General features: G+C 71.5%; 110 protein-coding genes and 2 pseudogenes (1 of these 112 only partly in view). 61 read left to right on the top strand and 51 right to left on the bottom strand.

Translation table 11 applies throughout. The annotated features are described in order from the left end of the window. The 9 genes from QSK10_RS03770 to QSK10_RS03730 all read right to left on the bottom strand — a co-directional run. On the bottom strand, positions 1 to 208 hold the 5' end (the start) of the coding sequence (locus QSK10_RS03770; protein ID WP_285661159.1) for a purine-cytosine permease family protein. The gene continues 1,196 nt to the left of window position 1, outside the view; the window shows 208 of its 1,404 coding nt (coding positions 1–208); it begins with the start codon at positions 206 to 208; its stop codon lies off the left edge, out of view. Beyond that, positions 205 to 462 carry a Rieske (2Fe-2S) protein gene (locus QSK10_RS03765; protein ID WP_285661158.1) on the bottom strand — a complete coding sequence of 86 codons (258 nt, stop codon included), beginning with the start codon at positions 460 to 462 and terminating at the stop codon, positions 205 to 207. Before QSK10_RS03765 ends, QSK10_RS03770 begins: the two co-directional genes overlap by 4 nt. After that, positions 462 to 1,277 (bottom strand): iron-containing redox enzyme family protein, encoded by an 816-nt coding sequence (locus QSK10_RS03760; protein WP_285661157.1) that lies wholly within the window; start codon positions 1,275 to 1,277, stop codon positions 462 to 464. The genes QSK10_RS03765 and QSK10_RS03760 overlap by 1 nt, the downstream gene beginning before the upstream one ends. After that, positions 1,274 to 2,044 carry a dihydrodipicolinate synthase family protein gene (locus tag QSK10_RS03755; protein WP_285662911.1) on the bottom strand — a complete coding sequence of 257 codons (771 nt, stop codon included), beginning with the start codon at positions 2,042 to 2,044 and terminating at the stop codon, positions 1,274 to 1,276. The genes QSK10_RS03760 and QSK10_RS03755 overlap by 4 nt, the downstream gene beginning before the upstream one ends. 14 nt (positions 2,045 to 2,058) lie before the next feature. Continuing rightward, a complete protein-coding gene (locus QSK10_RS03750; protein WP_285661156.1) occupies positions 2,059 to 2,556 on the bottom strand; it encodes a DUF6190 family protein in 498 nt (165 codons plus the stop codon). Next, the gene (locus QSK10_RS03745) at positions 2,546 to 3,760 is read right to left on the bottom strand and encodes an aminotransferase class I/II-fold pyridoxal phosphate-dependent enzyme (RefSeq protein WP_285661155.1); all 1,215 of its coding nucleotides are present in this window, start codon (positions 3,758 to 3,760) and stop codon (positions 2,546 to 2,548) included. Before QSK10_RS03745 ends, QSK10_RS03750 begins: the two co-directional genes overlap by 11 nt. A 213-nt stretch (positions 3,761 to 3,973) precedes the next feature. Next, on the bottom strand, positions 3,974 to 4,660 hold the full coding sequence (locus QSK10_RS03740) for a DsbA family oxidoreductase (protein WP_285661154.1): 687 nt from the start codon (positions 4,658 to 4,660) through the stop codon (positions 3,974 to 3,976). Then, positions 4,657 to 5,466, bottom strand: coding sequence for an MBL fold metallo-hydrolase (locus QSK10_RS03735; RefSeq protein ID WP_285661153.1), 810 nt, complete (start codon positions 5,464 to 5,466; stop codon positions 4,657 to 4,659). Before QSK10_RS03735 ends, QSK10_RS03740 begins: the two co-directional genes overlap by 4 nt. A gap of 12 nt (positions 5,467 to 5,478) precedes the next feature. Then, a complete protein-coding gene (locus tag QSK10_RS03730; RefSeq protein WP_285661152.1) occupies positions 5,479 to 6,426 on the bottom strand; it encodes a DMT family transporter in 948 nt (315 codons plus the stop codon). Positions 6,427 to 6,530: 104 nt separating this feature from the next. Between QSK10_RS03730 and QSK10_RS03725 the strand changes: the two genes are divergently transcribed. From QSK10_RS03725 to QSK10_RS03705, 5 genes and pseudogenes are all read left to right on the top strand, one after another. After that, on the top strand, positions 6,531 to 7,106 hold the full coding sequence (locus tag QSK10_RS03725; protein WP_285661151.1) for a TetR/AcrR family transcriptional regulator: 576 nt from the start codon (positions 6,531 to 6,533) through the stop codon (positions 7,104 to 7,106). 74 nt (positions 7,107 to 7,180) lie between these two features. After that, on the top strand, positions 7,181 to 9,670 hold the full coding sequence (locus QSK10_RS03720) for a hypothetical protein (protein ID WP_285661150.1): 2,490 nt from the start codon (positions 7,181 to 7,183) through the stop codon (positions 9,668 to 9,670). Positions 9,671 to 9,809: 139 nt separating this feature from the next. Beyond that, entirely contained in the window at positions 9,810 to 10,121 is a 312-nt protein-coding gene (locus tag QSK10_RS03715) for a hypothetical protein (RefSeq protein WP_285661149.1), read from the top strand. A gap of 27 nt (positions 10,122 to 10,148) precedes the next feature. Continuing rightward, positions 10,149 to 10,574, top strand: a pseudogene (locus QSK10_RS03710) (LamG-like jellyroll fold domain-containing protein); the annotation flags it as partial. A gap of 27 nt (positions 10,575 to 10,601) precedes the next feature. Further along, on the top strand, positions 10,602 to 11,162 hold the full coding sequence (locus QSK10_RS03705) for a LamG-like jellyroll fold domain-containing protein (protein ID WP_285661148.1): 561 nt from the start codon (positions 10,602 to 10,604) through the stop codon (positions 11,160 to 11,162). Between the two features lie 60 nt (positions 11,163 to 11,222). On the opposite strand, the gene QSK10_RS03700 is transcribed toward QSK10_RS03705, so the two are convergent. From QSK10_RS03700 to QSK10_RS03690, 3 genes are all read right to left on the bottom strand, one after another. Beyond that, a complete protein-coding gene (locus tag QSK10_RS03700; protein ID WP_285661147.1) occupies positions 11,223 to 13,685 on the bottom strand; it encodes an FtsX-like permease family protein in 2,463 nt (820 codons plus the stop codon). Further along, positions 13,685 to 14,434: an ABC transporter ATP-binding protein gene (locus tag QSK10_RS03695; RefSeq protein ID WP_285661146.1), complete on the bottom strand. Its 750-nt coding sequence runs from the start codon at positions 14,432 to 14,434 to the stop codon at positions 13,685 to 13,687. The genes QSK10_RS03700 and QSK10_RS03695 overlap by 1 nt, the downstream gene beginning before the upstream one ends. A gap of 79 nt (positions 14,435 to 14,513) precedes the next feature. Continuing rightward, positions 14,514 to 15,074 carry a winged helix-turn-helix domain-containing protein gene (locus QSK10_RS03690; protein ID WP_285661145.1) on the bottom strand — a complete coding sequence of 187 codons (561 nt, stop codon included), beginning with the start codon at positions 15,072 to 15,074 and terminating at the stop codon, positions 14,514 to 14,516. Positions 15,075 to 15,205: 131 nt separating this feature from the next. On the opposite strand from QSK10_RS03690, the gene QSK10_RS03685 reads away from it, so the two are divergent. The 7 genes from QSK10_RS03685 (at position 15,206) to prfA (ending at position 25,407) form a co-directional block, all read left to right on the top strand. Further along, positions 15,206 to 16,069 (top strand): SPFH domain-containing protein, encoded by an 864-nt coding sequence (locus QSK10_RS03685; protein WP_285661144.1) that lies wholly within the window; start codon positions 15,206 to 15,208, stop codon positions 16,067 to 16,069. Positions 16,070 to 16,078: 9 nt separating this feature from the next. After that, a complete protein-coding gene (locus tag QSK10_RS03680) occupies positions 16,079 to 16,264 on the top strand; it encodes a type II toxin-antitoxin system antitoxin (RefSeq protein ID WP_285661143.1) in 186 nt (61 codons plus the stop codon). Positions 16,265 to 16,274: 10 nt separating this feature from the next. Further along, positions 16,275 to 17,168: a homoserine kinase gene (gene thrB, locus QSK10_RS03675; RefSeq protein WP_285661142.1), complete on the top strand. Its 894-nt coding sequence runs from the start codon at positions 16,275 to 16,277 to the stop codon at positions 17,166 to 17,168. Between the two features lie 432 nt (positions 17,169 to 17,600). Then, positions 17,601 to 19,574 (top strand): transcription termination factor Rho, encoded by a 1,974-nt coding sequence (rho, locus tag QSK10_RS03670; RefSeq protein WP_285661141.1) that lies wholly within the window; start codon positions 17,601 to 17,603, stop codon positions 19,572 to 19,574. A gap of 964 nt (positions 19,575 to 20,538) precedes the next feature. After that, entirely contained in the window at positions 20,539 to 23,853 is a 3,315-nt protein-coding gene (locus tag QSK10_RS03665; protein ID WP_285661140.1) for a phosphodiester glycosidase family protein, read from the top strand. Positions 23,854 to 23,975: 122 nt separating this feature from the next. Beyond that, positions 23,976 to 24,209, top strand: coding sequence for a 50S ribosomal protein L31 (gene rpmE, locus QSK10_RS03660; RefSeq protein WP_285661139.1), 234 nt, complete (start codon positions 23,976 to 23,978; stop codon positions 24,207 to 24,209). A gap of 94 nt (positions 24,210 to 24,303) precedes the next feature. Next, positions 24,304 to 25,407, top strand: a complete 1,104-nt coding sequence (prfA, locus tag QSK10_RS03655; RefSeq protein WP_285661138.1) for a peptide chain release factor 1 — start codon at positions 24,304 to 24,306, stop codon at positions 25,405 to 25,407. Between the two features lie 170 nt (positions 25,408 to 25,577). Here prfA and QSK10_RS03650 read toward each other — a convergent pair whose 3' ends face one another. After that, on the bottom strand, positions 25,578 to 26,252 hold the full coding sequence (locus tag QSK10_RS03650) for a 2-phosphosulfolactate phosphatase (RefSeq protein WP_285661137.1): 675 nt from the start codon (positions 26,250 to 26,252) through the stop codon (positions 25,578 to 25,580). A 148-nt stretch (positions 26,253 to 26,400) separates the two neighbouring features. Here QSK10_RS03650 and QSK10_RS03645 point away from each other — a divergent pair, with 148 nt between their 5' ends. Then, positions 26,401 to 26,763 carry a hypothetical protein gene (locus tag QSK10_RS03645; RefSeq protein ID WP_285661136.1) on the top strand — a complete coding sequence of 121 codons (363 nt, stop codon included), beginning with the start codon at positions 26,401 to 26,403 and terminating at the stop codon, positions 26,761 to 26,763. Here the strand turns inward: QSK10_RS03645 and QSK10_RS03640 are convergent. Next, positions 26,752 to 28,302: a GGDEF domain-containing protein gene (locus QSK10_RS03640; RefSeq protein WP_285661135.1), complete on the bottom strand. Its 1,551-nt coding sequence runs from the start codon at positions 28,300 to 28,302 to the stop codon at positions 26,752 to 26,754. The two genes, QSK10_RS03645 and QSK10_RS03640, sit on opposite strands and share 12 nt — an antisense overlap. Before the next feature lie 271 nt (positions 28,303 to 28,573). On the opposite strand from QSK10_RS03640, the gene prmC reads away from it, so the two are divergent. The 18 genes from prmC (at position 28,574) to QSK10_RS03550 (ending at position 41,906) form a co-directional block, all read left to right on the top strand. After that, the gene (prmC, locus tag QSK10_RS03635; protein ID WP_285661134.1) at positions 28,574 to 29,407 is read left to right on the top strand and encodes a peptide chain release factor N(5)-glutamine methyltransferase; all 834 of its coding nucleotides are present in this window, start codon (positions 28,574 to 28,576) and stop codon (positions 29,405 to 29,407) included. A gap of 366 nt (positions 29,408 to 29,773) precedes the next feature. Beyond that, on the top strand, positions 29,774 to 30,085 hold the full coding sequence (locus tag QSK10_RS03630) for an RNHCP domain-containing protein (RefSeq protein ID WP_285661133.1): 312 nt from the start codon (positions 29,774 to 29,776) through the stop codon (positions 30,083 to 30,085). A gap of 67 nt (positions 30,086 to 30,152) precedes the next feature. Beyond that, positions 30,153 to 30,806 (top strand): L-threonylcarbamoyladenylate synthase, encoded by a 654-nt coding sequence (locus tag QSK10_RS03625; RefSeq protein ID WP_285661132.1) that lies wholly within the window; start codon positions 30,153 to 30,155, stop codon positions 30,804 to 30,806. Continuing rightward, positions 30,803 to 31,393: an arsenate reductase/protein-tyrosine-phosphatase family protein gene (locus QSK10_RS03620; protein WP_285661131.1), complete on the top strand. Its 591-nt coding sequence runs from the start codon at positions 30,803 to 30,805 to the stop codon at positions 31,391 to 31,393. Before QSK10_RS03625 ends, QSK10_RS03620 begins: the two co-directional genes overlap by 4 nt. Further along, on the top strand, positions 31,390 to 31,842 hold the full coding sequence (locus QSK10_RS03615; protein WP_285661130.1) for a hypothetical protein: 453 nt from the start codon (positions 31,390 to 31,392) through the stop codon (positions 31,840 to 31,842). The genes QSK10_RS03620 and QSK10_RS03615 overlap by 4 nt, the downstream gene beginning before the upstream one ends. Positions 31,843 to 31,986: 144 nt before the next feature. Next, positions 31,987 to 32,151, top strand: a complete 165-nt coding sequence (locus QSK10_RS03610; RefSeq protein ID WP_285661129.1) for a hypothetical protein — start codon at positions 31,987 to 31,989, stop codon at positions 32,149 to 32,151. Positions 32,152 to 32,170: 19 nt separating this feature from the next. Further along, positions 32,171 to 32,968: a F0F1 ATP synthase subunit A gene (gene atpB / locus QSK10_RS03605; RefSeq protein ID WP_432705289.1), complete on the top strand. Its 798-nt coding sequence runs from the start codon at positions 32,171 to 32,173 to the stop codon at positions 32,966 to 32,968. Positions 32,969 to 33,086: 118 nt separating this feature from the next. Next, a complete protein-coding gene (atpE, locus tag QSK10_RS03600) occupies positions 33,087 to 33,302 on the top strand; it encodes an ATP synthase F0 subunit C (RefSeq protein ID WP_285662909.1) in 216 nt (71 codons plus the stop codon). A 39-nt stretch (positions 33,303 to 33,341) separates the two neighbouring features. Next, positions 33,342 to 33,878 (top strand): F0F1 ATP synthase subunit B, encoded by a 537-nt coding sequence (locus tag QSK10_RS03595; protein ID WP_285661128.1) that lies wholly within the window; start codon positions 33,342 to 33,344, stop codon positions 33,876 to 33,878. Further along, positions 33,878 to 34,702 (top strand): F0F1 ATP synthase subunit delta, encoded by an 825-nt coding sequence (locus tag QSK10_RS03590; protein ID WP_285661127.1) that lies wholly within the window; start codon positions 33,878 to 33,880, stop codon positions 34,700 to 34,702. The genes QSK10_RS03595 and QSK10_RS03590 overlap by 1 nt, the downstream gene beginning before the upstream one ends. Positions 34,703 to 34,770: 68 nt before the next feature. After that, positions 34,771 to 36,411: a F0F1 ATP synthase subunit alpha gene (gene atpA / locus QSK10_RS03585; protein ID WP_285661126.1), complete on the top strand. Its 1,641-nt coding sequence runs from the start codon at positions 34,771 to 34,773 to the stop codon at positions 36,409 to 36,411. Between the two features lie 3 nt (positions 36,412 to 36,414). Beyond that, on the top strand, positions 36,415 to 37,344 hold the full coding sequence (locus QSK10_RS03580) for a F0F1 ATP synthase subunit gamma (RefSeq protein ID WP_285661125.1): 930 nt from the start codon (positions 36,415 to 36,417) through the stop codon (positions 37,342 to 37,344). Next, positions 37,344 to 38,771, top strand: a complete 1,428-nt coding sequence (gene atpD, locus QSK10_RS03575; RefSeq protein WP_285661124.1) for a F0F1 ATP synthase subunit beta — start codon at positions 37,344 to 37,346, stop codon at positions 38,769 to 38,771. Before QSK10_RS03580 ends, atpD begins: the two co-directional genes overlap by 1 nt. A gap of 115 nt (positions 38,772 to 38,886) precedes the next feature. Continuing rightward, a complete protein-coding gene (locus QSK10_RS03570; RefSeq protein WP_285661123.1) occupies positions 38,887 to 39,504 on the top strand; it encodes an HIT family protein in 618 nt (205 codons plus the stop codon). A gap of 35 nt (positions 39,505 to 39,539) precedes the next feature. Beyond that, positions 39,540 to 39,830 (top strand): F0F1 ATP synthase subunit epsilon, encoded by a 291-nt coding sequence (locus tag QSK10_RS03565; RefSeq protein ID WP_285661122.1) that lies wholly within the window; start codon positions 39,540 to 39,542, stop codon positions 39,828 to 39,830. A gap of 67 nt (positions 39,831 to 39,897) precedes the next feature. Beyond that, positions 39,898 to 40,281: a DUF2550 domain-containing protein gene (locus QSK10_RS03560; RefSeq protein ID WP_285661121.1), complete on the top strand. Its 384-nt coding sequence runs from the start codon at positions 39,898 to 39,900 to the stop codon at positions 40,279 to 40,281. Positions 40,282 to 40,431: 150 nt separating this feature from the next. After that, complete coding sequence (locus tag QSK10_RS03555; protein ID WP_285661120.1) at positions 40,432 to 41,265, top strand: siderophore-interacting protein; 834 nt, start codon at positions 40,432 to 40,434, stop codon at positions 41,263 to 41,265. 128 nt (positions 41,266 to 41,393) lie between these two features. Then, positions 41,394 to 41,906 (top strand): hypothetical protein, encoded by a 513-nt coding sequence (locus QSK10_RS03550; RefSeq protein ID WP_285661119.1) that lies wholly within the window; start codon positions 41,394 to 41,396, stop codon positions 41,904 to 41,906. Positions 41,907 to 41,916: 10 nt separating this feature from the next. On the opposite strand, the gene QSK10_RS03545 is transcribed toward QSK10_RS03550, so the two are convergent. The 3 genes from QSK10_RS03545 to QSK10_RS03535 all read right to left on the bottom strand — a co-directional run bounded on the left by QSK10_RS03545 (position 41,917) and on the right by QSK10_RS03535 (position 44,319). Beyond that, positions 41,917 to 42,711: an ABC transporter permease gene (locus tag QSK10_RS03545; protein ID WP_285661118.1), complete on the bottom strand. Its 795-nt coding sequence runs from the start codon at positions 42,709 to 42,711 to the stop codon at positions 41,917 to 41,919. Then, positions 42,708 to 43,670 carry an ATP-binding cassette domain-containing protein gene (locus tag QSK10_RS03540; protein ID WP_285661117.1) on the bottom strand — a complete coding sequence of 321 codons (963 nt, stop codon included), beginning with the start codon at positions 43,668 to 43,670 and terminating at the stop codon, positions 42,708 to 42,710. The genes QSK10_RS03545 and QSK10_RS03540 overlap by 4 nt, the downstream gene beginning before the upstream one ends. A 76-nt stretch (positions 43,671 to 43,746) precedes the next feature. Further along, entirely contained in the window at positions 43,747 to 44,319 is a 573-nt protein-coding gene (locus QSK10_RS03535; RefSeq protein WP_285661116.1) for a cob(I)yrinic acid a,c-diamide adenosyltransferase, read from the bottom strand. A 137-nt stretch (positions 44,320 to 44,456) separates the two neighbouring features. Here QSK10_RS03535 and QSK10_RS03530 point away from each other — a divergent pair, with 137 nt between their 5' ends. Continuing rightward, on the top strand, positions 44,457 to 45,311 hold the full coding sequence (locus tag QSK10_RS03530; protein ID WP_285661115.1) for a 3-hydroxyacyl-CoA dehydrogenase family protein: 855 nt from the start codon (positions 44,457 to 44,459) through the stop codon (positions 45,309 to 45,311). On the opposite strand, the gene QSK10_RS03525 is transcribed toward QSK10_RS03530, so the two are convergent. The 10 genes from QSK10_RS03525 to QSK10_RS03480 form a co-directional block, all read right to left on the bottom strand. Next, positions 45,296 to 46,564 (bottom strand): MFS transporter, encoded by a 1,269-nt coding sequence (locus QSK10_RS03525; RefSeq protein WP_285661114.1) that lies wholly within the window; start codon positions 46,562 to 46,564, stop codon positions 45,296 to 45,298. The genes QSK10_RS03530 and QSK10_RS03525 overlap by 16 nt on opposite strands. A gap of 63 nt (positions 46,565 to 46,627) precedes the next feature. Next, the gene (locus tag QSK10_RS03520; protein ID WP_285661113.1) at positions 46,628 to 47,890 is read right to left on the bottom strand and encodes an MFS transporter; all 1,263 of its coding nucleotides are present in this window, start codon (positions 47,888 to 47,890) and stop codon (positions 46,628 to 46,630) included. A gap of 184 nt (positions 47,891 to 48,074) precedes the next feature. After that, complete coding sequence (locus QSK10_RS03515; protein ID WP_285661112.1) at positions 48,075 to 49,052, bottom strand: lysophospholipid acyltransferase family protein; 978 nt, start codon at positions 49,050 to 49,052, stop codon at positions 48,075 to 48,077. Beyond that, positions 49,049 to 49,819: a GNAT family N-acetyltransferase gene (locus QSK10_RS03510; protein WP_285662908.1), complete on the bottom strand. Its 771-nt coding sequence runs from the start codon at positions 49,817 to 49,819 to the stop codon at positions 49,049 to 49,051. The genes QSK10_RS03515 and QSK10_RS03510 overlap by 4 nt, the downstream gene beginning before the upstream one ends. 125 nt (positions 49,820 to 49,944) lie before the next feature. Continuing rightward, positions 49,945 to 50,670 (bottom strand): hypothetical protein, encoded by a 726-nt coding sequence (locus QSK10_RS03505; RefSeq protein ID WP_285661111.1) that lies wholly within the window; start codon positions 50,668 to 50,670, stop codon positions 49,945 to 49,947. Next, positions 50,660 to 53,293, bottom strand: a complete 2,634-nt coding sequence (locus QSK10_RS03500; RefSeq protein ID WP_285661110.1) for an FtsK/SpoIIIE domain-containing protein — start codon at positions 53,291 to 53,293, stop codon at positions 50,660 to 50,662. The genes QSK10_RS03505 and QSK10_RS03500 overlap by 11 nt, the downstream gene beginning before the upstream one ends. Continuing rightward, positions 53,293 to 54,075, bottom strand: coding sequence for a hypothetical protein (locus QSK10_RS03495; RefSeq protein ID WP_285661109.1), 783 nt, complete (start codon positions 54,073 to 54,075; stop codon positions 53,293 to 53,295). The genes QSK10_RS03500 and QSK10_RS03495 overlap by 1 nt, the downstream gene beginning before the upstream one ends. A 9-nt stretch (positions 54,076 to 54,084) precedes the next feature. Next, positions 54,085 to 54,303: a hypothetical protein gene (locus QSK10_RS03490; protein ID WP_285662907.1), complete on the bottom strand. Its 219-nt coding sequence runs from the start codon at positions 54,301 to 54,303 to the stop codon at positions 54,085 to 54,087. A 304-nt stretch (positions 54,304 to 54,607) separates the two neighbouring features. After that, positions 54,608 to 54,973: a hypothetical protein gene (locus QSK10_RS03485; RefSeq protein ID WP_285661108.1), complete on the bottom strand. Its 366-nt coding sequence runs from the start codon at positions 54,971 to 54,973 to the stop codon at positions 54,608 to 54,610. A gap of 3 nt (positions 54,974 to 54,976) precedes the next feature. Next, complete coding sequence (locus QSK10_RS03480) at positions 54,977 to 55,513, bottom strand: helix-turn-helix domain-containing protein (protein WP_285661107.1); 537 nt, start codon at positions 55,511 to 55,513, stop codon at positions 54,977 to 54,979. Between the two features lie 97 nt (positions 55,514 to 55,610). Between QSK10_RS03480 and QSK10_RS03475 the strand changes: the two genes are divergently transcribed. The 4 genes from QSK10_RS03475 (at position 55,611) to QSK10_RS03460 (ending at position 60,714) form a co-directional block, all read left to right on the top strand. After that, positions 55,611 to 56,225, top strand: coding sequence for a hypothetical protein (locus QSK10_RS03475; RefSeq protein ID WP_285661106.1), 615 nt, complete (start codon positions 55,611 to 55,613; stop codon positions 56,223 to 56,225). Between the two features lie 63 nt (positions 56,226 to 56,288). Continuing rightward, the gene (locus QSK10_RS03470) at positions 56,289 to 57,944 is read left to right on the top strand and encodes an RNA ligase family protein (protein ID WP_285661105.1); all 1,656 of its coding nucleotides are present in this window, start codon (positions 56,289 to 56,291) and stop codon (positions 57,942 to 57,944) included. Next, positions 57,931 to 60,432 (top strand): RNA repair domain-containing protein, encoded by a 2,502-nt coding sequence (locus QSK10_RS03465; RefSeq protein WP_285661104.1) that lies wholly within the window; start codon positions 57,931 to 57,933, stop codon positions 60,430 to 60,432. Before QSK10_RS03470 ends, QSK10_RS03465 begins: the two co-directional genes overlap by 14 nt. A 102-nt stretch (positions 60,433 to 60,534) precedes the next feature. Then, positions 60,535 to 60,714 (top strand): hypothetical protein, encoded by a 180-nt coding sequence (locus QSK10_RS03460; RefSeq protein WP_285661103.1) that lies wholly within the window; start codon positions 60,535 to 60,537, stop codon positions 60,712 to 60,714. Between the two features lie 43 nt (positions 60,715 to 60,757). Here the strand turns inward: QSK10_RS03460 and QSK10_RS03455 are convergent, their stop codons facing one another. After that, positions 60,758 to 61,327, bottom strand: coding sequence for a TetR/AcrR family transcriptional regulator (locus tag QSK10_RS03455; protein ID WP_285661102.1), 570 nt, complete (start codon positions 61,325 to 61,327; stop codon positions 60,758 to 60,760). A 57-nt stretch (positions 61,328 to 61,384) separates the two neighbouring features. Here QSK10_RS03455 and QSK10_RS03450 point away from each other — a divergent pair, with 57 nt between their 5' ends. Beyond that, on the top strand, positions 61,385 to 62,521 hold the full coding sequence (locus QSK10_RS03450; RefSeq protein WP_285661101.1) for an agmatine deiminase family protein: 1,137 nt from the start codon (positions 61,385 to 61,387) through the stop codon (positions 62,519 to 62,521). 110 nt (positions 62,522 to 62,631) lie between these two features. Continuing rightward, complete coding sequence (locus QSK10_RS03445; RefSeq protein ID WP_285661100.1) at positions 62,632 to 63,426, top strand: CPBP family intramembrane glutamic endopeptidase; 795 nt, start codon at positions 62,632 to 62,634, stop codon at positions 63,424 to 63,426. Positions 63,427 to 63,469: 43 nt separating this feature from the next. Here QSK10_RS03445 and QSK10_RS03440 read toward each other — a convergent pair whose 3' ends face one another. After that, positions 63,470 to 63,847: a winged helix-turn-helix transcriptional regulator gene (locus QSK10_RS03440; RefSeq protein WP_285661099.1), complete on the bottom strand. Its 378-nt coding sequence runs from the start codon at positions 63,845 to 63,847 to the stop codon at positions 63,470 to 63,472. Positions 63,848 to 63,916: 69 nt separating this feature from the next. Here QSK10_RS03440 and QSK10_RS03435 point away from each other — a divergent pair, with 69 nt between their 5' ends. Beyond that, positions 63,917 to 64,573: an NADPH-dependent F420 reductase gene (locus QSK10_RS03435; RefSeq protein WP_285661098.1), complete on the top strand. Its 657-nt coding sequence runs from the start codon at positions 63,917 to 63,919 to the stop codon at positions 64,571 to 64,573. A gap of 59 nt (positions 64,574 to 64,632) precedes the next feature. On the opposite strand, the gene QSK10_RS03430 is transcribed toward QSK10_RS03435, so the two are convergent. Continuing rightward, positions 64,633 to 65,259 carry a DUF4190 domain-containing protein gene (locus tag QSK10_RS03430; RefSeq protein WP_285661097.1) on the bottom strand — a complete coding sequence of 209 codons (627 nt, stop codon included), beginning with the start codon at positions 65,257 to 65,259 and terminating at the stop codon, positions 64,633 to 64,635. Positions 65,260 to 65,528: 269 nt separating this feature from the next. Between QSK10_RS03430 and nucS the strand changes: the two genes are divergently transcribed. Continuing rightward, positions 65,529 to 66,188 carry an endonuclease NucS gene (gene nucS / locus QSK10_RS03425; RefSeq protein WP_285661096.1) on the top strand — a complete coding sequence of 220 codons (660 nt, stop codon included), beginning with the start codon at positions 65,529 to 65,531 and terminating at the stop codon, positions 66,186 to 66,188. Here the strand turns inward: nucS and QSK10_RS03420 are convergent. The 5 genes from QSK10_RS03420 to QSK10_RS03400 form a co-directional block, all read right to left on the bottom strand. Continuing rightward, positions 66,185 to 66,538 carry a peptidase inhibitor family I36 protein gene (locus QSK10_RS03420; RefSeq protein WP_285661095.1) on the bottom strand — a complete coding sequence of 118 codons (354 nt, stop codon included), beginning with the start codon at positions 66,536 to 66,538 and terminating at the stop codon, positions 66,185 to 66,187. The genes nucS and QSK10_RS03420 overlap by 4 nt on opposite strands. A gap of 1 nt (position 66,539) precedes the next feature. After that, positions 66,540 to 66,962 carry a hypothetical protein gene (locus QSK10_RS03415; RefSeq protein WP_285661094.1) on the bottom strand — a complete coding sequence of 141 codons (423 nt, stop codon included), beginning with the start codon at positions 66,960 to 66,962 and terminating at the stop codon, positions 66,540 to 66,542. A gap of 8 nt (positions 66,963 to 66,970) precedes the next feature. Continuing rightward, entirely contained in the window at positions 66,971 to 67,411 is a 441-nt protein-coding gene (locus tag QSK10_RS03410; protein ID WP_285661093.1) for a hypothetical protein, read from the bottom strand. Between the two features lie 89 nt (positions 67,412 to 67,500). Beyond that, positions 67,501 to 67,782 carry a hypothetical protein gene (locus tag QSK10_RS03405; protein ID WP_285661092.1) on the bottom strand — a complete coding sequence of 94 codons (282 nt, stop codon included), beginning with the start codon at positions 67,780 to 67,782 and terminating at the stop codon, positions 67,501 to 67,503. Positions 67,783 to 68,029: 247 nt separating this feature from the next. After that, positions 68,030 to 69,514 (bottom strand): aldehyde dehydrogenase family protein, encoded by a 1,485-nt coding sequence (locus QSK10_RS03400; protein WP_285661091.1) that lies wholly within the window; start codon positions 69,512 to 69,514, stop codon positions 68,030 to 68,032. 161 nt (positions 69,515 to 69,675) lie between these two features. On the opposite strand from QSK10_RS03400, the gene QSK10_RS03395 reads away from it, so the two are divergent. Beyond that, the gene (locus QSK10_RS03395) at positions 69,676 to 70,698 is read left to right on the top strand and encodes a 3-hydroxyacyl-CoA dehydrogenase (protein WP_285661090.1); all 1,023 of its coding nucleotides are present in this window, start codon (positions 69,676 to 69,678) and stop codon (positions 70,696 to 70,698) included. Here QSK10_RS03395 and QSK10_RS03390 read toward each other — a convergent pair. After that, positions 70,688 to 71,581 carry a LysR family transcriptional regulator gene (locus tag QSK10_RS03390; protein ID WP_285661089.1) on the bottom strand — a complete coding sequence of 298 codons (894 nt, stop codon included), beginning with the start codon at positions 71,579 to 71,581 and terminating at the stop codon, positions 70,688 to 70,690. The genes QSK10_RS03395 and QSK10_RS03390 overlap by 11 nt on opposite strands. A gap of 73 nt (positions 71,582 to 71,654) precedes the next feature. On the opposite strand from QSK10_RS03390, the gene QSK10_RS03385 reads away from it, so the two are divergent. From QSK10_RS03385 to QSK10_RS03360, 6 genes are all read left to right on the top strand, one after another. Further along, positions 71,655 to 72,044 carry a RidA family protein gene (locus QSK10_RS03385; RefSeq protein ID WP_285661088.1) on the top strand — a complete coding sequence of 130 codons (390 nt, stop codon included), beginning with the start codon at positions 71,655 to 71,657 and terminating at the stop codon, positions 72,042 to 72,044. Between the two features lie 126 nt (positions 72,045 to 72,170). Beyond that, on the top strand, positions 72,171 to 75,515 hold the full coding sequence (locus QSK10_RS03380; protein ID WP_285661087.1) for a S8 family serine peptidase: 3,345 nt from the start codon (positions 72,171 to 72,173) through the stop codon (positions 75,513 to 75,515). A gap of 76 nt (positions 75,516 to 75,591) precedes the next feature. Then, a complete protein-coding gene (locus QSK10_RS03375; protein ID WP_285661086.1) occupies positions 75,592 to 76,551 on the top strand; it encodes a helix-turn-helix domain-containing protein in 960 nt (319 codons plus the stop codon). Positions 76,552 to 76,579: 28 nt separating this feature from the next. Beyond that, the gene (locus tag QSK10_RS03370; RefSeq protein WP_285661085.1) at positions 76,580 to 76,882 is read left to right on the top strand and encodes an Rv1322 family protein; all 303 of its coding nucleotides are present in this window, start codon (positions 76,580 to 76,582) and stop codon (positions 76,880 to 76,882) included. 40 nt (positions 76,883 to 76,922) lie between these two features. Further along, positions 76,923 to 77,705: an alpha/beta hydrolase gene (locus tag QSK10_RS03365; protein WP_285661084.1), complete on the top strand. Its 783-nt coding sequence runs from the start codon at positions 76,923 to 76,925 to the stop codon at positions 77,703 to 77,705. Beyond that, positions 77,702 to 78,451: an alpha/beta fold hydrolase gene (locus QSK10_RS03360; RefSeq protein ID WP_285661083.1), complete on the top strand. Its 750-nt coding sequence runs from the start codon at positions 77,702 to 77,704 to the stop codon at positions 78,449 to 78,451. The genes QSK10_RS03365 and QSK10_RS03360 overlap by 4 nt, the downstream gene beginning before the upstream one ends. Here the strand turns inward: QSK10_RS03360 and QSK10_RS03355 are convergent. The 6 genes from QSK10_RS03355 to QSK10_RS03330 form a co-directional block, all read right to left on the bottom strand. Further along, on the bottom strand, positions 78,433 to 79,767 hold the full coding sequence (locus QSK10_RS03355) for a protein kinase family protein (protein WP_285661082.1): 1,335 nt from the start codon (positions 79,765 to 79,767) through the stop codon (positions 78,433 to 78,435). The genes QSK10_RS03360 and QSK10_RS03355 overlap by 19 nt on opposite strands. Positions 79,768 to 79,821: 54 nt before the next feature. Beyond that, a complete protein-coding gene (locus QSK10_RS03350) occupies positions 79,822 to 80,979 on the bottom strand; it encodes an AI-2E family transporter (RefSeq protein ID WP_285661081.1) in 1,158 nt (385 codons plus the stop codon). A 148-nt stretch (positions 80,980 to 81,127) separates the two neighbouring features. Then, positions 81,128 to 82,834, bottom strand: a complete 1,707-nt coding sequence (locus QSK10_RS03345; RefSeq protein ID WP_285661080.1) for a hypothetical protein — start codon at positions 82,832 to 82,834, stop codon at positions 81,128 to 81,130. A 191-nt stretch (positions 82,835 to 83,025) separates the two neighbouring features. Further along, on the bottom strand, positions 83,026 to 84,258 hold the full coding sequence (locus tag QSK10_RS03340; protein WP_285661079.1) for a DivIVA domain-containing protein: 1,233 nt from the start codon (positions 84,256 to 84,258) through the stop codon (positions 83,026 to 83,028). A 480-nt stretch (positions 84,259 to 84,738) separates the two neighbouring features. Then, on the bottom strand, positions 84,739 to 87,297 hold the full coding sequence (gene otsB / locus QSK10_RS03335; RefSeq protein ID WP_285661078.1) for a trehalose-phosphatase: 2,559 nt from the start codon (positions 87,295 to 87,297) through the stop codon (positions 84,739 to 84,741). 82 nt (positions 87,298 to 87,379) lie between these two features. Then, a complete protein-coding gene (locus QSK10_RS03330; RefSeq protein WP_285661077.1) occupies positions 87,380 to 88,825 on the bottom strand; it encodes an alpha,alpha-trehalose-phosphate synthase (UDP-forming) in 1,446 nt (481 codons plus the stop codon). 287 nt (positions 88,826 to 89,112) lie between these two features. On the opposite strand from QSK10_RS03330, the gene QSK10_RS03325 reads away from it, so the two are divergent. The 8 genes from QSK10_RS03325 (at position 89,113) to QSK10_RS03290 (ending at position 95,233) form a co-directional block, all read left to right on the top strand. Next, the gene (locus QSK10_RS03325; RefSeq protein WP_285661076.1) at positions 89,113 to 89,484 is read left to right on the top strand and encodes a GntR family transcriptional regulator; all 372 of its coding nucleotides are present in this window, start codon (positions 89,113 to 89,115) and stop codon (positions 89,482 to 89,484) included. After that, a complete protein-coding gene (locus QSK10_RS03320) occupies positions 89,481 to 90,359 on the top strand; it encodes an ABC transporter ATP-binding protein (protein ID WP_285661075.1) in 879 nt (292 codons plus the stop codon). The genes QSK10_RS03325 and QSK10_RS03320 overlap by 4 nt, the downstream gene beginning before the upstream one ends. Beyond that, the gene (locus tag QSK10_RS03315; RefSeq protein ID WP_285661074.1) at positions 90,356 to 91,093 is read left to right on the top strand and encodes a hypothetical protein; all 738 of its coding nucleotides are present in this window, start codon (positions 90,356 to 90,358) and stop codon (positions 91,091 to 91,093) included. The genes QSK10_RS03320 and QSK10_RS03315 overlap by 4 nt, the downstream gene beginning before the upstream one ends. Before the next feature lie 113 nt (positions 91,094 to 91,206). Continuing rightward, positions 91,207 to 92,898: an energy-dependent translational throttle protein EttA gene (gene ettA, locus QSK10_RS03310; protein WP_285661073.1), complete on the top strand. Its 1,692-nt coding sequence runs from the start codon at positions 91,207 to 91,209 to the stop codon at positions 92,896 to 92,898. A gap of 1 nt (position 92,899) precedes the next feature. After that, positions 92,900 to 93,328: an acyl-CoA thioesterase gene (locus QSK10_RS03305; RefSeq protein WP_285661072.1), complete on the top strand. Its 429-nt coding sequence runs from the start codon at positions 92,900 to 92,902 to the stop codon at positions 93,326 to 93,328. A gap of 2 nt (positions 93,329 to 93,330) precedes the next feature. Then, positions 93,331 to 93,897, top strand: coding sequence for a DUF8185 domain-containing protein (locus QSK10_RS03300; RefSeq protein WP_285661071.1), 567 nt, complete (start codon positions 93,331 to 93,333; stop codon positions 93,895 to 93,897). Positions 93,898 to 93,967: 70 nt separating this feature from the next. Beyond that, positions 93,968 to 94,435, top strand: a complete 468-nt coding sequence (locus QSK10_RS03295; RefSeq protein WP_285661070.1) for a hypothetical protein — start codon at positions 93,968 to 93,970, stop codon at positions 94,433 to 94,435. Positions 94,436 to 94,621: 186 nt separating this feature from the next. Then, positions 94,622 to 95,233: a type III secretion system chaperone family protein gene (locus tag QSK10_RS03290; protein ID WP_285661069.1), complete on the top strand. Its 612-nt coding sequence runs from the start codon at positions 94,622 to 94,624 to the stop codon at positions 95,231 to 95,233. A gap of 698 nt (positions 95,234 to 95,931) precedes the next feature. Here the strand turns inward: QSK10_RS03290 and QSK10_RS03285 are convergent. The 6 genes from QSK10_RS03285 to QSK10_RS03260 form a co-directional block, all read right to left on the bottom strand. Continuing rightward, the gene (locus QSK10_RS03285) at positions 95,932 to 97,380 is read right to left on the bottom strand and encodes a M1 family metallopeptidase (protein WP_285661068.1); all 1,449 of its coding nucleotides are present in this window, start codon (positions 97,378 to 97,380) and stop codon (positions 95,932 to 95,934) included. 47 nt (positions 97,381 to 97,427) lie between these two features. Next, the gene (locus QSK10_RS03280; RefSeq protein ID WP_285661067.1) at positions 97,428 to 98,864 is read right to left on the bottom strand and encodes a M1 family metallopeptidase; all 1,437 of its coding nucleotides are present in this window, start codon (positions 98,862 to 98,864) and stop codon (positions 97,428 to 97,430) included. Between the two features lie 21 nt (positions 98,865 to 98,885). Further along, a complete protein-coding gene (locus tag QSK10_RS03275) occupies positions 98,886 to 100,292 on the bottom strand; it encodes a M1 family metallopeptidase (RefSeq protein WP_285661066.1) in 1,407 nt (468 codons plus the stop codon). 228 nt (positions 100,293 to 100,520) lie between these two features. Then, positions 100,521 to 100,937 carry a globin gene (locus QSK10_RS03270; RefSeq protein WP_285661065.1) on the bottom strand — a complete coding sequence of 139 codons (417 nt, stop codon included), beginning with the start codon at positions 100,935 to 100,937 and terminating at the stop codon, positions 100,521 to 100,523. Between the two features lie 49 nt (positions 100,938 to 100,986). Beyond that, positions 100,987 to 102,333 (bottom strand): MFS transporter, encoded by a 1,347-nt coding sequence (locus QSK10_RS03265; RefSeq protein ID WP_285661064.1) that lies wholly within the window; start codon positions 102,331 to 102,333, stop codon positions 100,987 to 100,989. A 174-nt stretch (positions 102,334 to 102,507) separates the two neighbouring features. After that, on the bottom strand, positions 102,508 to 103,503 hold the full coding sequence (locus tag QSK10_RS03260) for a mechanosensitive ion channel family protein (RefSeq protein ID WP_285661063.1): 996 nt from the start codon (positions 103,501 to 103,503) through the stop codon (positions 102,508 to 102,510). Between the two features lie 161 nt (positions 103,504 to 103,664). Between QSK10_RS03260 and QSK10_RS03255 the strand changes: the two genes are divergently transcribed. Continuing rightward, positions 103,665 to 104,186 carry an HNH endonuclease gene (locus tag QSK10_RS03255; RefSeq protein WP_285662906.1) on the top strand — a complete coding sequence of 174 codons (522 nt, stop codon included), beginning with the start codon at positions 103,665 to 103,667 and terminating at the stop codon, positions 104,184 to 104,186. 48 nt (positions 104,187 to 104,234) lie between these two features. Here the strand turns inward: QSK10_RS03255 and kynU are convergent, their stop codons facing one another. Then, positions 104,235 to 105,494, bottom strand: a complete 1,260-nt coding sequence (kynU, locus tag QSK10_RS03250) for a kynureninase (protein ID WP_285661062.1) — start codon at positions 105,492 to 105,494, stop codon at positions 104,235 to 104,237. 96 nt (positions 105,495 to 105,590) lie between these two features. Between kynU and ctaJ the strand changes: the two genes are divergently transcribed. Both ctaJ and QSK10_RS03240 read left to right on the top strand, forming a co-directional pair. After that, on the top strand, positions 105,591 to 105,887 hold the full coding sequence (ctaJ, locus tag QSK10_RS03245; RefSeq protein WP_285661061.1) for an aa3-type cytochrome oxidase subunit CtaJ: 297 nt from the start codon (positions 105,591 to 105,593) through the stop codon (positions 105,885 to 105,887). Beyond that, positions 105,874 to 106,290 (top strand): DUF5130 family protein, encoded by a 417-nt coding sequence (locus QSK10_RS03240; protein WP_285661060.1) that lies wholly within the window; start codon positions 105,874 to 105,876, stop codon positions 106,288 to 106,290. The genes ctaJ and QSK10_RS03240 overlap by 14 nt, the downstream gene beginning before the upstream one ends. Before the next feature lie 65 nt (positions 106,291 to 106,355). Here QSK10_RS03240 and QSK10_RS03235 read toward each other — a convergent pair whose 3' ends face one another. Together QSK10_RS03235 and QSK10_RS03230 are read right to left on the bottom strand one after the other, a co-directional pair. Further along, positions 106,356 to 106,994, bottom strand: coding sequence for a response regulator (locus tag QSK10_RS03235; protein ID WP_285661059.1), 639 nt, complete (start codon positions 106,992 to 106,994; stop codon positions 106,356 to 106,358). Further along, positions 106,991 to 108,169, bottom strand: coding sequence for a sensor histidine kinase (locus QSK10_RS03230; protein WP_285661058.1), 1,179 nt, complete (start codon positions 108,167 to 108,169; stop codon positions 106,991 to 106,993). Before QSK10_RS03230 ends, QSK10_RS03235 begins: the two co-directional genes overlap by 4 nt. 117 nt (positions 108,170 to 108,286) lie before the next feature. Between QSK10_RS03230 and QSK10_RS03225 the strand changes: the two genes are divergently transcribed. The 3 genes and pseudogenes from QSK10_RS03225 to QSK10_RS03215 all read left to right on the top strand — a co-directional run bounded on the left by QSK10_RS03225 (position 108,287) and on the right by QSK10_RS03215 (position 111,326). Next, positions 108,287 to 108,424, top strand: a complete 138-nt coding sequence (locus QSK10_RS03225; protein WP_285661057.1) for a hypothetical protein — start codon at positions 108,287 to 108,289, stop codon at positions 108,422 to 108,424. Further along, positions 108,421 to 109,089, top strand: a pseudogene (locus tag QSK10_RS03220) (ABC transporter ATP-binding protein); the annotation flags it as partial. The gene QSK10_RS03225 and the pseudogene QSK10_RS03220, both read left to right, overlap by 4 nt. Positions 109,090 to 109,424: 335 nt before the next feature. Beyond that, positions 109,425 to 111,326: an ABC transporter permease family protein gene (locus QSK10_RS03215; RefSeq protein WP_285661056.1), complete on the top strand. Its 1,902-nt coding sequence runs from the start codon at positions 109,425 to 109,427 to the stop codon at positions 111,324 to 111,326. Positions 111,327 to 111,892: the final 566 nt, after the last annotated feature.

Genomic DNA, 111,892 nt, shown 5'->3' with positions numbered 1-111,892 from the left:
CGATCAGCAGCGTCCCCACGGCCGCCCCGGCCACGATCGCCGTGGCCGAGGCCCACCAGGAGAGCCCGAACAGGACCGGGAGCGCGCCGAGGACCACCGTTCCGAAGGAGAACTGCGCCGAGTGCCAGATCCACCCGAACTCGCTGGGGCGGGAGGTGCGCTCGTGCTCGGGGACGATGTCCACGCCACGGGTCTCGACGGTGCTCACGGAAGCTCCCCCTCCTCGGGGAGCACCGCGTGGATCCGCAGGGGATCGCACGCCGGTCCGCTCGCCACCTTCCCGTCGACGATGTCGAAGCTCGACAGGTGCAGCGGGCACGAGATCCGCAGGGTGCGCTCATTGACGTGGCTGAACAGCAGCCGCCCGCCCCGGTGCGGGCAGTCGGCCTGCGCGAGGACGCGCCGCCCGCCCATGGCGATGAGGATCAGGTCCTCGGTGACCTGCCGTAACACGTGGGCCATCAGCCCGCCTCCCGTCTGGCGCGGTCGACGGCCGCCTCGGTGGCGGCGTCCACGATCGCGCTGGTCAGGGTGATCCCGGCCCAGACCTTGCCCAGGTCCAGGCCGCGGTCGGCGTCCAGTTCGCGCAGCGCGTCGCGCATCTGGCGGCTGTGGAAGGTGTCGATGTAGAGGTGCTCGTGGAAGTAGGCGGAGTTCTTCACGTCGAGCCGGTCCACGGCCGCCGCGTAGCAGCGGAACGCGTAGAGCACGCTCGCCTCGAAGTAGGCGTAGGCGCCCAGGAAGTACTCCGGCTGCGGTGCCCGCGAGGCCAGCCAGTGGAACAGGTTGACATAGGCCAGCACCTCCGGCTCGGCCTCGTCGACGTAGCCGTCCAGCTCGGTCGGCATCTCCAGCTCGGTCAGCAGGTCGCGGTACAGCTGGGAGTGTGCCCGCTGCACGTTGCCGGAGCCGAACTCGTCGATGAGCACGCGGAAGACCGCCATTCCCGCGCGGTGGGGGAGGCGCGGGACGATCGGCAGCAGCGCGTGGGACTCGATCAGGCCGTCGACGGCGAACTGCCCGACGATGGCCTTGAACTCCTCGCGGGTGGCGTGCAGCGCGACGAAGTCGTGGGACTCCGGCAGGTCGCGCTCCTCGGCGGCCAGCAGCTCGTCGAGACCGGACAGCAGGTCGGCGCGGGAGGAGAAGCGAGGGGCCTCCGCCTCCAGGTCGGCCGCCCACGGCACGATCCAGTCGCGCTCGATCCGCTCGATGCGCTCGGCGACCGCGGCGGTGTGCACCGAGCGGTTCGCCAGGTAGAGCTCTAACTGGCTCATGCCACGACCGTCCGATCGGACTCGATCACGCCGCGCCGCTTGAGCTCGGCCTTCGTCCAGCGGTACCAGTCGTCCTTGTACAGCCCGAGCCGCTCGCACACCGCGTTGATCTCGTCCTGGTTCTCCTGCGTGCGCTCCCGCAGCATCAGGCCGCACAGGCCCGGCTCCAGGTTCGCCAGCGGGCCGATGAAACCGGCGGTGCCCTCGGCCTCCACCAGCAGGTTCTCCCAGCCCTCGAAGACCGGGACGGCCGGCACCGCCCGGGCGATCTGCCGGGTCAGCTCGGCGTCGCCCGACGACTCCTTGATCCCGGCCACGCCCGGCAGGGCACAGACCCGCACGAGGGTGTCGAGGTCGAGGCGGTTCCCGGAGATGGCCTCCTCGTGGTAGACGAACAGCGGAAGGGCGGTCTGCTCGCCGACGACGGCGTAGTGCCGGTAGAGCTCATCCTGGGACAGTCCTTTCCGGAACGGGGTCGTCACGACGATCGCGTCGGCGCCCAGGTCGGCGGCCACGCGGGCGCGGGCCACGACCTCGTCGGTGGTGGGCAGCTGGACGCCGGCCAGCACCGGCAGCCCGGCGGCGTAGGTCACCGTCGCGGCGACCATGTCGCGCCACCGCGCCTCGTCCAGCAGCCAGCCCTCGCCGGAGCTGAGGGTCGGCATGACGGCGGTGACCTCGTCGCGGACCGAGTCGATGAGTCGGGCGACGCACTGGGGGGACACCTCACCGGCGTCCGTCAGTGGCGTCACGAGGGGAACGATCACACCGTGGTACACGGTCACTCCTCTCCCAGGCCGGGAACACGCAGACGCAGGGACGTGAGGTAGAGCTTCTCCAGCTCGTCGGGGAAACGCGGCTCGTCCGTCGCCTCGGGCGGGGCGGCGACGGGGAGCCCGGCGCGGTTCAGCAACCGCTGGTTGGGGGTGCGCAGGATGCCGCCCCGGTTCAGGGTGAAGCCCAGGAGCAGCCGCTCCCGGGTCGGCAGGCCGTCCAGGGTCCGCGTCTCGAAGGCGGCGTCGATGTCGTCCCGCTCATAGCCGGGACGCTCGACCGGCACGATCGAGTGCAGGTTGTCCATGAACGGGTAGTAGGCGTCCTGGACGTCGCGCGGCAGGCGCCAGATCAGGTCGTCGCAGAGACCGACCTGCTCCAGCGGCATCACCACCGGCGACGACAGCCCGTCGGCGAAGAACTTCTTGCAAGCGAGCCGGGTCGCTTCGTCGGCGGCGTGCATGCCCATGAACAGGGCCGCGTCGATGATGACCTCACCGGGCATGACGGCGCAGCACCTCCCGGACGCGGGCCACCGCCGCGGCGAACACGCGCGGCTCGCGGGCCAGGGCGATGCGGACGTAGCGCTCGCCGCGCGGCGGGTCGCTCCAGAAGAAGTACGTGCCCGGCAGGATGTAGACGTTCTCGTCGAGCAGGGCGCGCTGGAGCCCGGAGGCGGTCAGCTCCGGCGGGCGGATCTTGAACCAGGCGACGGAGGTGTTCACCGCCGGCTCCTGGTATTCGAGGATGTCGCCGTCGAGGGCTTCGCGCGCCACCTGCGCGTTGCGGGCGAGCAGGTCGCCGACGGAGGCGAAGTCGTCGTCGATGGAGTCCTCGATGTAGTGGGCCACGAGGTTCAGCACGAACGGCGACACGTTCAGCAGGACGCTGGTGTGCAGGTTGTAGACGACGTCGTGGATGTCGCGGCTGGCGGTGAGCATGGCGCACTTGGCGTCCTGGATCGGCCAGGTCTTGCCGGTGTCCTCCAGGGCGATGTAGGTGACGCCGGACGACTCCAGCAGCTCGTAGAGGTCGATCCGGCCGACGCCGTCGCCGCACAGGGCGAAGGAGGCGAAGCACAGATCGATCATGAGCAGCCGGTTGTGGTCGACGCAGTGCCGGATGACCGCCTCGAAGCCCTTGCGGCCCTCGGCGAGGAGGCTGAATCCGGTGGGGTTGTTGGGGTCGACGAGGTAGAGCGCGTCGGCCTTGATCTTCTCCAGCCGCGCTTCGATGGAGCCCGGCTCGTGCAGGGCGTCCTCGGGGAGCGGGACCAGCGGGACCTGCATGTTGCGCAGGAGGTCGGTGAGGTTGTCGAAGCAGGGCTCGATGAGGGCCACCGTCATGTCGCGCTGCTTCATGTACATCGCCGCGACCATCGTCGACACGCTCGCCGAGTAGGAGAGCATGGTGCGGTTGATGGCGCGGGCGGTGGGCTGGCGGTGGAGGCGGAAGAACGCGTCCGTTAAACGGTCCTCGAAATACGACTGCTGGTCTTCTTCGGACTGGTACCACAGGTTGGGAAGCTGCTCGACGATCTTTTCCTGGCTGGACGACTGGCGCTGGTGGGTGTGCGCGTCGGCCAGGTTGTATTTCGTCTTCAGGGCCTGGATCTCGTGCTGGGTGAGGTCGGCGAAATTGCCGATGTCGACGCTGCGACCGGCGATTTCACGGCTGTGCGGACGTGGCGGATTGCTCGTCTCTTGCATCGTGGACTCTCCCCTTGAGCAGTCGGTTCGCTGTCTGCGAGCCGCACTGGGCGCAACTCTAGCGAGAAAGTCCACCCCGGGGAATGGCCGAGAAGCGAAGAGAAGAGAACTTGCAGGAATATGACAACGCTACCCCCGGAATGGCCAAGGGGTAGCGTGTATCAACAATTGTCCTGCCGAGTTTCTAAATACTTCGAAACAATTCTCCAGGCGTTATTCCGCAGCCCGTTTGATCAATTCCTCCACGGCGGTGGGATCGTCGGCGTCCACGACCGGGTAGCCCACCCCGTAGCGGCCCTCCCAGTGCGAGGAGATGCCGGGGTTGGCGTGGTCGGTGCCGTCGGGCAGGAACAGGTGCGGGGAGCAGTTGATCCGCTCGGTCGCCGAGAGCGCGGCCTGGTCGGACAGGGTCCGGCGGGCGCGTCCGTCGTCCAGGGCCGCGGTGAGCTCGGCGACGTCGACGACCTCGGTGGACTCGGCGGCGTCGAGGATCACCTTGCGGTTGGCGATGTTCTTCGACTGCGCCCAGAAGGCCCTGCGCAGGGCCAGGTCCAGCAGCTCGGCGGCCTCCAGGCTCTGGAGTTTGGCCGCCTGCACCGCCTCCAGGGCGGGCAGCGAGGTCGACGGGTAGTAGTAGTCCTTGTTCTGCCACAGCTGCCAGCCGGCCTCCGGCTCCAGGATCGCCATGCGCGCGACCTCGGAGTCGGTGCCGGTGCGGGGGCTGGAGGCGTTGTTCAGCAGCTCCAGGGGGAACGCCCGGTGGTCGAAGCGCACCTTCCCCTCCAGCCCGAGCCGCTTGCGCGCGGAGTGCAGGCGCGCGACGGTGATGTGCGCGAACGAGCACCAGATGTCGGAGAAGACGGTGATCACGCCCGGGGGCGGGGTCAGGTCGTCGGTCATGGTGAGGCCTCCTTGGCGAGCGTCGCCTCGTGCAGCTCCAGCGCGGCCTCGGTGTCGAGGGTCGCGGCGGGGAACCACGCGGGCAGCAGCGGGATGTCGGACATCGCGTCGATCACCGTGTCGACGCCGTGGTGGATGACGGGGGCGTGGGAGCTGAGGATGGTGCGGGGGTTGAGGCGCGCCAGCCGCCGCAGGTTGGCGTGGAAGCGCGGCAGGTCGGTGACCGCCGACCACGGGGCGATGGCGCGGTTGAAGATGTCGAAGCCCTCGCGGAAGGCCGGGTCGTCCACGTCGGCCAGCTCCACCGGCTGCGGCAGGATCGTGCCGAAGCTGTCGGAGCTGTAGAGGACCTCCTCGGCGTGGTCGAAGAGCCCGATCGTGCCGGGGGAGTCGAAGGTCGGCGGGCGCAGGACCTCGAAGCGGTGCTCGCCCAGGCTGAAGCTCTGCCCCGGGTTGACGGTGAGGACGCGGTCCTGGGGGAGGTGGAACTCCTCGGAGAGCCGGATCAGGCTGACGCCGTTGGTGATGAGCTTGGCGTTGGGTGCCTGTTCCAGGATCTGCGCGAGGGTCCCGGTGTGGTCCCGGTCGTCGTGGGTGACGACGACGAAGCGCAGGTCGGCGGGGTCCACCAGGGACCACAGGGCCTTGAGGAAGTCCTCGCGGTCGACGGGCATCCCGGTGTCGAACAGGATGGGGTGCCGTTCGCGGAGCAGGAAGGCGTTCACCGGCTGGAGTCCGGCGCCGGGGATGGGCAGGTCGGACGGTAAGACGTAGGTGTCCTTGCGGTACTTGTACGGGGTGCGCATGGGTCCCTCCTTCTAGAGCAGCTGGATGGCCAGGGAACCGGCGATGAGCAGGCCGAGGCCCGTCAGTCGCGCGGCGTTCAGGGGCCGCTTGGGGAGCCGGAAGAGGCCGAAGTGGTCGATGAGCGCCGAGGCGAGCTGCTGTCCGGTGACGGTCAGCGCGATGGTGGTGGCCGCGCCGATGCGGGGGATGAGCATGAAGGTGGCGATGACGTAGACGGCCGCGCACGCGCCGCCGAGCCAGCCCCACCAGGGGACCTTGCCGAGCGCGTTCAGCTTGGGCGCGGGGGTCTTCTTGGTGGCCATGAGGACCAGCAGGACGATGAGGATCGTCAGGGTCGCCACGATGAAGCTGAAAAGGCCGACGGCGAGGGGTTCCTTGAGGTCGGCGCGCAGGCGCCCGTTGACCGCGCCCTGGATGGGCAGGACGGCGCCGGCGACCAGGCCGAGCACGATCCAGCCGACGCGCCCGGCGGCCGAGACCTGGGCCGTCCCGGGTCCGCCGGCGCCCTGGGCTTGTTTGGCGCCGCGCAGCACGATGGTGATGCCGACCAGGACCGCGACGGCGCCGATGACGATGCCGATGCTGACCGGCTGCCGGACCACGCCGAGCAGGCCGAAGAGGTCCAGCGCGAGCGAGGCGAACATCTGCCCGGTCACGAACAGCCCCACCGCCGCCAGCGCTCCGATGCGCGGGAACAGCAGGATGCCGCTGGTGATGTAGAGCGGGCTGGCCAGGCCGCCTAGGAGGTGCCACGCGGGCACGTCCGCCAGCCGGTCGTAGACCCCGAAAACGCCGGCGATGACGCCGACGATGACCAGGAGACCGGTGGCCACGCTCAGCTGCACCGTCGAGGCGCCGTAGGGCGTGCCGACGGCGACGTTCAGTTGCATGTTCACCGACGCCTGTACGGCGAGCAGGCAGCCGATGAGCAGCGCGGCCGCCAGAAGCGTGTAATCCATGTCTTCCGCCTGGGTGGATGAGTAAGTGGACAGTGTGTCCGGCTAGCATACAAGTAACTGGACACGGTGACCACTTACGGATCGGGATGCTTAAGATCGGGTGCATGACCACTGCCGCCGGACACGAACGAGCCGACGCCGCACGCAACCGCGCGCGCGTCCTGGCCGCCGCCGAGCGGCTCTTCTCCACCGAGGACCCGCGATCGGTCACCATGGACCGCATCGCCAAGGAGGCCGGCGTAGGCCGCGCCACCCTCTACCGCCGCTACCCGGACGTCGGCTCCATCGCCGTCGCCCTCCTCGACGAACACGAACGGCTCCTCCAGGAGCAGCTCATGTCCGGCCCCCCACCCCTCGGCCCCGGCGCCCCACCCGCCGAGCGCCTCGCCGCCTTCTACGGCGCCATGGTCGAACTACTCGACCGCCACCTCGCCCTCGTCCTCGGCGCCGAGGTCGGCGACGCCCGCATGCGCACCGGCGCCTACGGCTTCTGGCGCCTCCACGTCCGCTCACTCCTGCTCGCCGGCGGCGTCCCCGAAGCCGACGCCCTCATCGACACCCTCCTCGCGCCCCTCGCCCCCGAGGTCTTCCGCCACCAGCGCGACGACCGCGGGCTCTCCCTGGCCGACATCAGCCTCAGCCTCGGCTGGCTCGCCCACCGCGTCCTCGGCGGGCGGTGATCTCGCCTCCCGGGCGGACGTGAGCGATCATCGGAAAGCCCGCTCACACCGCCCCGCCCGCCCAGAGGTGCCCATTGAAACGCCCACCCGCGCTGCCGCTCGCCCTCTGGACGGCCCTCGGCCTCGCGCCACTACTGGCGGTGCTCGCCGTCCACGCCGTGCACCCCCTCGGCTGGATCGGCACGGCCACCGCGGCGTGTGCGATCGCCGGGCTGGGCGCGGTACTCGCGCTGGGGCGGCGGGGGAGTTGGAGGACGGGGTGGACGTGGGTGGCGGCGGGGGTGCTGGGGGTGCTCGGGGTTGCGGGGGTGGGGGCCACAGCGGTTCTGGAGGATTCCGCCACCCGCGTCGACCTCCCGCGATCCGGCTACGTCCGCGTGCTGTCCTGCCAACCCGCCGAGACATGGCGACCGGTGTGGACCTGCGAGGTCGCCGACCTCTTCGAGACATTCGAGGTCACCGGAGCGGTGACGCCATGGGACATCGGGCACGAGCGGCTGCTCGAATACGACGCCGACCGTGGGCGGGCCAGAGCGGGCGACTACTCCCCGCAACTGGCCCGCACCGGCCTCGGGGTGCTCAGCGGCGCGGCGATCATCGCCGCGCTGGTGCTACTCGCCCTCGCCTGGCCGAAACCCGACCCCACCCGGCTCCCGGAACGCGCCGCATCGATCCCCGAGGACGCCATCGACCTCGGCGCCGCCCCCGCCGTGGGACTTGGGCCGCTACTGGGCGCGGGCGCGCTCTTCACGTTCCTAATGGTCGCGATCCAGTACGCGTCCGCACGCGAATGGACCGGCGGCAAGATCCTGGCGGTCGGACTCGTCCTGCTCGGGCTCCCACTCCTCCTGGACTACCTGATCGGGCGCTGGCAGGCCGTCCGCGCCGGCCACCGCCGGATGTGGCTGCACGGCTCGCGCCTGTACCTCCAGCGCCGCCGTGGCGTCGACGTGGCCGAACTCCACCACCCCGACGTCGGACCCGGCCCGTTCGCCCCGGACAAGGAGCTCGCGATGGTCGTCCGCGTCCCCGGACGTGCCTCGCGGATGCCCTTCCCCTTCGGGTGGCGGATGACCCAGCACCTTCCAGTGCTCGCCGCAGCGCTCCAGGGGTCACCGCACGAGGGCGGCCGGAACGTGGCCGCCCGCATCCTGCGCATCGGCCACACCAGGGCGTCGGCGGTACCCGGCCCGTCCGTCCACGTCGAACGCCGGCCGGACGTCCGCCGTGGCGTATTCGGCCTCGCCTTCGGCATCGCGGCGATGATCCTGCTCGTGTCGGTCATCGCGCTGTTCACGCGTTCGGACACCGGGCTCGTCCCGTTCCTGGCGTTCTTCTACGCGGTGACGGCGAGGACCGCGTTCCGGTGGGCGGCGGGCGCGTACTCGCCGGCCGTGGTGGACGAGAGCACGCCCGTCGCGGCCCCGCCCGCACCGCCTCCGGCCGCCCGCGAGGTCACCGGTGACGCCGTCGCGCTCGACGGCTTCCCGTACGGCCCGGCCGCCGCCGAAGAGCACCGCGAGCTGACCCGCCGCCGCAACTTCCGGCTCACGCTGTGGGCGGTCCTCGGGCTCCCCCCACTGCTCGCCGCGCCCTTCTACACCCCGTCGCTGCCCTGGCTCGTCGCACCGGTGGGCATCGGGACCCTGGCCTGGCTGCTCGGCGCGACCATCCCCATCGGCACCAGGCGCAAGAAGCTCGACATCGCCGCCTGGGGCACCGCCGGAGACCTCGTGCTCCGCAAGGGCCGGACGGTTCGAGTGATCCCGCTCCGGCACGGCGTCGTGGACATTCGGGTCGGGAGCCTCATCGAGACCGGCACCGAGCACGCCCTTCCGCTCACCGGTCGCGGTGAGGTCCGCACCATCGCCGACCTGGACATCCTGCGCTCCACGCTCGCCTCGTCGCCCTACCCGAGCGACCGAGAAGCGGCCGATCTGCTTCCGGCCGGAAGAGGCGAGGACCCCGGCCGCGCCCCCGAGGACCCACCCGCGCTCCCGCCCCGTCCCGCGCCGCTCCCCGCCCCGGACCGGCCGCGCCCCGAAGGCGTCCCGGGCGACGCGACGCCGCTGACCACACTCCACGGCGAGGACTTCCCGAAGACGATCACCGAGCAGCTCCCGCGCGAATTCTCCTTCGCGATCCTGTTCACGGTGATCGGCCTGATCGCCCTGTTCGTCGTTCCCCCGCTCGCCGGAGCGATGGCGGGCCCGATCGCCATCGCCGCGCTCGGCGCTCCATTCAGGATCGCCCGCGCCCGGCGTTTGAGCCGTGACTGCTCGAACGCCTGGATCAGCGGCCATTGGATGTACCTCGCCGGACCCACGGGAGTGAAGATCACGAGCCTGCACGACCCCGGCATCGCCGCGAGCGGCGACCTGACCGTGACCGTGCCCGTGGACCGGCGTGCCTTCAAGCTGATCATCGCCACCGGGGAGGACCGCCGGGCGGACGCCGAGATCCGCGCGCTCGCCGCCGCCCTGTCCGAATCACCCCACGCCGACGCGCGGACGGCCGCGCGGCGGGTGCTGGCGCTCGTCCCGGCCGGGGACTCCGGCGAATGACGCGCCGATCACCTTGCGTTCCGGATTCCCATCCACCAACCTGATCCCGCCCGTGCTCACGAACATGACCGAAAGGCGCCCCGTGCCCCATCACGGCGGGCGGAGTCGCCTCGGTGACGTTCGTCCCGCCGGAGGGGGCATGAACATCCTGTGGGTGGTGGCCGTGGACGCCACCGGCGACACCAGCCGGGAGAAGAGCCATTCCTTCGTGGTCGCCACGCCCTCCCCGCGAGTCGCGAGCCGACCGCTCGAACAGGGCCCGTGGCAGCCTCAGCCCTACGCGGACGACGGCCGCACGGTGGGCTTCGACCTCGTCCCCTCCGGCGACGCCACCCTCGACGCCGGCTCCCGCGTCATCGGTGCGAAGACCACCGCGCTGCACGGTGCCGGTGCCCTGAGCACGACCACCCCGGTCGTCCGCACCGACCACGCCTACACCGTCGCGACCTAGGCGAAACTCGACGGCCTCGGCGCCAACGGCACCGTGGCGTCCCAGGACGGGACGCGTGTCTCTGCCTTCCGCATCGAGTACGTGGCCAAGCTCGGCACGTGGTGCGTCGCCGTCCGGCTCGCCGACGAGGCGGGCGCCGACAGCCTGCACACCTGCGCCGCCACCCCCGCCACCACCGAGTGGACCCACCGCGCCGGAGGCCACGACGGCTCCCGCCTGGTCATCTACGTGGACGGTGTACTCGCCGCCTCGCGCGAGATCCCCGCGCCCACGTGGAACGCCACCGGGCCCTTCGCGCTCGGCCACGCGCTCTGCCACGCGGAGGCCTGCCGGAACCTCACCGGCTCTCTCGCCGGCGCCAAGGTCTGGGATCGGGCCGTCGACCGCCGCGAACTGCGCGACGGCCTGTTCGGCGGGCAGCCCATCATCCGCTACACCCCCGGTGGTGGCTGAAACGCCCAGTCCGACTGGGGCGACACGATGACCGACCGTGCGCCCTACGGCCATGACCTGAAGCTCGCCCCGGACGCGTACCTGGACATGACGACGATCGGCACCAACAGCCTGCGCGGCTCGGCCGCGACCACCGGCCCGGTCCTGCGCACCGACGGATCCTTCACCCTCTCCGCGGTCCTGTGGCGGGAGAACCTCGCCTCCGGGACCGTCCTCTCCGCCGACGGCACCGCACAGAGCGCCCTGCGCGTTCACAATGACGCCGACGCCGCCTCATGGTGTGTGACCGTGGCGCTCACCGACGCGCCCGGAGCGGGAGAGGTCTCGGCATGTGCGGCCGACTCCACCACCGGCTTCGAAGTGCTCGCCGCGAGCTACGACGCGGCCACCGACACCGACACCGCGAGCCTGTACCTGGACGGCGCCAAGGTCGCGACCGTCGCAGTGCCGGTCGCGCTGTGGAACGCCACCGGATCCTTCGCCCTCGGACGTGCGCATTCCGGTGACGCCTTCGACGGGTACATCCTGTCCGCGCGGGCGCTGACCGGCCGGCTCACCGACGCCCAGATCGCCGCGCTCGACCGCTGACCCGCCCGGCGAACGAAAAGGAGGGACGGCCCACCCCAGCCGCCCCTCCTCCTCACCCCACTACTGCCTCCGCAGCGCCACCCTCCCCGGCAGCACCGTCGCGATCCACGCCAGCGCCGCCGCGCCACCCACGATCACCGCGTACGTCCCCAGCTCGAAGCCGGGTCGCGCGGCCCCCGTCATCCCCGACGCGAACGCCGTCAGCGTCGCCAGGGCGATGCCGGTGCCGACGATCGCGGCCAGGACCACCGCGACGGCGGTCTCGGTGCGCAGCATCAGCAGGACCTGGCGGCGGGTGGTGCCGATCAGGCGGAGCAGGGCCAGTTCGCGGGCGCGGTCGGCGGTGGCCATCGCCAGGGTGTTCACCGCGGCGATGGCGGCGAAGGCGATGATCAGGCCCATCGCGATGAGCTGCACCTCGGCGTTGGCCGAGGCCGCGGCGTCGCGGGCGTCGGCGGTTTCGGCGCCGTTCAGGACGGCGAGACCGGGACCGGCCGCGGCGCGCAGGGCGGCGGCGTCGGCGGTGCCGGACACCAGGACGGTGCTCGCCAGCGGGGTGTCGACGTGGGCGGCGACGACGGGGTAGGGCAGGAGCAGGTCGCCGAAGCCGAGGTGGCGGGAGTAGATCGCCGACACGGTGAGTTCGACGTGGACGCCGTCGCCCATGGTGACGGTGAACTTGTCGCCGACGGACAGGCCGCGCTGGTCGGCGGCCAGCGAGCTGATCGCCGCGTGGTCGCCGTCGAGCGAGAAGGAGCCGTCCACGACGCCGGGGTCGACGGTCAGGGTGAGGTTCTGCGCCGACAGGCCCTGGGCGCGGTACTTGTCCTGGCCGACGCGGACGGTGGTGGTCAGCGACTCGGTCGCGGCGGTGACGCCGGGGACCGCGCGGATCGCCTCGGCCGTGGAGGACGGGACGTGCCCGGCGACGGTGTAGGACGCCAGGGTCCCGGCGCGCAGGTCGTCGGCGGCGGCGTCGCCCATGGTGGTGGGCACGAACAGGATCGTCGCGGTCATGCCCACGAGGAGACCGAGGGGGGTGATGACCGAGGCCATCCGCCGCGCCTGGGCGCGGGCGGTCTTGGCGGCCAGGTAGCCACCGGCGCGCAGGAGCACCGACAGGACCGGGGTGAGCAGGAACGCCACCGCGCGGGCCAGGAGCGGGCCGAGCAGGGAGAGGGCGACCACCCACACGATCGCGGTCAAGAAGGTCACCGGACCGGCGGCGGGTTCGGTGCGCAGGCCGCTCAGCACGATCAGCAGGACGACGCCACCGGCGACGGCCAGGAGCCCGGCCAGGATCCGGGCGACGCCCACGCGGGGCGCGGCCGAGCCCGACTCCGACAGGGCCTCGGTGGGCCGGACGCGGATCACGCCGCGCGCCGACACCCGCGCCGCCACGAACGCCGCGAGCAGCGTCGCCAGGGCCGCCACGATCGGCGGGAAGGGGCTGATCACCAGGTCGAGGGCCTCGGGCAGGACGCCCAGGTCGCGGAACCGCGAGCCCAGCCACACGCCCAGCCCGATACCGGCCAGCGCGCCCAGCGGGGCGGCGGTGGCGCCGACGAGGAGGGCCTCGCGGCCGATGAGGCTGCGCATCTGGCGGGGCGTGGCGCCGATGGCGCGCAGGAGGGCGATCTCGCGGTGCCGCTGCTGCATCGACAGGGCGAAGGTGCCCACGACCACCAGGATCGCCACGAGGAGGGCGCTGCCGCCGATCGCGCCGCCCATGGAGATGAGCTTGACGCGGGCGGCGTCGGCGTCGACGAACTCCAGGCGGCCGCGGTCGTCGCCGGTGTAGACCTTGCCGGGCGTGCCGGTGAGGGCGGCGCGGACGGCGTCGGCGAGCGCGCCGGTGTCGGTGCCCGGGGCGGGGACGACGCCGATGGCGGTGAGCTGCCCGGCGCGGGCCAGGCGGGCGGCCTCGTCGGTGGAGAAGAAGACGCTGGACTGCCCGTCGAGGGCGGTGGCGGTGATGCCGCTGACCTTGTACTCGCCGACGCCGTCGGCGGTCAGGACGCGCACGGTGTCACCGGTCTTCGCGCCCGAGTGGGCGTCCAGGACGACCTCGCCGGTCTTCGGCTCGGCACCGGTGGCCAGGGCGTAGGGGGTCAGCGGGGCCGACTCGAAGCCGTGTCCCCACGACTCGCCGTCGCCGGGGGCGCCGATGACGGTGGCGGGGAACGTGACCTCGGTGCGGACGGCGGCCACGCCGGGCACGGCGGCGACCTTCGCGGCGAGGTCGGCGGGGATCCAGGCGCGCTCGGTGAGGGGCTTGGACTTGGTCTTCTCCTTCACCTCGCCGTCGCCCTTGTCCTTGCTGGTGGTCCAGTGGACCTCCTGGTCGCCGGCGACGATGATCGGGGTTCCGGCGTAGCGCTGCGGCGGGACGGTGCCGCGCAGTCCGGTGTCGAGGAGGATGCCGCAGGCGGTGACCATGGCGGCGGCGCAGAGCAGGGCGACGAAGGCGCCGACGAAGCCCGACAGGCGGGACCTCAGGGTGCGCAGGGCGAGACCGAGCATTAGGACCAGGCCCCCAGGTGCGTCATGCGCTCGGCGACCTTGTCGGCGGTCGGCGAGGACATGGCCTCGACGATGTCGCCGTCGGCCAGGAACAGCACGGTGTCGGCGTAGGAGGCCGCGACCGGGTCGTGGGTGACCATGACGACGGTCTGGCCCATGGCGTCGACGGTGGCGCGCAGGAGGTTCAGGATCTCCTTGGCGGTGACGGTGTCCAGCGCGCCGGTCGGCTCGTCGCCGAAGACGACCTCGGGCCGGGTGACCAGGGCGCGGGCTACGGCCACGCGCTGCTGCTGGCCGCCGGACAGCTCCGAGGGGCGGTGCCCGGCGCGCTGCTCCAGGCCCACGCGGCGCAGGACCTCGGCCGTCCACTCCTTGTCGGCCTTCTGCCCGGCCAGGCGGAACGGGAGGGTCACGTTCTCGGTGACGGTGAGGGCGGGGACCAGGTTGAAGGACTGGAACACGAAGCCGACGCGGGTGCGGCGCAGCTTGGTCAGCGCGGTCTCGCTCATCCCGGCCAGCTCGGTGTCGCCGAGGCGGACCGAACCGGACGTGGGGTGGTCCAGCCCGGCCGCGCAGTGCAGGAAGGTGCTCTTGCCGGAGCCGGAGGGGCCCATGACGGCGGTGAAGCTGCCGCGCGGGATGTCCACCGAGACCGAACGCAGGGCGCGGACGGCGTTGGCGCCCTTGCCGTAGGTCTTGGTGACGGATTCGAGACGGACGGCAGGGGGAGCCGCGACTGTGGTGCTCATGGGGGTTGAACCTGTTCTTTGAAAAAGGGGACGGTGCGAAGTAGATCTTGGGCGGCGCGAAGACTAACCGGGCGCGGTTTCAGCCGGGTTTCACGGGGTCGGCGGGGAAGGCCAGGAACCGCAGCTGGACCCGCCGGGCGCCGTCGCCACCGGCCTCGCGGAAGCGGTTGACCAGCGCGATGTACTCCTCGAAGAACTCGCGCAGCCGGTCGTGGTCCACCGTGATCGTGGACCGCGAGTACGGCAGGTCGGCCCACGCGCCGCCCTGCGTCTCGGCGAGCGCGCGGGTGTAGGCGTCCAGGTCGGCGGCCAGCGACTGGCGGCTGATCTCGTCGAGGGCCAGGCGTGTGGGGGCGTCCTGGTCGGCGCGGCGGGGGAAGCGGACGTCGCGGCGGACCACCCGCCACCAGCGCTCGCGTCCGTGCGCCTTCTCCGGCACCTCCTCGATGAAGCCCTGCCGGGCCAGTTCGCGCAGGTGGTAGGAGGTCGCGCCGGTGTTCAGGCCGAGGGCCCGGGCCAGGCCGGCGGAGGTGGCCGGGCCGTGCGCGGTGAGGTGCTGGACGATCTGCTGCCGCCGGGGCTGCGCGAGCGATCGCAGCAGCTCCAGCTCGGTGATTTCCCGAGGGTCTTCTTCCGCCATGAGTGCAAAGGTAATTGTGCACAGGGGATTGTGCAAGGGGATCTGTGCACTACTTTGCGTGACGTATTGCCGCCTCTCCGGTCGCTGGCTATCGTGGTGATATCACTTCGCTAGCCCCTCGGAGGTCACCCATGGAGCGTTCCGCGTTCCGCGCCCCCGCGTTTCCCGTCGTCGGCGGCCTGCTCGTGGTCTGGGCGGTCGCGGCGGTCGTCGTCGCCGGCCTCATCGGCGGCGACAAGTCCGAAGGCGTCATCGTCGTGGTGATCGCGGCGGTCGCCCTGATCACCGCCGTGGTGGTGTCCAGCCTGGTCGCGGTCAGCCCGAACGAGGCGGTGGTGCTCCAGTTCTTCGGGCGCTACGTCGGCACCGTGAATGAGGCCGGGGCGTACATGGTCACGCCCTTCACCACCAAGACCCGGGTGTCCAAGCGGGTCCGCAACTTCGAGACCGAACCGGCCAAGGTGAACGACGCCGACGGCAATCCCGTCGAGATCGGCGCGGTCATCGTGTGGAAGGTCGTGGACGCCGCCAAGGCCACCTTCGCCATCAACCACTACCAGGCCTACGTGACCATCCAGGCCGAGGCGGCCGTGCGGCACATGGCCACCTGCTACCCCTACGACGCCCACGAGTCGGAGCGGATGAGCCTGCGCGACGGCGCCGCGGTCGCCGAGGAGCTGACCGTCGAGCTGCGCGAGCGCGTCGAACTGGCCGGGGTCGAGATCCTGGAGACGAGGATCACCCACCTGGCCTACGCGCCCGAGATCGCCCAGGCGATGCTGCGCCGCCAGCAGGCCACCGCCGTGGTCGCCGCGCGCTCCCGCATCGTGGAGGGCGCCGTCGGCATGGTGCAGATGGCCCTCGACCGCATCCGCGAGGAGGGCATCGTGGAACTCGACGACGAGCGCCGGGCGGCGATGGTGTCCAATCTGCTCGTCGTGCTCTGCTCAGAGCAGGCGACCCAGCCGGTCGTCAACTCCGGATCGCTCTACTAGGGACCGCCCGTGCCGCCGCGCAAGAACGTGCTGCTCCGGCTCGATCCGGCGGTCCATGACGCCATCGCGAAATGGGCCGCCGACGAGCTGCGGAGCGTCAACGCCCAGATCGAGTACGCGCTGCGGCTGGCCCTGAAGCAGGCGGGCCGGGAGCCTCGCGGGTCGATCCCGCCGTCCGAAGGAGACGACGGGTAACGTCACGCGCGTGAACCGATTCGCCACCGGTCCGGTGACCGTGACCGTGCCCGCCACCAGCGCCAACCTCGGCCCCGGTTTCGACGCCCTCGGGCTCGCCCTCGGCCTGAGCGACGAGGTCACCGCCGAGATCACCGGCGGCGGCGTCCACGTCGAGGTCACCGGTGAGGGCGAGGGTGTCCTGCCCGGCGACGAGCGGCACCTCGTCGCGCAGGCCGCGATGCGCGCCTTCGACGTCCTGGGCGCCCGGCCGGACGGGCTGCGCCTGTACTGCCGCAACGCCATCCCGCAGGCGCGCGGCCTCGGGTCCTCCTCGGCGGCCATCGTCGCCGGGGTGACCCTCGCGGCCGCGCTGACGCCGGGGGTGGAGTTCCCGCTCGCCGAGCGGGTCCGGCTGGCCGCCGAGATCGAGGGCCACCCGGACAACGTGGCGCCGTGCCTGCTGGGCGGGTTCACCATCGCCTGGACCGAGGCGGACGGCTCGCGCGCGGTGCGGCTGGAGCCCGACCCGCGCGTCCGGCCGGTCGTCTACGTTCCCGACGACCACGGGTTCACCGCGCACGCGCGCGCGGCGCTGCCCGGGCGCGTCCCGCACGTGGACGCCGCGTTCAACGCCGGGCGCTCGGCGCTGCTCGTCCACGCCATCACCGCGGCACCGGAGCTGCTGCTGGCCGCCACCGACGACCGGCTGCACCAGCAGTACCGGGCGCCGGCGATGCAGGCGAGCGCGCAACTGGTCGCCGATCTGCGCGGCAAGGGCGTCCCGGCGGCGGTGAGCGGCGCGGGTCCGAGTGTTCTCGCCTTCGGTGACGCACCGATGGACGTCGATGGATTCCGCGCGTATAGGCTGGCGGTGGCCGACGGAGCGAAGACTCCCACGACCAACCGTGCCAGCACCGTGTGACACGGCGGGAAGAACACGCCGTGCCCCGGGTGTTGTCCATGGGGACGTAGTTGATTATCCTTGTGAACAGCACAGCCGCAGTGCCCTAGCATGGAACTACCGTCCAACCCGGTTCGCGCCTGCGCGGACCAAGCGATGAGTACGCCCGATGCGATGGGTACGGCTCCTAAAGCGGCATTCGCGGTGTCCCGGCTCGTGCCTGGTCTCTCCGAGGGTGATTTTCTTCCTCACTGATTCCCTGCCACCTGCCAAGGTCATGTCTGGGGAGGATCTCCCGCGCAGGGACGACATCTCTTCAATGGTGACCGTCGACACATGCGACTGGCTCCGCACCCCAAAAAATCGGGCGTCATGCCCAAGCACAGCACTACGCAGACGTGATGCGTAGCCCGAGGCCGGTACGAATACCGGCCTGCAATGGGAAGGAATCAATTGAGCGACACCACCGACGTTTCGCCGGACGTCACCGACGACGCCGCCACCCCGTCCGTGACCGGCAACGCCCGGCGTAAGCGGACCGGTACCGGCCTCGCATCCATGCTCATGCCCGAGCTGCAGCGACTGGCCAGCTCTCTCGGCATCACCGGCATCGGCCGGATGCGCAAGAGCGAGCTCATCGTCGCCATCCAGGGCGCCCAGGGGAACGGCGCGCCCTCCGAGGCCGCTCCCGCCGAGGACCGCGCGCAGGCTGCTCCGGCAGTAGTCGAGGCGGCTCCCGTGGCGGAGACCCGTGTGGCGGCCGAGACTCCGGCGCAGGCCGAGCAGCGTCGCGAAGCGCGTCGCGCGACCCGCCCGGCCGGTCCGCCGCAGCCTCGCGGCGCGATCACCGAGACGGTCACCGAGTCGGCGCCCGCGGCCGAGGGCTCGTCCGTCGCCGTGGCCGAGCAGCCCGCCGGAGACTCCGGCGACGGCGAGCGCCGCGAGCGTCGTTCCCGCGACCGCGGGGACCGTCAGCGCGACCGCCAGCAGGGCGCGCAGACCGGCGAGGGGGACAAGAAGCCCGTGAACCGTTCGGAGAACCGCCCGCAGCAGCAGGGCGGCGACCAGTCCGTCCGCGATGACGACGAAGATGGCGGCCGTCGCCGCAACCGCCGTCAGCGCGACCGCGACCGGCGCCGTGAGCGCGGCGACCAGCCGCAGCAGCAGGGCGGACGCGACGGCCGCGACGGCCGCGACCGCGACCGCGGCGACCGGGGCCAGAGCTCCGGCCAGCGCGGCGGCGGCAACCAGGACCCGCAGATCCGCGAGGACGACGTCCTCGTGCCCGTCGGCGGCATCCTCGACATCCTCGACAACTACGGCTTCATCCGGACCACCGGCTACCTCGCCGGCCCGAACGACGTCTACGTGTCGATGTCGCAGGTCCGCAAGTACGGTCTGCGCCGCGGCGACGCCGTCACCGGCGCCGTCCGCGCCCCCCGCGAGGGCGAGCAGCAGCAGAGCAGCGGCAACCGCCGCGACAAGTACAACCCGCTGGTCCGGCTCGACACGATCAACGGGATGGACCCGGAGGAGGCCAAGCGCCGCCCCGAGTTCTACAAGCTCACGCCGCTCTATCCGCAGGAGCGCCTGCGCCTGGAGACCGAGCCGCACATCCTCACCACCCGCGTCATCGACCTCGTGGTCCCGATCGGCAAGGGCCAGCGCGCCCTGATCGTGGCCCCGCCGAAGGCCGGTAAGACCAGCGTCATGCAGGCCGTGGCCAACGCGATCACGACGAACAACCCCGAGTGCCACCTGATGGTCGTGCTCGTGGACGAGCGTCCCGAAGAGGTCACCGACATGCAGCGCTCGGTGAAGGGCGAGGTCATCGCCTCGACCTTCGACCGTCCGCCGTCCGACCACACCACCGTGGCGGAGCTGTCCATCGAGCGCGCCAAGCGCCTCGTGGAACTCGGCTACGACGTGGTCGTCCTCCTGGACTCGGTCACGCGCCTCGGCCGCGCCTACAACCTGGCGGCCCCCGCCTCCGGGCGCATCATGTCCGGCGGCATCGACTCCACCGCCCTGTACCCCCCGAAGCGCTTCCTCGGCGCCGCCCGCAACATCGAAAACGGCGGCTCCCTGACCATCATCGCCACGGCGCTGGTGGAGACCGGCTCCATGATGGACACGGTCATCTTCGAGGAGTTCAAGGCCACCGGCAACGCCGAGCTCAAGCTCGACCGCAAGCTCGCCGACAAGCGGGTCTTCCCCGCCGTGGACGTGCACGGATCCTCGACCCGCAAGGAAGAGATCCTGCTCGCCCCCGAAGAGCTCGCGATCGTCTACAAGCTCCGCCGCGTCCTCTCGGGCCTGGAGCCCCAGCAGGCACTGGAGCTGCTGCTCGACCGCCTGAAGAAGACGAAGACGAACATCGAGTTCCTGATGCAGATCGCCAAGACCACGCCCGGCGGCGGGGAGTAGGCGAGACGCGAAAGCGCTCGTGAACAGCGTTTAGCAAGAGCAAGAGCAAGAGCAAGGGAAAGGCCCGTCCCGGCGAAAGCCGGGGCGGGCCTTTTAGTGTTTCGTGCACGGAGCAGGAGAACGCGGCTTGAAGCCGGGCAAAGTGACTGGCTGGCAACGGGGTCAAAACCCGGGTGAGAGACAAGCTCGTTGTTTTAGACCCGGGCAAGGTGACTGGCTGGCTACGGGGTCAGAACCCGGGCACCAGACCGAGCTTGTTGTTTTAGAGCCGGGCCCAAGACAAGCCGGGGACGCACGACAACACGGGCCCGTGACCAGATCCGCGGGGGCTGTCTCGGGATAGGAGAGGATCCTCCCTCGGTCGGCCGGATGGGTTCTTGGAACGAGGGTTCTCGGGGTGTCAAGACAGCTCTTCCGTCTTGACACCCCGGGGTTCCTCGTTCACCGTCGCAAAGGCCGAACGCGGGTGGAGCCTCCCGAGAGAGGTCCGGCGTCCAGGGGCCGCACCCCTGGTCGGGTCCCAGGGCTGAAAGCCCTGACCAGACGGCGACCGTCAAATAGCGCCGATGTGGCGAATAGAAGATGGTCGATCCGCGCGGGCGAGACGAGAAGGGAGACGGGCGAAACCCGGGGTGAAGAACGCCCCCGACGGCCCGCAAGCCGAAAGAGGCAGGGGGAGAGGCAGGGGGAGAGGCAGGGGGAGAGGCAGGGGGAGAGGCAGGGGGAGAGGCAGGGGGAGAGGCAGGGGGAGAGGCAGGGGGAGAGGCAGGGGGAGAGGCAGGGGGAGAGGCAGGAGTGGGGTATCTGGCCCCCAAGATCAACCGAAGTTTTCCTACACTTCCCCATCCCGCCCCGTAGAAAACCTTGCACCCCCCAACCCCCCTCCGGTTAAATCCCAAGGACCCCCCTCGTCCACCCCGGAGGCATCGTGTCCCCCCGCCCGCTAGCCCTCACCACAGCAGGCGTGGCATCCGCCCTGCTCCTCGCCCTCCTCACCGCCCCACCATCCGCAACCGCCGCCGAAACCCAAGCCGAGCCAAGGCCAATCGAGACCGCAACCAAGACCACCCTCCTCGCCCCCGGCGTAACCCACAAAGCCCTAGACCGCTGGCAACCCGAAGGCTGGCTCCGCGCCGACGCCCTCACCGTCGACCTCTCCAGCAAGGCCGAGGTCGAGTACCTCTCCCCGGACCGCGTCGCCAAGGTCGAGCCCATCTCCGAGCAGGCCAGACACCGCCCCACCACCGTCGCCGCCATCAACGGCGACTTCTTCGACATGAACGACACGGGCGCGTCCAACGGCGTGGGCATCAGCGACGGCGAGCTGGTCAAGTCCGCCAACGACGGCCGGGACAACGCCATCGCGATCACCCCGGACGGCGTCGGCCGCATCATGCAGGTCGGCTTCGAGGGAACGCTGACCACACCGAACGGCGTGCAAGCCATCGACTCCCTCAACACCAACACCGTCGACGAGGGTGAGATCGGCGCCTACAACCCGCTCTGGGGCCCGATGTCGCGCGCCCGCGTGGTCGTCGGCGCGTCGAAGGCCGTCGAGGTGGTCATCCAGAACGGGGTGGTGGCCACAATCGGAGCCCCGGGCGAGGGCGACATCCCGCAGGGCACGATCGTCCTGGTCGGACGCGGGTCCGGCGCCGACCGGCTGTCGGCGCTGAAGCCGGGTGACGCGGTCACCGTCGCCTACTCCCCGAAGAACAAGGGCCTGGAGACCGCCATCGGCGGCAATCAGCTGCTGGTCGCCGACGGCGCGGTCGTCCCGAACGCCGATGACGCGATCGCCGCGCGTTCGGCGGTGGGCTTCTCCGCCGACGGGACGACGATGTACCTGCTGACCGTCGACGGCAAGCAGACGAACTCCGCGGGCATCACGGTGCCGCAGATGGCGAAGATGATGCTCGACCTGGGCGCGTACAACGCGCTGAACATCGACGGGGGAGGCAGTTCCACCATGCTGGCCCGCGAGCCCGGCACCCACGACCTGCGCGTGGTCAACGGCCCCTCCGACGGCTCCGAGCGGCCGGTGGCCAATGGCCTGGCGATCACCGTCCCCGACGGTTCGGGACGCCTGTCCGGCTACGACGTGCGCACCAGCGCCGCCCCCGAGGACGCCCCCGGTGCCTCCACCGTCGCCCCCGGCCACCCCGAGCGGGTCTTCCCGGGCCTGTCGCGGCCGCTGACCGCGGTCGGCTTCGACGAGAACCGCGGCCCGGCGTCGGGCACGCCCGGATCTTCGAGAGTGCAGTGGCGCACCGACCACGGCCGCGTCGGCAAGGTCGGCCGCGACGGCGTCTTCCACGCCCGCAACCCCGGGCGCACCACCGTCACCGCCTCCAACCGGCGCGCCGACGGTGAGCTCGGCATCGACGTCCTGGGCGAGCTGAACCGCGTGGACGCCACCGTCGAGCGCGTGGGCCTGTCCGGCGTCGAGGGCATGGGACGCTTCGGCGTCCTCGGCTACGACGCGGCGGGCTACTCCGCCCCGATCGACCCCTCCGACGTCGAACTCGACTACGACCGCGCGCTGCTCGACATCACCGCCGACCCCTCCGGCAACTTCACCGTCAAGGGCAAGACCGCCGGAAGCGCCGCCCTGGTCACCGCCACCGTCGGCGACCGCACCACCGTCGTCCCGGTCACCGTGGGCCTGGCCGAGCAGGGCGCGGCGGCCTTCGACGACGCCGCCTCCTGGAAGTTCACCTCCGCGCGGGCCACCGGCTCGGTCGCCGCCGCGCCCGGCCACACCGGCCAGGGCCTGAAGATGAGCTACGACTTCACCCAGTCCACCGCCACCCGCGCCGCCTACGCCGAGCCGCCCGCGATGATCGACGTCCCCGGGCAGCCGCAGGCCTTCGGCATGTGGATCAACGGAAACGGCACCGGCGAGTGGCCCTCGCTGCACCTGGTCGACTCCCAGGGCACCGCCACCATCCTGCGCGGCGACCTGATCACCTGGACCGGCTGGCGCTACATCGAGATGCCCGTCCCGGCCGGGGTGGTCTACCCGGTGAAGATCCGCCGCTTCTACGTCGCCGAGACCCGCCCGACGATCGCCTACAAGAGCGAGATCGTCATCGACGACATCGTCGCCAAGGTCCCGCCGGCCATCGACGTCCCCGCCGAGGCCACCCCCGTCGACCCGATCCTGACCGCCTCGGTGGACGGCCGGAAGTGGCGCTTCGCGGTCATGTCCGACGCCCAGTTCGTCGGCCGCGCCCCCGACAGCGACATCGTCGCCTCCGCCCGCCGCACCCTGCGCGAGATCAAGGCCGCCAAACCCGACTTCCTCATCATCAACGGCGACCTCGTCGACGAGGCCGCCCAGATCGACCTCGACCTGGCCAAACGCGTCCTGAGCGAGGAACTGGGCACCGACCTGCCCTACTACTACGTCCCCGGCAACCACGAGGTCATGGGCGGCTCCATCGACCTGTGGAAGGCCAACTTCGGCGAGCCGCATCGGGTCTTCGACCACAAGGGGACGCGGTTCATCACCCTGGACACCTCCCGCCTCAACATCCGCGGCGGCGGCTTCGACCAGATCGCGATGCTGCGCGACGCCCTCGACCGGGCCGCCGAGGACAAGTCGGTCAACTCCGTGGTCCTCGTCGAGCACGTCCCGCCGCGCGACCCCACCCCGCAGAAGGGCAGCCAGCTCGGCGACCGCAAGGAAGCGGCCACCGTGGAGAACTGGCTCGCCGACTTCGCCCGGAACACCGGCAAGGGCACCGGCTTCATCGGCGGCCACGTCGGCGTCTTCCACGCCTCCCACGTCGACGGCGTCCCCTACGTCATCAACGGCAACTCCGGCAAGGCGCCCGCCGGGCCCGCCGAGGGCGGCGGCTTCATCGGCTGGACCGAGTTCGGCGTCAACCCCGTCAGCGCCCACGAGCAGCGCGAACGCCGCGCCAACCCCTACGGCGAACCTTCCGGCTGGCTGGCCGCCGCGTTCCGCCCGCAGACCGACGACGTCGTCCTCACCACGCCCGCGAGCCTGCGCGCCGGCCGGGACGCCACCGTGACCGCCCTCCTCAAACAGGCCGGGCGCGACGTCCCCGTCGCCTACCCCGTCCTGGGGGAGTGGGACGGATCACGCGGGCTCTGCGTTTCGGGATGGGAGGGCGTGGACCGCGGCCACCGGTGCGTCGCGCGCTTCGACCCGTCCACCGGACGCCTCGAAGCCCTGCGCCCGGGCACCGTCACCCTGCGGCTCACCGTGAACGGCGTCACCCGGGAGGCGACCGTCACGATCACCCGCTGACCGGGGAATGAACCGGGCCGGTAGGCTGTTCCGGTTGCGTGCCGTCCATGCGGCACAGACTTGCACCTACCGGTACCGGTTCACGCCGCGTGCGACCCGGCGACCGAGAAAACGAGGATGACATGAAGCCCGAGATCCACCCGAACTACGTCGAGACCGTGGTGACCTGTTCCTGCGGCAACGAGTTCACCACCCGCAGCACCGTGGCGTCCGGCAAGATCCACGCCGAGACCTGCTCCGTGTGCCACCCGTTCTACACGGGCAAGCAGCGCATCCTCGACACCGGCGGCCGCGTCGCCCGCTTCCAGAAGAAGTACGCGAACCTCTCGGTCGGCACCAAGAAGGCCGGTCAGTAGCGACTCCCACGGCGCCCGCCCGACCCCTTTTCCAGGGGAACGGCAGGCGCCGTTTTCGTATCTTCTTCGAACTTTTCGCTCGCCAGGAGAAACCATGAGTGAGTCCCACGGCGGCAACCGGCTCGCCGACATGCTCGCCGAGCACTCCGAGCTGGAGAAGCAGCTCGCCGACCCGTCCATCCACGGCGACCAGGCCCTGGCCCGCCGCGTCGGACGCCGCTACGCCGAGCTCAGCCCCATCGCGGCCACCGCCGCCGAGCTCGACCAGGCCCGCGCCGACCTGGAGACCGCCCGCGAACTCGCCGCCGACGACCCCGACTTCGCCGCCGAGGCCGATGAGCTCGCCGAGCGCATCCCGGCCCTGGAGGTCAAGCTGGGCGAGCTGCTGCTGCCGCGCGACCCCGACGACGCGCGCGACGTCATCGTGGAGATCAAAGCCGGTGAGGGCGGCGACGAGTCCGCGCTGTTCGCCGGTGACCTGCTGCGCATGTACACCCGCTACGCCGAGCGCCGGGGCTGGGCCATCGAGGTCCTCGGCTCGGAGGAGACCGACCTGGGCGGCGTCAAGGACATCTCGTTCTCGGTGAAGACCAAGGGGATGCCCGAGGGCGGCTACGGCGTGTGGTCGCGCCTGAAGTACGAGGGCGGCGTCCACCGCGTCCAGCGCGTGCCCGCGACCGAGTCGCAGGGCCGCATCCACACCTCCGCCGCGGGCGTGCTCGTCGTCCCCGAGGCCGAGGAGGTGGACGTGCAGCTCGACATGAACGAGATCCGCGTCGACGTGTTCCGCTCCTCGGGACCCGGCGGCCAGTCGGTCAACACCACCGACTCGGCGGTGCGGCTCACCCACATCCCGACCGGTCTGGTGGTGTCCTCCCAGAACGAGAAGTCGCAGCTGCAGAACAAGGAGTCGGCCCTGCGGGTCCTGCGCTCCCGGCTGCTGGCCCTCAAGCAGGAGGAGGCCGCGGCCAAAGCCGGCGACGTGCGCAAGTCGCAGGTGCGGACGGTGGACCGCTCCGAGCGCATCCGCACCTACAACTTCCCGCAGAACCGGATCACCGACCACCGCATCGGCTTCACCGCGCACAACCTGGACACCGTGCTGCAGGGCGACCTGGACGCCGTCTTGGACGCGCTGACCACGGCCGAGCGCAACGCGCGCATGGAAGGCGAGGAGGGGCTGTCCCGCAAGGGCTAGCCGTCCCGCCGTCGAGGCCCGTCCCGGTTCGCGGGGCGGGCCTCGTCCCATTTCTAAGACATCGAAGTCCGTCGATAAACCTGGGTTATGTCGGCCCGCCCGGCGCGCTCGCGCACAGAGAGGCGCACCCGGGGGTGAACGAGCCGCAGAGGGGCGCTGAGACGGCCGGGCTAGGGAACGTCGAGCGGGCGCAGGACCATGAGGCCGTCCTCCCGGGCCGCCGCCATCGCGAAGGGGAACCGGTCGAGATCGAGGCAGAGACCGACGTCGTCGGGGTGGCTGCCCTCGCGCACGCCCTCGGCCAGTTCGGCCGCGGCGCGCGAGTGGGCCGCCCGGCGCAGGTAATTGGTGGCGTCGGTCCCGGCTCCGGTGGCCCGCCCGGCGATGTACTCCGCGCAGGCCAGGTCCTCCTCGGCCCGCCCGTCCTCGCCGGTGACCACGAAGGTGACCTCGGTGGCGCCGTGCGTGCGCAGCAGCCGGGCGGTCGCCTCGGCCACGACGAAACTCGCGCACAGAAGCAGCGGCGCGTCCTCGACCGCGAGGGCGCCCACGGTCCCCGCGATGGTCTTCTGCACGACCGTCTTCCCGCCGAGCTCGGCATCGCGCAACAACCCCGGGGAGTTGACCAGGTCGAAGCCGGGCGCGGGTGGGCCGTCCTTCAGCGCCACCCAGCCGGGGTGGCGGTCCTTGAGCGCCAGGGCGTCGTCGAGGGACCCGGCGAGCACGATCTTCTCCGCGCCCCGGGCGAAGGCCCAGGCCGCGACGGTGAAGGCGCGCATGACGTCGATGACGACGGCCACGGCCGGGGTTTCGGTGACTTCGGGGATGCCCTGGAAACGAACCATGCCGTCAATGATCACCGATCTCTTCGCGGTGTCCAGTGCGATACCGCTCCCCGGACGCGGACGTGAAGGAGTGTCCGGAGGGCTGAGGCGGGGTGTTGCGGGAGCCTGTCAGACTTCTCCGTCCGTCACACCCCGATAGGAGTCTCATGTGAACCGCTGGGTCGCTTTGCTGACCGTGTTCGGGACCGCGATCCCGACGCTCCTGCTGGAGAAGGTCACCGGCCTCGACACCATCGTGTGCTTCTTTATCGTCGCGATCGCCGAGATCGTGCTCTACGCGTTCCTCGCCGTCAAACTGGACTCGCCCCTGTTCCAGATGGCCGCGATCGGGATGGCGGTGGTCTTCGTCATCGGCGGCATCGTCAAGCTCGGGAACGTCCTCTATGTCGCGGGCCTGCCCAAGGGCTGGTCGATCGTCGCCGCCATCGGCGTGGCGGTGGTGCTCCTGGTCGTCTTCGCCAAATGGGGCATGCCGCTGGTCCGCAAGGCCCAGGCGAAGCTACGCGGCTAAGCCGCCGCCCGCGCGGCGCCGCCGCATCGCGGCCGCCTTCGCCTGGTACATCGCCCGGTCGGCGATCTCGAAGGCGGAGGCGATCTCGGTGCGGCCGTTGCGGCGCTCGACGCCATTGAGCTCGGCCCAGCCGATGCTCGCCGACAGGGGAGTGCCCGGCACCAGCGAGGCCCAGTCCTCGGCGGCGATCGCGGAGGTGATGCGCGCGCCGATCTCCTCGGTCTTCTCCATCGTCGCCGAGGGCAGGATCAGCACGAACTCGTCGCCGCCGTAGCGGGCCACGAAGTCGCGGCGGCGCATGATGCGCACCAGCGCGCCCGCCGCCTTCTGCAGGACCGTGTCGCCCGACAGGTGCCCGTGGACGGTGTTCACCGCCTTGAACCCGTCGAGGTCCAAGACGCCCAGGACGCCCGTCTCGCCCCGCTCGGCCATCGCCTCCACGTACTGCTGGAGGTGGCGCCGGTTGGGCAGCCCGGTCAGCGGGTCGGTGAGGGCCTCGTCGGCGTAGCGGGCCACCGTCAGGCGCAGGTCCTCGTGGTCCAGGCGCGCGGCGACGCCCTCCACCAGCAGCGTCTGGATGCGGTCGAGGTGGCTGGCGGTGTGCTGGAACGCCGAGCGCTCGGCGGCGTAGGCGGCGGCGTGGTCACCGGCGACCAGGTGCGCCAGGGCCCGCAGCCGCGCGGCCTCGCTCGCGCCGAGGGTCGTCAGGTGCGGGTTGTAGATGGCGCTCTCCAGGCGCTGGAGCCGGTCCAGCGCCGCTTCGCTGTCCCCGGCGGCGATCGCCCGGCACACCTCGCCGTAGGAGCGCAGGTCGGCCAGTTCGGCGTCGCCGCCGGCGGCGTACAGGTAGGGGCGCGGGTCGCGGTCGTCTCCGGCGTCGAGGGCCGCCAGGCGGGTCAGCGCGTAGCCGAACCATGGCAGGTCCATGTCGATGACGCGGGGCAGCGCCGGGTTGTCCTCGCGGCGGGGCGCGCGGTCGGCGTCGTTGACCAGCGCGCGCAGCACCCGCACGCACCCGTCGGTGTCACCGCGGTGGTCCAGGTAGATGCCGAAGCGGACCTGCACCTCGGGCAGCGCCAGGTGCCAGTTCATGTCCAGCGAGGCGGCCACCTCGCGGGCGCGCCCGGCGGCGTCGGCGGCCTGGTCGTGGAACCAGATGTTGGAGTAGGAGACCGCCAGGTTGTGCCACGCGGCGGCGGTGACCACGTCGGGCTTGTCGACCTCGGTGAGGAACCGGCCCGCGCGCACCAGGTGCGTCACGCACCGCTCCAGCGAGCCGTCGGCGTGCGCCACCTGCGCGGCGAGGGCGTGGAAGTAGCCCAGCGCGCCCGGGTCGCCCAGGTCGCGGACGGCGGCGGCGGCGCGGTCGACGGTCCCGGCGTACTCGGCGGAGTGCTCCAGGTTCAAGACCCCGGCCAGCCGCAGCAGCAGCAGCCAGGTCCGCTCGGTGGGGTCGTCGGCGTCGGGGAGGGTGGCGTCGACGAGGGCCACGGCGGCGGAGGAACGGCCGGCGCGCAGGAGGGCACGGATCTCGCTCACCCGGGCGAATTCCTCGGCGTTGGCCACTGTTCACCTCCCAATCGCCTAAGCATGACGTACGGCGGCAAACCGGTGAACCCGGCTCACCCGGTTCGCACGGGGGACGAACCGGGTGGTAGGCGCTGTTGGAATGTCGCCGCGACCCACGGCCGCGCGCACCAACAGCCTCACCCGGCGCGCGCCGACCTTTCAGTCGTGTCCCCGACACTAGCCCGCGCGACGGTAGATGGCGGGACGCCGACGCCGAACCCCGGCCGTTAAGTTGATCCGTGTGACGACGACGTGGCGTGAGCTGGTGACCAAGGGTGCCGGTGAGTTGGCCGCCGGGGGAGTCCCGTCCCCGCTGGTGGACGCCGAGCTGCTGGCCGCACACGTGGCGGGCACCTCCCGCGGCGGGCTCATCCTCGCGCCCTCACCGGACGAGGACGCGGTGACGCGATTCGGTGAACTGATCGCCCTGCGCCGCTCGCGCACCCCCCTCCAGTACCTGATCGGCGCCGGTTTCCTGGGCGTCGACCTCCAGGTCGGCCCCGGCGTGTTCGTACCCCGCCCGGAGACCGAGCTCCTGGTCGACTGGGCGCTGGGCGCGCTGCGGGAAACACCGAAGCCCCTGGTCGTGGACCTGTGCTCGGGCTCAGGGGCGATCGCGATCGCCTTCGCCGCGCACCGCCCCGACGCCACCGTCGTGGCCGTGGAGACCGACGCCGAAGCGCTCGTGTGGCTGCGCCGCAACGCCGGGCCGCGCGGCGTCCGCGTGGTCGAAGGCGACGCGACCGCCGCGGAGACCCTCGCCGAACTGGACGGCACCGTCGACGCCGTCCTGTCCAACCCGCCCTACGTGCCCGACGCCACCGCGGTCTCCCCGGAAGTCCGCCGGGACCCGGCCCGCGCGGTGTTCGGAGGCGCGGACGGGCTGGACGTGATCCGGCCGCTGCACCGGCGGGCCTGGGGGCTGCTGCGCGAGGGAGGGCGGTTCGGGATGGAGCATGACGACACGCACGGGTACGTGGTTCCCGCGCTGCTGAAGGAGGCCGGGTGGGGGGCGGTGGAGGAGCACCGCGACCTGGCGGGACGGGCGAGGTTCGTGACGGCGGGGAAGGGGTAGGCGGGAGACGGGGAACGCGTAGCCGCAGGCCGTGGAGAGCCGGGGCGACGCCCCGGCGTCTCTTTTCGCGGCTGTGTGGGGGCTTGCGGCCGTGGCTTGTCTTCTTCTCCGCTTGGTGCCCAAGGGGCTTTGCCCCCTGGACCCCCACCAGGGAACTCCGTCCCCTGGACCCCGGGTCCAAAAACACTCTTCGCGAGCCGGAGGTGGGCTTTGTTCCTCGGCACACGGTGCGTCGTGGCTCTGGGGGTTGGTTGCGCCGCTGCACGCGCGCGCCCTTCACAGACACACGGTCAAAACCCTCACTCTCCTCCGCGTGGGTGGTCACCGCCGTACTGCGTCCACGGGTCCGGCATGCACAATCGCAGCATGACCGCCGCCTTCACTCGCCGCATCGAGGACTTCACCTGCGCCCACTGCCGGCGTGAGGTCAAGGGCACCGGTTACACCAATCACTGCCCGCGCTGCCTGTACTCCCGGCACGTCGACGTCAATCCCGGGGACCGGGCCGCCGAATGCGGCGGGATGATGGCGCCGATCGCGGCGATGCTGAAAGGCGAGCAGTGGATCGTGATGCACGAGTGCGAGGCGTGCGGACACCGGCGTCCCAACCGGTGCTCCCCGCGTGACGACCGCGACCTCCTGATCGAGCTGATGGGGCGGCCGTTCCCCAGGGTGTGACCAGCGTCAATGTGTTAGCGGCGGGGTGGCGGGAAGTTCCCAGCTTCGGGCTCGTAACGTTGCGCGCGTGAGGTTGTTCAACTGCTCCCTGGTCGAAGAGCGCGACCGCGCCGTCGAGGCGGCCGTCTCGGCCGTGCGCTCCGGCGATCTCGTGGTCATGCCCACCGACACCGTGTACGGCATCGGGGCGGACGCGTTCAAGTCCTGGTCGATCGAGGCGCTGCTGCGCGCCAAGGGCCGGGGCCGCGACATGGCCCCGCCGGTCCTGGTGGGTTCCCGGCGGACGCTCGACGGCCTCGTACTGTCCCTGCCGTCGACCGCCCGGGACCTGGTCGCGGCCTTCTGGCCCGGCGCGCTGACCATCGTGGTGGAACACGCCCCGACCCTCGACTGGGACCTCGGCGACACCGACGGGACCGTGGCGGTCCGGATGCCGATGCACCCGGTCGCCCTCGAAGTCCTCCAGGAGACCGGCCCGATGGCGGTGTCCTCGGCGAACAAGACCGGGCACCCCCCGGCGTCCACCGCCGCCGACGCCAAGGACCAGCTGGGCTACGCGGTCAGCGTGTACCTGGAGGCCGGTCCGTCCAAGGACCTCGTGCCGTCCTCCATCGTCGACTGCACCGGCGACGTGCCGGTACTGCTGCGCGCCGGCGCGCTCACTCTGGAGAAGATCCGCGAAGTGGTTCCCTCGACGATCGGTCCCGAGGAAGCCCGTTGACGCCTCCGTTCACCGTCCTGTCGGTCTGCATGGGCAACATCTGCCGCTCCCCGATGTCGGAGCGGCTGCTGGTCGCCCGCCTGCGCGAGCACGTCGGGGACGGCGTGGACGAGCTCTTGCTCAGCCACTCCTGCGGCCTCGGCGGCTGGCACGCCGGTGAGGGCATGACCGAGGCCACCGCCAAAGAACTGCGCGAACGCGGCGGCACCGACGAGGGCTTCCGCTCCCGGCAGATCACCCGCGACATGCTCGACATCTCCGACCTGATCATCACCGCGACCTCCGAGCAGGTCGAGTACATCGCCGCCCACTATCCGCAGGCGCTGCCGCGGACCTTCCTGGTCCGGCACCTCGGCGCGCTGCTGGAGCACGTGGACGCCACGGCGCTGCCGCCCTTCGCGGCGACGCCCGAGGCGGTGCAGGAACGCGGCGTGGCGATCGTCGCGGCGGCCGACGCCGTCCGCGACAAGGCCCCGGAGTCCGAGCTGGACGACCCGTGGGGCCTGGACTCGGCCACCTACCGCCGCATCGGCGACGAACTGGACGAGACGCTGATTCCGTTCGCGCGGCTGCTGGTGGCGGCGTGACCGGCGAAGGAGACGAGCAGCCCAAGCCGGCGCGCGCGCCCAAACTGAGCCGCCGCGTGAAGATGGTCCGCCCGTCCCTGATCACCTCGGCGGGCCTGCTGGTGCCGCTCTGCGTGGCCGGGGCGATCTGGAAGGGCGCGCCCGGAGCCTGGGGCGCCTTCGTGGGACTCGCGGTGGTGACGGTGATGTTCACCGCATCCTGGTACGGGATCGCGTGGGTCGAGACCTGGGACATGCGACTGGTGCTCCCGGCGGGAATGATGGCCTACACCTTCAAGATCATCGTGGTGATGGCCGCCCTCCTGTTCGCCAGTCGTCTGGAATGGGCCGGTTTGATGCCAATGGTGGCTTCCATCGCGGTGTCGATCACGGCCTGGTTGACCGTTTTGATGATCTGGGGTGTGCGGGCAAGGCTGCCCTATGTGGACGACGAAAAACACGTGGAGTAATTTCTACGTCACGTAGTGATCGGGCGCTGTCAGAGCCTTGGACCCCCATGGGTCCCGACCCGGACGGCTGATAATCTCTGCGCCAACATGACCAACGACCAACCTCCGAAGCGCCAGGGCTCTGGTGCCGATCAAGGCTGGGCCGTGATCAGTTACCTCCTCGCTGGAATGCTCATCTGGGGCGGAGCCGGATGGCTGATCGACTGGTGGCTCGACGTCCCGAATCATCTCGCCACGTTCATCGGCGGGGTGGGCGGAGCTGGAGCCGGGCTCTACCTGGTCGTGAAGAAGATGGGTCAATCCGAGTGACAGGCGAAAGGCGGACACGGTGAGCGGAGCAGCGCCCGCGATCCTCGCGGAGGAAGGCCACTTCCCCCCGGGCACGGACAGCTTCAATTACGCCGACTGGTTCGGTGGCCTGCCCAAGGGCATGATCACGACCATCACGTTCATGGTGTTCCTCGGCGTCGGCCTCATCATCCTCTTCTTCATGCTGGCCAACCGGAACCCCAAGCTGGTTCCCACGCGCGGACAGTGGATCGCGGAGTCCCTTTACGGGTTCGTGCGCAACGGCATCGTCAAGGACATCATCGGGCCGGAGGGGCTGCGCTTCGCGCCCTACTTCGCCACGCTCTTCAGCTTCATTCTGATGATGAACGTGTTCGCGATCATCCCGATGTTCCAGATCTCCCCCAACTCCCACATCGCCTTCCCGGCCGTGCTCGGTGTTCTGTCCTGGCTGCTCTACAACTGGGTCGGCATCAAGAAGCACGGCTTCTGGAAGTACATCAAGAACAGCTGCATCCCCTCGGGCACGCCCATCGGGATGTACCCCATCATCGTGCCGATCGAGTTCCTCTCGAACCTGATCCTGCGCCCGGTGACCCTGGCCGTCCGGCTCTTCGCCAACATGTTCGCCGGCCACATGATCCTCCTGGTCTTCACACTCGGCGGCGTCGCTCTGCTGAACGCCGAGAGTGTGTTCCTGCGCCCCGTCTCGGTGGTCTCTTTCGCCATGGCGATCGTCATGACCTTCTTCGAGTTCTTCGTGCAGCTGCTCCAGGCATACGTGTTCACCCTGCTCACCGCCGTCTACGTCCAGGGATCACTGGCCGACGAGCACTGATCGCGGAAAGAACACGAAGAACGGGCGGACGACTCGCCCGGCAATCAGTACCACCCAGCACAGCAACGTGCGCGTGACGGACACGCCACGCAACCAATGAGGAGAAACACCCATCATGATGTTCGGCAGCCTGAGCGTTATCGGCTTCGGTCTTTCCGCCATCGGCCCGGCCATCGGCGTCGGCCTGATCTTCGCCGCGTGGATCAACTCCACCGCCCGTCAGCCGGAGTCGGCCAACATCACCCGCCCGATGATGTTCGTCGGCGCGGCCCTCGCCGAGGCGCTCGCCCTGTTCGGTCTGCTCCTGGCGTTCATCCAGAACAAGCCCAGCTAGCAAACCCAGCGACCGTAACTCCAAGACGGGAGCAACCCCATGAACTACGCAGCTGAGGACAGCTCCGGGATCATCATTCCGGTGTGGTCCGAGGTCATCGTCGGAACGGTCGCCTTCGCGCTGCTCTGCTTCGTGCTGATGAAGTTCGTCTTCCCGAAGATGGAAGAGACCTTCAAGGCGCGGGTGGATGCCATCGAAGGCGGCATCGAGCGTGCCAACAAGGCGCAGGAGGAGGCGAACACGCTGCTGGCTCAGTACAAGCAGCAGCTCGCCGAGGCCCGCACCGAGGCCGCCCGCATCCGCGACGAGGCCCGCGCCGACGCCAATGGCATCAAGGCCGACATCATGGCCAAGGCCGAGGAAGAGCGCGACCGGGTCATCGCCGCCGGCCGGGACCAGCTCGCCGCCAACCGGCAGCAGCTGATCCGCGAGCTGCGCGGTGAGATCGGTGAGCTCGCCGTCGACCTGGCCGGCAAGATCGTCGGCGAGTCCCTCGCCGACGAGGCCCGCCAGAGCGGCACCGTCGAGCGGTTCCTCGCCGACCTCGACAACATCGAGACGGCTGGGCGGGCGTGATGCACGCGGCAAGCCGGGAGACGTACCGGGCGGGCGTGGAAGCGCTCGCCTCGTACGCCAAGCGTGTCAAGTCCGACACCTTGCGCACCGTGGCCGACGACCTGCTTTCGGTCGCCCGGCTGCTCTCGGACGAACCGCGGCTCCGCCGCGCGCTCTCCGACCCGGCCCGGGACGGCAAGGACCGGGCCGGGCTGGCCGAGACCCTCCTCAAGGGCAAGGTCGGCGCCGGAACGCTGAAGATCGTGACGACCCTCACCGAGGGCCGCTGGTCCAACGCGCACGAGCTGCTGACCGGTGTGGAGGACCTCGCCATCGAGGCCCTGCTCACCGCCGCCGACAAGGACGGGCAGCTCGGCGAGGTCGAGGACGAACTGTTCCGCTTCGGCCAGGTCGTCGCCTCCGACGCGCCGCTTCAGGCGGCCCTCTCGGACGGCTCCGTGCCGGCCGAGCGGCGGGCGACGCTGGTCAAGTCCCTGCTCGAAGGCAAGGCACAGCCGGTCACCGTGCGGCTGACCGAGGTGGCGCTGGCCGGTATCGGCGGGCGCGGCTTCGCCGCCGCCCTGTCCCGGCTGGTGGAGCTGGCCGCCGAGCGGCGCGAGCAGCAGCTGGCCTACGTCACCGTCGCCCGGACCCTCACCGAGGACCAGGAGCGACGGCTGATCGCGCGGCTGGCGCAGATGTACGGTCGAGAGGTGTCCGTCAAGGTCACCGTCGACCCGGCCATCGTGGGCGGAATGAGCGTGCGGGTCGGCGACGACCTGTACGACGGCACCCTGAGCACCCGCCTCGGCGATGCCCGCCACGCGCTCGCGGGCGACCACTAAACAAGAACGTATCGAGTCAGCCGAGGTGCTGACACACCGCTTTCAAGCAGGGACGAGGGAAACACAGGATGGCCGAGCTGACCATCTCCTCGGACGAGATCCGTAGCGCGCTCGACAGCTACGTGTCGTCCTACCGGCCGGAGATCTCCAAAGCGGAGGTCGGCGTCGTCGCCGAGGCATTTGACGGGATCGCCATCGTCGAGGGTCTGCCCTCGACGATGGCCAACGAGCTACTTGAATTCGCCGACGGCACCCTGGGTGTCGCGCTGAACCTGGAACTGCGCTCCATCGGTGTCGTGGTCCTGGGTGACTTCTCCGGGATCGAGGAGGGCCAGGCGGTCAAGCGCACCGGCCGCGTCCTCTCGGTGCCGGTTGGTGACGGGTTCCTCGGCCGTGTCGTGGACCCGCTGGGCGAGCCCATCGACGACCGTGGAGCCATCGAGAACGAGGGCTTCCGCGAGCTGGAGCTCCAGGCGCCGAACGTCATGGCTCGCCAGAGCGTGTCGGAGCCGATGGAGACCGGTATCAAGGCCATCGACTCGATGACCCCCATCGGTCGCGGCCAGCGGCAGCTGATCATCGGCGACCGCAAGACCGGCAAGACCCAGATCGCGATCGACACGATCCTGAACCAGCGTCAGAACTGGGAGTCGGGCGACCCGAAGAAGCAGGTCCGCTGCATCTACGTGGCCATCGGGCAGAAGGCGTCCACGATCGCGTCGGTCAAGGGCGTCCTTGAGGCGCACGGGGCCATGGAGTACACCACCATCGTGGCGTCCCCGGCCTCCGACCCGGCCGGTTTCAAGTACCTCGCCCCGTACGCCGGCTCGGCCATCGGCCAGCACTGGATGTACAACGGCAAGCACGTCCTCATCGTCTTCGATGACCTGTCGAAGCAGGCCGAGGCCTACCGCGCCGTTTCCCTCCTGCTGCGTCGCCCCCCGGGCCGTGAGGCCTTCCCGGGTGACGTCTTCTACCTGCACTCGCGGCTCCTGGAGCGTTGCGCGAAGCTGTCCGACGAGCTCGGCGGCGGTTCGATGACGGGTCTGCCGATCATCGAGACCAAGGCCGGCGACATCTCGCAGTTCATCCCGACCAACGTCATCTCCATCACCGACGGCCAGGTCTTCCTCGAAGAGGGCCTGTTCAACTCCGGTGTGCGCCCGGCCATCAACGTCGGTACCTCCGTCTCCCGAGTCGGTGGCGCCGCGCAGGTCAAGGCCATGCGCAAGGTGACCGGTTCGCTGCGTCTGAGCCTGGCCCAGTACCGCGAGCTGGAGGCCTTCGCGGCCTTCGCCTCCGACCTGGACGCCGCCTCCCGCGCGCAGCTGGACCGCGGTATGCGGATGGTGGAGCTGCTCAAGCAGGGCGCCGCTTCTCCCTTCCCGATGGAGGAGGAGACCGTCTCCCTGTGGGCCGGCACCACCGGTGAGCTCGACGACGTCCCCGTCGGCGAGGTCCGCCGCTTCGAGGGCGAGTTCCTCGACTACCTGCGTCACTCGAAGGCCGACATCCTCACCAACATCCGTGAGTCCGGTCAGCTCGGTGACGACACCGTGGCCGCGCTGAAGGTCGCCGTCGGCGACTTCAAGCAGATGTTCCTGGCCAAGGACGACGCCATTCGCGTGAACGAGGCTCCGGCCGAGGCCCTCGACGAGGTCCCGCACGAGACCGTCACCCGGATCGTGTCCGAAGGCGAAGGCCAGTAACCCATGGGTGCGCAGCTACGAGTCCTGCGTCGGCGCATCGCGTCGACCCAGTCGATCAAGAAGATCACCAAGGCTCAGGAGCTCGTCGCGACCAGCCGTATCGGCAAGGCTCAGGAACGGGTCGCGGCGTCGCTGCCCTACGCCCAGGCCATCACCGGCGTGCTCACCGCGCTGGCGTCCAACTGCGACGTGAACCACCCTCTGCTGGTGGCGCGTCCGGTTGTCCGCCGCGCGGGCGTCCTGATCATCACCAGTGACAAGGGCATGTGCGGCGGTTACAACAGCAACGTGCTGCGGACCGGTGAGCGACTGGTGGCCAAGCTGGCCGCCGAGGGCAAGAACCCGGTGATGTACGTGACCGGCCAGAAGGGCGCCACGTACTTCAAGTTCCGCGGCCGCGAGCTGGCCGGGGAGTGGTCCGGGTTCTCCCAGAGCCCCACCGTCGCCGACGCTCAGGAAGTCGCCCGCACGCTGATCACGGCCTTCGTGAACGGCGCCGACGACGACCTCGATTCTCCCGGCCCCGACGGCATTCTCGGTGTGGACGAGCTGTTCATCGTCTCCACCAAGTTCGTCTCGATGGTCACCCAGACCCCACAGGCGCTGAACCTGGCGCCGATGCACGTGGAGGAGGTCCAGGGAGACAAGGGCCTGCTGCCCGCCTACGAGTTCGAGCCGAACGCCGAGGAGCTGCTCGACGCGCTGCTGCCGAAGTACCTGGTGACCCGCATCTACGCGGCGCTCATCGATTCGGCCGCCAGTGAGTCCGCGGCCCGCCGACGGGCGATGAAGAGCGCGACGGACAACGCAGAAGAAATGATCAAGACCTTGACCCGGGAGCGCAACGCCGCCCGTCAGGCCGAGATCACCCAGGAGATCAGTGAGATCGTCGGCGGCGCGAACGCGCTGGCTGCGGCAGGAAGTGAAGATTAATGACTACCGCTAACACCGGTGTGGGCCGCGTCATCCGGGTCATCGGCCCGGTCGTCGACGTGGAGTTCCCCCGCAACGCGATGCCGGACATCAACAACGCCCTCAAGGTCGATGTCGAGCTCTCCGGCGGCAAGAAGACCCTGACCCTGGAGGTCTCGCAGCACCTGGGCGACAACCAGGTCCGCGCGATCTGCATGGCCCCGACCGACGGCATGGTCCGCGGCACCGAGGTCTCCGACACCGGCGCCCAGATCTCGGTGCCCGTCGGTGACGGCACCAAGGGCCACGTGTTCAACGCGATCGGCGAGTGCCTCAACCTGAAGCCCGGCGAGGAGATCAACGCCGACGCTTACTGGGGCATCCACCGCAAGCCCCCGGCGTTCGCGGCCCTGGAGCCCAAGACCGAGATGCTGCCGACCGGCATCAAGGTCCTGGACCTGCTCGCCCCGTACGTCAAGGGCGGCAAGATCGGCCTCTTCGGCGGCGCCGGCGTGGGCAAGACGGTCCTCATCCAGGAGATGATCATCCGTGTGGCCCGTAACTTCGGTGGCACCTCGGTGTTCGCCGGTGTCGGCGAGCGCACCCGTGAGGGCAACGACCTGATCGCCGAGATGACCGAGGCGGGCGTGTTCAACGACACCGCGCTGGTCTTCGGCCAGATGGACGAGCCCCCGGGCACCCGTCTCCGCGTGGCCCTGTCCGCGCTGACGATGGCCGAGTACTTCCGGGACGTCAAGAACCAGGAGGTGCTGCTCTTCGTGGACAACATCTTCCGGTTCACCCAGGCCGGTTCCGAGGTGTCCACGCTGCTCGGCCGTATGCCGTCGGCCGTGGGTTACCAGCCGACCCTGGCCGACGAGATGGGCCAGCTCCAGGAGCGGATCACCTCCGTCTCCGGTAAGGCCATCACCTCGATGCAGGCCATTTACGTGCCCGCCGACGACTACACCGACCCGGCGCCGCACACCGCGTTCACCCACCTGGACGCGACCACGAACCTGGAGCGGAAGGTGTCCGACAAGGGCATCTACCCGGCCGTGGACCCGCTGGCGTCGAGCTCGCGGATCCTGGCGCCGGAGTTCGTGGGCGAGGAGCACTACCGCGTGGCCTCCGAGGTGAAGCGGATCCTGCAGAAGTACAACGAGCTGCAGGACATCATCGCCATCCTCGGTATGGACGAGCTGTCCGAGGAGGACAAGGTCACCGTGGCGCGTGCGCGCCGCATCGAGCGGTTCCTGTCGCAGAACACCTACGCCGCCAAGCAGTTCACCGGCGTCGAGGGTTCGACGGTCGACGTGAAGGACACCGTCGAGGCCTTCCGCAAGATCTGTGAGGGCGAGTACGACCACTTCCCCGAGCAGGCGTTCTTCATGTGCGGTGGGCTCGACGACCTTGAGCGCAACGCGGCGGAGCTGGCGAAGGCGTAAGTCTCGCGAGTGACGTTGGGGCCGTCCCCTGGTGGGGCGGCCCCTTTCGCGTACCCGGTGGCGGTCCCGGGCGGCCTCGCGGGGGTGGGGTGCGGGGCTCTGGGAAGATCCGGTCATGACCACCCCTGCGAAGACCCCGGGCAAGTACGCCGCCCACCTGACCTACGGCGTCCCCTCCGCCGCGCCCGAGGGCGGTATCCCGTTCTGGGAGATCTTCCCCTACGAGGGCGAGCTCTCGATCAAGGCGATCGAGGACCCGGTGATCCCCGAACCGCCCCGCGGCGGCGAGGGCGGCCGTGAGTGCGGCGAGTGCGCCCGTGGCGATGACGACGGCTACGTCTGGACCGACGCGAACTGGCGGCTGAGCGCCCGTCGTGAGCCCGAGGCGCTGGTGACGCTCCTGCTGACCCCGCGCGGCCACTACGACTCCGGGGACCTGCCCGCCGGGCTGTCGGCGGAACTGGGGCCGGTCATGCAGCGGGTGGAGAACGCGATGATGGGCCTGGGCGACATCGCGCGCGTGCACATGAGCAAGTGGGGTGACGGCGGTTCGCACCTGCACTGGTGGTTCTTCGCGCGCCCGGAGGGGCTCATGCAGTTCCGCGGCACCTGCCTGGCGCTGTGGGGCGACGTCCTCCCGCCGCTGCCGCGGGAGCTGTGGGAGGAGAGCCTGGCGTCGATCGCTTCACAAATGACCGCCACTGGCGGCGAGACCGCCGGTCAGGTTGTCTAGACTTACTCGATCCCCGAGGTGTGTAAGGAGCCGTAGTGGCTGAGCTGCTGAATGTAGAGATCGTCGCCGTCGAGGCCAAGGTCTGGTCCGGCCAGGCCGAGATGCTGATCGCCCGCACCACCGAGGGTGAGCTGGGCGTGCTGCACGGGCACTCGCCGCTGCTGGGCGAGCTGGCCGACCCGGGGAACGTCCGCATCAAGCTGGCCGACGGCGAAGAGGTCGCCTACACGGTCAACGGCGGCTTCCTGTCGGTCACCTCCAACGGGGTCACGATCCTCGCCGAGACCTGCCAGCCGGCGGTCGCCTCCGCCGCGAACGCCCACTAACGGCCACGGGCGGGGTGCGGACGTGGGAACCTCACTCGCCGTCGTCGGGATCGCCGTACTCGCCCTCGTGGCCGCGATCGCGCTGCTCTTCGCCCGCCGCGGGGTTCTGACCCGCAGCGGGGCGATCGTCATGGCCGTGCGCCTGTCGACCCGGATCCCGGGTCGTGGCTGGGCGCCGGGGTTCGGGCGTTTCGACGCGGGGCGCCTGCAGTGGTTCCGGATGTTCTCCTACGCGCCCCGGCCGAAGGTGGCCCTGGAGCGCGGCGAGACCGTGATCGAGTCGCGCCGCAGACCGGAGGGTCCCGAGACGCAGGTGTTCCCGCCGTCGGTGCAGGTGCTCGTGTGTCGCACGCCCAAGGGCGTGTTCGAGGTCGCGATGACCGAGTCCGCCCTCACGGGCTTTTTGTCCTGGCTTGAGGCCGCCCCGCCACGGGGCGGCCTTTCGCTTTAGGTGGGGGCCGGGGCGACCGGTTCGGTCCCCGACGGTGGTCCGGTCTCGCCACTCGGGCATTCTTCCCGCACGACGGGTCGGATTGCCGACACCCGCCTCGGGGTATTAGGGTTGCCTAATCTAAGTGTCTCGATGTGAAGGTCAGGCTCCATGACGGAACAACCGGTCCGCAAGACCCCGCGCGCGAAGGTCCTCGAAGTCCTGCGCACCGAGCGGCTCTCCCCGCACCTGATCCGCGTGGTCCTCGGCGGTCCCGGGCTGGCGGAATTCGTGGACAACGACTTCACCGACCACTACGTCAAGCTCCAGTTCGGGCCCGCCGGCGTGAGCTACCCCAAGCCCTTCGACCTGGGCTGGATCCGGGAGAACCTGCCGCGTGAGCAGTGGCCGGTCTCGCGCACCTACACCGTGCGCTCCTTCGACGGCGCCGAGCTGGTCATCGACTTCGTGCACCACGGGGACGAGGGCATCGCCGGGCCGTGGGCGGCCAACGCCAAGCCCGGCGACGAGCTGGCCCTGATGGGCCCGGGCGGCGCCTACGCGCCGAACCCGGCCGCCGACTGGCACCTCATGGTCGGCGACGAGAGCGCCATCCCGGCCATCGCCGGAGCCCTGGAGAAGGTCCCGACGGGCGTGCCGGTGAAGGTCGTCCTGGAGGTCACCGGACCCGAGGACGAGATGGAGCTGGCCACCCCCGGCGCCGCCGAGTTCGTGTGGCTGCACCGGGGCGAGGCGGCCCCCGGCACCACGAGCCTGCTGCTCGACCACGTCAAGGGCATGGACTTCCCCGAGGGCCGCGTGCACGCCTTCGTGCACGGCGAGGGCAACGCCGTCATGAAGCAGCTGCGCCCGCACCTGTTCGGCGAGCGCGGCATCGCGCGCGACCAGGTGTCGATCTCCGGGTACTGGCGCCAGGGCCGCACCGAGGAGAGCTTCCGCGAGTGGAAGTCGGAGCTGGCCGCCGCCGACAAGGCCGCCGCCTGAGAGACGGGATCGGCTGGAAAGGATTCGCGAAAGCGATCTTTCCGATAATCATGGGCGGCCTCTGCCGCCCATGATCTTTTTCCCCTAGGCTTGCCGGGCCCGCCCCTCCCCCGAAAGCGGTTCCTCGCATGAGCCTGCCCAACTTCCGCCGTCGCGGTGCCCTCATCACCGGCATCGGCGCGTTCCCGTGGACGATGATCGCCGACCTCGGCCCCGGCAACCTGCCCGTCGGGATCGCCTCGATCGTGCTGGCCCTGGCGGCGGTCTTCTGCGCGATCCGTTTCGGCTCACGCCCGGGACCCGCCCGGACGCCCGCCGAGGGCTGGCAGCGGACCTTCGGGCGCGTCGGGCTGATGGAGCTGGCCGGGATCGCCGTCGGCGTCATCGCGCTGAACCTGCTCGGTCAGCCCTCGCTGATCCCGGCGGCCGTCGCCCTCGTCGTCGGCGCGCACTTCTTCCCCCTGGCGAAGGTCTTCGGGCAGCCGCAGTACGTGTGGACCGGCGCCGGGCTGTGCCTGGCCGCGCTGGCCGGCGCCGTCCTGTTCGCGCTCGGCCAGAAGGACGCCGCCATGGCCGCCGCCGGACTCGGCACCGCCGCGACCCTGTGGGCGACGTCCTTCCACGTCTCGCTCCGGGGCTAGCACTGGAGGGCTAGCGCGAGGCCGCCCTGCGGTAGGCCCGGATGGACAGCGGCACGAAGACCGCCAGGATCACCGCGATGGTGATCAGCGAGTAGGCCACCGGGTGCTCCATCGGCCAGCCGGAACCGGCCGCGGTGCCCTCGGGGGAGTTGCCCCACAGGTCGCGCAGCGCGGCCACCACCGCCGAGATCGGGTTCCAGTCGGCCACGTACTGCAGGACCTTCGGCAGCGTGTCGGTCGGCACGAACGCGTTGGACAGGAACGTCAGGGGGAACATCCAGATGAACCCCGCCGACTGCGCCACCTCGACGCTGCGGACCGACAGGCCGATCGTGGCCGAGATCCAGCTCATCGCGTAACCGAACAGGAACAGCAGCAGGAAGCCGCCCACCACGTCCAGGACGTCGGTGTGGGTGCGCCAGCCGACGATCACGCCGCAGACCGCCATGATGGCCACGACGAGCACGTTGTTGATGAGGTCGGACGTCGTCCGGCCCACCAGCACCGCCCCGCGCGACATCGGCAGCGAGCGGAACCGGTCGATGATGCCCTTGGTCATGTCCTCGGCCAGGCCCATGCCGGTGATCGCCGAACCGAAGGCCACCGTCTGGGTGAAGATGCCCGCCATCAGGAACTCGCGGTAGTTGAGGCCGGGCACCGCGATCGCCCCGCCGAAGACGTAGGCGAACAGCAGGACGAACATGATCGGCTGGATCGTGGAGAAGATGAGCAGGTCCGGGACCCGCTTGATCTTGATCAGGTTGCGTTTGGCGACGACCCAGCCGTCGGCGAGAGCGGTCATCATGCCGCGTCCTCCGTCTCGTCCTCGGCGGTGCGCCCGGTCAGTTTGAGGAACACGTCGTCCAGGGTCGGGCGGTGGACGGCGATGTCCTGCGGTTTGATCCCGGCCCGGTCCAGTCGCCGGACCGCCTCGAACAGCGCGTCGGTGCCGTCCCCGACGGGGATGGCCACGTGGAATTTCGCGTCCTCGACCAGCCACTCCTCCGCCGAGAGCCCGCCCAGCGCGCTCAGCACCCCGGCCAGTTCGTCGGCGGTGCTCACGGTGACCTCCAGGCGCTCGCCGCCGACCTGGAGTTTGAGCCGGTCGGGGGTGCCCCTGGCGATGGCGCGCCCGTGGTCGATGACGATGATGTCCTCGGCCAGCTCGTCGGCCTCTTCGAGGTACTGCGTGGTCAGCAGGAGGGTCGTGCCCTCGCGGACGAGCTCGTTGATGACCTCCCACATGCCCAGGCGGCTGCGGGGGTCGAGGCCGGTGGTCGGCTCGTCGAGGAACAGCACCGGGGGCGCGGCTACCAGCGCGCCGGCCAGGTCCAGGCGGCGGCGCATGCCGCCGGAGTAGGTCTTGGCGGGCCGGTCTGCGGCGTCGGTGAGGTCGAAGCGCTCCAGCAGCTCCCGGGCCCGGGAGCGCGCCCTGGGCTTGCCCAGGTGGTAGAGCCGCCCGACCATCTCCAGGTTCTCGTAGCCGGTGAGGTGCTCGTCGACGGCCGCGTACTGGCCGGACACCCCGATCACCCGGCGGACCTCGTTCGGGTGGCGCACGACGTCGATGCCGCGCACGCTGATCTCCCCGGCGGTGGGGGCGACCAGGGTGGTGAGCATGCGGACGGTGGTGGTCTTGCCCGCGCCGTTGGGGCCCAGCAGGCCCAGGACGGTGCCCTCGGGCACGTTCAGGTCGAGCCCGTCGACGGCGTGCACGGACCCGTAGGTCTTGACGAGTCCTTTGGCGATGATCGCGTCGGTCATGGTGCCCCCTTTCGGGGAGGCTACCTCCGACGGGTGACAGGTGGGGGCCGTTCGACCCCCACCCGCTGAAGAAGAATCAGGCGTTGGCCGCGGGCTTCCACAGCACGTCGTGGCCGTCGTTGGCCGCGCGGGCGAGCACGAACAGCAGATCCGACAGCCGGTTGAGGTACTGGGAGGGCAGCGCGTGGGTGGTGTCCGGCTCGGCCTCCAGGAGCATCCACACCGAGCGCTCGGCGCGGCGGGCGATGGTGCACGCCTGGTGCAGCAGCGCCGCGGCCGGGGTGCCGCCGCGCAGGATGAAGGAGTCCAGCTTGCCCAGGCCCTCGTTGAACTTGTCGATCCACTCCTCCAGCCGCGTCACGTAGGCGTCGGTGATCCGCAGCGGCGGGTACTTCGGGTCGATGGCCACGGGCGTGGACAGGTCGGCGCCGACGTCGAAGAGATCGTTCTGGATCTGCCGGACCACCGTCGCGACGTCCACCGGCAGGTCGCCCAGGGCGGCGGCCACGCCCAGGGACGCGTTCAGCTCGTCGACGTCGGCGTAGGCGCCGATGCGCGGGTGCGTCTTGGGGACCCGGGAGAAGTCCGACAGGCCCGTGGTCCCGTCGTCGCCGGTCTTGGTGTAGATGCGCGTCAGATGTACGGCCATGCCCTGAGCCTACGAGCCGGGCGGGCCGGTTCCAACGCCGCCTTAGCGATCGTTCAAGCGGCCCGCTACATTCCACGGCGGGGCCTGGCCCCGATAGAGTTACCCATCAGTAGGAAGACGTCACAAGGGAGTGCGGTATGGCGGGTTCACTCGCGGTCATCGGGTCCGGGCTGATGGGCTCGGGCATCGCCCAGGTCGCGGCGGTCGCCGGCTGGACGGTGAGCGTGCGGGACGTCACTGACGAGGCCCTGGCGCGCGGCCGCGCCGGGATCGAGAAGTCCCTGGCCAAGTTCACCGAGAAGGGCAAGATCGCCGCGGCCGACGCCGAGGCCGCCCTGGCCCGGATCACCTGGACCACCGACCTGGCCGAGGCCGTCGCGGGCGCCGACATCATCGTCGAGGCCGTCTTCGAGAACCTGGAGCTCAAGCAGGAGATCTTCAAGGAGATCGACGTCGCCGCCAAGCCCGGCGCGGTCCTGGCCACCAACACCTCGGCCATCCCGATCACCCAGATCGCGGCGGTGACCTCGCGTCCGGAGTCGGTCGTGGGCACCCACTTCTTCTCGCCGGTGCCGATGATGAAGCTGTGCGAGCTGGTCCGCGGCCTGAAGACCTCCGACGAGACCCTGGCCACCGCCCGGGCCTTCGCCGAGGAGATCGGCAAGACCTGCGTCGTGGTCAACCGCGACGTCGCCGGGTTCGCCACCACCCGCCTCATCTGCGCCTTGGTGATGGAGGCCGTCTCCCTGGTGGAGAACGGCGTCATCTCCGCCGAGGACCTCGACGTGGCCTGCAAGCTGGGCTTCGGGCACGTCATGGGCCCGCTGGCCACCACGGACCTGACGGGCCTGGACGTCCTGCTGTCGGCCACCAAGAACATCTACCGCGACACCGGCGACCCGAAGTTCTTCCCGCCGGAGCTGCTGGCCCGCATGGTCGCCGCCGGCGACCACGGCCGCAAGACCGGCAAGGGCTTCTACGCGTACGAGTGAGCCGCCTCGGCCCGCACGGCCTGGGCGCGCGGCAGGAGCGTCAGCGCGCCCAGGCCCACGAGCACACCGGTCACGCCCTGGATGCTCAGGACCACGATGACCGGCAGCGGGCCGGTCAGCCAGAACACCAGCCCGGTGCCCAGCAGCGTCGCCGCGCTCATCAGCGCGCCCACGAAGGCGAAGACCCGTCCCCGGTGGGTGTCGTCGGTCGCGCGCTGGAACAGCGTCATCATCGCCGCCGAGGCGACGACCCCGGGCACGCCCACCGCGATCATCCCGACGATCCCCGGGATCGGGCCGTGCGCGAGTGAACCCGGCAGCAGCGGGTAGGTGAAGATCGCCGTGTCGATCAGCCCGAAAAGCAGCATCCCGACGCCGATCAGCACGCGCGGCGACCAGCGCGCGCCGAACCAGCCGCCGACCAGGCCGCCCAGGATCCCGCCGACCGCCTGCGCCGAGATCAGCCAGCCCAGCTCGGGCGCGCCGCCACCGAGGACGTCGGTCACCCACACGGTGAACAGGCTGCTCATCACGCCCTCGCCGATCGAGCCCAGGATCAAGACCACCGACAGCACCACCAGCACCCGCGAGCGGACGGTCACCTTCAGCCCGTCGGTGAACTCGCCGAAGAAGCGCTTGACCGCGCCGCCCTCGGCCGCCTCCTGGACCGCCCGGTGCGCGCCGCCGACGAAGTAGACCATCGCCGCGGCGGCCAGGAACGTCACCACGTCCAGGACGACCACGCCGCGCAGGCCCAGCCACAGCGTCGCCACGCCGCCGACCATCGGGCCGATCAGCCGCGCCAGGTTGTTGTTCAGCGAGTTGAGCGAGTTGGCCGCGGGCAGTTCGGCGTCGGCGACCACGCCCGGAAGCAGCGCGTTCTCGGCGGTGGAGGCGAAGGGCGCGATGGCCGCGTTGACCAGCGTCACCGCCGCGCAGATCCACAGGTCGGCGGCCCGGTTCACCAGCAGCAGCGGCAGCAGGCTCGCCGCCATCGCCACGTTGGACCACACCATGACCCGCCGCCGGTCCCACCGGTCGACGAGGACGCCGACCAGCGGGCCGAGCAGCAGCTGCGGCAGCACCGCCATCGCCACGATCGCCGTCATGGCGGTGGGGGAGCCGGTCAGCGACAGGACGGTGATGGGCAGCGCCACCTGCAGCATCCGGTTGCCCATCAGCGAGATCAGGCCACCCCACCAGAGCAGGCCGAAGCCGCGCCGGGTGAGCAGTGCGAGGGATGACCTGTTCACGAGATGCCTCCATCAGTCGTTGTGACGTCACAGTAGACGTCATCTGATGTCGGCGCAACCCCGCTACTGTGCCAGCGCGGGTTCCTTCGGCTTCTCCTTCGCGGGTAGCGAGGGCAGGAACAGCAGCGTGACGAGCCCGGCCAGGATCGGCATGGCCCCCTGAACATTCAAAACCGTCACGACGTCAAAGGAATGTCCCAGTAGCACCGCCATGCCGGTACCGGCGAGCATCGCGGCCGCCGTGAGCGTGCCGCGCGCGGCGAAGACCCGGCCGCGGTAGGCGTCCTCGGTCGAGCGCTGCACCAGCGTCTGCGCGGTGGAGTAGGACAGCGTGAACGGCACGCCCACCACGATCATCGCGATGACGCCGGGGACCACGCTCATCCACAGCTTGGGGTAGTTGAAGGTGAACAGGTCGATCAGCCCGAACACGACCGCGCCGATCCCCATCGTCAGCCGCGGCGACCAGCGCCCGGCGTAGCGGGCGCCCACCAGGCCGCCCAGGATGCCGCCCACCGCCTGCGCGGCCAGCAGCCACGCGTACTCGGCCGGCCCGCCGTCCAGGACCCGCTCGGTATAGGCGATGAACATCGACGAGAACACGCCCTCGCCGAGGAAGGTCAGCAGGAAGAACCCGAAGACCACCCGCAGGACCGGGTTGGCCGCGGTGAGTTTGACGCCCTCGCCGAACTCGCCGAGGAAGCGGGCCACGGCGCCCTTGCCCGGGACCGGGGCGGTCCGCTCGGCCCGGTGTTTCCCGCGCACGAAGAAGATCAGCGCGGCGGCCACCAGGTAGGTGGCCGCGTCGGCGATCGCGACGCCCTTCAGGCCCCACAGCAGGACGGCGGCACCGCCCAGGAACGGCCCGATCAGGCGGCCCAGGTCGTTGTTGAGGGAGTTGAGGGAGTTGGCCGCCGGGAGCTGCGCGTCGGGCACCACTCGCGGCAGCAGGGCGTCCTCGGAGGTGCTCACGAACGGCGAGACCGCCGCCGAGGCGGCCATCAGGATCGCGCACAGCCACCACGTCGAGGGCGAGACCAGCACGTAGGGCAGCACGATCACGGCCAGCACGAGGTTGCCGCCGACCATCACGCGGCGCCGGTCCCAGCGGTCGACGAGAACGCCGACGAACGGCCCCAGCAGCAGCTTCACGCCGGTGGCGGCGGCGATCACGGCCGTCATGGCGGTGGGCGAGCCGGTCGCCTCCAGCACCGTCACCGGGACGGCGACGGTCAGCATCCAGTTGCCGAGATAGGAGATCAGGCCGCCCCACCAGAGCAGGGAGAAGTCGCGGTTGCCGAAGACGGCGAGATTGGGCATGGACATCGGATGCGCACACTTCCGGTCGCGGTTTCATGGGGGACTCCCACAACCGGCCGGTATCCCTTGCGCGGGGTGCTTCGTCCAGGCCTGCGGCGCCGCTTCGCGCGGCTTGGCGAAACCTATCGCGGAAGACGCCCGTCCCGCCGTCCGGGTGGAGGACCGAACGGCGGGCGGGACGACTAGAACGCTACGCCGGGACGGTGACGGCGGCCAGATGCCCGCCCACCGCGTCCTGAAACGCGGGAGCCGGGCACGCCGTGTTCACGGCCCGTGGCGTGGGGTGCGCGTAGGTGACGAATCCGGCCAGCGCGTCGTGCACCACCGAGGTCTCGGCGCGCCTGGCCAGCGCGCGGCGGTCGCCGACGGCCTGGAACGGCGGCGACGGGATGATGTGCAGCAGGAGGCCCTTGACGGCGATGACGCGCTTGAGGGAGGCCAGGAAGCTCTCCTCGCCGAGGAACCCGGCGGCGGTGGTCGGCGCGCCGTCGGCGAGGGTGAACCAGAGGGTCACCGGCGCCACCGGCGCCCCGGCGTCGATGGCGGCCTGGAAGGGCGCGGGCCGGAACCGCCCGCGCGCCGGGAGGCACCACGTGGTCGCCTCGGGGAACACCCCGACGCTCTCCCCGCCGCGCAGGCGGGCCGCGACGGCGTCCACGGTGGACGGCAGGTTCCGCAGCGCGGCCCGGTCCACGAACAGCGCGCCGGTGCGGCGGGCGAGCCCGCCGACCAGCGGCCAGGACCCGACCTCGCGCTTGGCGAGCATCCGCACCGGGGACCGGCCGCGCCCCAGGGACACCAGGGCCACCACGTCGAGCCAGGAGGAGTGGTTGGCGACGACGAGGGAGCCGGGTTCGACTTCGTCCCTGGGGCGGAGCGGGACCCGGACCCCCACCGCCCGCATCGCGGCCCGTGCCAAGCGCGGTGCGAGGGCGGGGGCGGCTGGTACGGCCAGGAGTCCCGCGAGGAGGACGGCCAGCAGCGCCGCCAGCCGCAGGACCCGTCGCAGCGGCCCGACGGTGGGCAGCGCGGCGGGCCCGGGCAGGCAGGCGGGGGAGCAGTCGGAGACGGGGAACCAGGGGCCGGGGCTCGTTCCGCCGGTCTCCACCCGGGCGGGCCCGCCCACACGGTTCAGGTCGGTCTCCTCCCACGCCCGGACTCCGGTCATGCCGCGGCCAGTTCGCCCAGGCCGTGCTCACCGAGGAAGTGCCTCAGGTAGCGCGGGTTGGTCTTGTCCAGGTCGAGCAGGACGTAGAAGTCGGCCACCCCGAAGTCGGGGTCGTGCGCCGGCGGGCCGCAGATCTTCGCGCCCAGCCGCAGGTAGCCGCGCAGCAGCGGCGGGACGGCCTTGACGTCGCCGCGCGCCTCGCTCACCGGCCACGGGTTGTGAGGGGTGACGTGGACGTCGGCGGACAGGTGGCGGTCCTTCACGTAGGCCCACACCTCGTCGGCGTCGGCGGCCGGAACCGACGCGCATCCGCCGAGGAGGCGGTGGCCGGTCAGCAGCAGGTAGCGGGCGATGCCGGCCCACATGAGGTTGATGACGGCGCCGCCGCGGTGCTGCGGGTCGACGCAGGAGCGTCCGGTCTCCACGAAACCGGCCCGGTAGGGGTCGAGTTCGCGCAGGTCGAACTCGGTGTCGGAGTAGAGCCGGGGGCTGCGGCCGGGAGGCAGCATGCGGTAGGTGCCGACGACCTCGCCGGTGGGGTCGTCGACGACCACGAGGTGGTCGCAGAGGGCGTCCCAGGTGTCCACGTCGAGTCCCGCCAGGGGGGAGTGCAGGCGGGCGCCGAGCTCGCCGGCGAAGACGCGGTGCCGCAGCCGCTGCGCGGCGCGCAGCTCGTCGGCGTCGGCGACGCGGATGGAGTAACGGGAGTTGTCGGTAGCCAGGTCGGTCCGGTGGGGGTTCGCCACGATGGCGTGGTCGGGGAGCATGGCCGCCTCCTTTTTGGGCGACTTCATGCTCTGTTCCGAACGCGACCGGAAGGTGACCTCGCAAGTACTGTTCGGTAACCGGGTCTGTGCGGGTGCGGGAACGGCGGACGGACGTTTGGGGCCGCTTACAGCATCAGCAGTGGAACGGCGATGACCAGCGCGACCACGCCCGAGCCGATGAGCAGCCAGATGTGGTGCTGGCGCGGCCGCTGCCGGTGCCGCCAGCCCAGATAGATGCTCGCCAATGGCAGGCCGATGAACGGCCCCAGGAACACGCACACCAGCGCCAGCGGGCGCAGCACGAGCGCCTTGTTCCCGTCACCGCCCCCGGCGGCGTCCAGGATCGCCTGCGCGCCGATGACCGCCGCGAGCCCGCAGACCGCCCCGATCAGCGCCATCAGCGCGACCAGGTACCGCGGCGGCGGGAACTCCAGCTGCCCGCGTCGGGCCAGCGCGAGGGTCTTGCGCGCGCGTTCCAGCAGTGCCATGGGGTCCGGGACGCGGGGGGCCTTCGGTTTGCGGACCACGCCCCGCGCCTCGATCGCGCGCGGCGCCTCACCGATGTCGCGCAGCCGCGGCGGGATCCGCCCGGAGCCGACGTAGCCGAGCAGGTCGCGCCACAGCGCCCCGGCGCGCTCGTCGATGTCGTCGACCTTCGCGCTGGCCTCGGCGGCCGACTTCGCGGCGGCGTCGCGGGCGGCGAGGGTCTCCCCGACGCGGGCGCGGATGGCGGCCACGTCCTCGCGGTGCTTCTTCTGCAGCCGCTCCTGCTGCTCGCGGCGGCCGGAGAAGGTGCGCGAGAGCGTCTGTGTCGCCGACTTGTAGGCGTCGCGTGGGTTCTCACCCGGCATGCGGCTCTCCCAGCAGCATCGAGCCGTGCGGGCTGGTGGCAGCGGCGGTGTCGTAGGGGATGACGACCTCGGGGTGGCGGTGCACGGCCCGGTCGAAGAACAGCCCGCGCCGGGGCCGGGGGTACCACGGGGGCCCGCCGGGGATCGGCGACAGCGGCGCCAGCTCGGGTCCGTGGACGTCGAGGGCGAGCCAGGCGTCGATGGAGTCGAAGCGCGCGGCGAAGCCGCCGAGGTCCTCGCGCAGGCGCGGCACCGACCGCCACCAGCCGAGGGTGTGGATGCGCCGCTCGGGCCCGGTGAGCAGCAGCTGCCGGAAGCGTTCCTTGGCGAGGGCGTCCAGGCCGCCGCTGGCGGCGTCCACCGCGTACAGCAGCACCAGGTGCGGGACGCCGGACTCGGCGCCGGAGAGGTCGCCGAGGACCTCGGCGAGGCTCTCGCGCATCTCCGCGCCCAGGGTCAGCGCGAGCCGGTCGGCGGCCGGGCGCGCGTCGGGGTCGGGGCAGAAGATGGTGAAGCGCGCCTCGCCCTGCCGGGCCACCGAGATCGCCGCCGAGGCGAGGATGTCGCAGGCCTCCTGGGTGCGGGTGCCGAGGATGGCGAGGTTGCGCCCGACGGTGCGGGTCAGCCGCAGCCGCGCCGAGCCGGTGCTGACGTCGATGGTCTGCCCGAGCAGCGCGGTGGGGACGGTGCCGCCCACGTCGACGGCGTCGGTCAGCGAGGGCACGTGGTCGCCGTCGAACAGGCGCGGCTCGTCATTGTCGGCCGGGCGCTGCCGCCACAGGCGCTGCTGGAGCGGGTCCCACGCGCTGCGGTTGGAGGCGTCCGGGACGCGCACGACGCGGTTGGCGGAGGTCACGCCGGAGTCGGAGTTGACCACCGCGTGGTAGCGGGGGATCTCGTCGGCGGCGGTGTTGGTCTCGGCGAGGATCCGCCGCGCCTTGGGCAGCGCCACCCGCAGCGTGAATTGCGCGACCAGCGCCGGGCGGCCCCACAGGGCCTCGATCCCGGCGACGTCCTGGCTGGCCAGGACCAGGTGGATGCCCTGCGAGCGGCCGCGCCGCGCGAGGTCCTCCAGGAGGCCGACGGCCTCGTTGCTGACCTGGTCGCGGCCGTCGAGCAGGACCTGGAACTCGTCGATGATGGCCACGATCCGCGGCCAGCGCCCGCCGGGGTCCTGGTGCCGCAGCTCTTCGAGCTTGGTGGCCTCGTGCCGCTTGGCGGCCTCGGCGCGGCGGCGCAGCTCGTCGCGCAGGTGCCGCAGCAGCGCCAGCCCGAACTCGCGGTCGTCGTTGATGTTGACGCCGACCAGCCGGACGTGCGGCAGCCAGCTGGGGTCGCGGCGGCCGCGCGCGAACCGCGCGAAGGACACGCCCTCCTTGAAGTCCAGGAGGTACAGGGCCAGCTCGTCGGGCCCGTAGCGGGCGGTCAGCGCGCCGATCCACGCGTACAGCAGGTTCGTCTTGCCCGCGCCCGACGGGCCGCCGATGAGCGCGTGCGGCGGGTTGTCGCCGAGGGTGACTTCGATGAGGCGGCCCTCGGCGCCCTCGCCGATGGGCGCGGTGAGCCCGGCGGCCGAGGAGTGCGTCCACAGTTCACCGTCGTCGGCGGGCAGCAGATCGCCGAAGACGGCCGGGTCGGGTCCGGCGGCGAAGCGCTCGGCGATCGTCCGGCACGTCCCGGTGACCAGCGTGGCCGGTGGCGGCGGGTCGAGCCGGACGGCGAAGTCGGCGGTCATGGACGTGCCGGTCGCGGTGACCGACTCCACGTCGGGGCCGGTGAGCTCGCCCGGGTCGCCCTGGACGATGACGTGGACGCCGCAGGCGACGCCGGTGCGCAGGATCCGCGCCAGCTGCGCGCGCTGCTTGGCGGTCCAGTCGTCCTGGCCATTGTCGTCCAGCAGCACCGCCACCCGCCACGGCTCGGGGCGGCGGCCGGTCTTCTCGGCAAGCTCCAGCAGCGAGTGGTACTCGCCGGCCAGCACGGTCTCGTTGATGCGGCGGATCTGCTCGACGAGCTCGTCGAGCATGTCGGAGAGCCCATTGGGGCCGACGAAGCTGAGCAGCCCCGCCGGGGCCAGTGGCGCGAGCCCGGCCAGGGAGCCGCCGAGGCGCTCGGGGTCGTAGACGGTCAGCTGCACGCTGCCCGGCGGAGTGGTGCCCAGGGCGCGCAGCAGGATGCCCGGCAGCAGCGCGCCGGGGTCGGTGGCGCACACCAGGTGCGCGCGGTCCAGCAGCGGCGCCAGCGCGGGCGGTTCGCCGGGGGCGTCCAGGACGCCGATGCGCAGCAGCCCGGGTGCCACCCCGCGCCCGTGCGTGGTCGGATGCCAGTCGGCCCAGGCGTCACCGGCGGCGCCGGGCGCGTACTCCTTGGCCAGGGCGGCCAGGCGCGCCAGCGTGGACGCGGTGGCCTGCGCGGTCTGGTCCTCCAGCGCGGTGGTCCTGTCGCGGTGCTCGGCGGCCAGGCGCGCCTGCTCGTCGCGTCCGGCTTCGAGGGTGCGCCGTGCGGTCTCGGTGGCGTAGGCCGCGGTGGCCTGCGCGTGCTCGCGCAGGGCCCTGGCGGCGTCCCTGGCGGTGGCCAGGTCGCGGCTGACCGTGTCGGCGAGTACGGTGCGCCACCCCGCCATCATGTCCTCCCGAGGGCTTTGGTGAGCGCGGCGACGAGCACGGGGCCCATCGCGGCGATGTCGACCGGGTGCCGTTCGGGGGCGGCGGCCACGTGGCAGGCGGCGGCGAGTTCGACCTGGTCGGCCTTGTCCTCCAGACCCGGCAGGAAGCGCCGGACGGCGTCGCGGGTCTTGGCGCCGACGGCGTCGAGGTTCTTGGCGGTGGGGGCGCCGCCGGCGAGTTCGGCGGCGAGGATGCGCACGCGCGGCCAGGTCAGCGCGGGCAGGCGGACGCCGACGGCGGGGTCGGTGGCGTGCAGCTCGCGGCGGTAGAGGTTGCGGTCGGACCCGGCGGCGGCCTTGACGAGGGCGTCGAAGAGCGGGGTGAGCTCCTTGTGGCGGATCTCGGTGTCGGCCTTGGCCTTGTTGTCATCGTCGGCCTGGGTGATCTCGTCGACGCGGGCCAGCCACCAGGCGCGGGTGCCGTCGGCGACGGGCGCGGGCGGCGCGGCCGACGGGACCGGCCCGGTGTCCCCTTTGGGCGCGGTGGGGGACAGTCCGATGGAGACCAGGTACTCGTCGAGGTGCTCGGCGGCGGCCATGAGCTGCGTGACGGCCTTGTCGAGGTGGGTCTGGGCGCGGTTGAGGTGCGGGAGCCCGGCGGGCTCGACCGAGTCGGTGAGCGCCTGGGTGAGGGTCGCGCGCGCCTCGTCGAAGCGCGTCATGGCCTGCGTCGTACCCGCGAGGGGCAGTTCCGCGGCGGCGGTGCGGACGGCCTGCCCGAGTTCCATCATGGTCGCCATGGGGCGCCCCTACAGTGTCGCGGCGTAGCTGGTCGCCTGCTCGGCGGCGGCGAGGGTGGCCGCCATGCACTGCTCCAGTTCCTGACCGGCCTGCGCGAGGGCGGCCTGCGCGGACTCCACCGACTGGTGCTGGCTGCCCTGGAGGAGGGCGCCGAGGACCTGCTGCGCGGCCTGGAGCTTCTCGGAGGCCACCTTGATCGCCTCCTGTCCCTCGGACACCTGCTGCATCGCGGCGGCGATGGCCGCCTTGAGTTCGGCCACGCTGATACTGGTCACGGCCACATTCTCTCTGATCAAGCGGAAGATCCGTGTATTCATTCCGACAGCGCGCGTGTCTGTCACATCCCCGACAGGGTACTTGTGGACACGTGTCACCGGCCGGACGGGACTGTCCATTGTGGACTGTCGAGGCGGTACGGGTGTGGTTGTGGGGTTTCCCACAGTACTCGTGATCTCACTCGCCGACGAGGGGTCGTGTGCTCGGGGAGGCGTCCTGAATGGAGGGCCGTGGCGGCACGGCCCTCCATCATGGTCAGGCGGTGACGGCCGCGCTGCGGATCCGCTCGGCGAGCCCGGGCGCGTCGGGGTGGGACACCAGGATCGCGTCGTGGTCCGGCAGGGTGCCCGGGGCGAGGCGCAGCAGCAGCCCGGGCGTCCCGCGATGGGCGGCGACGAGCATGCGCGGGCCCCGGATCAGGCCCCAGGTGCCGATCTTGGCGACGCCGGTGAAGCCCAGTCCCTTGCGGGTGCCCCGGGCCGCCCGCAGCGCATCGTCCACGGCGGTCGCCTCGGTGATCCCGGTGAGCGGCACGACGACCTCGCCGCGGCCGGTGAACGGCCGCTCGAACCCGGTGAAGCGGATGTCCACGGCGGTGTCGGTGACGGTGACGGTCGGCATGGGTCAGTTCCCTTCTTCATCGACGGGCATGAGCACCGTCGAAAACTGGCGGGCGACGCGGCCGCCGCCCGGGGGATTGCCGAGCAGGGGCGCGATGACCCCGGCGAGAGAGGCGGCGAACGCGGCGAGCTCGGCGTCGTCGAGGTGGAGGACCACCGAGCGGTAGCCGGCGCCGTCGGCGGCCAGGTCGGGCTCGCCGCGGCCGAGGTAGCGGGAGAAGTCGGCCAGCAGGGTGGAGACGAAGGCGGTGAAGTAGCGCCCGTGGTCCTCGGCGGTCGCCCCGGCCAGCTGCGCGGCCGGGATGGTGGTGCCCCCTGGGGCGAGCGCGTAGACGCGTTCGGCGGTCCCGCGCACCTTGCGCTCCTCGGCGATGGCGATGATCCCGCCCTTGGTGAGGGCCGCCAGGTGCCGGTAGAGGCTGGCCTGGGGGACGTCGGCGAGCGCGGCGGTGAGCTCGCGGGTGGTGCGCCCGCCCCGGGCGAGCGCGCGCAGGACGCGGATGCGCACGGGGTGCAGGACGAGATCGGCCCAGTCGGTCATGATCCGATGTTCTCATTATCGAGAATGAGAATGGCGGGATCGTGGCGATCGTCACCACGTGACGGGTCGGTCCTGAGTGGACCCTAAGATCCGGGACATGTCCGGCTCCTACGCCTACCTTCTGGGCTCGTTCACCGCCCTTCCCGAAGCGCTCGCCGCCGCGCGGCGCCTCCTGGACGCGTCCGAGGGGGCCACCCACGTCGAAGCCCACGCCGGGATCGGCCCGGGCGCCGTCGCCCGCTTCACCGGCCTCCCCGCGCCCACCGAGATCCGCTTCGTGGTCGACGAGGACCGCGCCGCGCTCGCCGAGTCGCTGCTGGGCGCCACCGTCGAGACCCTCCACAGGGGCCGCGCGCGCACCATGGCCGCCCGTCTCGACGAGGAGGTCGCGGCGAACCTGACCCGGCTCACCGACGTCCTGGTCGACGTCGAGCTGGGCGGCGTCCCCGGCATCATCGAGGACGCCTTCTGCGCCCGCATCGGCGCCGATCCGGGCGACCTGCTGTGGGAGTGCGAGTGGCCCGGCGCGGTGCCGGGCGGCAACGGCGTCCAGCTCACCATCAACGGCGCCGGTCTCTACCGCGAGGAGAACGGCACCGGGCACGAGCTGTACGTCTTCGTCTCCGACGCCTGCCCCGAGCCCGACGCGGTGGCCGCGCGCCTGGCCGCCTCCGCCGGGCTCACCGTGGGGAAACGCAGCCACGAGGACTAAACCGCTCGCCCGCTGTCGGACCCGCTTCCTACGATGACCGGGCAGCCGAGGCGGGGAGGAGCCATGCGCGTCTCGTATCCACGGACACCGCACGTCCCCTGGTCGCCCGGCCACACACCCGACGACCTGCGCGCCGGGAGCGTCGCGCTCGGCGGCCGCGAGGTAGTCGTCACCGAGAAGCTCGACGGGGAGAACACCACCCTCTACCGCGACGGCCTGCACGCCCGGTCTCTCGACTCCGGGCACCACCCGTCGCGGGCGAAGGTCAAGGCCCTGCACGGGCGCATCGGGCCGCTCATCCCGCCGGGGTGGCGCGTGTGCGGCGAGAACCTCTACGCCCGCCACTCCATCGCCTACGACGACCTCGACGCGCACTTCTACGCCTTCTCCGCCTGGTCCGGCGAGACCTGCCTGTCCTGGGACGACACCGTCGCCTTCGCCCGCTCCCTCGGCCTGCCCGTGCCGCGCGTGCTGTGGCGCGGCGTCTACGACGAGCGGGCGGTGCGCGGGCTCGCCGTCGACACCGGCCGCGCCGAGGGCTACGTCGTGCGCGACGCGGGCGCCTTCACCCTCGGCGAGTTCGGCTCCCGGGTCGCCAAATGGGTCCGCCCCCGGCATGTGAAGACCGGTACGCACTGGATGCACGTGGCGGTCGTCCCCAACGGCCTGGGACCGCGGGCCGCCCTGTGGGAGACGCGCTCGGGCGGCGTCCCCGACATCGCCGCGCTCGCCGCGGCCACCGGCCTGCCCGCCACCCACGCCGAGGCGGCCCTCGACGCCGCCGCGCGCCTCGGCGGGCGCACCGGCGACGCGCGCCTGTCGGGCGTCCTGGCCGCCCTCGCCCACGACGTCCCCCGCACCCGGCTCGCCGGGCGCCTCGCCGCCCGCGTCGGACCCGGGCTCGCCCGCCGCGTCGCCGACCTCGCCGGCCTGCGGCCGCGCCTGTCGGAGCCCTTCCCGGACGAGCGCCGCCGCGCCGGGCTGCTGCGCATGTCCTTCTCGGCCGACCTCGACGTCCTGCACGCCCTCGCCATGGCCGTCGAGCCCGGCGAAGAGGTCGAGTGGTCGGCCCTGCACGCCGCCGAGCTGCCGCGCGCGCGTCCCGTGTACGACGGGTTCGACGGCGACGATGATGTGCGCGCACGCCGCTGGGCCGAGACGCGCGAGGCCTTCGCCGAAGGCCGCGTCCACACCCCCGAGGAGGCCGGCGCGCTCACCTGGCGCTGGCGCGAGGGCGCCTTCCCGCGCCTGATCATGCTCACCGGGCCCGCCGGCAGCGGCAAGTCCACCTACGCCGCCACACTCGGCGCTGACGCGCTGGTGTCCCTGGACGCCCTGCGCGCCGCGCGCGGCTCACGCGCCGACCAGCGCGACAACGCCGCCGTCCACCGCGAGGGCCTCCACCGCCTCGCCGGAGAACTCACCGGCCGGCGCACCGTCGTGTGGGACGCCACCTGCCTCAACCCGCACCAGCGCGCCTCCGTCCACGCCGTCGCCGCCCGCCACGACGCCCTGGTCACCCACGCGGTGTTCCTCACCGACGAGACCGAACTCGCCCGCCGCAACGACACCCGCGAGCACCGCGTCCCCCCGCACGTGCTGGCCGGCCAGCTCGCCCGCTACACGCCGCCGTACCCCGCCGAGGCCCACCGCACCCGCTACATCGACGCGGACGGAACGGTCGCCGACACCGCCGGAGCACCCGATGCGCACCAGTGACGAGATCTACCACCGCGTCCGCTGGGACGCCCGCTTCGACCCCGCCCGCTTCGTGCTCGGCCTCGCCCAGCGCGGCCGCGAGCCCAAACGCGTCCCGTTCACCGCGTTCACCCCCGGCGGCGACGTGCCCTGGCACCGCGTGCTGTTCGTGGAGGCCGACGGGACGCCGGTGTGGGACCGCGCCACCGGCCTCGACGTCCTCGACTCCGCCGGGCACGGGCTCGTCCGCCACGAGCGCCTGCTGCGCCCGCCGTTCTTCGCGCCCCGCCCGGTGCGCGGCGAGGCGTCCGGGACGGCCGCCGCCGTGCGCGTGCTCACCTGGAACACCCTGTGGGACCGCTACGAATCCCACCGGATCCTCACCGCCGAGCGGCGGCCCCTGCTGCTGGCCGCCCTCGCCGATTCCGGCGCCGACGTCATCGCCCTCCAGGAGGCCGAACGGCCCCTCCTGGACCTGCTCGAACCGTGGACCCGCCGGGGCTGGGCCCTGCTCGGCGAACCCGCCGACGTGGACGCCGCCGGGCTCGTCCTGCTGTCGCGCCTGCCCGTCCGCGAGGCCGGCTGGCACGCCCTGTCCGGCCACAAGGCCGTCGCCGCCGTCGTCGTCGAGACCGCCACCGGGCCCCTCACCGTCGTCACCACCCACCTCACCAGCGACCACACCACCGGTGGGCACGACCGCCGCGAGGGCGAGCTCGCCCGCATCGCCGAGGGACTGTCCGGAGTGGACGGCGACGTGGTGGTCATGGGCGACTTCAACGAGACCGGCGAGCGGCCCGCGTCCGCGCTGGCCATGACCGACGCGTGGCTGTCGGCCCGCGGTGACGAGACGCCCACCTTCGACCCCACCGTCAACCCGCTGGCGGCGGTCGCCTCGCTGACCGGGCGCTCCGGGCGCATCGACCGGGTCTTTCTGCGCGGGCCGCGCGCGGCCTCGGCGTCCCTGCACGGCGACACCGCCACCGGCGGGCTGTTCCCCTCCGACCACTTCGGGCTGTCCGTCGAGCTCGGCCGGTCCGCCACCGGCGAGGTCCTGGACGCGCCGCCGACCGCGCGCACCGCCCTCGCGTGGCTCCCGCCGCAGTCGGCGTGGGCGCCGCTCCAGGAGGTCCGCCGGGCGCACGACCCGTCCTTCGAGCGCTGGCCGCCGCACGTGAACGTGCTCTTCGGCTTCGTGCCCGAGGCCGACTTCGAAAGCGCCGCCGGGCTCGTCTCGGCCGTCCTGGCGCGGACCGCGCCCTTCACCGCCCGCCTCGGCGAGATCCGCCGCTTCGAGCAGGGCACGGTGTGGCAGCACCCCGGCGGCGACGGCTGGACCGCCCTGCGCGAGGCGCTGGAGCGGCCCTTCCCGCGCCTCGCCGGGCGCGCGTTCGTCCCGCACCTGACCCTCGGCAAAGGCGACTTCGCGCCCCGCGTGCCCACGGTGGACGTCCCCGTCGGCGCGCTGACCCTGCTGTCCCGGCGCGGCGACGGGCCCATGGAACCCCGCGCCACCATCGCCCTCGGCACCGGCGAGATCACCTGGACCGAGCCGCCACCGCGCGCGTTCCCCGCCGTCGACGCCACCGGCGTCCGGGAACGCCTCGCGGCGGCACTGCCCGAAGCCGGACTGCACCTCGTCGGCTCACGCGCCATCGGCTGCGAACTCCCCGACGCCGACGTCGACCTTGTCGCCACCGGAACCCTCGACCCCGCCGCCGTCGCGGTCCTGCCCGGCGTCACCGGCTTCCGCGAGCTCACCGACGCCCGCGTGCCCGGCCTGCGCCTCCACCTCGGCCAGACGCCCGTGGACGTCATGATCGCCGCGCCCGGCGACACCATCGCCCGCAGCGCCATCACCGACGCCGCCGCGCTCGCCGGGCGCGCCGATCCCGCGCTGACCCGCCGGGTCAAGGCGTGGGCGCGGGCGCGCGGCATCGACAGCGCGCCCTTCGGGTCCCCGCCCGGGCTGGCCTGGACCGTGCTGGCGGCGGTGTCGGAGGGTTCCCTCGCCGATTTCTTCGGCCACTGGGCCGCCTGGGACTGGAGCGCGCCCGTCGCGCTCGACGGCGTCCCCGAGGCGACCGGTGACGCCATGACGATCCTGACGCCCACCCCGCCGGTGCGCTCCTGCACCGCTCAGGTCCGGCCCGGCATGGCCGACCTCATCACCGAGGAGCTCTACCGCGCCTGGGAACTGGCCGCGTCGCCGTCGCTGCTCGCGCCACCCCCGATGCACCGCCGCCACCGCTCGTGGGCGGTGCTGACGGTGTCCGGCGAGGAGAACCGGGGCCGCATGCGCGGGCGCGTCAACGCCCTCCTGGCCGAGCTGCCGCCCGACGCGCACGCCTGGCCGCGTCCCTTCGCCGAGGACGGCGGGGTCACCCGCTACGCCGTCGGGCTGGGCCGCGACGGGGTGGAGGAGCGCGTCCTGACGTCCTGGGCGCGCGGGCTGGCCGGCGTGCGGGCCGCCGTGGTCGCCGGGGGAGAGGCGCCCGCGCTCTCATGATCACCTTGTGCTACCGATGATCCACTCTCCGTTATGCGGTCCGGTGTACACGACCCCCTTAGCCTGGTGGACGCCCTTCAACGCCCATACCGAGGAGTTGACATGAAGGCTCTCACCAAGGTCGCCGACCGTTTAGTGTCCCGGCTCGTCCCGCCCGCCACGGCGCATGCCCGCCCGTGCGAGCAGCCGCGCCAGCCCTGCTGGAACGGCAGCCGCTACCAGTGCTGGTACGACGAGTGCCAGGGCTTCTACCTCGACTGCTACCGCATCGGCAGCTGCTGATCGACCCCGGCATGACGGCCCCGGTACTCGCCGGGGCCGTTCGTCACGTCCGGAGTTCGGCGGCGACCGCGCCCGACAGCAGCCGCCTGGCCCGCTCGGGCGAGACCCCGCCGCTCAGCCAGCGCATGCTCAGCCCCTCCACCAGCGCCGACAGCCGCTCGGCGGCGTCCTCGGCGTCCACCGACGCCCGCACGCCCCCCGCGTCCTGCGCCGCGCGGATCAGCCCGGCCAGGTGCGCGTTCCACTCACCGGTGGCCGCGCGCAGCCGCTCGCGCAGCTCCGGCTGGAACACCGCCGAGGCCCGCGACTCGCCCCAGGCGGTGCTGTTCTCGCGCACCAGCGGAGTGTCCCGCAGCTCCAGCAGGAGCGTCTCCTCGATGTGCGCGACCGGGTCCTCGGCGAAGGCCGTCGCCGGTTCGGTGTAGCGCTCGGCGCGGTCATTGACGAAGTCGAGGGTCTCCCCGAGCAGGCCCGCGCGGTCCTTGAAGTGGTAGTAGATCAGCGCCGTGGACACCCCCGCCTCGGCGGCGATCTCCTCCACCCGCAGCCCCCGCACTCCCCGCAGCGCGACGACCCGCGCGGCGGCTTCCAGGATGGTTCGGCGACGGGACATGACCACGATGATACCGTGGGTTCCTGACTGAAAATTCAGTCAGGAATGGAGCGGATCATGTGGGGGACGGCCATGTCGCGACGCGGCGTACTCGGGGCGATGGCGGGGGCCGGGCTCGCGGCGACCGGGCTGGCGGGCTGCTCGCCGTCCGCGCCGGAACCCACGCCGGACCCTTCGCCGAAGGGCCGCCGCCTGGGCGCGGAGTGGGACCGCCACGCCCGCACCTTCATGTCCTGGCCCGCGCTCACCTCGGTGTGGGAGGAGTTCCTGCCCGACGTCCGCGACGACATCGCCCGGGTGGCCCGCGCGGTCGCCGAGTTCGAGCCCGTCGTGATGCTCGCCCGCCCCGACCAGGCCGCCGCCGCGCGGCGCGCCTGCGGCTCCGGGGTCGAGGTCATCGACCTGCCCGTGGACGACCTGTGGGCCCGCGACACCGTCCCGGTGTTCGTGGAGGAGGACGGCGGCGTCCTCGGCGTCGACCTCGGCTTCAACGGCTGGGGGAACAAGCAGGAGCACACCTACGACGGCGCGGTCGGCGCGACGCTGCTGCCGCGCTACGGCGTCCCCCGCGTCCGCGCGCCCTTCACCGCCGAGGGCGGCAGCTTCGAGACCGACGGCGAGGGCACCCTCCTCGTCACGGAGAGCTCGATCGTCAACGACAACCGCAACCCCGGCCGCACCCGCGAGCAGATCGAGGCGGACCTGAAGTCGGCGCTCGGCGTCCGCAAGGTCATCTGGCTGGCCGGCGTCCGGGGCCAGGACATCACCGACGCGCACGTCGACAGCCTCGTGCGCTTCGCCGCGCCCGGCGTCGTCCTGCTCGACACGCCCTTCCCCGGTTCCCCGCCCGACTCCTGGTCCCGCTCGGCCGACCAGGCCCGCGAGGTCCTGTCCACCGCCACCGACGCCGCCGGCCGTCCACTGCGGATCATCGACCTGCCGCAGCCCGACCCCGACGAGACCGCCGCCGAGGACGACGACTTCGTCTCCACCTACGCCAACTTCTTCATCGCCAACGGCGCGGTCTTCCTGCCCGCCTTCGGCGACGGACCCGCCGACGACACCGCCCGCGGCATCCTCGCCGACCACTTCCCGGGCCGCGAGATCGTGCCCGTCGCCATCGACACCATCGCCTCCGGCGGCGGCGGGATCCACTGCGCGACACACGACATGCCGGGCACCCCCGTCGATTGAGCGACACGGGCGTCCGTCACCTGCCGTTTCGCCCACGATGTCAGCGCGCGTCGCTTTCGCGTCAGGGCCGTGACAGGGCCAGAACAGCCGCCCCGGCGAGTCTCTGCGACATGGAGAACACGCTCACCACCGGACGCCCCAACCGATTCGCGCGGCTACTGCTCGCCGACCGGCACTCCGTCCCGCTGTCCATCGCGCTCCACCTGGTTCCCGGCGCGCTGATCGTCGCGGTCTACGCCTTCATCGCCGCACCGCTGGTCGACTCGATCGGCTACCCGCCCTTCCTCGCCTGGGCCATCGCCCTGGCGATCGTGCTCTTCCCCGTCCAGTTCGGGCTGCTGTGGCTGGGCAAGCAGCGCACCGGAAAGTACTCCCTGCGCGGCGCGCTGCACTACATGGACAAACCCGTGCCACGCGGCAAGGTCACCTGGCTGATCATCTTCTGCCTGGTGTGGATGACGGTCGTCTCGCTGGCGCTGATGCCCCTCGACAACGTCGTCTACGACGCCTTCTTCACCTGGATCCAGTACGAGGGCGCCGGTCCCAGCGCCACCACCTACCTCGACGGCTTCTCCCGGCAGATGCTGGCCATCACCCTCCTCGTCTGCCTGCCCTTCACGGGCTGGACGCTGCCGCTCATCGAGGAGTACTACTTCCGCGGCTTCCTGCTGCCGCGCCTGCCGCAGCTGGGCAAGTGGGCGCCGGTGTTCAGCACGGTCCTGTTCTCGGTCTACCACTTCTGGGCGCCCTGGACGGTCCTGTCGAAGCTGGTCTTCCTCTTCCCCGGTGTGTGGTTCGCCTGGAAGAAGCGGGACATCCGCATCTCGATCGGCATGCACCCCGGCTCGGCGCTCCTGATGTCGGCCTTCGGCACCCTCGCCGTCGCGCTTGGCTTCCTGGGCTAGAACGCACCTGACGGCGCCGTCCATCGTGGACGGCGCCTTCGGGCTATGTGGACGACGGCCGGGCGCTCGTGGCCTCCGCGGCCTCCTGGGCGTCCATGACCTCGTCGCCGTGCTCGAAGGCCCACTCGCCGAACGCGCCGATGGGCGCCAGCAGCGTCCGGCCCAGTTCGGTCAGCGAGTACTCCACGTGCGGCGGCGAACCCGGCAGCCGCCGCCGCTCGACGAGCCCGTTGGCGTAGAGCCGCCGCAGCGTCTCGGTGAGCACCTTCGGGCTGATCCCGCCGATGCGCTCGCGCAACAACCCGGGCCGCTCCGGCCCGTGCCGCAGCGCCCAGATCACCACCGCGTTCCAGGTATTGGCGAACAGGTCGAAGGCCAGCCGCGCCCGGCAGTCGGCGAGGAGTTCCCGGTCGGAGTTCACTTACCGAATGGTGCCCGAGCGATCTCCTATCGTCGCCCCGTCCCGCTCACCGACGAAAGGAACGGGCACATGAAGATCGGTGTGATCGGCAACGGATCGATGGCCGCCGTACTCGGCGGCAGATGGGCCGCCGCCGGGCACGACGTGCTGTTCGGCGGACGCGACACGGCCCGCGCGGCGTCCCTCGCCGCCCGGCTCACCACCGCCGGAACCCCCGCCCGCGCGGGCACCCCCGCCGAAGCCGCCGCCCACGGCACCGGCGCCGTCCTGCTGGCCGTCCCCGCCGACGCGGCCCCCAAAGTCGCCGCTATCCTCGCCGCCGAACTCACCGGCCGCACGGTGATCGACTGCGCCAACCCCGTCGGCCCCGGCTTCCTGCTGACCGGCCCGCCCGGCACCTCCACCGCCACCGCGATCGCCGCCGCCGCACCGTCCGCGCACATCGTGAAGGCCTTCAACCTCTGCCACGAGAGCGTCTGGGCGACCCCGCCCGTCTACGACGGCCGCCCCCTCGCCGTCCCCCTCTGCGGCGACGACCCCACCGCCCTCACCACCGCCCGCCGCCTCACCACCGACCTCGGCGCCACCCCCGTCGACGCCGGCGGCCTGAACCGCGCCGCCCTCCTGGAGGCCACCGCCGCCCTCGTCATCGGCCTGTGGGTCGGCGCCGGAGCCGACGCCCAGGCGATCCTCCCGCCCCTGACGGCGGCCGGACCGGTGGGCTGACGACCGCGAGCCCGCACCGGTGGGTCCGGTGCGGGCTCGGCGGTGTCGCCGGGAGTCGGCTAACCGAGTTCGGTGACCTGGGCCTTGACGACCTTGGCGGTGACCGGAGTGCCGGTCTTGGGGAACACGGTGGCCACGTCGGTGGCGGTCTGGCCGGGCGCGATGTGGTTGATGAGCACGCTGGTGGAGTCGACGACGGTCCCCTTGTCGTCGAGGAACTGGACGTCGATCCAGTAGTTGCGGGCGTTGCCCGCGGAGTTCTCGACGGTGACCGTGGCGTCGAAGGAACCGAACTCGCCCTTCTCGATCGCCGCGATCGACACGTCCTTCGCCCCGTCGTTGTTGTCGAGGACGTTGCTGACGTCGTCGACGACCTTGTTGACGATGACGACACCGACGACGCTCAAACCCAGGGCGGCGACCGCCAGGACGGTGCCGATGATGGCCACGGCCTTGTTGGTGGCGGTCTTGCGAACGGCGCGGCGGATGCCGACGATCCCGAAGATCAGCGCGATGACGCCGAGAGTCCCGGCGATGAAGAACGTGATCGGGATGAGCCCGAACAGCACGCCGATGATGCCCAGGATGAGCGCCGTCAGACCGAGTCCGTTCTTCGGCGGGACGAACGGTGCGGCGGGCTGCGGCGCGGGCGGCGGGACGGACTGGGTCGGGGGCGTGTACGCCATGGGATTTCCTTCGATCGTTCCTTGCTTCGGGCCGGCCGCGCCGTTGAGGCCGGGCCCATCCTGTCCCGAAGCGGATATTACCGGCGAGTAGGTATTAAACGGCTCACGTGGGGCCTTTGCCTGTGGGTTGTGCAGATCACCGGATTCCGGTGCCGGCCGTGCTTGCGGACGCGAGTGCCCGCCGTAGGGCCGGTGCATTCGCCGAGTTGGCCGGAGGTCGGACAAGTCCGTCGGCAAACCGGACATCTCGACTCTGTACCCTCCCCTACATGCGTCTCGTCATCGCCCGTTGCACCGTGGACTACGTCGGCCGTCTCACCGCGCATCTGCCTCTGGCGCCGCGGTTGCTCATGCTGAAGGCCGACGGTTCGATCCTGGTGCACGCCGATGGGGGGTCGTACAAGCCGCTCAACTGGATGACGCCGCCGTGTTCGCTCAAGGAGGAGGACGGGCGGTGGACGGTCACCAACAAGGCGGGCGAGCAGCTGATCATCACCATCGAGGAGATCACCCACGACTCGTCGCATGAGCTGGGTGTCGACCCGGGGTTGCGCAAGGACGGTGTCGAGGCGCATCTGCAGGAGCTGCTCGCCGATCGGCCGGGGGTCATCGGTGAGGGGTACACGCTGGTGCGGCGGGAGTTTCCGACGGCGATCGGGCCGGTGGATCTGATGCTGCGCGATGGGGATGGCGCGAGTGTCGCCGTCGAGGTGAAGCGGCGGGGTGAGATCGACGGGGTGGAGCAGCTGACGCGCTACCTGGAGCTGCTGAACCGGGATCCGCTGCTGGCGCCGGTGCGGGGGGTTTTCGCCGCGCAGGCCATCAAGCCGCAGGCGCGGGTGCTGGCCGAGGACCGGGGCATCCGGTGCGTGACGGTGGACTATGACGCCCTGCGCGGCATCGAGAAGGACGAGCTGACGCTCTTCTAACCCGGCATGCCGAAGCACATGTAGTCGACGGTCGTGTAGGCGGTGCTGTCGTCGCTCATCTCGCCGGGTTCGAGGTAGTCGACGGCGGCGTCGCTGTTGGCGGTGTAGAGACCGGCGACCCAGAGCATGTTGTTGTTGAAGTAGGACCACACGTGGTCCTTGAGCTCGTAGTCGGCGAGGTCGACGCAGCCGGGCTCGACGGTGTCGAGGCGCTTGTCGCGGTAGCCGGTGTCGGCGTAGAGGCACAGGTGCGCCTGGTCGCAGTCCCAGCCCTCAGGGGCGGCGGCGGACGCGGGTGTCGCGGTCAGGACGAGGGCGGACGCGGCGGCCGCCGCCAGAAGGATCTTCATCTCACTCACAGTTCCCGATGTCGGTGTGGCCGAAGGCCACGGTCGGGCCGTGGCCGATGGTGATGGACGCGGTCGCGGCCACACAGAGCCCGGCGGCGGGCAGCGGGACGGTCTCCACGCTGTTGCCGGAGCCGTAGGCGTCGTCCTGTGCGATGACCTCGCACGGCTCGGCGGGCGTCGCGCAGACGGCGATGAAGGCGTTGAGGTGGGCGTCGCGGGCCTCGGTGGTGGTGACGGCGCATTTGCCGTCCTCGGTCTGGACGACGGTGAGCCACCCGAGGCGCGCGCCTTTGGCGGTGGTGACGGGGACGCTCTGCAGCTCGGTGCCGATGCAGGGCGTCGGGCCGGGTCCCGCCGAGGCGGGCGCGGCCACGGTGAGCAGACCGCCGGCGAGGACGGCGGTGGTCAGGATCCGAAAGCTCATGGAGACTCCTAGTCGCACGCGTTGACGGGGGGATCGCCGATGCCTTCGGCGTAGGTGCCGTCGCCGAGGGCGAGGTAGCCCCAGACGCGCACGCAGTGGCCCGCGGCGGGCAGCGGCGCGGTGTCGCCGTAGTTGGCGTAGGTCCACCGGTGGGTGTACTCGACCTGTGTGCAGGCCGTGCCCGGGCGCGTTTCGGCGCACACCGCCATGGCCACGAAGTACTCCCCGTGGCCGGTGTCGGGATCGGCGGCGGCCAGGACGGCGCATTTGGTGCCGTCGGGCGCGGCGTAGATCCCGAGGTCGCCCCGGACGGTGCCGGACGCGTCGGCGACGGCGTAGGTCGCGATCGGCGTGCCGTAGCACCCCCACGGCTGCCCGGCGTGGGCCTGCGCGGGAGCGAGGACGGCGGCGAGGGCCGCGATGGTCGCGGCGGCGGTGCGCATGCGCATGGGTCCCCCCTTTGCGGTTCCTCCTGATCTTGGCGGGGGAGCCGCGCGGGGGAGGCGGTTTCCGGACGTGAGTCGGGAAACCGCCAGGTCTACTTGCGCGGGGGCGTCTGCGACATCATGTACGCGACCGAGCCGCGCTGGCGCGCGTCGCTCAGCTCGGCGGCCGCGATCGGCCCCATGGTGGTGGCGGGGTCGTGGAAGAGGGACGCCAGCCCGAGCGCGCCCGCGCACGCCAGGGTCAGCCAGGCGCCGGGTCCCAGGGACGACGGGAAGTCGCCGTGGTGGAGGGGCGCCAGCAGGAACCAGTGGACGACGACTCCGGCGGCGGTGTAGGCGCCGAAGCGGGCGGCGCGGCGCGAACGCAGCAGCACCGACAGCCCGGCCGCGATCGCGGCCAGGAACAGTGGCGCGGCAAGGGACGCCAGGGCGCTCCCGGCGGGCGCGCGCCCGGTGAACCCGAAGAGCGCGTAGTCGGTGGGCGCCCACCCGGGGCTGAAGTCGACGAACGCCGCCGGGACGAGGCCCCAGCGGCCGCGACCGCGAGGGAGCGGGACAGGTTGGAACGCATCGAGTACGCCTCCTTCCGCCGAAACGGCTTCAGAGGTGTACGACGGACGGTCAGCGGTGCCGGACGCGCATCAGCCGGTCGATGAGCCGGTTGTGCTTCTCGGCGCGGTCGAAGGACAGCAGCGGGAACAGCTGCCGCAGCCGCCGGCGCGCGATGGACTTGGCGTAGGCGAACTCGCGGAGCCCGTCATCGCCGTGGATGCGCCCGAAGCCCGACTCGCCGACGCCGCCGAAGGGCAGCCGCGGCATGCCCGCGAAGGCCAGCGCGGAGTTGACGGTGGTCATGCCCGAGCGCATGCCGCGCGCGATGCGCATCCCGTCGGCGCGCGCGAAGACCGCGCCGCCGAGTCCGTAGGGGAGCGCGTTGGCGCGCGTGAGGGCCTCGTCGGCGCTGGCCACCCGGTTGACGACGAGCACGGGCCCGAAGGTCTCCTCGCGCACCGCCCGGGAGTCCTCCGGCGCGTCCACGATGATCGTGGGGTGGACGTAGGGCGGCCGGACTGAGTCGGTCCCGCCCAGCGCGAAGGTCGCGCCGCGCTCGGCGGCGTCGGCGAGGTGCGCGGCGATCACGTCCAGCTGGCGGGGCATGGTGATCGGCCCGACCTGGGAGTCGGGTTCGGCGCCGACGCGCAGCGCGCCCGCGCGTTCCACCAGGCGGGCCAGGAACCGGTCGGCGACCTCGGTGTGGACGTAGACGCGCTCGATGCCGATGCAGGTCTGCCCGGCGTTGAACAGCCCGCCCCAGAGGGCGAAGTCGGCGGCGGCGGCCACGTCGGCGTCGCGGTCGATGATGAGCGCGTCCTTGCCGCCGCACTCCAGCACCACCGGCGTCATCGCCTCCGCGCAGGCCGCGTAGACCTTCTTCGCGGTGGCGGTGGACCCGGTGAAGGCGAGCTTGTCGACATCGGCGGCGCACAGGGCCGCGCCGGTCGCGCCGAAGCCCTGCACGGCCTGGAGGACGGGCCGCCCCACGACCTCGGTGACCGCGTCGGCCAGCCACTGCCCGACGGCGGGGGTGTACTCGCTGGGCTTGAAGACCACGGTGTTGCCCGCCGCCAGGGCGTACACGATGGACCCCATGGGCGTCAGGACCGGGTAGTTCCACGGCCCGATCACCCCGACCACGCCGTAGGGGCGGTACTCCAGGTGCGCGGAATGGTCGATGAGCACCAGGCTCGTCCGCACCCGCCGGGGTCCCAGGACGCGGCGGGCGTGCTTGGGGGCCCAGTTCAGGTGCTCCAGCGCGGTGGCGACCTCGGTGCGCGCGTCGCTGGGGGTCTTGCCGGTCTCGGCGCGCATCAGGTCCAGCAGCTCCGGCATCCGCTCGGCGACCAGGGACCGCACCTTCAGCAGGTACCGCCTGCGCCCGGCGATGCCCTGCTCCCACCACCACGCCTGCGTCTCGCGGGCCACCTTGACGGCGGCGGCGACCTCCTCGGGTCCGGCCACGTCGAACACGGCGACCTGGGAGCCGTCGGCGGGGGAGAGGGAGACGAGCCGGTCGTCGATGACCTGGGGGGCGGGGTCACTGCTCATGACACTGAGCGTAGGGCCGCGGTGAGCCGCGCTCAAGGGGGAAGTTACCGGCCGGTTGTGACCCGGGGCATAGGATGCCGTCGCGCGCCGCGCGCGGGCGGGAACCTGGCAGACTCGGCCGCAGCGGTATCCCAGGAGCAGCGGTCAACGAGGAGGTTGCGGTGCGTCAGGTAGGAGTCGTCGGGCTCGGCACGATGGGCGCGGGAATCGTCGAGGTCTTCGCCAAGAGCGGACTGGACGTGATCGGCGTCGAGATCGACGAGCCGGCCCGCGCGCGGGGCGAGGAGCACCTCCGCAAGTCCACCGGGAAGGCCGTCGCGCGCGGCAAGCTGACCGAGGCCGACGCCGAGGCGCTGCACGCCCGCATCACCCTCACCACCGACTTCGGCGCCCTGGCCGGGGCTGACGTCGTCGTCGAGGCCGTCCCCGAGCGCATCGACATCAAGCACGAGCTGTTCGCGCGCCTGGACGGCATCTGCAAGCCGTCGGCGATCCTGGCGACCAACACCAGCTCGCTCTCGGTCACCGAGATCGCCGAGGGCACCGGGCGTCCCCTCCAGGTCCTCGGCCTGCACTTCTTCAACCCGGCGCCGGTCATGCGGCTCATCGAGATCGTCACGACCCCTCACACCGCCAACCAGACCACCGCGATCATCCGCGAGCTGGCCGCCGAGCTCGGCAAGACGCCGGTGGTGTGCGGCGACAAGCCCGGCTTCATCGTCAACCGGCTGCTGTTCGGCTACCTCAACCAGGCGGTGTCCATGGTGGACGCCGGTGAGGCCACCGGCCCCGAGCTCGACGCCGCGATGACCCTCGCCGGGCTGCCCATGGGCCCGATCACGCTCCTCGACGTCATCGGCCTGGACACCTCGGTGCAGATCCTGGACACCATCTACCACCGCGACGGCGAATTGGACCGCTACGCCGCCGCGAAGTCGCTGCGCGACCTGGCCGCCGCCGGGCACCTCGGCCGCAAGACCGGCCGCGGCTACTACGACCACTCCTCGCCCGTCGTGCCCGCCGAGCTGGACGAGGTCCGCGCCGCCTCCCTCGCCGCGCAGTTGCTCGCCCCGCACCGCGCCGACGCGCGCGAGATGATCGCCTCCGGCTACGCCTCCGCCGAGGACATCGACACCGCGATGAACCTCGGCTGCGGCTACCCGCGCGGCATCCTCACCGAGTAGGACCGACCGCCGACAGCAGGCGCGCCACCAGCGGATTTTCGTCCCCGGCGCGCCAGGCCACGGCCACGCGCGTCCGGGCGGTCGGCTCGACCGCCCGGAACGCCACCCCGTCCAGCCGGACGCGCTCGATGCCCGCCGGGGCCACCGACACCCCCAGCCCGGCCCCGACCAGCGCGCACACCGTCAGCCACTCCACCGCGTGCTGCGAGACCCGCATCGTGAAACCGGCCGCCGCGCACAGCCCGGCGATCCGGTCGAAGAGCCCCGGGCCCTGGTCCCGGGGCAGCAGCACGAAACCCTCCGCGGCCAGCGCCTCCATCGGCACCGAGGACCGGGCGGCCAGCGGATGCGACGACGGCAGCACCGCCACGAAGCGTTCCTCGTCGACGGTGGCGAACAGCAGGTCCGTCAGGCCGCCGGGCGGTTCCCGCAGCAGGCCCACGTCGATGCTCCCCTCGCGCAGCGCGTCCAGCTGCGGCCCGGTGGTCATCTCGGCGATGTCCAGGAGCACGCCGGGGTACCGGTCGCGGAATTCCCGCAGCAGACCCGGCAGCACCGTCAGCGCCAGCGACGCGGCGAAGCCGATCCGCAGCCGTCCCGCCCGCCCCTCACCCACCGCCCGGGCCGCCGCCAGGCCGTCGGCCAGCCCGCCCAGGACGCGCCGCGCGACCGGGAGCAACTCCCGCCCGGCCGGAGTCAGCGCCACCCGCCCCGAGTCGCGGCTGAGCAGCCGGTGCCCCACCGTCGTCTCCAGCCGCCGGATCTGCTGACTCAGCGGCGGCTGCGCGATGCCCAGCCGCGCCGCCGCCCGGCCGAAGTGCAGTTCCTCGGCGAGCACGGTGAAGGCGTGCAGCTGGGAGATCGGAAGCTCCGGACGATCCATACGCCTATAGATATCAGACGATGGCAAGAGAAGTATTGGACATATGGTCAGGGTCGAACCTAGATTCGTGTCCATGACGGAGAGACGTGCCATCAGCAGCGGATCGGTCTTCGAGGACCGGATCGGATACGCCCGCGCGGTCGTGGACGGCGCCCGCGTCCACGTGTCCGGCACCACCGGCTTCGACTACGCCACCATGACCATCGCCGATGACGTGGTCGAACAGGCCGAGCAGTGCCTGGACAACATCGCCGCCGCCCTCGCCCAGGCCGGCTGCGACTTCCGCGACGTGGTCCGCGTCCGCTACCTGCTGCCCGCCCGCGAGGACTTCGAGCCCTGCTGGCCGTCCCTCCGCCGAGCGTTCGGGGACGTCCGCCCGGCCGCCACCATGATGGTGTGCGGCCTGGCGGACCCCCGGATGCGCATCGAGATCGAGGTGGAGGCGCGCCGGGCGGGCTCCTGACACGCCCTGTCGAGAACTCGCCACGTCGGTTTCCCGCCCGCCCACACCGCTTCTGGGCGAACCTCACGGCTGGCAGGGTGATCATTCGACACCCACCCCCACGGGTCCGACCATGGAGCCCTCACCATGCCCCCAGCCTCACCAGGACGCCGGCTCGGCCTGGCCGCGGCGGCCGCCGCGATCGCCGCCGCGACCCTCCTGGCCACGCCGCAAGCGGCCGGCGCCAACGCCCCCGCGCTGTTCGGCGAGTCCGCCGCCACCACGTCCACCGCCACCGTCACCCTCATCACCGGCGACCGCGTCCAGGTCGCCTTCGCCGCCGACGGCACCGCCTCGGCGATGCTGGAATCCGGCGCCGACCACTACATCCGCCGCGACGGCGCCGACCTCTACGTCATCCCCGTCGCCGCGGAGGCCGCGCTCGCCCAGGGCCGCCTCGACCCGGCGCTGTTCAACGTCACCGGCCTGGTCCGGCAGGGCTACGACGACGCCTCCTCGGCGACGCTCCCGCTGCTGCTGTCGGGCTCGCTCCCGCAGAACCGCGCCTTCACCGGCGTGAGCGTCGGGGCGCACCTGTCGTCCATCGACGCCACCGCCGTCTCGGTCGCCAAGGGCTCCCTCGGCACGCTCTTCGGCGGCACCTCCCGCTCGGCCCTGGCCACCCCGAAGATCTGGCTGGACGCCAAGGTCACCGGCTTCGGGCTCGACCCCGCCACCGGCGTGGCGCAGACCGGCGCGCCGGAGCTGTGGCGCTCCGGTTACACCGGCGCTGGCACGAAGGTCGCCGTCCTGGACACCGGCTACGACCCGAACCACCCCGACCTGGCCGGGCGCGTCGCGGCCGCCCAGGACTTCACCGGCGACGGCGAGGGCGCGATCGACGACGCCGGGCACGGCACGCACGTCGCCTCCACGATCGCCGGAACCGGCGCGGCCGACGCGTCCAAGAAGGGCATGGCCCCCGACACCAGCCTGCTGATCGGGAAGGTCCTCGGCCCCGGCGGCGGCCAGACCTCCTGGATCGTGGCGGGCATGGAGTGGGCCGTCGCGCAGGGCGCCGACGTGGTCAACATGAGCCTCGGCTCCAACGAGCCCACCGACTGCACCGACCCGATGGCCGAGGCCACCCGGGCGCTGACCGCGCAGGGCAAGACGCTCTTCGTCATCGCCGCGGGCAACAGCGGCATGCGCGAGACCGTCTCCTCGCCGGGCTGCGTCGAGGGCGTCCTGACCGTCGGCGCGGTCGACGCCGAGGGCGCCACCGCGAACTTCTCCAGCCGCGGCCCGGTCCCCGGCTCGCACGCCCTCAAGCCGGACCTGTCCGCGCCGGGCGTGGCGATCGCCGGCGCGGCCAACGGCAGCCCGGCGGGCGTCAACTACACGACGATGTCGGGCACGTCCATGGCCACCCCGCACGTCGCGGGCGCCGCCGCGCTGATCCGCCAGGCCCACCCGGACTGGACCGCGCAGCAGATCAAGGCCGCCCTGGTGGCCTCGGTCAAAAAGGACACCGAGGGCACCATCTACGACCAGGGCGCCGGTGAGATGTGGGTGCCGGGCGCGCTGAACGCCTCGGTCACCAGCGACGTCTCCGTCCAGATCGCCACCTACGACTGGCCGCACGGGCGCGACGAGAAGACCACCAAGACGATCACCTACACCAACACCGGTGACCGCGCGGTGGAGCTCGACCTGGACCTCACCGACGCCACCGGCGCCGACGGCCGCCGCATCGACGGGCGCGCCTTCGACCTCACCCGGAACCACGTCACCGTCCCCGCGCACGGCACCGCCACCGTCGGCGTCACCGCCCGCGGCGACCTGCGCGGCCTCAAGGACGGGCAGTACGGCGAGATCGGCGCCCGGCTGGTCGCCAAGGGCCGCCATGGCGTCCGCGTCACCACCTCCGTCGGCTTCTGGCTGGAGCCGGAGACCGTCACGGTGACCTTCAAGGCGCTCGACCGCAACGGCGCCGCGGCCACCTCGGGCTACCTCGACATCACCGACATGCACCAGCCCGCCCGCTCGGTCGCCTACTGGACCGGCGAGGACGTCACCCTGCGCCTGCGCGCCGGGAAGTACTTCGTGACCTCCTACATCCGCACCGTCGACGCCACCGGCGCGGCCAACTACGCCTACGTCGGCGACCCGGAGGCGACCTACGACGAGGACACCACCGTCGTCCTGGACGCCGCCAAGGCCGTGCCCGTCACCGTCACCGGCGGCGACAAGCCGCTCCAGGTCCGCACCGGCTCCATCGCCCTGGACCGCGTCTTCGGCCGCTGGACGGTGCAGAGCTCGCTGTTCGCGCAGGGCGGCCGCTTCTACGTCAGCCCCACCGGCAAGGTCCGCGAGGGCGAGTTCCACTTCGGCACCTACTTCCGGGCCACCGACCCGGCGGTTGCCGAGGCCGACAGCTCCTACGTGTACAACCTCGCCTTCACCGAGAGCCGCCGCGTGGGCCGCGACCAGGCCCACGTCGTCCGCGACCGGGACCTGGGCGCGCGGACGGAGAACTTCCACGCGCAGCGCACCGCGTCCAGCGCCTACGAGTGGACCCGGGTGCTGCCCGCCGGTGGCCTCGACCCGATCTACGCCGGTTCCGGCAACCCCGTCACCACGCCGCTGACCCGCACGGCCTACTACAGCCCGGGCGTGACGTGGCAGGCGATCGGAGCCACGGCCCGGATCTTCTCCGAGACGTGGTTCGACGCCGCGCACACCTACCGCGCCCGGGAGAAGACCGCCACCGACTGGTTCAAGCTGCCCACCGCCACCTCGCTGTTCCGCAACCCCGACGGCACGCCCTCGCGCGTCGCCGAGCGCCAGGGCACCCTGGTGGGCTTCGCCTTCCAGTCCTGGCAGGACACCAGCGGCCGCCAGGCCGTCGGCGGCTTCGGCGACATCGGCAGCATGCGGATCTACAAGAACGGCGAGCTGATCGACGAGTCGGCCTGGCCGGCCCGGCAGACCGACGTCGGCTCCGACGACTGCGTCCTGCGCGTCGAGGTCGGCCAGTACCGCATCGCCAAGCGCGGCTGGGAGCTCGGGCTGGGCACCATCACGTCCTTCGAGTTCGCCTCCAAGCGGCCCAAGGGCGACGCCGTCCAGGCCCTGCCGATCGCGCTGCCGCACTACGACGCCCCCGTCGACGCCTACAACCTCGCCCCGAACACCGACACCGCGTTCCCCGTGGCGGTGACCATGCTCGGGCAGGACGGCTACGACCCCGGCGCGATCACCTCGTTCAGTGCCAAGGTCACCTACGAGGCCATCGACCCGTACGGCGACAAGCCGATCGGGGACTACGCGTGGACCACCGTCCCGGTCGTCCAGCGCGGCGGTGTCTGGTACGCCCTGGTGGACAACACCAAGGGCGCCGGGACCACCCCGTCCCTGTGGATCGACACCGTCGACTCGCACGGCACGAAGACCCGCCAGATCAGCCTGAACCTGTACGGCATTGCCTGACAAATCGATCATGGGCGGCCGCCGTCGCGGCGGCCGCCCTGTGCGTTTCTCGCCGCTTCCCGCATACTCCTTTGCTGTGGAGCTGCGCGCGCTGGGCATCGACGAGGAGCAGGAGCGGATTTACCGCCACCTGGTCTCCGCCGGGCCCGCCCACGCCCCGGTCCTGGCCGCCGCCCTGGGCCGCGACACGCGAGAGGTCGCCGCGATCCTGGACGTCCTCACCGCCGCCGGGCTCGTCTCCCGCGACGCCGACCGCTACCTGGCCGCCCCGCCGGAGATCGCGTTGCGCTCGCTGCTGGTGCGCCGCCGCGACGAGCTGGGCCGCGCCGAGACGGCGATGGCGGAGCTGACCGAGCTGTTCCGCGCCTCGTCGAGCGGGCGCTCGGTGCGCGACCTCGTCGAGGTCGTCACGGGCGTGGACGGCGTCCGGCAGCGCTTCGCGCAGCTGCAGAGCGGCGCGGCCAAGGACCTGCGCGCCTTCGTCCGCAGCAACCCCATGGCGGTCTCGGCCGCGCAGAACACCGCCGAGGGCGAGGCGGTGCAGCGCGGCGTCCGCTACCGGATCGTGGTGGAGAAGGCCGTGCTGGCCGAGCCGGGCCTGCTGGCGCGTGCCGAGGAGTCGCTGGAGGCGGGCGAGGAGATCCGCATCGTCCCGGACCTGCCGCTGCGGATGATCATCGCCGACGGCGAGCTGGGCCTGGTGCCGCTGTCCAGCGCCGGTGAGCCGGGCGCGATCGTGGTGCACCCCAGCGGGCTGCTGGACGCGCTGATCGCGCTCTTCGAGTCGACGTGGGACCGCGCGATGGCCCTGCAACCCGACGACGTGCCCTACGCCGACGACCTCATCGAGCTCGACCGGCGCATCATCGCGCTGCTCCTCCAGGGCTTCACCGACAACGCGGTGGCCAAGCAGCTCGACATCTCCGCGCGCACCGTCCAGCGGCGCATCCGCTACCTGATGGACGAGGCGCAGGTCAGCACGCGCATGCAGCTGGGGTACCGGTTGTCGACACTGGGCCGACTCCGCCCCGGCTAGTTGATCGAGTCTTGAATAATCTGTTGACGTGAGTCCCCGTCGCAATCGCCGCGACGTCCCGGATGGAGACGTCGACCTCGACCGCGCCCGCCGGAAGGTGGAGGCGGTCGAGGAAGGACCCGACGGCGCCGACTGGTACGTCCGGCACATCCCCGGTCAGGCGGCCACGAAGGTCTACCGCTGCCCGGGCTGCGATCACGAGATCGGCGTCGGCGTCCCGCACGTGGTCGCCTGGCAGGTCGACGGGCCCGTCGACGAGCGCCGCCACTGGCACACCGGCTGCTGGCGCGCGCGTGGCCGGCGCGCGCCGAGAGTCGGACGTCACCGCTGACCCGGGCCCACGCCCGCGCCCGCGGTGGGAGACTCGAAGCGTGAGCTTGATCCGCGCGAACTCGATTCTCCCCGCGAAGCGCGAGGCGCTGCGGCTGGAGACCGCCGACGGCCTCGGCCTGGTCGGCGAGCTGGCCGTCCCCGCCGACCGCGATCCGGTCGCGACCCTGGTGTGCCTGCACCCGCTGCCCACGCACGGCGGCATGATGGACAGCCACATCTACCGCAAGGCCGCCTGGCGCCTGCCCGCGCTGGCGGGCATCGCCGTCCTGCGCTTCAACACGCGCGGCACGTCCAGCGTGCAGGGCACCAGCGACGGCGCCTACGACCACGGCGTGGGCGAGCGCTTCGACGTGGCGGCGGCGGTGGAGTACGCCGAGTTCCACGACCTGCCGAACATCTGGCTGCTGGGCTGGTCCTTCGGCACCGAGCTGACCCTCAAGTTCGGCTGCGAACCGGCCGTGGAGGGCGCGATCCTGCTGTCCCCGCCGCTGAAGAAGGCCGAGGAGGCCGACCTGGCGGTGTGGGCGGAGTCGAAGAAGCCGGTCACCGCGCTGGTGCCCGAGTTCGACGACTACCTGCGCCCGGCCGAGGCGCGCGAGCGCTTCGCGGCGATCCCGCAGGCCGAGGTCGTGGGCGTGGACGGCGCCAAGCACCTGTGGGTCGGGCACGCCGAGCGCGCGCTGGACGAGATCGTGCGCCGGGTCGCGCCCGGTGTCCCGCTGCCGCTGCCGAAGGAGTGGGACGGGGAGATGACCTACGGGGACGCCTCCGCCTACGCCGACCGGACCGTGGCGGCCTTCGCGGACGTGCCGGTGACGTGACCGCCGAGGTGGTCTACCGGACCGGCGGCGAGGGCCCGCCGCTGGTCCTCCTGCACGCCTTCCCGTTCCACGCGGGGATGTGGTGGCGGGTGCCCTTCGCGGGCGTGCAGACCATCGCGATCGACCAGCGCGGCTTCGGCGAGTCGGCCGGTGTGCCACTGCCCGCGCCGGACCTGGCGGTGGCCGCCGATGACGTGGCGGCCGTCCTGGACGAGCTGGGCCTGGAGGCCGCGACGGTGTGCGGGGTGTCGATGGGCGGGTACGTGGCGATGGCCTTCGCCCGCCGCCACCGGCGCCGCCTGGCCGGGCTGATCCTGTGCGACACGAAGTCCACCGCCGACACCCCGGAGGCCCGCGCGGCCCGGCTGGGCGTGGCCGAGGCCGCCGAGGCGGGCGAGGTGAGCGTCCCGCTGCCCTCGCTGCTGGGCGCGACCACGCTGCGGGAGCGCCCGGACGCGGTGGCGCGCGCCGAGGCGCTGGTCGCCGGGCTCGCACCCGCGTCGGTGTCGTGGGGGCAGCGCGCGATGGCCGCGCGGGAAGACTCCACGGCGGTGCTGGCGGGACTGGACGTCCCGGCGCTGGTCGTGCGCGGCGCCGAGGACGCCATCGCCTCCGGCGCCGACGCGCGGGTGATGGCCGGGGCTCTCAAAGCGCGCGTGGTCACGATCCCGGGCGCCGGTCACCTGCCGCCCCTGGAGACACCGGTGGAGTTCGCGCGGGCGCTGGGTCAGCACCCGGCGACGTAGTTGCGGATCTCCGCCGGGACGCCGGTGCCGCAGGCGTCGACGCGCTGGAGGTTGCCGTCCACGCGATGCATCGCGATCCGCACGACGCCCGTCGCCGGAGCCGAGGCGCCCGTGCCGCCGTTCAGCGGGACGGGCCTGCGCACCGTCATCGCCACGTAGCCGTCGGCGGCGCACACCTTCTCGGTGACGGTGGTGCCGTCCCCGTACCAGCTCACCGCGACGCTGGACAGCTCGTCCTCGGTCGGGCAGCCCATGGTGGTGTCGTTGCCGCGCGTGGCGGCGTAGGTCGCCAGGCTCGCGCCGCCCAGGAACGCCACCGCCAGCGCGGCCACCGCGATGGCCTTGGCGGTGCGGCCCAGGCGCCCCTGCCGGGGCGGTTCGGGCGCGGGACGCTCGGGGACGGCCAGGTCGGTCACCGTCGGCGCGGTCGCCGGCCGCGGCCCGCCGGTGGGCGCCAGCTCGGCGGCCACGGCGGCCGGACGGCGCCCGGGGGAGGGCGCGGCGGAGATGTCCACGGTGGAGAGCGCGTCGCGCAGCTGCGCGGCGGTGGGCCGCTCGCGCGGGTCGGCGCTCAGGCACACCGCGATGATGTCGGTGAGGACGCGCGAGACGCCCGGGATGTCGGCGATCGGCGCGGCCCGCAGCAGCGGGTCGGTGACGCGCCCGCCCTCGGTGCCCAGCCACTGGAGCCGCCCGCCCAGCGCGCCGTAGAGCAGCGTGGCGAGGTCGTAGACGTCGGCGGCGGGACTGGCCCCGATCTCACCGGCGATGGCGGCGTCGATGTGCTCGGGCGCGGTGTAGGCCGACACGCGCGTGGGCCGCTGCGCCAGTAGTGGAGCGGTCGCGTCGAGCCCGGCCAGCAGCAGCTGGTCGCCGGGCCCGATGAGGGTCGTCGCGGGGTGCACCGCGCCGTGGATGAGGTCGATGGAGTGCACGGTGGCCAGGGCGTCGGCCAGCGCGACGCCGATGGCGCGGCAGAAACCCGGGGTGAGCGGACCGGCAGCGCGCAGGCGGTCGCCGAGGCTCGTGCGGGTGGTCTGCACCGCCAGGTAGGGCCGGGCGGTGCCGGTGAGGCCCACGGCGTGGACGGTGGCGATGTGCGGGTGCGCCGACAGGCGCGTCACGCGGGCGGCCCAGTCCAGGAAGAGAGTGCGGCGGGCGCCCACGGCGCGTTCGTTGCCGAGGGTCACCACCAGCGGCGCGGGCTCCTCCGGGAGGGTCCCGGTGAAGACCGCGGCGACCTCGTCGCGGTGCAGTAATCTCGCCAGCCGGACGGCTCCGGCGGCGGAGATGTCCATGTGGGACTTGGTGGTCATGCGCGGTTCACCCCCTTCCATGCAGGTCGGGTCGTCGTCGGCACTGCGCGGCTCCTATGCGAGGTCCTGGCGGCGGATGTGCACCTCGCGCACCAGCAGCTGGATCGCCGCCACGGCCGGGACGGCGACGAGGGCGCCCACGATCCCGAACAGGGCCGCTCCGATCAGCAGGCCGAGGATCGCGCCGAGGTCGCTCACCTTCACCGAGCGGCTCATCATCCGTGGGTAGATCAGCCAGTTCTCCACTTGCTGGTACAGGACGAAGAAGATGACGCAGGCGATTCCCACCGCTATCGACTGGGAGAAGCCCACGAGGGACACGATAACGGCGCCGAGCGTGGCCCCGATCTGTGGGATGAGATCGAAAACGGCCACGATGAGCGCCAGCGCGTACGCGTAGGGGATACCCGCGATGATCATGAAGATCAGCGAGGTGACGCCCGCGATCGCGCCGATGCCGAGGGCGCCGATGGTGTAGTTGCCGACCTTGACGAGGATCTCGTCCCCGAGCACCTGCGCGCGCGGACGCCGAGAAGCCGGCAGGAGGGCGTAGGCCCCGGCCTTCAGCTTGTCGAAGGAGACCAGGAAGTAGAGGGTCAGGATGACCACCATGATCGCGTTGAACGCGGTCCCGAAGACCTGCCCGAGCACCGAGAACAGCCCACCGGCGGCGCTGGTGATGTTCTCGGCGCTGGCGGCGCTCTTGAGGCGCTCGATGAGCTGGTACTCGTTGTTCAGGTCGTTGATCCAGCGGTTGCCCTTGAGGCCCTCGATGTAGCCGGGCAGCGCGTTGATGAACGCGGTGACCTGCTCGATCACCGCAGGCAGCAGCAGCGCCAGCCCACCGCAGAAGACGACGGCCATGCCGAAGGCGACGATGGCCACCGCGAGGCCGCGCCTTTTGACCAGGCGCTGCACGCGCACCACGATCGGGTTGATGCCGATGGCCAGGAAACCGGCGACCAGGATCGAGATCAGGACGCCACCGGCGGCCTGGAGGCCCAGGAACAGCAGGTAGGCCACGGTGAGGCCGAGCCCGGCCAGCAGCCCGAAGGTGAACGGGTTGCGGGTGAACGGGCGCCCGGGTTCGCCGTACGGGTTCGGGACGGCGGGAGTCTCGGCGACCGGTTCCGCGGGAGCGGCGAGGTCCCCATCGGACTCTTCGGCGTGCTCCGCCGGATTCTCGGGCGGTCGTGGGGCCTGCGTGGACATGCGGCCACTGTATCGGCGTTTCGCCCCGACCGGCGGGACGCGCGGAGATGTGGGCACGGACGGCCTCGGCGCGTGCCGCCGCGCTCACCAGCAGCGACGGCGAGGGCCGCCGGGGAACACCCCGGCGGCCCGTCGCGGTCACGCGTTGTTACTTCTTACCGGCGCTCGCCGTGGTCTTCGGCAGGACCTGGGTGGCCTCGTCCTTGGCCGCGGTGGCCTTCGGCATCGGCTCGGTCGGCTCCTCACCGGCGGGCACGGGCTTGACGTCGGACTTCGGCGCGGCCTTCGCCTCCGGCTTGGCCGCCTCGGGCTTCGCCTCCTGCTTGGGGGCCTCGGCCTTCTGCTGCTCGGCCTTCTGGGGCGCGGGCGCCTTGGGCTGCTGCGCGGCCTGCGGCTTCTCGGCGGCCTTCGCTTCCGGCGCCTTACCCTCGGCGGCGTCGGCGAGGATCGCCTCGGCCTGCGCGCGGGCGGTGTCGAGCATGGCCTCGGAGTCGCGGCGGGCGGCCTCGGCGGCGCGCTTGGCGCCCTCCTCGGCGCGGGCCTTGAGGTCCTCGGCGCGCTTCTCGGCCTTGGCGACGGTCTCGGCGGCGGTGCGGTCGGCTCCGGCGAGGGTCTCCTCGGCCTTCTTGGCCGCGCCCGCGGTGAGCTCGGCGACCTTGGCGTCGGTCTCGGCGGTGACGTTCTTGGCGCGCTCGGCGGCCTCGCCGGTGACCTTCGCGGCGTACTCGTCGGCGTCGCGGCGCTTGCCGTCGGCGTACTCGTCTGCGGTCCGGATGGTCTCGGCGGCCTTCTTCTCCGACTCTGCGGTCAGCGCGGCGGCCTGCTCACCGGCGGCGCGCTTGTGCTGCTCGGCCTCGGCGACGTGGGCGTCGGCCTCCTTGCGGACGCGCTCGGCCTCGGCGGCGGCGTCGGCGGTGATCTTCTGCGCGGCCTGCTCGGTCTCGGTGCGGAAGGTGCGCATCTGCGTGGTCGTCTCGCTGCGGATGCGGTTGGTCTCGCCGATGGTCTCGTCGCGCAGCTTCTTGGCCTCGCCCAGGGCGGCGTCGCGGGTCTGCTGGGCCACGGCCTGCGCCTCGGCGACGGCCTTCTCGGCGGCCTCGCGCGCGGCCTGGGTGACCTGCTGCGCCTCGGCGCCGGCGGCCTGCTTGACCTGCTCGGCCTCGACCTCGGCGGTCTGCTTGGTCTGCTGCGCCTCGCCGCGCAGCTTCTCGATGTGCGCGACCAGCTGGCGGGCCTGCTCGTCGGCGGCGGCGCGGGTCTGCTGCGCGGCCTCCTGGGCCTGCTGGGCGATCTGCGCGGCCTGCTCCTGGGCCTGCGCGACGAGGGTCTTGGCGCGCTGGCTCTGGCGCTGCAGCTCGGCGTCCACCGCGGCGCGGCGCTCGGCCTCGGCCTTCTCGGCGGCGTTGCGGCGCGCGGCCAGGGTCGTCTCGAAGTCGCGGCGGGCGGCCTCGGCCTCCTCATTGGCCTGCGCGAGGATGCGGTCCACCTCGGCGCGCTGACCGGCGACGGCCTCCTGCGCCTTCTTCTTGATGTCCTCGGCCTCCTCGGCCGCCACGGTCAGGATGTGCCCGACGCGCGACCCGAGGTGCTCGTAGCTGGCCTGCTCGCCGACGGCGGCGCGGCGGCGGATGTCGTAGATCTGCGCCTGGAGCTGCTGCACCTGCGCGACCAGACCGTCCACTTGCGCCTGCGCCTCGGCCCGCTCGGCGGCCAGGCTGGTCAGCTGCGCGTCCATCCGCTGGATGTAGGCGTCTACCTGTTTTTTGTCGTAGCCGCGCATCTGGAGGTCGAAACCACCGCCGACCTCCGGACCGTTGAAGGTCGAGAAGAAATCGCCACCCGCGCCTTGAGACATAGCCACATCCTCACATGCCGAACCCCGCCTCGTCGGACGCTATCGCCAGATAATGGCGATTGTTCCGGCGGGCGGGGCCCGGGTAGGTCGTCTTAGAACCTTGCCGAACCCTCTTCGGTCCTCACCACTTAAACGCCCGAAGGTGGCCAAGTGGTTGACAAAGACCGTAGCGCGTCCGACTGTGAGCTCGCTCAGGACGTCTCGGCGGCGACCTTCTCGTCCTCCTTGGCCGGCTCGGGAGCCGCGGCGGGAGTGTCGGTCGGGATGATGCCGCCCAGGTTGGAGATCATGTTCCGCAGCTGCGCCTGCACCGAGTCGCGCTTGCGGGACAGCTCTTCGACCTCGTTGCGGGCCGCGGTCGTCTTCGCGTCGGCCTCGGCCTTGGCGTCGGCGACGAGGCGCTCGGCCTCGGCCTTGGACTCCGAGAGCGTCTTCTCCGAGCTGGACTTGGCCTTGTCGACCGTCTCGGTGGCGTACCGCTCGGCCTCCAGACGGCGCTGCTCGGACTTCTGCTCGGTCTCCTTGGCGCGCTCCTCGGCGTTGCGGGCGCGGGCCTCGGCCTCGCTGACCAGCTTCTGCGTGGCGGAGACGGCGGAGGTGTGGCGCTCGGACTCCTCGCGCTCGGCCTTCTCGCGGCGCTCGGCCAGTTCGAGGGCCAGGGCCTGGAGCTCCTTGTCGCGCTTCTCCTTGGCCTCGGCGTAGAGCTTGGCGGCCTCGGCGCGCTTCTCCTCGGCCTCGCGCGCGGCCTTGGCCCGCAGCTGGGTGATCTCGCGCTCGGAGGTGGCGCGCATGGTGGCGACCTCGCGCTCGACCGTGGCCTTCAGCTCGGCGACCTCATGCCCGGTGGACGAACGCAGCTGCTTGGTCTCACGCTCGGCGTCGGCGCGCAGGGTCTCGGCCTCGCGGCGCGCCTGGACGCGCAGTTCGGCGGCCTCGCGCTCGGCGGCGGTCCGCAGGTTGCCGGCCTCACGCTCGGCGCCCTGCTTGACTCCGGAGGCCTCGCCGCGCGCCTTGTCGGTGATCTCGCGCGCTTCGAGGCGGGCCGCGGACAGGATGCCCTCGGTCTCGCGCTTCGCCTCGGCCCGGTGCTCGTTGGCCTGTTCCTCGGCGAGGCGGAGGATCTGCTCAACCCGGGTGCCGAGACCCGACAAGGTGGGACGGCTGTTCTCTTCCAGCTGCTTGGCCTGGTCGGCGAGCCGCTGCTCAAGGCCGTTCACCCGCTGCTCGGCCTGACGGAGCCGGCGCTGCGCGTCGGTCATCCGCTGCTCGGCCTCGCTGCGCGCGCTCTCGGTCTGCGTGAGCGCGGCGTTCAGCCGCTGGATGAAGTCGTCGACCTGCGCCCGGTCGTATCCACGTAGCCCAACAGTGAAGTCAGGCTTGTTGTTGGCGTTATCGAAGAATGACTTAGAGGGCTGCTGGGGCATTGCCACATCGTTGCAGACAGGGAGTGGGGGTGCGCAACCCCCGTCGGGGTATCGGCCGGGGCGAATTTCGATCTGGACCCTATGTGGACGGTGCCCGACTGCGCCATTTGTACTTAATGTCTTATTTGCGGGCCGGTGTAACGATTCAGGCCGGTAAAAGTGACGGGCGGAACCGCATGGTGAATGAAGGGAAAAATTGTCACAGCCTCGCTGTGGCGTCACACGGACGTTGACGCTACGTGGCCTCGTGACAAGCCGCTTCCACGCGATTGTGAATAAGCACTGTCCACGGCGATCGTATGCCACACCGCCCGCCCGCGTGGGACCCCGCCGCGCGGGTCGCCGGTGAGCGTGGCGGAGAACACCCAGGTGGCGGTGCCGGACCGGGACGCGCGAGGTCACCCGATCGGGGCGCACCCGTCCGGGTGACGCGCGTGCGGCCCCGCCGGGGACGACGGGGCCGCGCGAGAGGAAACGGGGTCAGGCGTCCAGCAGCAGGGCGCAGTGCACGAAGCCCAGGTGCGAGTAGGCCTGCGGGTGGTTGCCCAGCCCGCGCTCGGCCAGCGGGTCCCACTGCTCGGGGAACAGGCCCGTCGGCCCGGCCTGGTCGATGAGCTGCGTGAACAGCTCCTCGGCGTCGGCGCGCCGCCCGATCTTCAGGTAGGACTCGATCAGCCAGGCCGCGCAGATCAGGAAGCCGCCCTCCACACCGGGCAGGCCGTCGTCGCGCTTGTACCGGTACACCGCCGAACCGCTGCGCAGGGCCGCCTCGGTGGCCTCCACGGTGTCGATGAAGCGCTGGTCGGCCGGGTCCAGCAGCCCCGTCAGCCCGATCCACAGGGTCGCCGCGTCCAAGTCCGGCTCGCCGTAAGCCGCGGTGTAGGTCCGCAAGTTCTCGTCCCAGCCGTGCTCCAGCACGTTCTCCGCGATCGCCGCCCGCAGCCCCGCCCAGCTCTCCTTGCGGGGCAGGCCGTGCCGGTCGGCGAGCTGGATCGCCTTGTCGATGGTGAACCAGCACATGACCTTGGAGTACACGTGATGACGCGGGGGCTGCGGGGCCTCCCAGATGCCGTGGTCGGGCTCGTGCCAGCGGCGCTCGACGGCGTCGGCCATCGCCAGGATGACCTCGGCCTCGAAGTCGGTCAGCCGCCCGCGCAGGTCGGCCACCGCCGCCACCAGGTCGGCCACCGGCCCGAACACGTCGAGCTGGACCTGCTTGTTCGCGTTGTTGTTGACCCGCACCGGACGCGAACCCGCGTAACCCGGCAGGGTGTCGATGATGCCCTCGGGCGGCAGCGAACCGCCGTCGATCGTGTACAGCGGCGACAGCCACTCCGGGTGGCCCCCGGTGGACTCCAGGACGCCCGCGCACCACTTCAGGAACCGCTCGGCCTCCGGCAGCGAGCCCAGCTCCACCAGCGCCCGCGCGCTCATCGCCCCGTCGCGGAACCAGCAGTAGCGGTAGTCCCAGTTGCGGACGCCGCCCAGGTCCTCCGGCAGCGACGTGGTCGCCGCCGCCAGGATCGCCCCCGTCGGCTCGTAGCAGAGCGCGCGCAGGGCCAGCGCGCTGCGCATCACCATGTCCCGCTTCAGGCGCGGCAGGTTCAGCTTCGCCGCCCAGTCCCGCCAGTGCGCCTCGCTGCCCTCGCGGCGCTCGCCCACCGGCAGCGCCGAGTCGCTCAGGTCATTGGACCCGCAGCGCATCTCCAGGGCCACGTGCCCGCCGAACGCGGTGAGGTCCACGGTGGCCGTCGCGGTGTCGTTCTGGCCGTCGGAGGTCACCTCCCACTCCACGCCCGGGGCACGCAGCACCAGCGGCTCGTTGTAGCCCAGCATCAGCAGGCCGTCGCCGAGCGGCTGGAGCCGCACCGGCAGCGAACCGAACTCCGGGCGCGGCGCGAAGGTCACCCGAGCGGTGCCGTTGCCCGACAGTTCCCGGACCAGCGTCGTGGAGTGCGCGTCACCGGCCTCAAGGTGCGTCCGGTCGAGCCAGTCGGTGACCGTCAGGCCCGACCAGCGGGTCTCCACGCTCATCGTCTCGTGCCGGTAGCGCTGCCCCAGCGGCAGGCCGCCGCCGACGGGTTCCACCGTGAAGTGCCCGGCGGTCGTCCCGCCCAGCAGGTCGGCGAACAGCGCGCCGGAGTCGGGCTTGGGGTGGCACATCCAGGTGATCCGGGCGTCGGGGGTCACCAGCGCGTTGGCCGCCCCGTCGGCCAGCATCGAGTGCCGCTCGATCAGCACCGACTGCTCGCCGTAGAGCCAGCCCCGGCGGATCTGCAGCAGATCGGCCAGGACGTGGGCGACGTCCTCGGTGTCGTCGACGCGGTGGCGGGCCAGCGTCTCGCCCTCGCCGACGCGGATGCCCATGTCAGGCCCGTGCAGGTGCGCGAAGGCGTTCTCGTCGGTGACGTCATCGCCGATGAACAGCACCGCCGAGGCGCCCAGCTGCGAGCGCAGGGCGTCCAGCGCGGTGCCCTTGTGGGTGGTCATCACCGACAGGTCGACGACCTCCTTGCCCTCGGTCGACTGCACGTCGTCCCACGAACCCGGCCCGGCCTGGATCGCGGCGAGGACCTCGGCGGCCACGTCGCGGGGGGCGGTGCGGGTGTGGACGGCGATGCCGGCGGGCTTGGGCTCCAGTCGCACGCCCTCCTTGTCCCGGACCAGGTCGGCCACCGCCGCGTAGATCTTGTCGCGCAGGGTGACCTGCTCCGGGGTCAGCGCATGGGTGAAGGAGACGTCGAACTCCGAGCCGTGACTGCCGACGAGGTGGATCTCGCTGGGCAGCCGGCTGAGGGCGGCCAGGTCGCGCAGCGCGCGGCCGGAGATCACCGCGACCTTCGTCTGCGGGAGCGTGGCCAGCGCGCGCAGCGCGGCCACCGTCTCCGGCAGCGGCGCGGCCTTGGCCGGGTCGGTGACGATCGGCGCGAGGGTCCCGTCGTAGTCGCAGGCGATCAGCAACTGCGGGGTTCTGGCCAGGTTGGCCAGACACGCGCGAAGTTCGGGGTCCATGGAAGGGGACATAATTGGCTCGGTCATGCCTGAAGGCTCCTGCGGGCGCGTCGAGTCACCCGAGAGCAGGCACTCCGCGGGCGAAGATCGTTTCGGACATGTTCAAGTGTTATTGCGGTTTTGTTTCAATATGGCCGGGATTGTACGCGGTGGCCGGAGAGGGGACGCCGAGCGCCGTCAGGAATCCGTTGGCCCAGTGGCGGACGTCGTGCCCGCGAAGATACCGGCGCATCCCCCGCATCCTGCGCACCCGATCCATCGGATCGGCCTCCACCGCCGTCATCAGGGTCGCCTTGAGCCCGTCGAGGTCGTGCGGATTGACCTGATAGGCCTGCCGCAGCTCACCGGCCGCGCCGGCGAACTCCGACAGCAGCAGCGTGCCGCCCAGATCGGTGCGGGAGGCCACGTACTCCTTCGCCACGAGATTCATGCCGTCCCGCAACGGCGTCACCATCATCACGTCGGCCGCCAGGTACAGCGCGGCCAGCTCGTCACGGCGATACGACTGGTGCAGGTAATGCACCGCCGGACGCCCGACCCGGCCGAAATCGCCGTTGATCCGGCCCACCTCGCGTTCCACGTTCGAGCGCAGCGCCTTGTAGTGCTCCACCCGCTCCCGGCTCGGCGTGGCCACCTGCACCATCACCGCGTCCGGGACCCGCAGCCGGCCTTCGGCCAGCAGCTCCCGGAACGCCTTCAATCGTTGCTCGATGCCCTTGGTGTAGTCCAGCCGGTCCACCCCGAGGATGACCGTCTCGGGATCGCCGAGGTTCTCCCGCAGCTCCCGCGCCCGCTGCTGCACCGGCGTGCTCACCGCCACCGACTCCATGGCGGCCACGTCGATGGAGATCGGGAAGGCGTCGGCGCGGACCACGCGCTCGCCGAACTCCACGGTCTTCCCGCGGGGCTGGAGGGCGAACAGGTGCCGGGTCAGGCGCAGGAAGTTCTGCGCGGCCAGGGGCCGCTGGAAGCCGACCAGGTCGGCGCCGAGCAGCCCGTCCAGCAGCTCCAGGCGCTTGGGCAGCTGCATGAACAGCTCCACCGGCGGGAACGGGATGTGCAGGAAGAAGCCGATGCGCACGTCCGGCCGCCGTCGCCGCAGCATCGCCGGGACGAGCTGGAGCTGGTAGTCCTGCACCCACACCACCGCGCCCGGCGCGGCCACCTCGGCGGCGCGCTCGGCGAAGCGCTCGTTGACCCGGACGTAGGCGTCCCACCAGGGCCGGTGGAAGACCGGCGGCTCGACCGCGTCGTGGTAGAGCGGCCACAGCGTGGCGTTGGAGAAGCCCTCGTAGTAGGAGGTGAGCTCATCGGCGGTCAGCGCCACCGGGCTCAGCCGCATCCCGTCCAGCTCGAAGGGATCGGGCGCCTCGCCGGTGCCGCCGGCCCAGCCGATCCACGTGCCCTTCTCGGCCTGGAGCACCGGTTGCAGGGCCGTGACCAGGCCGCCCGGGCTCTGCCGCCACTCCCTGCCCTCGTCGGTGATCACCTCGTCGACCGGCAGCCGGTTGGCCACCACGACGAAGGAGCTGCCCTCACCCGCGTAAGACGACACCTGGCGGTTCCTCCTCGTTCGTTCGCGTGCAGCGGGACGTGCCGGGACGGGCGCCTGGGCCGCGAGCGGCGACACGGCGTCACCGGCGACTCGGCATCGAGTCTACGGGCGGCGCGGGCGCCACTCCGTTTTTCACCGGCTCGGGTGGCCCTTGATCCCACCTCGCGGGACGTCCTTGATCGACTTCTCTACCCCGGCGGCCGGAATCCATGCCTCGTGTTGCGGGTCGGGTTCGTCACAGCTATGGTTCATTACATGAGTAACGAACCCCAGAAGGGACGGTCCTGGTGTTCGACGACCGCACGCCGATCTACCAGCAGATCGCGGCACGGCTCAAACAGGACATCCTCGACGGCACCCTCGCCGAGGGCGACCAGGTGATGTCCACCAACCAGTTCGCCACCTACTACCGGATCAACCCCGCCACCGCCGCCAAGGGCTTCCACCAGCTCGTCGACGAAGGCGTCCTCTACAAGAAGCGCGGCCTGGGCATGTACGTCACCGACGGCGCCCGCGCCAAACTCCTCGCCGAACGCCGCGAGCGCTTCTTCAGCGACATGGTCGACCCCATGGCCGCCGAGGCGGGCCTCATCGGCGTCCCCCTGGCCGACGTCGTCGCACACCTGGAAGGCATCGAAGAGCGAAGGAGCCGGATGTGAGCGGCCTCGGCGTCGAGACCGGCGCGCTGACCAAGTCCTACGGCGACGTCACCGCCCTCGACGGGGTGGACCTCAGCCTCGAACCCGGCAAGATCTACGGCCTCCTCGGCCGCAACGGCTCCGGGAAGTCCACCCTCATGTCCATCCTCGCCGCCTTCCAGCGGCCCGACTCCGGCACCGTCCGCGTCGGCGGGCACGACCCCTACGAGAACGGCGACGTCACCTCCCAGATCGCGCTGATCCGCGAATCCGGCGACATCCCCCAGGCCAGCGTCCGCCGCGTCCTTGGCTACCTCGCCACCCTGCGGCCGGCCTGGGACACCGACTACGCCCACCACCTCGCCGAACGCTTCGGCCTGCCCATGCGCCGCCACGCCCAGCGCCTCTCCCGGGGCCAGAAGGCCGCCCTGGCCTGCGTCATCGGCCTGGCCACCCGCTGCCCGCTGACCATGCTCGACGAGGTCACCCTCGGCCTGGACGCCCCCGCCCGCTACCTGTTCCAGGAGGAACTGCTCGCCGACTACGTCGAGCACCCCCGCACCATCGTGATCTCCACGCACCACATCGCCGAGTTCGGCGACCTCTTCGAGGAGGTGCTGATCCTGGACCGCGGCCGCCTCATCGTCCACGACACCGCCGACGGCCTGCGCGAGCGCGGCGTGTCGGTCACCGGGCCCGCCGAGACCGTCGACCGCTTCGCCGTCGGCCTGCACGTCCTGGGCGAGCAGATCCTCGGCGGCACCAAGCGCATCACCCTCTACAGCCACCCCGGCCAGGACCTGGAGCGCCAGGCCCGCGTCGCCGGTCTCGAACTGGGCAGCCTGCCCCTCCAGGACCTCTTCGTGCACCTGACCACCGGGAAGGACGCCCAGTGAGCTCCCTCGCCACCCCTTGGCCGCGGCAGCTGCGCGGCACCTACCTCGCCATCATTTACGGCAACGCCTGGTACTGGTGGGCATGGGCGGTCCTGATCCTCGTCTACGTCCTCATCGCCGCGGCCATCGGCCTGTGGGGCTCCATCGACATCAGCCTGTGGGAGTCCTCGCTGAACTCCGCGCGCGGCACCATGGGCGCCGTCGGGGTGATGCTCACACCGGTGATCATGCCCCTCGTCGTCGCGCAGGGCGTCACCCGGCGGACCTTCGCGCTCGCCGCGATCCTCAGCGTGGTCTCGATGGCGGTGGTCTCATCGCTGCTGATCGTGCTCGGCAACGCCGGGGAGGCCCTCATCTACCGGCTGAACGACATCCCGCAGGTCTTCCAGAGCGCGCACCTGTACTCCGGGCCCGGGCAGTACCACCTGGTGTTCACCGAGGCGCTGCTCATGCAGCTGGGCTACGTGATGGGCGGCTGGGCGATCGGCACGTTCTTCTACCGCTTCGGGCCGTGGCTGGGGATCCTGCTGATCCCCGTGGGCGTCCTCCCGGCCGTGCTCACCGAGATGCTGGTCAGCCGCGGCGGCTGGTTCGGCGACGGGTTCGTGCTGGACTTCTCCCGGGAATGGCCCGCGTGGGCGGTGGCGTTGACGGCGGTGGGGGGCCTGGCCGTGATGTTCCTGATACTGCGCGGCCTGCTGATCGGGACTCCACTGCGTCAGCGCAAGAGCTGAACCGCCCTGGTTTGGTGGTCGGCCGGGCGGCTTGACAGTATTGAGGCCGCCTCGCCGCCGCCGAAGGGGCGCGCGGGCATCCGACGACGATTTCTGTGAGGTAAGACGCCGCTGTGGCTCAGTACATTTACACCCTGGTCAAGGCCCGCCGTGCGCTCGGCGAAAAGGTCGTCCTCGATGACGTGACGCTCTACTTCATTCCCGGCGCGAAGATCGGCGTGGTCGGCCCGAACGGCGCCGGTAAGTCGAGCCTGCTGAAGGTCATGGCCGGCATCGACCAGGTCTCCAACGGCGAGGCGACCCTCATGCCCGGTTACACCGTGGGCATGCTGGCGCAGGAGCCGCCGCTGAACGAGGAGAAGACGGTCCTGGAGAACGTCCAGGAGGCCGTCGCCGGCGTTCGCGCGAAGCTGGCCCGCTTCAACGAGATCGCCGAGGAGCTCGGCACCAACTACACCGACGAGCTCATGGACGAGATGGGCAAGCTCCAGGAGGAGCTCGACCACGCCGACGCGTGGGACCTCGACTCCAAGCTGGAGCAGGCCATGGACGCCCTGCGCTGCCCGCCCGGCGAGGAGATGGTGACCCACCTCTCCGGTGGTGAGCGCCGCCGCGTCGCGCTGTGCAAGCTCCTGCTGGAGCAGCCCGACCTGCTGCTGCTCGACGAGCCCACCAACCACCTGGACGCCGAGTCGGTCCTGTGGCTGGAGCAGCACCTGGCCGCCTACCCCGGCACCGTCGTGGCCATCACCCACGACCGGTACTTCCTCGACCACGTCGCCGAGTGGATCCTGGAGCTCGACCGCGGCCGCGCCTACCCCTACGAGGGCAACTACTCCACCTACCTGGAGAAGAAGGCCGAGCGCCTCAAGGTCGAGGGCCGCAAGGACGTCAAGCTCCAGAAGCGCCTCAAGGACGAGCTGGAGTGGGTCCGCTCCAACGCCAAGGCCCGCCAGACCAAGTCCAAGTCGCGCCTGGCGCGCTACGAGGAGATGGCCGCCGAGGCCGAGAAGACCCGCAAGCTGGACTTCGAGGAGATCCAGATCCCGCCGGGCCCGCGCCTGGGCAACACCGTCATCGAGGTCAACGACCTGGTCAAGGGCTTCGACGGGCGCACCCTCATCGACGGGCTGAACTTCTCGCTGCCCCGCAACGGCATCGTTGGCATCATCGGTCCCAACGGCGTCGGCAAGACCACGCTGTTCAAGACCATCGTCGGCATCGAGAAGCCCGACGCGGGTTCGGTGAAGGTCGGCGAGACGGTCCAGCTGTCCTACGTCGACCAGTCCCGCGAGGGCCTGGCCACCGACAAGAACGTGTGGGAGACCGTCTCCGACGGCCTCGACCACCTCATGGTCGGCCGGGTCGAGATGCCCTCGCGCGCCTACGTGGCCGCCTTCGGCTTCAAGGGCCCCGACCAGCAGAAGCCGACCAAGGTCCTCTCCGGCGGTGAGCGCAACCGGCTGAACCTGGCCCTGACGCTCAAGCAGGGCGGCAACGTCCTCCTGCTCGACGAGCCCACCAACGACCTGGACGTGGAGACCCTCGGCTCGCTGGAGAACGCGCTCCTGGAGTTCCCCGGCTGCGCCGTGGTCATCTCCCACGACCGCATGTTCCTCGACCGAGTCGCCACCCACATCCTGGCCTGGGAGGGCGAGGACGTGCCGGGCGAGGAGTGGCCGACGCCGAAGTGGTACTGGTTCGAGGGCAACTTCGAGTCCTACGAGAAGAACAAGGTCGACCGGCTCGGCCCGGAGGCCGCCAAGCCGCACCGCGTCACCCACCGCAAGCTCACCCGGGACTGACATGGCCCGGTACGTCTACCACTGCCCGCTGCGCTGGAGCGACATGGACGCGTTCCAGCACGTGAACAACGCGCGCTTCCTCACCCTCTACGAAGAGGCGCGCGTCGCGCTCATGTTCAACGCGGCGAAGCAGCACGGGCTCACGTCCTTCGCCGAGGGCGTGGTCATCGCCCGCCACGAGATCGACTACCTGCGTCCGGTGGACTACGGGATCGGCTCCGGCGAAGGGCACAAGAGCCCGGAGGTGCGCATCGAGCTGTGGGTCCACGAGATCCGCAACTCGGCCTTCGTGGTGGACTACGAGCTCTTCGACGACGGGCGGGTCGCCTCGCGCGCCCGCTCCGTCCTCGTCCCGTTCGACCTGGAGGCCAAGCGCCCCCGGCGCATCAACGACGCCGAGCGCGCCTTCCTTGAGGCCTTCCGGGAATGACGGTGTCGATCGATCCCGTCGCCGACTTCGCGCGGCGGGTCATGAGGTTCAGTCCGGACGGGCTGGTGCGCACCCGCGCCAGCGCGTCCGGCACCGCCCGGCTGTGGGCGGTCCTGCCGTTCAAGGCACTGGTGTGCCTGGACCTGCCGGTGCCCTTCGAGGGCGATGTCGTGGTGAGCGCCGCCGACCTGGCGGCGGGCGGGGCCTCCCCGTCCCGGCGGCACGAGATGGAGTGGCGCACCACCCTCCCGGCCACCGACGGGCGCGTCATCGAGACCGTCCCGGCCGCCGACCTGCGCCGCGTCGACGCCGCCGCGGCCGAGACCCTGCGCGCCCGCCGCGGGCAGGGCGTGGGCGACCGGCGGCTGCGCGACGCGCTGCTGGACCACGTCGCGCTCACCGTCGAAGGCGAGCACGAGGTCCCCCTGCGCCTGGTCACCGCGCTGTTCCGGATGGGCCTGCACACCGGCGAGGAGCCGGTGTCGGTGCGCCTGGCCGGACGCCGCATCGGCCTCGCCGGGTCGCGCGGCATCGCCTGGGGCATGGACCCCGGCCTGCGGCTGCTCTAGCGTCACCTTCTTCTCACGCGGCGTGCGCGTGCGCGCACTGTCTACCGTGTGCGGCGAAGGAGGCTCAATCGTGAAGAAATACCTCATTGTGACCGGGCTCACCGTCGTCGCCCTGGTGCTGGCGGCCTGCAACCGGGCCCCGTCGGTGGACGCCCCGGCACCGGCCGTCTCCGGCTCGTCGAGCCACGGCACCTCGGCGAACCCGAGCACGAACCCCAGTGACCACACCCGTCCCGGCTCCGACAAGAGCGACGGTCCCGCCAACCCCGGCAAGCCCGCCGGCGCGGTCAACGTGGTCCTCAAGCTCACCGGCAAGGGCGACGCCTACGGCGTGGAGTACGCCGTCGGGACCGCCAAGGAGACCGTCACCTCCGCGAAGCTGCCGTGGGGCCACCAGCTCAAGGCGAACCCCGGCGACACCGTCACCCTGCGCGCGACCACCACGTCCGGCGCGGTGACCTGCGCGATCCTCGTCGACGGCAAAGAGGCCGACACGTCGAGCGGTTCGGTGGCGTCCTGCTCGTACACCATCCCCTGACCGGGGGTTTCGCGGTGAACGGCGGGTTCCAGGCGCATGAGCCGGGGATCCGCCGTTCGGCCGGTTTTCGGGCGTATCAGGCGTGATCGACCCCGCCGACCCTGGTCGCGCGAGCGACCCGCCGGTACGTTCGCAGAGGCGCCCTTCGATGGGCTACACGGGAGACGGCAGACCAAGGGGATTCACATGGCATGGTGGCGAGGCCGCCGCACGGGGCAGGAGAACGAGAAGCGGCAGGACGCCGAGACCACGAAGGTCCCCGTCCAGCGCGCCTCCGCGGAGGACCTGCTGATGCAGCAGGTGCGCGTTCCTGACGGCCTGGACCCGAACCTGGCCGCCGACCTCGACCGGCTCACCCAGAACGCGGTCCGCGCGACCACCGTCCGCCGCATCACCACCGAGCGGATCACCGAGTCGCTCAAGCGCCTCAAGATCCGCTACCTGACCGACGAGCACGGCGCCGTCCTGGCGATGTGGGAGCGGCACGTCCTCCAGATCGCCTGCGAGGGTCCCTCCAACGAGATCCTCGTCCTGCGCGCCCGCGCCTACGCCACCGTCGCCCCCGACTGGGCCGAACGCGCCTACACCGCCGTCAACGAGTGGAACCGCACCCGCCGCTTCCTGAAGGCCTACGTCGGCATCGAGACCGAGAGCGGCCAGTTCCCGCTCTACGGCGAGGTCCAGCTCCCGCTGGTGCCCGGCCTGCACGACGCCCTCCTGGACGAGGTCATCGACTGCGCCGCCGCCGTGTCGGGGTCGTGGGTCGACTGGCTGTACGACGAGGGCGCGGTTCTCTAGAGACTTTCCCCCACCCCCTGGCCCCGGCTCGGCCGAATCCCCCCTTGGCCGGGCCGGGGCGTTTATAAAGGTCGGCTGACCGCGAATGAAGAGGCCCGGTGGCTCCGCGAATGCGGGGGCACCGGGCTGATTCGTGTGGTGAAGCTCTACGCGCGCGTGCGGCGGCGCAATCAACCCGGTCGGCCACGACACCACCGGGTGCCAAAAGCTAAGGCCGCTTCCGGCTCGGGGGAAATGTTTTGAGTTCCCGGGGTCCAGGGGACGGAGTTCCCTGGTGGGGGTCCAGGGGGCAAAGCCCCTTGGGCACCAAGCAGAGCCGCAGGCAAACCACGGCCGCAAGTCCCGCACACCCGTGAAAAGAGAGCCGGGGCGGCGCCCCGGCTCTCCCTTTGAGCGAGTGACACCTGCGGTGTCACCTCGCCTCACGGCCGTCTTGGTCGAGGTAGCAGGCGCTTCGCCCTGCACCAGACCAGGGCCTTGCCCTGGACCCACCAGGGAACTCCGTCCCCTGGACCCCGGAAATCAAAACACTTCCCCCGAGCCGGAGGCGTTCTTTGTTCCTCGGCACACGGTGATTCGTGGCCAACCGGGTTGGTTGCGCCGCTGCACGCGCGCGTACTTCTTCACCACACGGTCAAAACACTTCCCCTCGCGTGGGTTCTCACCCTTGCGTCTCGGGTTCGGTGTCCAGCCCCGAGCTAAGGCGTCTTCTTCGAGTCCAGCCACTCGTCAATGAACCCGGACATGTCCTCCCCGGCCCGTTCACTGACGAACTTCGTGAAACTCTCCCGATCCTGCGTGCTGTTCTTCTGCGTCTGCACCCAGTCCCGGGCCATCTCGTCGAACTTCCCGCCGCCCATCTTCTTCCGCAGCTCGTGCAGCATCACCGCCGGGCAGATGTACACGTTGCTGGCCGCGAAGTCGCGGGCCTTGTAGTCCCCGGGCGGGCCGTACTTGTCGCGCAGCTGCTGGTCCAGTTCGCGCCAGTAGCCCCAGAGGCCGGCCTCGGTGACGTCCTTGCGCTCCTTGTCCACCCACAGGCCCTCGGTGTACATCGCGAAGCCCTCGTTCAGCCACACGTCCTTCCAGGTGCGGGGGCTGATGGCGTCGCCGAACCACTGGTGGGCGTACTCGTGGGCGAGGACCTCCTCGATCATGTCCTCCTTGGCGCCATCGCCGGAGAAGGTGACCATCTGCTGGGTCTCCATCGCCGACTCGCCGCCGACCACGACGACGCCCGCCGACTCGAACGGGTAGGGCCCGTACAGGTCCTCCAGCCATTCGATGATCTCGGGGCTGCGGCGCAGGTGCTTCTCGAACTTCTTCTTGAACTCGGCGGGGACCCAGTAGGTGAGGGGCAGGTCGTGTGGGCCCTTCTCCTCGATGAGCTCGAACTCGTCGACGGCGATGGTCGTCACGTAGCTGGCGACGGGCACCGTGGAGCGCCACTTGGACACACCGGCCTCGGTGCCGAGGTAGGTGCCGCTGGCCACGCCGGTCCAGCCCTCGGGGGCGGTGATGGCGAAGTCGTAGAGGGCCTCGTCGGACGGGTGGTCGTTCACGGGGTACCAGGTGAACGCGCCGTAGGGCTCCTGCATCGTCCAGAGCGCGCCGTCCTTCTCGACGGTGGCGCCGACGCCCTCCTTGAAGTCGGGGCGGCTCATGGGCGCGTCGGCGGGGCCGGGCTCGCCCGCGTAGGTGATGACGACGGTGACGGTCTTGTCGGCGGTCACCGCGGCGGGGACGACCAGGTCGTGGTCCTTCTGCCGCGCCTGGGCGGCGGCGCCGTCCACGGTCACCGCCGAGACCTTCAGGCGCGAGTCGAAGTCGAAGGTCATCTGGGACGCGGCCACCACGGGCCGCACGGCCAGGGTCGCCGTCCCCGACAGGAGCCGGGCCTTGGGGTCCCAGGCCAGGTCCAGCCCGTAGTGCAGGACGTCGATGTCGGCGCTGCCGTAGTCGGGGTACAGCGGGTCGGCCACGGGGTTCGAGCGGCCGGCGGAGTAGTCGGGCCCGGGCGGGGGCGCCGACGACTGCGAGGCGGTGGGGTCGGCGATCTTCGCGTCGGGCTGGCAGGCGGCCAGCGGGACGGCGATCGCCAGGGCCAGTCCGGCGGCGAGCGCACGCCGGTGGAGGGCACGGGGCACGATGGGCTCCTAAAGTGAGATGGGCTCGGGCAATGTACTCGCCGTGCTCACGCGGGGGTCGTGGGGGAGTCCAGCCAGGTGTCGATGAGCACGCGCATGTCGGTGCCGCCGCGTTCGACGACCCAGGCGGTGAACGACGCCCGGTCCTGGTGGGTGTTCCGCTGCTGCTGGACCCAGTCGCGCATCATCGCCTCGAAGGGCGCCTCGCCCATGCGGGCACGGATCTCGGCGAGCATGAGGGCCGGGCAGTAGTAGACGTTCCCGGACGCGAAGTCACCCGGCCGGTAGCTCCCGGGCGGCCCGTAGCTGGTGCGCATGCGCGCGTCCATGCCGCGCCAGCGGGCGATCGCGGCGTCGAGGGTCTCGCCGCCCATGTCGCTCACCCACTGGGCCTGGACGAAGGTGGCCATGCCCTCGTTCAGCCACACCCCGCGCCAGTCGGAGGGGGTGACGGCGTCCCCGTACCACTGGTGGGCGAGTTCGTGGAGCAGCACCGCCTCGGCCTCCTTGGGCACGTTGGCGATGCCGTCGCTGAGGGTGATGGTCCCCTGTGTCTCCATGCCCGACTCGCCGCCGACGGCGACGACGCCGGTGTGGGCGAAGGGGTAGGGCCCGTAGCGCTTCTCCAGCCAGGCGACCTTGTCGCCGATGGTGGCCAGGATCGGCTCCCACGCCGATCGGCTGTTCTCCCGCACCCACGACACGATGGGCGCGCCACCGTCGGTCTCACCGCCGTCGATGCGCACGAAGCGGTCGACGGCGAAGGTGACCACGTAGGACGCGACGGGGTCGGCCGAGTGGTACTGGGTGACGTGCCGTCCGCCGGTGGTCTCCTCACCGGAGGGGACGCCGGTCGCCACGCCCGTCCAGCCCTCCGGGACCGAGGCGGTGATGTCGTAGAGGGCCTCGTCGGACGGCTGGTCGTTCACCGGGTACCAGGTGAACGCGCCGTAGGGCTCCTGGAAGGTCCACACCGCGCCGTTCGGGCCGACGCTCATGCCGACGCCCTCGGTCATGTCGCCGCGCGAGGCCGGCGCGGGCGCGCGCGTCGGCTCGCCCGCGTAGTCGACGGCCAGCACGACCACGGCGTTGGTGGTGACGGGGACGACGATCTCCAGGTCGTTCCCGGTGTGCCGGTGCTCCACCGCGCGCCCGTCGGCGGTCACCGCCGAGACCTTCATCGTCTCGGCCAGGTCCAGCCGCAGCGAAGACGCGTCGCCGGTGGCGCGGACGGTGATCACCGCGTGTCCCTTGAGGACCCGCGCGTCGGGCTCGTAGGACAGCGAGAGCCCGTAGTGGAGCACATCCGTGCCGGGATTACCCAGGTCCGGGTACACCGGGTCGGCCACCGGCTCGCTGAGGCCTGCGGCCAGATCGGCCGGCGCGCTGGGCGCCGGCCGCGGATCGGCCGCCGGGGGGGTGGAGGTGCAGGCGGCCAGCAGCCCGCAGGCCGCCACCACCATCGCGGTCGCGCGGATCTTCATGGGTCCCCGTTTCCAGTGCGGCTAGGTCGGTGTCGCCGGTGAGTCCAGCCAGGCGTCGATGAGCGCGGTCAGATCGGCGCCCGCGTGCGCGTTGACCCAGGCGGTGAACGACGCCCGGTCCTGATGGGTGTTCTTCTGCGCCTGCACCCAGTCGCGCATCATCGCCGCGAACGGCGCCTCGCCCACGCGCTCGCGGATCTCGTGCAGCAGCAGGGCCACACACGTGTACACGTTCCCCGAGGCGAACTGGCCCGGGTCGTAGGCGCCGGGCGGACCGGCCTCGTCGCGCAGATCCTGATCCAGCCCGCGCCAGCGGCCGATCAGCTCGTCCTCGGTGCTCCAGCCCTGCTCGACGATCCACATGCCGTCGGCGTAGGTGGCCATGCCCTCGCTCAGCCACACCGCGCGCCAGTCGGTGGGCGTCACCGCGTCCCCGAACCACTGGTGGGCGAGCTCGTGGACGAGGGTGTCGGCCGCGTACTTCTCGTCCCGCCCCAGGTCTGCGCTGAACGTGATCATCTGCTGCGTCTCCATCGCCGAGTCGCCGCCGGTGACCACGACGCCCGCCGAGTCGAACGGGTACGGGCCGTAGCGCTCCTCCAGGAACGCCAGGTACTCCGGGATCCGGGCCGTCACCCGCCGCAGCACCCGCCCCGTGCCGGTCGGCAGCCACACCGTGACCGGCAGGCCGCGCGGGCCGGTCAGCGTCATCCGCTCGAAGCGGTCCACCGCCAGCGTCGTCAGGTACGAGGCGACCGGATCGGCCGAGCGCCAGGTGAAGACCGTGGAGTCGCCGACCTCGCGCTCGCCCGCGAACCGCCCACTGGCCACACCCGCGTAGCCGCGCGGCACGGACACGGTGATGTCGTAGAGGGCCTCGTCGGAAGGGTGGTCGTTGACCGGGTACCAGGTGAACGCGCCGTAGGGCTCCTGCATCGTCCACAATGACCCGTCGGGCTCGGCGCGCAGGCCCAGCCCGTCGCCGAGGGAGTCGGCGCGGCTCGCGGGCGCGGTCACCGGCCTCGGGACGCCGGAGTAGGCCACCGCGAGGGTGACCGTGGCGTCCTTGACGGCCGGGGTGGCGATGACGATGTCGCCGTCGGCCTGCCGGACGGCGGCCGCCCGGCCGTCCACCGTCGCGCGGCTCACCGCCAGCGTGGCGGCGAAGTCCAGCCGCAGTTCCGCCAGGTCCCGGGTGGGCCGCAGCGTGATCGTGGCCAGCCCGGAGAGGACCGTGGTGTCCGGGTCGTAGTCGAGGGCCAGGCCGTAGTGCAGGACGTCGACGTCGGCCGTGCCGTAATCGGGGTACAGGGGATCGGCGACCGGATCGCTGCGCCCGGGGCCCAGATCTGCCGGGACCGGGATCCCCAGCGGCGGCCGGAGCACCGCCGTACCGCAGCCCGCGAGCACGCCGAAGACCGCCAGCACGGCGACTGTGACACGCGCGGAAGCGCCCCGGATCATTGACGCCCCAAGGGATGCGGAGATCTCGATGGGGCGCGAGTCTAATCGCGCGCGGCAACGGGAAGAACACGAAGCGATCGAGGATCGTGCATGCTCTGGTGCCGAGCCGGACGTGGGTCGTCCTCTAGTCGGGGGTATTGACCAAGCTCTGTTCGTCGGTTCCCGGTGAACACGCTTGTCCGGGGTCGCCCTCTAGTCCGGGGTGTTCACCAGGAACTGAGCCGCCCGCTCCAGGTACTCCCACAGCACCTGCTCGTGCTCGGGCGCCAGCTCCAGGGAGTCCACCGCCGTCCGCATGTGTCCCAGCCACGCGTCGCGCGCGGCGGAGTCGACCCGGAACGGCGCGTGCCGCATCCGAAGGCGGGGGTGACCGCGCTCGTCGGAGTAGGTGTGCGGACCGCCCCAGTACTGCTCCAGGAACAGCTGGAAGCGGCGCGCGGCCGGGCCCAGGTCCTCCTCGGGGTACATCGGCCGCAGCAGCGGATCGGTCGCGACGCCCTCGTAGAACACCTTCACGAGGCGCTCGAAGGTCGCCGAACCGCCGACGGCCTCGTAGAAGCTGGTCGGCACCGGCGTGTCGGTGATGGTGAGCTTCGGCTGCTCGGGCACGTCAAATTCCTGCCAGTGAAGGTGTGGTCATTGCATCCTAGGCGGACCGTCACGCCTCGGCCTTCGCGGCGCCTGAGCGGCCGCGAACGGGTTCCGGACCGGCCGCCGGAGCGGCGGGCGGGGCCGGAGCCTCGGCGGGCGGCTCCACCACGGGTGGTTTCGCGGCGGACTTCGCCTCTTCAATGGTGCTCGCCGAAGGCCACGTGAGCACCAGGATGCTGACGAGGATCACACCCGCGATTCCCCACAGCCCCACCGCTTCCGCGATGGACGGGACCGCCTGGGCGACCAGGCCCATCCCGATGACCGCCGTGCCCTGCGCGATCATCAGGCCGCTCTGCATCACACCGAAGGCGCGCGCCCGGAAGTTGCCGGGCAGGGCCTGGACGAACAGCGTGTTCAGCGCCAGCAGCACGCCGCCGATCATGTTCACCCCGGCCGCCATCGGCAGGACCAGCCACACCGGCGGGTCGAACAGGGCCGGGATCAGCAGCATCGGCGCGATGATCGCCAGCGGCCGGATGAGTTTCTGCCGGGTCGTGGCCGACATGAACCGGCCCATCACCAGCACGCCGATCGCCGAACCGACCGGCGCCGACGCCATGATCGCGCCCTGCGCGAGCGAACCGCCGTGCAGGTGCGCCGCCCACGCGGGGGCCGCCGCCTCCGGCACGATCGCGCAGCCGACCATGCAGAACACCAGCAGCGCGATCGACCGCAGCACCGGGTGGCCGAAGACGAAGGTGATGCCCTGCCCGGCCTCCTTGAACAGGTTCGACCGGTCGCTGCGGAGGGCGCCGGGCGCACGGGTGCGGACGAACAGCGTCAGCAGCAGCGCCGAGAACGCGAAGGTCGCCGCGTCGATGCCCAGCGCGAGGTGCGCGTTCACACCCGCCAGGACACCGCCGGCGAAGTAACCGGCGAGCTGCGCCGACTGGCGCGCGATGCTGACGGCCGAGAGGGCGACCGCGTAGCGTTCGCCCTCCAGGACTTGCGGCAGCAGCGCCGAGCGTGCCGCCTTTTCGGCCGGTGTGACCGCCGAGACCAGGAACAACAGGACCAGCATCGCCCACAGCGGCGTCCCGGGTATCGCCACCAGCCCGATCAGCCCCATCCGGAGCAGATCGCAGGTGATCATCGTGCGCCGGTACGGGTACCGCTCGGCCAGCGCCGCCAGCACGGGGGCGCCGATCAGGTAGGGGGCGTAGCTGATGGCGAAGGTCGCCACGGTGAGCAGGACGTTCCCGGTCTGCTGCCACACGAGGAACGTGACGGCGACACGCGCGAGCATGTCGCCGACCGAGGAGACGATGTCCCCGACGAACAGCGCCCGGAACTCGCCCACGGCGAAAACCTCGCCGAAGGTCGCGGTGCGTTCCCGTTGCCCGTCCGACACGACGACTTGCCTCCCCGACCCACACCGAAATCGGCCACATCGGACTTACGCCTCTGGCCGACGTACGTTCGTCACCTGAGTCTGCCCTATCGGATGATGTCTTGGGTAGCCCGGGGATCGTTTATTCGTCCGGAATGTCGCCGATTCGCAGAATCGAGGAGATTTTCGTGTCCTTTAATTGACCGGAGCGTTACCTCCGGGCCGCGCCGGATCGGGCGCGCCGGGCGCGATCTCGGCGACCCGCAGGGCCTCGTTGATGCGCAGCCGCAGCTCCCGCCCGAGGCCCCACTGCGAGTCCGGGTCCGTCTTGGCGCTGGCCCGCAGGGTGATCGCGAAGGCGGTGACGCTCTCCACGCCCAGCAGCGAGGGCTCCTTGAGCAGGACGCGGCCCCACTTCTCGTCCTCGGCGATCTCGGCCAGCGCGCCGCGGATGGCCTCGCTGGCCGCCTCGATGTCGGCTTCGGGGCTGATGGGGGTGTCGATGAGCACGACCGCCCAGCCCTGGCTCATGTTCCCCACGCGCAGGATCTCGCCGTTGCGGACGTACCAGACCGCGCCCTTGGGGTCCCGGACCGTGGTGACGCGCAGGCCCACGCCCTCCACGGTGCCGCTGACCTCGCCCAGGTTGACCGAGTCGCCCACGCCGTACTGGTCCTCCAGCAGCATGAACATGCCCGAGATGATGTCCTTGACCAGCGCCTGGGCGCCGAAACCGATCGCCAGGCCGACGATGCCGGCGCTGGCCAGCAGCGGGCCGAGGTTCACGTTGAACTCGGCGAGCACCAGCATCACCATGATCGTGAACACCACCGCGCTGACGATGGACCGCAGCACCGAGGCCAGGGCCTGCGAGCGCTGCCTGCGCCGCTCGCCGGTGGCACCGGGGTCGCCGAGGAGGTTGGGTGCCTTCTCCTTGAACGGGCGGAGAATTCCCGGTGATTTGGCTTCCCCGGTCGCCCTGGCCATCCGGGTTATGGCCCGGCTGATGAGGTTGCGGGCGACCAGGCAGATCAAGACGATGATGATGATCCGGAGGGGCTTGACCAGGAATTCGCTGGCGTTGGCCAGGCACGCGTTCGAGGTCCAGTCCCAGATCAGGGCGCAGGCCGAGCCCGTCTCGGTGGAGTCGAGGCAGGCGGGGGGCGCTTCGGCGAGGAGAGCTATCGACACGCGTCACTTATAACCCGGGGCCTCCGACGGGCCGCCCGGGACCCGTCACCCGAACCGGTATTTCCCGGTACTCGCTTATTGGACATGCAATCGCGGGGTTCTTGAGCGACACTTGCAGCGGTGACAGGAGGTGAGTGGTGAGCGGTATAGCTACCAGTGGTATACGTCCGGGACGGTCCGCCAACGCGTCAGCCGCGCTGGTGTTGAACGCCACGTACGAGCCCCTCTGCGTGGTCTCCGTCCGGCGAGCCGCGGTGCTGCTGCTCTCCGACAAGGCCGAGGCCATCACCCACGGCGAGGGCTACCTGCAGAGTCATCTGCAGACGATCCCGATCCCGTCGGTGGTGCGCCTGAACAAGTTCGTCAAGGTCCCCCACCGCCGCAAGGTGAGCCTGTCCCGGCGCGCGATCTTCGCCCGGGACAAGTGGAAGTGCGTCTACTGCGGTGGTCCGGCCGAGACGATCGACCATGTCATTCCCCGCTCCAAGGGCGGTGCCCACATCTGGGAGAACGTGGTGGCGGCCTGCGCGCGCTGCAACCACAAGAAGGGGGACAAGACCGTACGGGAAATGGGCTGGCGCCTCGCCATCGTCCCGGCCGTGCCGAAAGGCGCGGCCTGGCGCGTGCTTGGGCACCGTACGCCCGACCCGCGATGGGAGCTGTGGTTAGGCGCGCGCAACTGAGGCGTGAGAGGGCGGACGCGTGTCCGCCCTCTTTCTCGTTCCGGGCCCCTACGTGACCCGGCCGCGCTCGGCGCCGTACTCCAGGTGCCGTCCGGCGGTCACCAGGTCGCGGACGCGCGTCAGGCCCTCGTGCACGTCGGCGAACCGCGTGTACAGCGGCGCCAGGCCCAGCCGGATACGGTCGGGCGAGCGGTAGTCGGGGACGACCTTGGCGTCCCGCATGGCCTGCGCGATCCGCCACGCCTCGGGGTGGTGCACGGTCACGTGCCCGCCGCGCCGCTCGGCCTCGGCGGGCGTGACGACGGTGAAGCCGATGGGCTCCAGCCACGCCCGGCACAGCGCGTCGGCGTACTCGGTGAGCCGCAGCGACTTCTCCCGGATCGCCTTCATGCCCGCCTCGGCGATGATGCGCACGCCCTCGCGCACGGCCGTCACCCCGATGACCGGCGGCGTGCCCACCTGGAAGCGCTCGACGCCGTCCACCGGCTCGTAGGTCTCGCCCATGGCGAACTGGTCGCGCTGCCCGAACCAGCCCCAGATCGGCTGCCGCAGCGAGGTCTGGAGCTCGCGGCGGACGTAGAGGAACGCCGGCGCGCCCGGACCGCCGTTCAGGTACTTGTAGGTGCAGCCGACGGCCAGGTCGACCCCGGCCGAGGCGAGCGGCACCGGCACCGCGCCCGCCGAATGGCAGAGGTCCCAGAGGACCAGGGCGCCCTTGGCGTGCGCGTCGGCGGTGATCGCGGCCATGTCGGCGATCGCCCCCGAGCGGTAGGAGACGTGCGACAGGCACAGCAGGGCGGTGTCGTCGTCGACGGCCTCGGCCACGCGCGCGGGGTCGACGCCCCGGTCCAGGTCGGTGGCGATGGTCCGCAGCTCCATGCCGCGCGCGGCGGCCAGGCCCTGGAGGATGTAGCGGTCGGTGGGGAAGTTGTCGTCGTCGGTGACCAGCACCTTGCGGCCCGGGCGCGCGTCGAGCGCGGCGGCGGCGAGCTTGTACAGGTTGACGCTGGTGGAGTCGGAGACGATCACCTCACCGGGGTGGGCCTCCACGACGTGCCCGGCGATGAGGTCGCCGGTCTCGCGGGAGAGGTCGATCCAGTGGTCCCAGGCGGCGATCAGCTCGCCGCTCCACTCGTCGTCGACGACCCGCAGGATCGCCTCGCGGGTGGACTTGGGGGCCCGGCCCAGCGAGTTGCCGTCCAGGTAGACGACCTCGGGGTCGGCGAAGACGAAACGGTCGCGGTGGGACGCGAGGGGATCGGCGGCGTCGAGGTCGGCCGCGTCGCTGAGGGGATGATCGATCGCCATGGGGATCATCAGACCAGATCGACACCCTGCCTGCCTCGGACACTCGGCTTCGATTACGGTTAGTGCGACCGTTCGGACAGAGTCGAAGGCCCACACATGACAGTCCTGGAAGCAGTGCTGACGTTCGTCGGCATCCCGCTCGTCGTGGTTTTGATCATCGTCGGGCTCGTGTACGGCCCCAGCGGCGGCCCGAAGTCGCGCCGCTACCGCCCGGGACGTCCGTTCACTTTCACTCCGGTGTGGTTCCTCGCCCGGCCGGAGGAGATGTCGCTCACCGGCGCGGGCACCGATGTGGTCCCGTCCAGCGTGAAGGCGCTGCCGGCGGGCTCCGATGAGGAGCTGACCGGCCTGGTCAGCGCGACCGTCAAGGGAGGCGCAAGTGGCAGCTGGTGACGTCGCCGTCCGCGAGGAGGCCCAGGCGGTTCCGCGCCCGGACGTCTTGGACGGCCCCTTCACGACCAAGCAGCTCCTCCGCATCGACGAGGCGCTGCGGCTGGCGGAGCGCACCGCGAGCACCATCACCTTCAGCGTCTACGTCGGCTCCCTGCACGAGCCCACCACCGGCGCGGCCCGCAAGCTGCACGACCAGCTGCCCGACCCGGACAACTCCGTGCTCGTCGCGGTGTCGCCCGAGCAGCGCAAGCTGGAGATCGTCACCGGCACGCAGGCCGTCAAGCTGATCCCGGACCGCGCCGCGGCCCTGGCCGCGCTGTCCATGACGGCGGCCTTCGGCGGCGGCGACCTGGCCGGCGGCATCGTCACCGGCCTGCGGATGCTGGCCGACCAGGCGGCGTGACGCGCGCATTCTCGTAACGCATGAGGCCCCGGGTGACCGGGGCCTCATCGCGTTTCAGGTGTGACTCACTCCATCAAACCCTGTTCCCACGCCCACGCGGCGATCTCCACCCGGTTGCGGGCGCCGATCTTGCGCATCACGCTGCCCACGTGCGTCTTCACCGTGGAGAGCGTGATGTGGAGGCGCTCGGCGATCTCCTCATTGGTCGTCCCCCGCGCGATCAGCCGGACCAGCTCCAGCTCCCGATCGGTGACCGGCAGCTCGCCCACCCGCTTCTTGGGGCGCGTCAGCTGCTTCAGCAGCCGCACGGTGATCGCGGGGGCGATCATCGCGTCCCCGGCCGCGGCCGCGCGCACCGCCTCGATCAGCAGCGCCGGGCCGCCGTCCTTCAGCAGGAACCCGCACGCCCCGTCCCGCAGCGCCCGGTAGACGTACTCGTCGTGGTCGAAGGTCGTCACGATGATCACCGGCAGCGGATCGCGGACGTCGGGCCCGGCGATCAGGCGGGTGGCCTCCAGGCCGTCCAGGCGCGGCATGCGGATGTCGAACAGGCACACGTCGGGCCGCAGCCGCCGCGCCATCTCCACCGCCGCGACGCCGTCCTCGGCCTCGCCGACGACCTCGATGTCGGGCTGCGCGCCCAGGATCATCGCGAAACCGGTGCGGACCATCCGCTGGTCGTCGGCGATGAGCACCTTGATCATGTACGTGTGTCCTTCGGGTCGAGAGGCAGGATCGCGGCCACGCGCCACCCCTGTCCCGTCCACCCGGCGTCCAGGTGCCCGCCGATCACGGCGGCGCGCTCGCGCATACCCGTCAGACCGTAGCCGCCCGAGGGCGTGCGGGCGCGCCAGCGGGTGCCCGGCTCGCCGTTGTCCACGATCTCCACCCGCACCGCGCCGTCCACCGGCAGGACGCGCACGATCACGCGCGTCACGCCGTGGGCGTGCTTGCGGACGTTGGTCAGGGCCTCGGTGACGATCCGGTTCACCGTCGTCGCCACCGCGTACGGCAGGCCCGTGTCGCGCAGGCCCGGCGCCAGCTCCAGGCTCACCGGCGGGCCGACCTTGTCGTACTCGGTGACCAGCCGGATCAGCTCGTCCACGCTCTCGGCGGGCGCGGTCTGGGCCTCCTCGCCGTCGCGCAGGACGCCCACCAGGCGCCGCATCGAGGTCAGCGCCTCCAGACCGCTCTGCTCGATGTCGGCGAACATCCGCTCGTAGGCGGCGGCGTCGGGCTGCCCGGTCTGTGCCAGGTACCGCGCGGCCTGCGCCTGCACGACGATGCCGGTGACGTGGTGGGCGACGAAGTCGTGCAGGTCGCGGGCCAGGCCGACGCGCTCGTCGCGCTTGACGGACTCGGTGCGGCGGCGCCGCTCGGCGTCCAGGCCCCGGAAGTACAGTCCGGCGGCCCCGCACAGCGCGGCCCAGCCGAAGATCATGAAGTAGATGACGCCGAGCTGCCCGATCGACATGTGCCCGCGCAGCGGCAGCAGCAGCGAGGCGCCCAGGACCAGCGCGGAGTAGCCCGCGGCCTGCGCCCAGGGCATCTCGCGCACCACCAGGGCGATCAGGACCGGCAGCCAGAACAGCTCAGTGATCGAGCGGGTTGAGTCCCCGAACCCGACGATGATGGAGCCGAGGCTCGTGGCGATCGACACCAGGCACGCCACCGCCGCCCACGTCGCCAGCGGACGCAGCCAGAACACCGCCAGCACGACCGCCGCGCCGCTGAGGGAGATCAGGAGGTCCAGCAGCGAGCCGTAGGCGGTGGTCAGGTCGACGAGGAGGAACAGGCCCGCCGCCCCGAACGCGGACAGCCGCAGGACGAGGCCCACGCAGGATTGGACGCGAGGGGTCAGGCGGGGTTGTTCGATCACCTAGCCGAGGCTACGTGGCCTGCGACTTTCGGCATCCGACTTTCGACCGATGCCGGAGGCTCCCGACCAGTCCGCGGACCGATGTGCGGGACGGGTGCTCCGGAAGAAGCTGTTCCCATGACGACGATCTTCCAGGTGCTCATCCCGGTCCTGGGCCTCCTGGCCCTAGTGGCCTTCATCGGCGGGGGACTCCTCATCCCGCTGTTCGACATCTCCGAGGAGCGCGCCGAGCGCAAGCGGGAGGCCGTGCGATGACGGCGGTCCTGACCGGTACCGGACTGGTGAAGCGGTTCGGTACCACCCACGCCCTCGCCGGGGTCGACGTGGCCGTGGCCAAGGCCGAATCGGTGGCCATCATGGGACCCTCCGGCTCGGGCAAGTCCACATTGCTGCACTGCCTGGCCGGCATCCTCAAACCCGACCAGGGCGAGGTCAGCCTCGACGGCAGACGCATCGACTCCCTCGGCGAGTCCGCGCGCAGCGTCCTGCGGCGCACCCGATTCGGGTTCGTCTTCCAGTTCGGGCAGCTCCTCCCGGAGCTGCCCGCCGAGGAGAACGTGGCCCTGCCGCTGATGCTGGACGGCGTCCCCCGCCGCATCGCCGTCGAGAAGGCGCGCTCGTGGTTTCGCCCCCTCGGCCTCACCGGGCTGGAGAAGCGCCGCCCCGGTGAGCTCTCCGGCGGCCAGGCGCAGCGCGTGGCCATCGCCCGGGCGCTCATCGGCGAGCCCGCCGTGGTCTTCGCCGACGAACCGACCGGTGCGCTGGACCAGTCGACCGGCGCCGACACGCTTAAGCTGCTGACCGAGGCGACCCGGCACCAAGGGGCGTCCCTGGTCGTCGTCACGCACGACCCGAACGTGGCCGCCGCTTGCGACCGCGTCCTGGAAGTGCGCGACGGGCGCATCCGCACGGTGGGCGAGCCGGCCGCGGCCGCGCCGGTGGCCTCGCACGAGGTCTCCACCTTCGCCACGCGCGTCCCGGTGGCGCCGGTGGCCTCGCGTTCCAAGTCCGCCGGGCCGGTGGTTCCGGTGAGCGCCGCGCCCGAGGCCGCCCGGCCCGGGGTGGCCGAGCCGACGGTTCCCGTCCACGCCTGGCCCGCCGAGCCCACGGTTCCCGTCCACGCCCCGCCCGCCGAGCCGACGGTGCCGGTCCCGTCCCCTGTGGAGGCGCCCGCCACCGACACCCCCACCACTTTCGCCCCCGGCCGCGTCTCCACCTCCGGCCCCACCCACGACCAGAAGAGCGGAGCCCGGCTGTGGTGAAGTCCTTCGCGCTCGCCGCGCGTCTCCTGCGCGGCGGCGGACGCCACGGCCTGCTCGGCACGGTCCTCACCCTCGCGGCCGTCACCGTGTCCACCGCCCTGCTGCTGGCCGCGATCGCGGCCAACTCCGCCTTCGCCGCCCGCACCGAACGCACCGCCTGGCAGACCCCCGCGAGCGTCTCGGAGTCCGAGGCCACCGCGATCCAGTTCAGCCGCAACGAGTACTTCGGCGACCGCGCGATCACCGTCATCCGGCTCGCCGCCCTCAAGCCCGGCGCGCCCGTCCCGCCCGGCCTGGACGCCTTCCCCGCGCCCGGGCAGTTCTACGCGTCCCCGGCCCTGCGCGACGCCCTCTCCTCCGGCGACCTCGCCGCCCGCTTCCCGCCCCTCACCGGCGACATCCCCGAGGCGGAACTGGCCGGGCCCGACCAGCTCGTCGCGGTCATCGGCATGGACCCCGGCGCGGTCTCCATGAAGGCCCAGAACATGGAGCAGACGCCGACCTGGATCAACGGCTTCGGCGACGGGGAGTCCGTCGAGGCGCTGATCTACGACATCCTCCTCAAGATCGCCACCGCGCTCGTGGCCGCGCCCCTCCTCATCTTCGGCGCCGCCGCCGCCCGCCTCACCGTCGCCCGCCGCGACACCCGCTTGGCCGCGCTGCGCCTCGTCGGCGCCACGCCCGCCCAGGTCGTCGCGATGACCGCCGCCGAGGCCGTCCTCACCGCCGCCGTCGGCGCCGTCCTGGGCGCCCTCATCTACCTGATGGGCTTCGCCGGGCTCGCGCAGATCCCCATGCAGGGCAGCAACTGGTTCACCGGCGACCTCTGGGTCGGCGTCCCCTGGCTCCTCGGCGTCCTCATCGCCGTGCCCCTCATGACCGGCGCCAGTGCCGTCATCGGGCTCCGCCAGGTCGTCGTCAGCCCCCTCGGCGTGGCCCGCCGCCAGACCCCGCCCGGGCTGCGCTTCGTCCGCCTGCTCGCCGTGGTCGCCGCCCTCATCGCCGCCTCGCTGATGACGGCCCAGTCCAGCACGACGGTGATCATGGTCGTGCTCGCCATGGTCTTCCTCGCGCTCAACCTGGCCGGGCCCTTCATCGTGTCGGTCATCGGCCGCATATCCGCCGCCTTCGCCCGCACCCCCGCACGCCTGCTGGCCGCCCGCCGCCTCGTCGACGACCCCCGCTCCGCCTGGCGCACCGTCGCCGGCGTCGCCCTCACCGGCTTCATCGCCGGATTCATCGGCCTGCTCAGCCCCAGCGCCATCGAAGCCGACACCGGCCGGACCCAGGTCGCGGTGGAGTCCTCCATCGTCACCACCGAATCCGCCGACGCCGCCCTCACCGCCGCCGGGCTCACCGCCCGCGTCGACTCCGCCGACCCCGGCGTCGTCCGCGTCCTCGCCACCCCCGACGAGGTCGAGAAGGTCAAGACCGCCCTCGCCACCATCGACCCCGGCGCGCCCCTCACCGCCGACTCCGACAGCGTCGTCCAGGGCACGATCATGCTCGGCGACATCCAGGTCGGCGTCCGCATCGTGCTGATCGTGTCGTTCCTCGTGGCGATCGCCTCGGCCGGAATCGCCGGAGCCTCCTCCGTCCTCGACCGCCGCCGCACCTACTCACTGCTCAGGCTCGCCGGGACCCCCCTCAAGGTCCTCGACCGCGCCCGAGCCCTGGAGACACGCCTGCCCCTCATCGTCATGGGCGGCGGATCGATCATCGCCGGAGTGATCTGCGGCCTGCCCTTCGCCGTGGCGGGAATGTTCTCGGTGGCCGGGATGGTGACCCTCGGCATCTGCGTGGTGATCGGCTTCCTGGGCGTGGCGGCGGCCAGCGGCCTGAGCCGGCCACTGCTGCGAAGCGTGACGGTGGTGGGGGTGGCGCCGCAGGAGTGAGGCTCGGTCGGCGGGGCTTGGCAGGCTGGACCGGCTGGGTCGGATGAGCCGGCCGACCTGACGGAGCTGATCGAACAGAGCCGACTCGTCAGGCGAGACCGCCCGGGCCGACCGGGCCGGTCGAGCCAAACCGGACCTCGTACCTTTCTCGACACCTCTCGTAACCCGTGGGCGATTCGGCTGAACTGGCCGGATCGCCCACGGGTGGTTTCCGCCCACGTAGTGCCGCCGTGCTTCCGAGCCACGAGCCCCTGAGCCCCGAGCCCCTGAGCTCCCATGCTTCCGTGCCGCCAAGCCGCCAAGCCGCCAAGCCGCCAAGCCGCCAGCGAGCATCGGCCCGGCTCGCCCGGCCCGCTGTGGCGCCGACGGGCAAAGTCATCCGCGTCGCGTGCGCCATCCGCAGTGTTTCGGCTGGATTACGAGTCATCCACATTGGGTGGGTTATCCACAGGTTCCGCGATGGGCCGTTTGGCGGACCGCGCGTGCGGCCCGGTTACGTTCGCCCCAGCGGGGCGGGCTCTGGGCCCCCACCAACAGAGCCACACACGAAAAGCCCTCAGACGCCA

Origin of the sequence: Actinorhabdospora filicis (genome assembly GCF_030269765.1) — a bacterium.
GTDB classification, from domain to species: Bacteria; Actinomycetota; Actinomycetes; order Mycobacteriales; family Micromonosporaceae; genus Actinorhabdospora; species Actinorhabdospora filicis.
The sequence above is the reverse complement of the archived record's forward strand: the minus strand, read 5'-3'. Positions and strand labels throughout refer to the sequence as shown.

What these genes read in the sequence shown, in the direction of transcription:
- QSK10_RS03765 (WP_285661158.1), bottom strand. Translation starts at nt 462, where the DNA reads ATGGCCCACGTGTTACGGCAGGTCACCGAGGACCTGATCCTCATCGCC.
- QSK10_RS03760 (WP_285661157.1), bottom strand. Translation starts at nt 1,277, where the DNA reads ATGAGCCAGTTAGAGCTCTACCTGGCGAACCGCTCGGTGCACACCGCC.
- QSK10_RS03750 (WP_285661156.1), bottom strand. Translation starts at nt 2,556, where the DNA reads ATGCCCGGTGAGGTCATCATCGACGCGGCCCTGTTCATGGGCATGCAC.
- QSK10_RS03745 (WP_285661155.1), bottom strand. Translation starts at nt 3,760, where the DNA reads ATGCAAGAGACGAGCAATCCGCCACGTCCGCACAGCCGTGAAATCGCC.
- QSK10_RS03740 (WP_285661154.1), bottom strand. Translation starts at nt 4,660, where the DNA reads ATGACCGACGACCTGACCCCGCCCCCGGGCGTGATCACCGTCTTCTCC.
- QSK10_RS03735 (WP_285661153.1), bottom strand. Translation starts at nt 5,466, where the DNA reads ATGCGCACCCCGTACAAGTACCGCAAGGACACCTACGTCTTACCGTCC.
- QSK10_RS03730 (WP_285661152.1), bottom strand. Translation starts at nt 6,426, where the DNA reads ATGGATTACACGCTTCTGGCGGCCGCGCTGCTCATCGGCTGCCTGCTC.
- QSK10_RS03725 (WP_285661151.1), top strand. Translation starts at nt 6,531, where the DNA reads ATGACCACTGCCGCCGGACACGAACGAGCCGACGCCGCACGCAACCGC.
- QSK10_RS03715 (WP_285661149.1), top strand. Translation starts at nt 9,810, where the DNA reads ATGAACATCCTGTGGGTGGTGGCCGTGGACGCCACCGGCGACACCAGC.
- QSK10_RS03705 (WP_285661148.1), top strand. Translation starts at nt 10,602, where the DNA reads ATGACCGACCGTGCGCCCTACGGCCATGACCTGAAGCTCGCCCCGGAC.
- QSK10_RS03700 (WP_285661147.1), bottom strand. Translation starts at nt 13,685, where the DNA reads ATGCTCGGTCTCGCCCTGCGCACCCTGAGGTCCCGCCTGTCGGGCTTC.
- QSK10_RS03695 (WP_285661146.1), bottom strand. Translation starts at nt 14,434, where the DNA reads ATGAGCACCACAGTCGCGGCTCCCCCTGCCGTCCGTCTCGAATCCGTC.
- QSK10_RS03690 (WP_285661145.1), bottom strand. Translation starts at nt 15,074, where the DNA reads ATGGCGGAAGAAGACCCTCGGGAAATCACCGAGCTGGAGCTGCTGCGA.
- QSK10_RS03685 (WP_285661144.1), top strand. Translation starts at nt 15,206, where the DNA reads ATGGAGCGTTCCGCGTTCCGCGCCCCCGCGTTTCCCGTCGTCGGCGGC.
- rpmE (WP_285661139.1), top strand. Translation starts at nt 23,976, where the DNA reads ATGAAGCCCGAGATCCACCCGAACTACGTCGAGACCGTGGTGACCTGT.
- prfA (WP_285661138.1), top strand. Translation starts at nt 24,304, where the DNA reads ATGAGTGAGTCCCACGGCGGCAACCGGCTCGCCGACATGCTCGCCGAG.
- QSK10_RS03650 (WP_285661137.1), bottom strand. Translation starts at nt 26,252, where the DNA reads ATGGTTCGTTTCCAGGGCATCCCCGAAGTCACCGAAACCCCGGCCGTG.
- QSK10_RS03630 (WP_285661133.1), top strand. Translation starts at nt 29,774, where the DNA reads ATGACCGCCGCCTTCACTCGCCGCATCGAGGACTTCACCTGCGCCCAC.
- atpE (WP_285662909.1), top strand. Translation starts at nt 33,087, where the DNA reads ATGTTCGGCAGCCTGAGCGTTATCGGCTTCGGTCTTTCCGCCATCGGC.
- QSK10_RS03595 (WP_285661128.1), top strand. Translation starts at nt 33,342, where the DNA reads ATGAACTACGCAGCTGAGGACAGCTCCGGGATCATCATTCCGGTGTGG.
- QSK10_RS03590 (WP_285661127.1), top strand. Translation starts at nt 33,878, where the DNA reads ATGCACGCGGCAAGCCGGGAGACGTACCGGGCGGGCGTGGAAGCGCTC.
- atpA (WP_285661126.1), top strand. Translation starts at nt 34,771, where the DNA reads ATGGCCGAGCTGACCATCTCCTCGGACGAGATCCGTAGCGCGCTCGAC.
- QSK10_RS03580 (WP_285661125.1), top strand. Translation starts at nt 36,415, where the DNA reads ATGGGTGCGCAGCTACGAGTCCTGCGTCGGCGCATCGCGTCGACCCAG.
- atpD (WP_285661124.1), top strand. Translation starts at nt 37,344, where the DNA reads ATGACTACCGCTAACACCGGTGTGGGCCGCGTCATCCGGGTCATCGGC.
- QSK10_RS03570 (WP_285661123.1), top strand. Translation starts at nt 38,887, where the DNA reads ATGACCACCCCTGCGAAGACCCCGGGCAAGTACGCCGCCCACCTGACC.
- QSK10_RS03555 (WP_285661120.1), top strand. Translation starts at nt 40,432, where the DNA reads ATGACGGAACAACCGGTCCGCAAGACCCCGCGCGCGAAGGTCCTCGAA.
- QSK10_RS03550 (WP_285661119.1), top strand. Translation starts at nt 41,394, where the DNA reads ATGAGCCTGCCCAACTTCCGCCGTCGCGGTGCCCTCATCACCGGCATC.
- QSK10_RS03545 (WP_285661118.1), bottom strand. Translation starts at nt 42,711, where the DNA reads ATGATGACCGCTCTCGCCGACGGCTGGGTCGTCGCCAAACGCAACCTG.
- QSK10_RS03540 (WP_285661117.1), bottom strand. Translation starts at nt 43,670, where the DNA reads ATGACCGACGCGATCATCGCCAAAGGACTCGTCAAGACCTACGGGTCC.
- QSK10_RS03535 (WP_285661116.1), bottom strand. Translation starts at nt 44,319, where the DNA reads ATGGCCGTACATCTGACGCGCATCTACACCAAGACCGGCGACGACGGG.
- QSK10_RS03530 (WP_285661115.1), top strand. Translation starts at nt 44,457, where the DNA reads ATGGCGGGTTCACTCGCGGTCATCGGGTCCGGGCTGATGGGCTCGGGC.
- QSK10_RS03520 (WP_285661113.1), bottom strand. Translation starts at nt 47,890, where the DNA reads ATGTCCATGCCCAATCTCGCCGTCTTCGGCAACCGCGACTTCTCCCTG.
- QSK10_RS03515 (WP_285661112.1), bottom strand. Translation starts at nt 49,052, where the DNA reads ATGACCGGAGTCCGGGCGTGGGAGGAGACCGACCTGAACCGTGTGGGC.
- QSK10_RS03510 (WP_285662908.1), bottom strand. Translation starts at nt 49,819, where the DNA reads ATGCTCCCCGACCACGCCATCGTGGCGAACCCCCACCGGACCGACCTG.
- QSK10_RS03505 (WP_285661111.1), bottom strand. Translation starts at nt 50,670, where the DNA reads ATGCCGGGTGAGAACCCACGCGACGCCTACAAGTCGGCGACACAGACG.
- QSK10_RS03500 (WP_285661110.1), bottom strand. Translation starts at nt 53,293, where the DNA reads ATGGCGGGGTGGCGCACCGTACTCGCCGACACGGTCAGCCGCGACCTG.
- QSK10_RS03495 (WP_285661109.1), bottom strand. Translation starts at nt 54,075, where the DNA reads ATGGCGACCATGATGGAACTCGGGCAGGCCGTCCGCACCGCCGCCGCG.
- QSK10_RS03490 (WP_285662907.1), bottom strand. Translation starts at nt 54,303, where the DNA reads ATGCAGCAGGTGTCCGAGGGACAGGAGGCGATCAAGGTGGCCTCCGAG.
- QSK10_RS03485 (WP_285661108.1), bottom strand. Translation starts at nt 54,973, where the DNA reads ATGCCGACCGTCACCGTCACCGACACCGCCGTGGACATCCGCTTCACC.
- QSK10_RS03480 (WP_285661107.1), bottom strand. Translation starts at nt 55,513, where the DNA reads ATGACCGACTGGGCCGATCTCGTCCTGCACCCCGTGCGCATCCGCGTC.
- QSK10_RS03475 (WP_285661106.1), top strand. Translation starts at nt 55,611, where the DNA reads ATGTCCGGCTCCTACGCCTACCTTCTGGGCTCGTTCACCGCCCTTCCC.
- QSK10_RS03470 (WP_285661105.1), top strand. Translation starts at nt 56,289, where the DNA reads ATGCGCGTCTCGTATCCACGGACACCGCACGTCCCCTGGTCGCCCGGC.
- QSK10_RS03465 (WP_285661104.1), top strand. Translation starts at nt 57,931, where the DNA reads ATGCGCACCAGTGACGAGATCTACCACCGCGTCCGCTGGGACGCCCGC.
- QSK10_RS03460 (WP_285661103.1), top strand. Translation starts at nt 60,535, where the DNA reads ATGAAGGCTCTCACCAAGGTCGCCGACCGTTTAGTGTCCCGGCTCGTC.
- QSK10_RS03455 (WP_285661102.1), bottom strand. Translation starts at nt 61,327, where the DNA reads ATGTCCCGTCGCCGAACCATCCTGGAAGCCGCCGCGCGGGTCGTCGCG.
- QSK10_RS03450 (WP_285661101.1), top strand. Translation starts at nt 61,385, where the DNA reads ATGTGGGGGACGGCCATGTCGCGACGCGGCGTACTCGGGGCGATGGCG.
- QSK10_RS03445 (WP_285661100.1), top strand. Translation starts at nt 62,632, where the DNA reads ATGGAGAACACGCTCACCACCGGACGCCCCAACCGATTCGCGCGGCTA.
- QSK10_RS03435 (WP_285661098.1), top strand. Translation starts at nt 63,917, where the DNA reads ATGAAGATCGGTGTGATCGGCAACGGATCGATGGCCGCCGTACTCGGC.
- QSK10_RS03430 (WP_285661097.1), bottom strand. Translation starts at nt 65,259, where the DNA reads ATGGCGTACACGCCCCCGACCCAGTCCGTCCCGCCGCCCGCGCCGCAG.
- nucS (WP_285661096.1), top strand. Translation starts at nt 65,529, where the DNA reads ATGCGTCTCGTCATCGCCCGTTGCACCGTGGACTACGTCGGCCGTCTC.
- QSK10_RS03420 (WP_285661095.1), bottom strand. Translation starts at nt 66,538, where the DNA reads ATGAAGATCCTTCTGGCGGCGGCCGCCGCGTCCGCCCTCGTCCTGACC.
- QSK10_RS03415 (WP_285661094.1), bottom strand. Translation starts at nt 66,962, where the DNA reads ATGAGCTTTCGGATCCTGACCACCGCCGTCCTCGCCGGCGGTCTGCTC.
- QSK10_RS03410 (WP_285661093.1), bottom strand. Translation starts at nt 67,411, where the DNA reads ATGCGCATGCGCACCGCCGCCGCGACCATCGCGGCCCTCGCCGCCGTC.
- QSK10_RS03400 (WP_285661091.1), bottom strand. Translation starts at nt 69,514, where the DNA reads ATGAGCAGTGACCCCGCCCCCCAGGTCATCGACGACCGGCTCGTCTCC.
- QSK10_RS03390 (WP_285661089.1), bottom strand. Translation starts at nt 71,581, where the DNA reads ATGGATCGTCCGGAGCTTCCGATCTCCCAGCTGCACGCCTTCACCGTG.
- QSK10_RS03385 (WP_285661088.1), top strand. Translation starts at nt 71,655, where the DNA reads ATGACGGAGAGACGTGCCATCAGCAGCGGATCGGTCTTCGAGGACCGG.
- QSK10_RS03380 (WP_285661087.1), top strand. Translation starts at nt 72,171, where the DNA reads ATGCCCCCAGCCTCACCAGGACGCCGGCTCGGCCTGGCCGCGGCGGCC.
- QSK10_RS03355 (WP_285661082.1), bottom strand. Translation starts at nt 79,767, where the DNA reads ATGACCACCAAGTCCCACATGGACATCTCCGCCGCCGGAGCCGTCCGG.
- QSK10_RS03350 (WP_285661081.1), bottom strand. Translation starts at nt 80,979, where the DNA reads ATGTCCACGCAGGCCCCACGACCGCCCGAGAATCCGGCGGAGCACGCC.
- QSK10_RS03345 (WP_285661080.1), bottom strand. Translation starts at nt 82,834, where the DNA reads ATGTCTCAAGGCGCGGGTGGCGATTTCTTCTCGACCTTCAACGGTCCG.
- QSK10_RS03340 (WP_285661079.1), bottom strand. Translation starts at nt 84,258, where the DNA reads ATGCCCCAGCAGCCCTCTAAGTCATTCTTCGATAACGCCAACAACAAG.
- otsB (WP_285661078.1), bottom strand. Translation starts at nt 87,297, where the DNA reads ATGACCGAGCCAATTATGTCCCCTTCCATGGACCCCGAACTTCGCGCG.
- QSK10_RS03305 (WP_285661072.1), top strand. Translation starts at nt 92,900, where the DNA reads ATGGCCCGGTACGTCTACCACTGCCCGCTGCGCTGGAGCGACATGGAC.
- QSK10_RS03290 (WP_285661069.1), top strand. Translation starts at nt 94,622, where the DNA reads ATGGCATGGTGGCGAGGCCGCCGCACGGGGCAGGAGAACGAGAAGCGG.
- QSK10_RS03280 (WP_285661067.1), bottom strand. Translation starts at nt 98,864, where the DNA reads ATGAAGATCCGCGCGACCGCGATGGTGGTGGCGGCCTGCGGGCTGCTG.
- kynU (WP_285661062.1), bottom strand. Translation starts at nt 105,494, where the DNA reads ATGGCGATCGATCATCCCCTCAGCGACGCGGCCGACCTCGACGCCGCC.
- ctaJ (WP_285661061.1), top strand. Translation starts at nt 105,591, where the DNA reads ATGACAGTCCTGGAAGCAGTGCTGACGTTCGTCGGCATCCCGCTCGTC.
- QSK10_RS03235 (WP_285661059.1), bottom strand. Translation starts at nt 106,994, where the DNA reads ATGATCAAGGTGCTCATCGCCGACGACCAGCGGATGGTCCGCACCGGT.
- QSK10_RS03225 (WP_285661057.1), top strand. Translation starts at nt 108,287, where the DNA reads ATGACGACGATCTTCCAGGTGCTCATCCCGGTCCTGGGCCTCCTGGCC.